The organism is Holophagales bacterium, from assembly GCA_016699405.1.
Lineage (GTDB): Bacteria > Acidobacteriota > Thermoanaerobaculia > Multivoradales > JAGPDF01 > JAAYLR01.
This window is the reverse complement of the sequence record CP064972.1, coordinates 516,189-631,531: the sequence shown is the minus strand read 5'-3', so window position 1 is coordinate 631,531 and position 115,343 is coordinate 516,189. Positions and strand designations below refer to the sequence as shown.

The following is a 115,343-nucleotide window of genomic DNA, read 5'->3' as shown; positions in this document are numbered from 1 at the left end:
GAGCATCAGCTCGTCGTCCGAGAGCGTCAGGTAGGCGAAGATCCGGTCCTTCTGGAAGCAGTAGTCGGAGACCAGCGTGCGCTGGAAGAGCTCGCGCTGGACGATCTCCTGTTGCTGTTTGTAGCGCTGCAGGATGAAGTAGAGCTGCGTCTGGAAGGCCGCGCCGGGGCGGTCCTGGTAGAAGTCGGCGAGGAACGGGTTGTTGACGTCCTCGAGCACCCGCACCGCCTCGAACCGCCTTGCCAGCAGATCGACGAGCGTCGTCTTGCCGACCCCGATCGGGCCGTCGACGGCAAGGTAGCGATAGGTCGGACTTTCGGCCAAGGTCGTGGGCGCCGCGCGGGTCCTGTCAGTCCACGAGGCTAGCACAGCGATCCGCGGGACCGCCCAGGATTCCGCCGGTGAAAACCGGGGAGAGGCAGGGATTCGCCGGGCGTCGGCGCACGGCGGAGGTCGCCGTCCCCTCGCGCCGGTCGTCTGTCAACGCAGCGCGTGCTACGCCGCGCGACCGACCGGACGGTAGAGGGTGTCGCGCTCGACCGGATCGAAGCCGGCCTCGCGGACCACCCGCTCGAGCTCGGCGCGCGGCATCATCTGCGCGGTCTCGGCGCCGGCCATGTGGTAGATCGTCTCGGAAACCACCGTGCCGTCGAGGTCGTCGGCGCCGAAAGAGAGCGCCACCTGGGCGAGCTTCGGGGTCACCATCACCCAGTAGGCCTTGAGGTGGGGGATGTTGTCGAGCACCAGCCGCGAGGTGGCGAGCGTCCGCAGGTCTTCGAGGCCGGTCGTGTGGTAGCGCAGCCCCATGTAGTTGTTCTCGGGGTGGTAGGCGAGCGGGATGAAGGCGTTGAAGCCGCCCGTCTCGTCCTGGAGCTCGCGCAACCGCAACAGGTGGTCGACGCGGTGCTCGGGCTTCTCGACGTGCCCGTAGAGCATCGTGCAGTTGCTCTTCAGCCCCAGGCGATGCGCGGTGCGGTGGACCTCGATCCACTCCTCGGCGTCGAGCTTGCCGTCGCAGATCACCTCGCGCACTTCCGGCGCGAAGATCTCGGCGCCGCCGCCGGGCAGCGACCCCAGCCCCGCTTCGACCAGTCGCCGCAGGACCTCCTCGATCGACAGCTTCTCGCGCTTGGCGAACCAGCCGATCTCGATCGCGGTGAACGCCTTGAGGTGCGCCGCCGGGAAGCGCTCGCGCAGGCCGCGCAGCATCTCGAGGTACCAGTCGAGCGAAAGGTCGGGATGGAGTCCGCCGACGATGTGGAACTCGGTGACCTCGTTGCCCCCCTGCTTGCCGGCGAAGCGATAGATCTCCTCGTGGCTCATCTGCCAGGCGTGCTCTTCGCCCTTCATCGCCGCGAAGCTGCAGAACTTGCAGTTGTAGGTGTAGACGCAGACGTTCGTCGGGTTGATGTGCCGGTTGAGGTTGTAGTACGCCACCTTGCCGTGCAGCCGGCGGCGCACCACGTCGGCGAGCCGGCCGAGATGCAGCACGTGCGGCGTGGCGAAGCAGGCGAGCGCCTCGGCCGCATCGAGCCGCACGCCGGCGAGAACCTTCTCGGCGATCGGCCGCAGCGGCGCGGGGAAAGAGGAGAGTGCGGGGGCGTCCATGGCGCGGCGAGAATAGCAAACGCTCCGCCGCGACCCGGACGACGAGAACGCTAGGATCGTGTCGTCGATGTCGAACTCCACGACTCTGCTTTCCGCGCCGGCGGCCCGCGGGCGCCGCCTCGGCGGAGCCCTCCTGCTCGTCGCGGGCGTCCTGCTGCTGCTCAACGGCTGGAATGCGGACCGGGGGGCGGCCGCGGCGGAGCGCTTCGTCGCCCGGCTCACCGCACGGGCCGACGCTCGCGTCGTCGCGCGGCTCTGGCAGATCGAGCCCGTCGCGCTCGACGAGAGTGCGGCGACGCCGCCGCGACGCCAGGCACACGCCCGGCTCGGCGTGCGTCTCGAGCTGACCCTCGACAGCGGGCGGGCGGCCGCGGTCGAGTTGCGCGCGACCGACGAGGCCGCCGGCGTCGACGGTTGGCCCTGGGGCGGGCCATTGCCGCTCGAGCGCGAGCTCGGCCTCTCGCCGGCCGACCCGGTGACCGGGCTGCCGCGCCTCGAGATCGTCGCGCCGCCCGCCTGGCTCGCCACGCTGCGGGAGCGACCGGCGCGCGCCTGGCCGCTCACCGCCGTCGGCGGCGGCTCTCCCCCGGTGGCCGGCAGCGAGCTCGAGGCACTGTGTCTCGAGCTCGACCGCCCGCTCGAGGCGCTCGCCCGGCTCTGGATGCGCCCCGAGGGGAACCGACCGATCCGCTTGCACGTCGACCCGCGCGATCCCGCGACCGCACTGCCGGGCGTCTCGCTCGGCAGCGGTTGGGCGCAGCGCTTCCTCTGGTCGACGAGCCTGCTGATCGCCGGGGTCGGCTTCGGCGCGGCGTCGATCTTCGCCGGGCTGCGCCGGCTCGTGCCGCGTTTCGGCTGGGGCCTGCGCGTGGCCGTGACCGTGGCGCTGGCGCTCGCCACTCCGCTCTGGGCGCCGCGAGTGGACGAGGGCCTCGGTGCGAGCGGTCCGCTCCACACGCTCGCGCAGCTCGCGGGTGGACCCGCGAGCTGGTCCGCCCGCGGACCCGTGCGCCTCGCCACGCCGGAGGAGCTCGCCGGCGAGCGCTGGGTCGTCGACTTTCCGCACTCCCGCTACGCCGCCGCGCTGGCGCCCTTTCACTTCGTTCGCCCGCTGGCGGTCGCGCGGACGACCGGCGCGGCGTGGCGCGAGGTGGTCGACCAGATCGCCGAGCAGACCCGCGCGCTCGACGAGACGGCCCTCGTCGCGCTGCTCGGCGAGCTGGCCGGCGAGCTCGCCGGCAACGGACGCGAGGTCGCACCGGCCTTCCTCGCGGTCGCCGGTGACCTGGCCGGCGATCCCGCCAGGTCCGACGAGGTCCGGGCCGCGGCGCGACACATGCTGGTGCTCGCTCTCGATCCGGCGAACGCACCGCGCCCCGGGGAGTTCGCGGGGCGCGAGAAGCTCGCCGCCGTCGCCGCGCTCGCCGCGCACGCGGATCCGGAGATCGCCGCGGCGGCTCTCGCGGTCCGGGTCGCCGCCGACGCGACGCCCGGCGCGCACTGAACGCTGACCGCCTCGCGCGAGCGTCGGCCACGAAGCGACTCGGTTGCGCGCCCCCCGGACCCCTCGCTCTCGCTCGCGGTGACGAGGGGGGTTCGCTCGAAGTCGATGGCTGAGTGAGTCCGGTCGAAGATTGGCGGCGGCCGAACGCCTGCGCCCAGATCGTCCCGACTTCCGGGTGAGGAATCTGGCCGCGGGGGCGTCGCTTCGTGCCGGCGCGCCGGGTTCGGATAGGCTCCCGCGCCAACGTGAGCCCCGAATCGCCATCCCCGGGCGGCGCCCCTGCGCCGCCCGAGGGCACCCTGACGGGCATCCAGGTGCTCGTCGAGATCGGCCAGTTCCTGGTCCGCCGGGCGCGCTTTCTCGGCGCCCTCTCGCTGCTCACCTTCGCGGTTCCCCTGCTCGTGCTCGGCTGGAGGATGGTCTCCGGCACCCGGGCGGAGCGGGCGCTGGCCGCGCGGCTCACCGCCCGTGGGGAGGGAGCGATCGTCGAGTCGTTCTGGCGCCTCGACGTGCGTGCGGATCTCGCCGCCGGCAACGGGCCGCTCAGCCTCTCCGGCAACACGCTCGCGGAGGTCTGGGCGATCGTCGAGCCGGACGCCGCGGCCCGCGCCGCCGGGGTGCCGGCGCGCCTCGCCTATCGGGTCGCGCAGCCGCCGCCGCTGCCGATCCAGTACGCCGACGCGATCGACGGCATGCGCGGCTCGGCGCTCCAGCTCCCTTGGAGCGCGCCGGGAAGCGACTGGCCGAGCGTCGAGATTCGCCTCCCGCGGAGGGTCGCCGTCCGCCTGCGCGCCACAACGTCCGAGCCGTGGATCATCCAGTACACCGAGGACGAATTCGCCGCCGATCGCCGCCCGGGAAGCGAGCTCGACGCCTTCCGCATCGAGGCCGACGAGCCGTGGGACGACCTCGTCACGCACTGGCTGCGCCCACCGGCAAGTTCGCGCCTGGCGCTCGCCTACGACCCGGCACGCCCGGGTGACGCGATGCCGCTCGTCGATCTCGAGGCGCTTCGCGGCAAGGTGCGGTGGCCGCTGCTCGTCACCGCCGCGATCCTCTTCGCCTTCGGCGGCGCGTTCTATCTCGCCGCGGCGGCTGGCCTGTTCGCCGGCCTGTCGCCGCGTCTCGCCGTGCCGCTCGCCGTTGCCGGGCTTCTGGCTCTCCCGTGGTGGAGCGGCCGGGTCGAGCAGCTCGTCGAGTGGGCGAGCCCCGGAGCCGGCCGCTTCGCCCGCGAGCTCTCCCAGGCGTCGTTCGAGGAGCTGCTCGCCGACCGCCTGCCGCAGGTCGAGCCGCCGGGTGACGACGAGCGACTGGTGATCGACCCGCGGCGCGGCTTCTTCGCGGCGACGCTCGCGCCGTTCGAGCCCCATCGGCCGGCGACCCTCCCCGCGGACGGTGACGCGGCTTGGCGCGCTCTCACCGTCGAGCTCGCCGACCAGGCGCTCGCGCTCCCGCCGGCGACGCAGCAGGCACTGCTCGAGCGGCTGGTGACCGACGAGCGACGCGACCGGCGTCGCGCCGGCGAGGCGCTGCTTCGCGCCGCCGACCGCCTGTCGCGCGAGGCCGGAGACGAGAACGTGCGCGACTGGGCGCGCAGCTTCCTGCTGCACCGGCTCCGCGCCGTCAACGACCCGGAGGTGCACGAGCTTGCTTTCGCGGTCAAGCTCGCCGACCGCCAGGCACTCACCGAGCACCCCGACGCCAAGGTGCGCGAGTATGCCACCGCCTCGCTCGCCCGCATCGCCGAGTGGCGACGTCGCACCGGCGACTGAAGGCACTCGCACCGAGCGCGAGCGACGTGCGGCGAGCCGGTTCCGTGCGACGCCGCGGTCGCTTCACCCCTGTGCTACCCTGCCGCCGCATGTCTCTCCCGGGAGCGCCCGAGCTCTCGGTGGTGATCCCGGTCTACAACGAGGCGTCAGGGATCGCCGCCGTCGTCGCCGAGTGGGAGGCCGAGCTCGACCGGCTCGGTCTCGCAGCCGAGCTGCAGCTCTACGACGACGGCTCGCGTGACGGCAGTGGCGAGACGCTCGCCGCGCTCGCGGCGAGGAGCCACCGGCTCGTCGTGCGCACGCACGCCAATCGCGGGCACGGACCGACGATCTTGCGCGGCTATCGCGAGGCCCGCGGCAACTGGGTCGCCCAGGCCGACGGCGACGGCGAGATTCCGGCGGCGGCGTTCGTCTCCCTGTGGGAGGCCCGCCAGGGCGCCGACTTCGTCCTCGGGGTGCGGCAGTCGCGCCCGCAGAGCCCGAGCCGGCGGTTGCTCTCGCGCGGCGCACGCCTCGCCGCCCGAGCGCTCGCCGGCGCGCCGATCGCCGACGTCAACTGCCCCTTCCGCCTGGTTCGCGCTCCGGCACTGCACGAGCTGCTCGCGGCGATCCCCGAGGACGCCGCGGTACCGAATGTCCTGCTCGCCGCGCTCGCGGTGCGCCGCGGCCTGCGTTGGCGCGAGGTTCCGGTGCCGTTCGTCGGGCGGCGCTCCGGCGTCTCGTCGCTCGCTGCCGGCAAGCTCCTGCGCCTCGCCTTGCGGGCCGTGCGTGAAGTCGCCGGCGTGGCGCGGGGGCGCCGCCGATGAGCTCCGCGGGACGGATCCTCGTGCTCGGCGCCGGCCCGACCGGGCTCGGCGCGGCCTATCGCCTCGCCGAGCTCGGGCATCGCGAGCTGCTGCTCTGCGAGGCGCGCGACGAGCCCGGCGGCCTCGCGGCGAGCGCCGTCGACGCCGCGGGCTTCACCTGGGACGTCGGCGGTCACGTCCAGTTCAGTCACTACGCCTACTACGACGCCGTCCTCGACCGCGCGCTCGGCGACGGTTGGCTGCACCACGAGCGGCGCGCCGGCGTCTGGCTCGACGGCGAGCTGGTGCCCTACCCGCTGCAGCACAACCTCCATCTGCTCGCCCCCGCGGCGCGCGACCGCGCGCTCGCCGGGCTCGAGGAGGCGGCAGCGTCTCCTCCGTCCCACCCACCCTCGAGCTTCGACGCCTGGGTGCTCGCCCACTTCGGCTCGGGTCTCGCCGATCTCTTCTTCGTTCCCTACAACGAGAAGGTCTGGGGCTACCCGCTCGGTGCGCTCGGCTGCTCGTGGGTGGGTGAACGCGTCGCGCTGCCGGACCTGGCGGCCCTGCGACGCGAGATCGCGGATCCGAGCCGAGCCCGCATCGCCCGCGCCGACTGGGGGCCGAACCGGACCTTTCGCTTTCCGGCACGCGGCGGTACCGGGGCGATCTGGCGCGGCGTCGCCGCTCTCCTGCCGGCCGCCACCCTGCGCTTCGGAGCCCGGGCCGCTCGCGTCGAGCTGGGACGTCGACGGCTCGTCCTGGCAAGCGGCGAGCGACTCGACTACGACACCCTGATCTCGACGCTGCCGCTCGACACCCTCGCCGCCCTCTGCGACGCTCCGCCTGCGGCGCTGGCGGAGGCTGGCGCCCGGTTGCTCCACAGCAGTGTCCACGTCGTCGGCGTCGGCCTCTGCGGCCGCCTCCCCGATCGACTGGCCCGCCTCGGCTGGATGTACTTTCCCGGAGCGGAGAGTCCGTACTACCGCGTCACCGTCTTCTCGAACTACTCGCCGGCGCACGTGCCGCCAGGCGGCGGCCACTGGTCGCTGATGGCCGAGGTGTGCGAGAGCCCGCGACGCCCGGTCGACGTCCGCGCGCTCGCCGAGCGCGTCGTCGCGTCGCTGCGGCGCGACGGGCTCGTCGAGCCGGGCCACGAGGTGGTCAGTCTCTGGCACCGGCGCGAGGAGCACGGCTATCCGACGCCGTTTCTCGGCCGCGACGCCGTCGTCGACCCGGCGCTCGACGCGCTCGCGAGCTGCGGGGTCTATTCGCGCGGGCGCTTCGGCGCCTGGAAATACGAGGTCTCGAACCAGGACCACAGTTTCATGCAGGGGGTCGAGCTCGCCGAGCGGCTGCTCGTCGGCGGCGAGGAGCCGACGCTCCAAGATCCGGCGAAGGTCAACCGCGGCGTCTATCTCGTCGACGACGCGAGGCTCGCGAGCTCGGCCTCGAGCCGCGGCAGCGGCAGAGCATAGAGCTTGCCGCCATCGCGGTCGGCGAGCAGGAGCCGGCCCCCGGTGCGGTCGACCGCCAGACCCTCCGGTCGCTTCCACAGCAGGTTGTCGTCGCGATCACGCGGTTCGAGGGTCGCGACGACCTCGCCGGCCGCAGTGAAGACGACGAGGCGATGCCCGCCGGGGTCGGTGGCGAGGACGAACGGGCCGAGCTCGGCGAGCCCGGGCCGGCCGACCGCCGGCACGCCCTCCCAGCCGGGAAACGGCCAAGCGGCCGTGACCCGACCGTCGCGCAGCCGGACCACCCGGCGCCCGGTCGCGTCGGCGACGAGCAAGTCCGCCGCTCCGGCGGCGAGCGCCTCCGGGGCGAACTCGAGAGGCACACACGCCCCGCGCGGCTCGAGACGCGCCGTCAGGAAGCAGATTCGCGATCCCGCCGCATCGCTCAGCGCGAAGCCGTCGCCCTGCCGCACCAGGCCGGTCGGCCGCGCCCCCTGCTGTCCCTCTGCCTCGCCCCAGCGGGCGAGCTCGCGCCCGGCGGCGTCGAAGAGACGAGCGAGCCCGGTCTCGGCGTCGACGACCGCGGCGGTGCCGCCCTCCCCGGGAGCGATCGCCGCCGCGCTCACTCCGCCCTTGACCGCGTCGGCCGCGAGCGGCCGGAGCGCCCGATCGAAGCGCAGCAGCTCGTGGGTCAGCAGGTCGCCGACCAGGACGCGGCCGGCGGCATCCGCGGCCACCGCAACGGGAGCGGCTCCGTTCTCGCGCGGCCGGTCGGTCGCCGGATCGCGCCAGATCTCGAGCGGCAGGACGGGCACGGCAAGCGTCGGTAGCGGTCCGCGCGCGGCGCCGGCGCGGCGGACGAGCAGGCGCATCTCCTGGCGCAGCGGCCAGTGTGGCCCGACCTCGACCCCGGGGAGGCGGCGGGTGAGCCAGTAGCTCCAGGCCGCTTGCCAGCCCTCGCGGGTGGCGAGACGCGACGGCTCGCGGTAGCCCTCGACCGGCCACCAGAGTTGCAGCAGCTCGAGCTCCTCGAAGTCGCGGGCGACGAGCGGCCAGGCCTTGCGGCTCGCGTCGGGAGAGAGGAGGAGCAGGTCGACGCCGGCGAGATCGGCCGCGGCAACCTCGTGGGTCAGGTAGCGGTGGTCGGTGTCGCGCAGGTACCAGAGCAGCGGCCAGCTCGTCGCACCGTCGTGGGCGACGACCACGCGCTCTCCCGGCCCCTTGGTCGCCGCACGCGCGGCGATGGCGTCGGCGACCCGGTGCAGGTCCGGCGTGCCGTGGGCGTAGACCAGCATCTCGGTGGCGAGATCGGCGTCGCGATAGAGCAGGCGCGCACTGGCGGCTGCCGTGGCGAGCGCGGCGAGGGCGACCGCGCCGATCAGGGCGGCACGCCACACCACCCGCTCTCGCCACGCCGCGAAAGCGCGCGCCAGTCCCCAGCCGCCGGTGAGCAGCCAGGGCAGGACGATGTGCACCGTCAGCCACGGCATGCGCTCTCCGGCCAGCGAGTAGAGGACGAGCCCGGCGCCGCTCCACCAGAGCAGGAAGGCGAGCCAGGCGCGCCGCATCGCGAAGGCGCCCGCGTCGTTCGGCGCGGTCGGCGGCAGGTCGGCCGCGGGCACCGCGGCGCCGCCGCGCCGGCCAAGTCGCCGCCACGCCTGGGGCACGGCGAGCAGGGCCGCACCGAGCGGCAGGAGCTCGTAGAGGACGACCAGCAGCAGGTAGTAGTAGACCGGTTGCGAGCCGCGCTGAACGCCGTGCTGGGCGAGCCAATAGCCGAGGCTGCCGACGAAACCGCTCACCAACCCGCGAGGTGCGTTGCTTCCCAGGGTGGTGAAGAGCAACGCGAGGGCCGACCAGAAGCCGAGCGCCAGTCCCGTCAGGGTGGAGGCAGAGAGCCCCGGAGCCGGCCCCTCGTCCTGGGGGCGACCCCGGCTCCGCCCGCGGGCGAGGAGCAGCCCGACGGCGAGCGCGACGAGTGCCAGGCTGCCGCTGGTGACGAGCGCCCGGCCCGGTGCCGCGGGATCGTCGAATGCCACGGTCGACCAGCCGAAGGGGAGATGGAGGAGCGCGCCGAAGAAGGGTGCGACGAGCACCGCGTTGACGAGCGCCACGTTGCCTGCCGCCCCGCCGACGAACGGCTCGCCGCCGCGCCGTGCGCGCACGACGGCGAGGGTGAGGAAGAAGAGGCCGATCGTCGCGCCGAAAAGGAAGGCGACCTCCTTGGCGGCGAAGGCGATCCCCATCCCGAGCACCATCCAGCCGAGGTCGGCTCGCCGCCGCGACGCGAGATAGCGGAACGCGCCGAGGCTCCAGAGCAGACAGGCAAAGGCGACGTACGACTCGTTGCGCATGTAGCGGCTGTAGAAAGCGAGCGAGGGCGAGAGCGCAGCGAGCGTCGCGGCGAGGAACGCGCCTCGCCGCCCGAGCAGCGGTCGGAAGGCGAGGAGCAGGAGCACGGCGCCGATGCCGGCCACCGCGGCGGTCAACCGCGCGGTGGTGTCGCTCGCCCCGACGAGACGGAAGACCAGGGCGTTGAGGTGGAACTGCAGCGGCCCGTGCATCATCGGGTCGTGCTGGTAGATGCCGCGCGTGGCGAGCTGGTAGGAGTAGAAGCCGTGCAGGCTCTCGTCGTGGCTGAAGGCCCGGTCGCCGAGCCCGAGCAGCCGGCTCGCGGCCACCGCCAGGGCGAGGAGCGTCCAGAGCCAACGTTCGCGCCGGCTCATCGCGTCGCCCCGTCGACGCGCAGCAGGAGCACGCCGTCCTGGTCGACCACCGTCGTGAGCCCCGCAGAGAGCTCGGCCTCGCGCTCCGGCGTCAGGCCGTAGCGCCGTCGCTCCTCCGGGCCGAGCAGGACGTAGCGGACCCGCCAGCGGTCGAGCAGGAGCGCGAGGCGATCGCCGTGGGCCTCACGGTAGATCTCCTCGACGATCTCCGCGCGGTTCCCCGCGAGCTCGCGCCAGCGACTGCCGCGCCACTGCAGCTCGTGCCCGGTCCAGCCGAGCAGCGTCGGTCTCCCGGTGGCCGTGGCGACGAGCGAGCTCGCCACCCGGTAGCTCTCGCCCGCGGCGGCAAGGACCCGCTCCCCGGGCCGCGACGACGTCGCGAGGAGGCGGATCGCCGCGAGCTCGCCGGGTGCGCTCCGCGGCAGGTCGTCGAGGGCGTCGAAGCTCCAGGCCGGGGTCACCGGTCCGAGCCGGGTGACGAGCGCGGCCGGAAGGTACGGCAGGCCGAGCGCGAGGCCGATGCAGGCCACCGCGGCGGGCGTCCATCGCCGCTCGGTGAGCGCCGTGGCCGCCGCGTGACTCGCCGCCAGGGCGAGGAGCGCCCAGGCCTGCAGGCCGAGCTTGAACACCGTGTTCAGCCGGGCGGCGAACGCATCGTGGACGAAGAGGAGCTCGGGGGCGAGGAGCAGGGCGAGTCCGAACGCGGCCAGGCCGACCGCCGGACGCCGTCCCGCCGGCAGCTCTCGCGCCAGCAGCAGCACGAGGGCGAGGCCCAGACCGGCGGCGAGCCATGGGGCCGCCGCCGGCGGGGTCAGCCATTCGGTCGAGATCTTCCGCTGCGTCGCCAGCGCCGCGACGACGAGCCAGGTCGCGAGCGCGGCGACCGGCAGGAGAAGCGCGAGCGCGGTGCGCCGGCGCGAGAGCTGTGCCGCCCGCGCCGCGAGTGCGAGACCGATCGCCAACGCCGGCACGAACGTTCCGGCCACCTGGACGAGCTCGACGAGCGAGGTCGGATTCGCGAGATTGACCAGGAGGCCGTGGACCTGCGTCGCCGCCTGGGTTCGCCACGGCAGGAAGGGCAGGAGTCCGAGTCCCCAGAGGAGCGCGCCGCGCGCCGCGCCCTCGAGGCGCGCGCGCCCCGTCGCAACTCCCGTCGCGAGCGCTCCTCCGCCGGCGAGCAGCAGGCCGAGTCCCGGCAGTTGCCACGGGTCGAGCGCGAGGAACGCCCCGCTCCCGAGAGCGATCGCCCCCGAGCGCCACCCGTCGCGCCCAACGGATGTCGAGCCGCCGGCGAGCCAGGGTGTGAGCACGAGGGCGACGAGCAGGAGCCAGAACGGCATCGCCAGCAGGTGCGCATGCAAGTCGCCGACGAGGTAGCTGAAGGCGGGGAACTCGGTGATCGCTTCGATCGGCGCGCCGCGCGCGTCGCGGTCGACGATCGCCCGGCTCGGTGCCCACCACCAGAGGCCCTGCGCGCCATCGCCGCCGCGGAGCGGGCTGCCGGTCACGGTCCAGGTCGCGAGGTTGCCGACCAGCGCGAGGCTCGCCGCGGCGAGCAGGCCGGCGGCGACCTCCCGCTTCGCTCCCCGGTCGCCGAGCGCGGTCCGGAAGAGCCCGCGCCCGAGGCCGTATGCCGAGAGCAGCAGGAGGCCGAGCCAGGCCGCCTGCGCCAGGTTGTACGCCCGCGCCGTGGGGCTGCCGGCGAGACGCGCGAGCATCAGCACCATCCAGTGCCCCAGGTCGTGGTAGGCGAGCGGCTCGCCGGCGAGCCAAGGATCCTCGGGCGGGAAGCCGACGCCCTCGGCGACCGCGTTGAGCAGCATCAGGTCGGTCGGCTGCTCGGTGTGGCGGATCGCCGGCGACCAGGCACGCACGGTACCCCAACCGAGCAGCGCGACGACCAGCAGCGCCTCGCCGGCGAGCCAGGCGCGCCGGTCGCCGCCGAGATCGCGCAGCCACGCGGCGAGTCGCAGGCGACCCGCCGTGCCGAGCGCCGGCGACCAGGCGAGGAGCGCCACCGCGGCCAGCGCGGCGACCGCGCTCGCCGGTCCGCGACCGAGCAGGCCCAGGGCGTTGCCGAACCAGAGGACGAGCCCGCCGGCGAGCAGGCCGAGCGGACGCGCGAGCGACACGCCGCGGTCGGGCCAGGGTGCGAGCAGGCGCGCGGCGAGCGGCGCGGCGGCGGCACCGAAGGCGGCGAGCGCCAGCCACCAGGCGGCGAGCTCGGCGAGCAGCGGGAGGAGGTGGGACACCGTGACGGATGCTCGCCTCGCGACCGCTCCCGGTCAAGCGGCGGGTCGGTGGCGTTAACCGCGGGGGGAGTCCGACCGTGGTTACGGTCAGGAGGACCATCCATGAACGATCTCGCTCCCGTGCTCGCCTTCATCACCCTCTTCCTGGTGGTCGGCTGGGTGATCAAGTCGCTTTCGGTCCAGCACACCACGCGGGCAGCGCTCGCGGCCCAGACCGAGCTGCACACCAAGCTGCTCGAGCGTTTCGGCTCGACGCAAGAGCTCCGTGCCTACCTCGAGAGCGAGGCGGGCAAGAAGATGCTCGACCTGCGGCTCTTCCAGCGCGTCGAGCCCTACGCTCGCCTGCTCTCGGCGGTGCGCACGGGCATCCTGGTGATCGCCGCCGGAATCGGCCTGCTGACCATCACCGGGATGGTGCCAGGCGCCGCGCGCGACGGCTTCGACGTGCTCGGCACCCTGGCCTTGGTGCTCGGTGCCGGCTTCCTGGTCTCGGCCGGAGTCTCCTACCTGCTCGCCAAGCGGCTCGGGCTCCTCGACGCGGCGCCCCGGGGAGAGGGGCGCGAGTAGGCTCTGCTGCGCCGTGATGCCCCTGACCGAGCGACTTTCCGACGCCGCGGCCCGAGCGCTGCGGTCTGCGGCTGGCGCAGACCCCGAGCTCGGGCGCGAGGCGCCCGCGTCCGTTGCGCGGAGACGGTCTCGTCCTCCGGACGCAGGATCCTCGTCCGTCGCGGCGAGCGATGCGGCGGCCACCTTCGACGCCTTCTACGCCGAAGTCGCTCGCCCGCTCTGGGGCTATCTGCGCGCCCTCGCGGGCGACGCGGCCACCGCCGACGACCTGCTCCAGGAGAGCTTCCTGCGACTGCTCACCGCGCGCGGCGCGCCGACCGATCCGCCCGAGCGCCGCCGTTACCTCTTCCGCATCGCCGCCCACCTCCTGGCGGACCGCGGACGTCGAGGCCGGCTCGCCGAGCGCCACCGGACGAGCGCAGGCCAGGCGCCGCCGCCCCCCGCGCCCACGGTGGCGTTCGATCCCGATCTCGAGCGCGCCCTGGCCGAGCTCTCGCCCCGCGAACGGCAGCTCCTCTGGCTCGCCCACGTCGAAGAGGCGAGTCACCCCGAGATCGCCGCCCTCGCCGGGCTGCGCCCGGGCAGCGTCAAGGTGTTGCTCTTCCGCGCCCGGCGCCGGCTGGGTGCGCTGCTCCGCGCTCGCGGCCTCGCTCCGAAGGGAGACGGACCATGACCGAGTCGACCTGTCCCCACGCTGCCGCCGTCCTTGCCGTCGCGCGCCGTCGGCAGGGTCCGAATGATCCGGAAGCCGAGCTCTCCGGCCATCTGGCGGACTGCGCCTCCTGTCGTGAGCTCCTCGCCGTGGATTCGGTGCTGCGCGACGCCGCGGCGGCTCTCGCTCCGGAGCTCCCCGCGCCCGCGCTCCTGCGCCTTCGCGCCGAACGGCGGCGCGCCGAGATCGCCCGCGCCCGGGCGCTCGCGCCGCTGCGGATCTGGAAGGCCACGGCCGCCCTCGCGCTCGCGGGGACCCTCGTCTGGCTGGGAGGTGCCCTCGCTCCGGTGACCCGCCTCTTCGCCCCGGAGGCCGCGGTGGCGCTTCGCGAGGTCGGTGCGTCCGGTGCCGGCGGCGCCAGTGGCGCCCGTCTCGCGCTCTTCGCGCTGCTGGCGCTCGGAGCGCTCGCTGGCCTCTGGCTGAACGCGGTGGAAGGGGAGGAGTAGCCCGCGGCCGGGCGGTCAGCGGCGACCGAGCAGGTCGATCGCCGTGGCGACGAAGAGCCCGGCCGAGAGCAGGCCGTTGGCGGTGAAGAACGCCGCGTTCAGCCGCGAAAGGTCGCCGGGCCGCACGATGGCGTGCTGGTAGGCGAGAAGTCCGGCGCACCCCGCGACGCCGACCCAGTAGGCGACGCCGAGGCCGGGCGGATAGACGAACGGCAGGGCGGCGAGCAGACCGAGGGTCGCCAGGTGCAGGGCGCCGGAGACCGCGAGCGAGCCGACGACGCCGAGGCGTGCCGGGATCGAATGCAGTCCCGCTCGGCGGTCGAACTCGAGGTCCTGGAGCGCATAGAGCACGTCGAAGCCGCCGACCCAGAGGAGCACCGCTCCGGCGAGGACGAACGGCGCCGTGGCGACCTCGCCGCGCACGGCGATCCATGCCCCGAGCGGCGCCCCGGCGAGGGCCAGGCCGAGCACGAGGTGGGCGAGCGCGGTGAAGCGCTTGGTGTAGGAGTAGCCGAGCAGGACGAGGAGCGCCACCGGCGCGAGCGCCAGGCAGAGCGGATTGAGCCGCCAGGCGGCGACGAGCAGCAGCGCCACCGACGCGACGACGAAGAGCGCCACGAAGCGCGGCGTCACCAGCCCTGCGGGCAACGCCCGCGTCGCCGTGCGCGGGTTCGCCGCGTCGATCTCGCGGTCAACCAGCCGGTTCCACCCCATCGCCGCGCTCCGCGCCCCGACCATCGCGGCGACGATCCAGCCGACCGTCCGCCACGCCGGCCACCCCTCCGCGGCGAGCATCATCCCCATCAGCGCGAACGGCAGCGCAAAGAGCGTGTGCTCGAACTTGATCATCTCGAGGACGACCTTGAGCTGGTGGGGGGCGCCGTGGCCGTTCATCGGGGTGATCCTATCCGGCTGCGCCGCGGGATCGTGGCCGGCTCCGCGAAGGCGGAACGGACCTCGCGGGTCGTCGGCAGGGAGTGGTCGGTCAACGATCGCCCAACAGCTCCTCGACGGCGATTCGCAAGTTGCCCATGGGCTCCGGCGAGACCGTCCACACCGCATCGAGGTCCACGCCCATGTCGTCGTGGATCAGAATGTCGCGCCGCCCGGCGATTCGCCTCCAAGGGACCTCGGGCCGCCGGCTTCGCGTCTCCTCGGAAGGGTCGGTCGCCTCCGCGACGCGCGCGCGCCGCGCGAGCGGGCGGGGTGCGGACCCACAGAGGGTCACCCGAAGAGCCCGCTCAGGGATCCCGCTCCAGCCGTGCTGAGCCGCTCGCCGGCTCGGCTCTCCCCTCAGCGCCGCACGAACTGCTCGGCGTAGTACTTCGCCGTCAGCTTCTCGCCGGTCGCTTTCTCGATCATGTCGTTCCACGGCAGCGTCATGCCGGGCTTGAAGACTCTCTCCTGCAGGTAGGCGCCGACCTCGGGGCGGCCGACGAAGCTCTGACCGTAGACGTCGGCGACCTTGAGCACGTCGCGGCCGATGGTGTGCGCGAGCTGCGAGGCGAGGAGCTGGCCGAGCAGGTAGTTGTGGTAGTAGGCCGGATAGAGGGCGACGTGGATCTTGGCGGCCCAGTCCGGCGCCTTGCGCCCGGCCGGGCGCGTCAGCAGCTGGTAGCGCTCGACGAGGTCCCACCAGAGGCTGTCGAGGTCCTGCTCGGGGTTCTCGTACATCGCCTTCTCGAAGCGGAACATCACCTGCGACCAGCGGCTGAAGGTGAGCTGCTCGAGCCGCTGCGAGGCGCTGACCGCGGCGGCGACCTTCGCGCGCTCGGCGGCCGAGATGCCGACCATCTCCTGCATCCAGGCCGGGTTGGACGCCATGCGGCCGAACAGATTGGCCATCGCCTCGGTGGTGAAGGTGTGGGCGGCGTCGCGCAGCAGCCAGGGCAGCGCCGGGTCGTTGAACTTCGAGTAGACGCCGTGACCGGCCTCGTGGAGCAGCGTGTCCATCCACTCGGCGGTCGGCTTCAGGCTGCAGAGGATGCGCACGTCGCCGGCGCGGTCGATGTCGGTCGAGAAGGCGTGCTGGTACTTGCCCGGCTTCTCGAAGAGGTCGCTGCGGGCGAGGATGTCGTCGATCGGCAGGCCGATCCCGGCGAAGTAGCGCCGCGCGAGGTCGACGAGGTCCTTGCCCGCGAAGATGCCGTCGAGGTCGACCGGGTAGATCGCCGGCCCGGTCTGGAAGAAGCGGTCCTGGTAGTGCCAGGGACGGAGCGCTTCGCGGGCGATCCCCAGGCGCTTGGCGAGGAAGGTGTCGATCTCCTGCTTGGCCGCCGCGAACTCCTGGGCGGTCAGCACGTCGAGCTCGTCGAAGAGCTTCTCGATCGCCGCCGGATCCTGCTCGGAGAGCGCGAGCTGCATGACCTGGAAGTTGCGGAAGCCGAGGGCCTTCGCCGCCTGGTTGCGCAGCTTCACCAGCTCGACGATGGCGGGCGCGACCTGGGCGCCGACCTCCTTGCTCGCCTTCCAGGCCGTCTCGAGCCGGGCCGGGTCGGTCGACTCGCGCAGGATGGTGTTGAGGTCGTTGTCGCTCGCCGGCTTGCCGTCGACGGTGGCGCGGAAGGTGTTGAAGGTCTGCTCGATCGCCGTCTGGCGCTTCACCAACTCGGCGAGCGTCGCCTCCGGGAGCTGGTTGCCGAGAAAGCCCAGGTAGAGGATCTCGAGCTGGCGTGCGAGGAGCGGATCCTCGATCCCCGCCCCGTCGCGCCAGGCCTTGAGCCGCGCGAAGGTCGCCGGATCGGCGTAGAGCTTGCGCAGCTCGAGCTGCAGCGCCGCGGAGCGCGCGTAGTCCTCCTCCTTGCCGCTCACCGAAGACTCGAAGCCGGCGAGGGCGGTGTCGCGGCTGAGCGGAATGAGCTTCCCCTCGAACCCGGCGAGGAAGGCACGGAACTCGGTCTGCGGATCAGGAGCCACGGGGGTGTCCCCCTGCACCGGCGCGCCCGCACAGCAGAGCGCGACGGCCGCGGCGATCGTCGTGGCGGTCAGGAATCGGTGGGTCATCGGCGTCTCCCATGGACGCCGGAAATCCTACGCCGCGGAGCCTGCTCGTGCCCATCGCCACCCCTCGCGGCGGCGCACCGGCGGGGTGCGGCGGCCGCGGCCCGGCTCAGACGAAGAGCTGCGCCACCGCTGCCGAGAAGCCCGGCAGCCGCGGCGAGCTCAGAGTGTCCCCGGCCTCGGCCGCGAGCTCGGCGACGCGGCGGTAGTGATCGGCGGCCTCGGCGCCCTCGGCGGCCTCCCGGCGGTAGACCTTCACCGTCTCGAGCTCGGGGTCGACGACCCAGTACTCGCTCACCCCGAAGTGGTCGTAGAGGTCGCGCTTGACGATCTCGTCGCGGCGCCGGCTGCCCTCGGAGAGGATCTCGACCACGAGGTCCGGCGCGCCACGGACGTTCTCCTCGGTCAGGCGGTCGAGGTGCTCGCGGGCGAGGAAGAGCAGGTCGGGCTCGACGACGGTCGAGTCGGAAAGGACGACGTCGAAGGGCGCGACGAAGAGCTGACCGGCGTCGGCCGCCCGCGCCCAGGTCGCGAGCAGCAGGGTGAGATTGACCGAGACGACCTGGTGCTTCGTGCGCGGGGATGGGGTCACGACATGCTCTCCGTCGAGGAGCTCGTGCCGCTGGCCATCCTCCGGGAAGCGGAGGAAGTCCGCGTAGGTCAGCTTCGCGGTCCCGGCGGGCAAGGGCATCGTCATCACCCCCTACAGACGGAGATCCCGGTCGCGATCTCGCACCGTGACCGGCTCGCGACCTCGTCCGGACGAGTCTACGCGAGCGCCACGCCTGCAAAGCGAGAATCTGCGGCTTGCGGCCCCATCGTTGCCCCGCAGGCGCGGGCGGTCGTTCCCGGAGCCGGCGGGATCCGTTCCGGCGGCCTCCCGGGCCCGAAGGGCCGCGAGACCGCCGAGTCGAGGTCACCATGGCGGGTTTCCCGCGGCAATGACGAGGACCCCGGTGAGAAGACACTCATCGCCCGCGCATCGCCGGGCTCCGGAGGAGGTCCCATGTCCCGTCTCGTCGTGCTCGCTACGCTGCTCGCCCTTGCCCTGCCGCAGGGTCTCCACGCCGTCTGGGGCGAGGTCGATCCCGGCTTCGGCGCCAACGGTTGGCTGCAGATGTCCTGGTCGGGCGTCTTCGGCCCGGTTCCCACCGCGCTCAACACGGACACCCAGGACCGCGTCATCACCGCGGTCGACACCGGCAGCTCGACGGTGAAGTTCCTGCGCACGTTCGACAACGGAGCGGTCGACACGAGCTTCGGCTTTCTCGGCGGGGTCAGCATCACCGTCCCGGGGGCCTCCGACGCGCGGATCGTCCGGCTGCTGCCGAGCGTCGGCGACCGCCTCATCGCGATCGGCGACGCCGAGCTCACCGACGGACACTGGATCGTCGTGTTCCTGCTGCAGGAGGACGGCTCGCTGGTGGAGGAAGAGTTCGGCGTCGACGGCTTCGTCTTCACCCGCGGCGGGCTCACCAACGTCGAGGCGTTCGCCGCGGATGCCGAGGTGAATGGCGGCGGCGAGCTGCTGGAGATCGTCGGCTGGGCCGACCACGCGATCTTCGGGGTCGAGCTCGGCCTGCGGGTGATCCTCGACCTCGACGCCGGAGGCGAGCTCGAGTCGACCACCACCTCCTCCATTCCGACCAGCTCCGAGCGCTGGCTCCGCATCGCCGGAGCCGGCACCGGCGCGCCCTGCCACAGCATCCTCGCCGAGCGCGACGGCACCGTCCGGCTCTTCGGCTACACCACGGGCCTCTCGCCGGTCTGCGGGACGCCCGCCTTCTCCCTCCCGCTCTCGCTGCCGGCGGCCCCCGCCGCGACCCTCCGAGCCGCGAGCCTCGCGGTCGCGCCGGGAGGGGATCACGTGGCCGCGCTGTGGGTGGAGAGCGGCCTGCTGACCAAGCCGACCGCCTTCTTCCGGACCGCCGGGAAGTCGGCGGCGCTGCGACCGACCTGGGGCAACAACGGCATCGCCTACGTCGACACGGCGAGCCCCGGCTGGATCGGGTACCGCTCGTCGCGACTGGTGATCGATTGGTGGACCGGCGACGTCTTCTCGATCGGCGAAGACCTGGGGACGGGCGGGCTTTTCGGGACGGTGCACCGGGTGCGCGCCACGCGGCTGGCGGGAGCGAACGGTGCGCTCGACCCGACGGTTCCGGTGACGGGCGTGACCAGCCCCGAAACCAACCGGCACCATCAGGTGCGGGACGTGGCGTTCCTCGTCGGCTCGGCACGCCCGGTCGCCGCGGTGAGCAGCCATCTGACCGACGGCTTCGACGTGCCCAAGGCCTGGCTCGTCGCCTTCCAGAGCGGCGGCAACCTCCTCTCCGACGGCTTCGAGAGCGGTTCCATCGAATCCTGGAACTCCGCTACGCCCTGACCTGCCCGGCTCACCGAGCCGCAGGCGCCCGCGCCAGCGCGAGCTCGCGCTCGATGGCGCGGGCCCCGCCGGCGCCGAGGCCGGCCTCGCGGGCCGCCTCGAGCGCCAGGCGCGCGGGGGCGAGAGCGCGATCGACTGCCTCGCCCCGCCGCACACGGTCGCGGGCCTCTAGCGCCGCGAGAAGAGCCCGGGCGCGCGCGGCCTCGCGTGTCCCTTCGAGGACGGGGAGACCGCGCGCGAGCGTTCTTCGGGCGCGTGCCAGCGCCGCATCGGGCGACTCCCCGCGGTCCAGGCGCCACCCCGCCTCGATCGCCCACCCTTCCGCCAGTTCGGGCCAGCCGGCGATCCGGCTGGCCTCGAGCTCGAAGCCGCGGGCGTAGGCCCGCTCGGCGGCCGCGAGGTGATCGAGCGGAGAGCGGCCCGCGGCGCGATCGACCTCGGCGGCTCGCAGCAGCGACCAGCCGAGGCCGAAGTGGGAGCTCGCCCACTCCGGGGCGAGCTCGAGGGTCCGCGCCGCCACCCGCAGCGCATCGCGCGCGCTCTCGCCGACCGGCCGACCGTCCCGCAGGCGGCACTGCGTGAGGCCGTCGAGCGCCAGAGCGACGTTGCGCGGCAGCGAGGGCTCGGTGGCGGCGAGCGCCCGGGGCTGGTGCGCAGCCGCCTCGGCGAACGGCGTCTCGCAGTCTCCGCCCGCGTCCAGGCGCTCCATCGCCAACAGGATCGAAGCGAAGAGCGGTTGTTCGAGCTGGAAGTAGACGTGGTCCGGGAAGCGCTGGCCGCCCTCACGCAACGCCTCGACCAGGGCGACGATCTGCGCCTCGCGATCGGGCGCCCCGCGGGAGACGGCGGTCCCCGCGGCGATGCCGAGCGCCTGGCAGTATCGCGCCCAGGCCACCGGGCTGCCGGGCTCGTCCGCGGCGAGCCGTCGCCGGTCCTCGAGCAGTCCCGGGAGATGCTCCGTGTCGCCGCCCGCCTCGAGGCGGCGCTCGACGGCCGTCTGGCGCACGGCGGCCCGGAAGCTCCTCGCCGTGGAGTCGGCGGGATCGCGCTCGAGCAGGCCGCTCAGCTCGGCGACGGCGCGCCGCGCGACCGCGTCGACCACCGTCAGATCGCTCTGGTGTTGCATCTCGAGCAGCACGACCGCCGCCCGCAAGGCGGCGGCCCGGCTCGACCAGGGGGCCACCTCCGCCGCGCCCTCACAGGCCGCGCGCGCGACCCCGGCAGCCGGGGAGGCTCCGCGGTAGAGCGTGCGCTGCTCGACGAGGGCCTCTTCGAAGGCGGCACGGCAGAGCTCGAGCCAGCCCGCCGGACTGCTGCGTGCGATCTCCACCGCCGCGTTCGCGGCCAGGCGCGCGGCCGTATAGCGCTTGGCGGCGCCGGCGTAGTCGCCCTGGCGGTCGAGATCGGTCGCGGCCGCGCGATGGAGCCGGGCGGCGGTCAGGTGGGCCGGCCAGACCGTCGGACGGGACGCCAGCAACCGGCCCACCGCGGCGAGCCCGTCGTCGACGCGGCCCTCGTAGGTCGCCAGCAGCGACTCGATCTGGTCGCGCTCGGAGGCATCCCCGGCCGCGGCGAGCATCGCCAGGCTCTCCTGCCGCAGCTGCTCGGTGGCCGGCGAAGGTCCCGCGGCGCGGCCCGCGACCAGGCGTTCGCGCTCCCGCGCCTCGGCGAAGAGCTGGCCGTAGACGAGACCCCGCGACCAGGCGAGCGCGCCGTCGCGCTGCCCGGCATCCCAGGCGGCGTCGAGGTGCCGGCGAGCCCGGTCGAGATCGCCGAGCGCGAAGGCGGCGCGACCGACGGCGAGGTCGGCGATCGGACGTGCCACCGCGGAGAGCCGTGGAATCTGCCGACCGAGCTCGTCGACCTGGCGTCCGAGCTGTTCGCGCACCGGGGCCAGGTTGCGCCGCGGGCCGAGCTCCTCGATCGCCATGCGCCAGCCGATCTCCTCGGCCTGCCGGATGAGTTGCTGGGTCTCGGCTGCCGCGCGGGCGCTGGCGAGACGCTCGCGGACCACCAGGGAGATCGCGGCGAGCACCAGGACCGCCGCGGCGCTGGCGAGTGCCGCGAGCGCCCGGCGGCGCCGTCGCCGTTGCGGCACCGCGCGCAGCTCGCGGAGCCGCGAGACGGCCTCCTCTGCGCTCGGCCGACGCGACGCGATCGTGCTCTGGAGGCTCGCGAGGAGCTCCCGCGGCTCGCGACCGAGGGCCAGAGGAGCGTCGGTCTCGCCGCGCTGCACCCGGGCGAGCAGCTCCCCGTAGGCAAGGTCCCGCGGGTAGGCGGGCCGTCCGACGAGCAGCTCCTGGAGGATCAGGCCGAGGGAGAAGAGATCGCTGGCCGGCCCCACGACCTCGCCCCGCGCCTGTTCGGGGCTCATGTAGGTGAGCGTGCCGACGATCGGTCGGGTGCTCGCGCTCTCGCCGGGGGCCGACGCCCCGGTCGAGCTGCCGGCGGCACTCTGCGGCGCCAGCGTGGCGATGCCGAAGTCGAGGATCTTCACGCCGCCGGCCGGGGTGACGAGGATGTTGTCGGGCTTCAGATCGCGATGGACGATGCCACGGCCGTGCGCGAAGGCGAGCGCCGCGGCGATCTCCTCGACGACGCGCAGGCGGGAGGCGAGGTCGCGTCCCGCCGCGGCCCAGCGCCCGAGCGGCACGCCGTCGATCAGCTCGAGGATCAGGAAGTCGCACTCCGGCGCCTCGACGAGCTCGTAGACGCGGCAGATCGAGGGGTGCTCGGTGCCGCCGAGGAGCCGCGCCTCGTGGCGAAAGCGGGCCGTGCTGTCGGCGGTGGGAAACCGCACCGCCTTGACCGCCACCGCCCGCTCGAGCCGGGTGTCGAAACCGCGGTAGACGGTGCCCATCCCGCCTTCCCCAATCACCGCGTCGAGGCGGATCGCGCCGACCTGCCGGCCGACCAGGGCGATCCCGCGATCCCCCTCGATCCGCGCGGCGAGCTGGCGCAGGAACTCCTCTCCGAGAGCGCCCCCGGTGCCGAGCAGGCCCGCGTCCGAGGTCGCGGGCTCGGCCAGCAGGGCCTCGAGCTCGGCGTGCAGTCGCGGCTCGTCCCCGGCGGTGCGGTCGAGGAACGCCCGACGCTCGGCAGGCTCGAGCTCGGCCGCGCGGTGCAACACCTCGGCGAGAACCTGCCCGGCCGCGCGGCTCATGCCGGTCCGCCGGAATCGACCGCGGGCCGCAGCTCGCGCGCCACGAAGCGCCGGGCCGCCTCCCAGTCCCGCTGCACCGTGCGCAGCGAAACGCCCAGCGCGGCAGCGGTCTCCTTCTCTCCGAGGCCCAGAAAATGGCGGCACTCCACGACGCGGGCAAGGCGGGGCTCCAGCGCCTCGAGCCGCGTCAGGGCGCGCTCGAGGTCGAGCAGCGCTTCGGGCTCGCCGGCATAGGCCGGCGTCGCCGCGTCGAGCGCGCCGATCTCGACCTCGCCGCCGCGCTTGACGCGCGCCCGGCTACGGGCGTGATCGATCAGCACGAAGCGCATCGCCCTCGCCGCCACGGCGAGGAAATGCCCCCCGCTCTCGAACTCCGGAGTCGTCGCGTCCGCCAGCCTCATCCAGGCCTCGTGCACCAGTGCGGTGGTCTCGAGCGTCGAGCCGGGCATGACGCGATGCCGCTGTCCGCGGGCGATCCGCCGCAACTCCTCGTAGACCAGGGTGACGACCTGGTCGAAGGCGTCGCGGTCGCCGTCGGAGGCGCGGTCGAGAAGCGCGGTCAGCGCGGGCTGCGGCATAGGAGGAGCCGCCCGGAGTCTAGCCTGGAATCGCACCGCCATCCCGCGAGCGGTGCGAACGCCAGGCCGGGCAGGGACCGCAGCTTGAGTCACCGTGCGCTCGGCGCTCTCATGCCGGCACTTCTCCCCGGACGTGTCCCTGGAGGTCGCGCCATGCGCCGAGGTGCCGTCGTTCCGCGTCGCGCTGCTCTCGTCGCGCTGCTCACGCTGCTCGGCCAGGCGGCACCGGGGCGCGGCGGGGACCCGATTCCCGACGTCGACGTCATCCTCGAGCAGCTCCTCGGCGTCGTCGACGGTGGCCGCCTCGTGATCGCCGTCGAGGGAGCGGAATTCGACGAGATCGTCCTCTCCGGTGCCCGCCGGAGGGCTGGACGATGACCCGCGACGGCGCCGACCTCCGCCTCGCCGGCCCCGCGCGCACGACGCCGACGAAGCTGCGTCCGCGACCGGACACCCAGTCGAGGAGCTCTCCTATCGCGTGGCGCGCGGCGGGGCCGAAGGCGAGCCCGACCCCGACGTCCCGGCGCCGGTGGACCTCCTCGTCGCGGTCTCTCCTGGCTCGTCGCTCAGGAGCAGCCACGACACGTGGACCCTCGCCTCGCCGCTCTGCCCCTGCGCGACGCCCTCGACCGGCGAGCCGTGAGGATTCCGTCGGTCCCGCCCGACGGGGCGGGGCGTTGCGCGACGGCCGGGTCCATGCTGGACGGGTCTTTCACGGCAGCGAACAAAGCCGCTCCCGGCAGCGGGTGACCGGCGTCACGCGGGCCCGGCCCGGCGATCCAGCGCCGACTCCGATCGCGCCGGCGACCGCTTTCGACGGAGGTGGATCGTGTCGAGAACCCTGACCACGGCCGCACTGCTCGGCGCCGCGACGATCGCGGCCGGCTGGACCGCGAGCCGCGGCGAGACGCCGCCGATCTGGAACGCGAGCGAGCCGCCGCCCTGGGCGGAGCACGGTCTCGACCGCGCACCCGAGGACCTCGCCCTCGAGCCGGAGCTGCCCACGGCGGTGGGGATGATCCCCGACATCGGTGCCTTCCTCAGCCACTGCCCCACCCTGGATCCCGCCTACGGACAGATCCGCAGCGATTTCGAGATCCGCCGCAACGGCTTCCTGGTGGGCTCGGTCTCCTGCTCCGAGCCCGTCTCGGCGATGACCGCGGTCGAGTACAGCGACCCGCTCATCGTGCTGCAGGGACTCCGGGTCATGTACTACATGGACCGCGGGCTCTCCGGTCACCTGCCCTGGACCCCGGGCACCCTCTACCAATGGGTGAAGTCGAAGATCGGCGGCATCGACATCCGCGACGGGAGCGGCGCCTACTGCTGCACGACCTACGGCAGCCGTCTCTTCATGGTCGTCGGCACGCAGGACGACTTCAACCGGATGTTCGACAAGTCCTGGCGGGGGATCGCCGGCAACATCGACCTCTACGCCCACGAGGCGCGCCACGTCGACGGCTTCCCCCACGTCTCCTGCTGCGGGATCAACGGCGGCTGCGACCAGCAGTACCAGGAGGCGAATCCGTCGCCGTACGGAATCCAGTACCAGCTCAATCGCCTCTGGCTCGACGGCGGCATCAACGTCGGCTTCGCCTGTCTGGCTCAGCCGGAGCGGCAGGAGACCGTCAACTGGCATGCGGGCGCGGTGTCGAGCTTCCGTCGGCGGTTCTGCACGAGCCTGCCGCCGGTCGTCTCCCTCCCCGCCCAGCCCGGAGGCGTCTGCCCGGCCACCGCAACCTGCACCCCCGACGCCACCACCCTCTGCATCGACGGCCGCTACCGCGTCCGCGTCAATTTCAGCACGACCCAGGGTGGCGGGATCTCCGGGGCGGGGCGCGCCATCCGACTCGACAGCCTGGGCGTGACCAAGGGCGGACTCTTCTGGTTCTTCGGCGCCGACAACCCCGAGCTGCTGGTCAAGGTGCTCAACGGCTGCGGGCTCGACGGCTACCGCTGGGTCTACTTCTCGGCGGGGACCAACGTCGGCTTCGTGCTGACCGTGGTCGACACGCAGAACGGGGCGACGCGCACCTACAGCAACCCCGACCGAACCCCGGCCGAACCGCTGCAGGACGTCGCCGCGTTGCCCTGCAACTGAAGCGCGACCACGGGACGCTCGCGCACCGGCGGCAGGCCCGGCCGCGCGAGGAGCGGCGCGGTCAGTTGCAGGTCGCCGCGACCGTCCCGACGGCACCGGGCTGGCCGGCCAGTCCCGGCGAGCTGCCACCCGGGCCGGCTGCGCCGCCGCTGCCTCCGACGAAGGTGTTCGCGCTCTGCGTGAGCGCGGCGCCCGCGGTGGTCAGGATGCCGCAGACCCGACCGCCGGCTCCGCCCCCGCCGCCGCCGGAGTGGCCGCCGCGTCCGCCTGCGCCGCCCGGAGCGCCGGCGAGGGTGTCCGGGCTCGCCAGACCGCCCGGCCCGCCACCGCCGCCCGGCTGCCCGGCCCCGCCCGCGCCTCCGGCGCCGCCACTCCCGCCTGCGCCGCGAGTGAACGAGCTCTCGGTGACGATCACCGAGCCGCCCACGGCGACGATCCCGAAGCTTCCGCCACCGCCGCCGCCACCGCCGCCGGCCTGCGGCGCCCGGCAGCCGCCCGCGCCACCGCCACCGCCTCCCGGTCCGCGGTCGTCGGTGTCCGTGTCGCAACCTCCGGCTCCACCCCCGCCACCGCCCCCATTGCCATGAAGCCCGAGGCCACCGGCGCCGCCGCCGTTGCCGACCCAGACACCGGCGACGAAGGAGCCGCCGAGCGCCGCCCCGGTTCCGCCAGGACCGTTGAACGCCAGCCCGGGGTCGCCGTGATCCGGGGCGAGGGAGGCGCAGATGCCGCCGCCGGCGCCGCCGCCGGTCGCGCCGTCGGCGCTGTTAGCGCCATGGAGCCCCGGCGTCGGATCGCAGTCGTCACACGTCCCACCGATCCCGCCGCACGACGTGTCCATGCTGCCGCCACGGCCGCCGGCGCCGCCGCCGGTCGCGCCCGAACAGCTCGGATTCGTGGCGCCCGGCCCTCCGGCGGGCCGGTAGGTGTTGCAGATGAAGGTCTGCTCCAGTCCGTTCTCGCCGCCTCCACCGACACCGGCCGGGGTCGGGCTCGCCGCCGTGCCGACGCTGCCGACGGCGCCCGCGGCGCCGTCGCCCTGGATGAAGGTGATCCGGCGCAGCGTCACCGCGGCGTTCTGGGCGAACACCACGTGGCTGCTGCGTCCGGCGGTGCCGTTCGCCGTGCCCACGGCGTTGGGACCTTCCAGCTGGAGGTCGGCCATCTGGACGGTCACGCCCGATGCCCGCACCGCGAGGTAGAGCATGGTGGCGCCGTGGAATCCGCCGATGACGCGCACCAAGTGCCCGGGTGTGTTGCGATCGGCGCGCACCCAGCCGGCGTCGTAGCCGCCCCAGACGCCGACGCCGGTCGGCAGGTCGAACGCCCCGGCGTAGAGGCCGGCGCGCAGGTAGAGGTGGTCGCGCGCCGGGTCGGCCGCCACCACGCCGAGGGCGTGCGCGATCGTCGCGCAGGGCGCGTTCATCTCGCACTGCCCGTCGTCGATCCCCCCGGGGGCGACGAAGGCGGCCCGCGCCTTCGTGCCGTCGATCCCGTCGCAGTCGGCGTCGACGAAGCCCGCGTCGGGATCGTCGACCGCCCCGGGGTGGATCGCCGCGCTGGCGTCGTTGCAGTCGAGCGCGTTGGCGACGTAGCCCGCCGGCTGGGTGCAGGCGAGCGTCGTCTGTGCCATGTCCCCGTAACTGTCGTTGTCGAAGTCGCGGTACCAGGTCAGGGCGTCGATCGCGTTGTCGTCGATCACGAGGTCGCAGTCGTCGTCGCCGCCGTTGCAGAGCTCGGGCGCGCCGGGATGGACGTCGGCGTCCTGGTCGTCGCAATCGGTGTCGTCGACCACGTACCCGGACGGCTGCGCACAGCCGAGGCGCGGCGCGAACGGATTGCCGAACAGGTCGCTGTCGACGTCGGCGTGCCAGAGCGCGGGCTCGTTGCCGCCGAGGCAGAGGCAGGTCTCCCCCACCCAGGACGAGCAGACGCCGCTCTCGAAGCCGTCGGCGAAGAGAAGGTTCTCCGGGCCCAGCCCCGCGGTCGTGTCGTCCGCCCGGCCGATCCCTCCCGTCGCCAGGAGCAGCATGCCGAGGAGCGCGCCGCGCCCAGCGCGGCGGGAGCGCGCTGCACCGGTGTGCCCACAGGAGATGGAACGACACGCCCTTGTCCGATCGCTCGGCATCGGCCTCTCCTCCACGGACTTTCCAGCGATGAAGTGCACCGATTCTCCACGGACGCAGGCCGCGCCGCAACCCTCGTCAACCGACCCGATCGCTCCGGTTTCCCCCGATCGCTGCTATCTTGCCGCCTCGGACGGACCACGGATTCGGCGCCCTCGGCCCGGAGGTGAAGCATGGAGTCGTTGGAGAGAGTGCTCGCGACCGTGAGCGACTGGGTCTGGGGCGTGCCGCTCCTGGCGCTGCTCTTCGGCACGCACATCTTCCTCACCTTCCGGCTGCGGCTGCCGCAGCGTTACATCTTCCACGCCATCCGCATCTCCTTCTCGCGGCAGAAGGAGGGAGCCGGCGACGTCTCGCAGTTCGGGGCGCTGACCACGGCGCTCGCCGCGACGATCGGCACCGGCAACATCGTCGGCGTCGCCACGGCGATCGCCGCCGGCGGCCCCGGCGCGGTGCTCTGGATGTGGCTGACCGGCGTCTTCGGCATCGCCACCAAGTACTCCGAGGCGGTCCTCGCGGTGAAGTACCGCATCACCACCCATCGCGGCACGATGGCCGGCGGGCCGATGTACGTGCTCGAGCGCGGCCTGAAGATGAAGTGGCTCGGCGTGATCTTCGCCGCGCTCACCGCGGTCGCCGCCTTCGGCATCGGCTGCATGGTGCAGGCCAACTCGATCTCCTCGCTGCTGCACGAGACGTTCGCGATCTCGCCCTGGTGGAGCGGCGGCGCGATGACCGTGCTCACCGCGGTCGTCATCCTCGGCGGCATCCGCTCGATCGCCCGGGTTTGCGAAGTGCTCGTCCCCTTCATGGCCGGTTTCTACATCCTCGGGTGCCTGGTGCTGCTCTTCATGCACTGGGAGACGCTCCCCTCGACCGTCCGCCTCATCGTCTCCTCCGCCTTCACCGGGCAGGCCGCCGTCGGCGGCTTCCTCGGCGCCGGGATCCGCGAGGCGATGCGCTACGGCATCGCGCGCGGGCTCTTCTCCAACGAGTCGGGGCTCGGCTCGGCGCCGATCGTCGCCGCCGCGGCGCAGACTCCCAATCCGGTGCGCCAGGCGCTCGTCTCCTCGACCGGCACCTTCTGGGACACGGTGGTGGTCTGCGCGATGACCGGCCTGGTCCTCGTCAACTCGGGCGAGTGGCAGAACGGCCTCAAGGGCGCCGCACTCACCAAGGCGGCCTTCTCCGACATCCCGTGGGTCGGCCCGACGGTCCTCTCGGTGGGCCTGCTGACCTTCGTCTTCTCCACCATCCTCGGCTGGTCGTACTACGGCGAGAAGGCGGCCGAGTACCTCTTCGGCGAAGGCGCCATCCTCCCCTACCGGGTCGCCTGGGTGATCGCGGTGATGGTCGGCTCGGTGGCGACGCTCTCGGCGGTCTGGACCTTCGCCGACATCGCCAACGGCCTCATGGCAGTGCCGAACCTCGTCTCGCTCCTCGCGCTCTCCGGCGTGCTGGTCGCCGAGACGCGCGAGCACCTCTGGGAGGCGGGGAGGCGGTAGCGCTCACCCCGCCGCCGTCCGCACCCGGCCGCGGGCGAGCGAGGCGGCGATGCCGGCGGCACAGAGCAGGGCGAAGAGGACGAAGGCGGCGCGCTGCGCCCCGAGCAGCGCCGCGACCGGAGCCTCGCCGAGGCGCGCTCCACCCAGTCGCGCGGCCGTGATGGCCGCTGCAGCGGCCATCGAGAACGCCTGTCCGAGCAGGCGCATCGTGCCGAGGGTGGCCGAGGCGACGCCGTAGTCCCGGGCCCCGACCGCGCTCATCACGGCGTTGCTGTTGGGCGAGGAGAACAGTCCGAAGCCGGTGCCGAGCAGCAGCAGGCCGGCGACCACCCAGGCGAGCGGCGTCGTCTCCCCGAGCCCGACGAAGAGCGCGAGGCCCGCGGCCGAGAGCGCCATGCCGAGCGAGGCGACGCGGCGCGGCTCGAGGCGGTCGGAGAGCCGTCCGGCGGCCGGCGAGAGGAGGGCCATCACCACTGGCTGAGCGAGGAGCACCAACCCGGCTTCCCGCGCCGAGAGGCCGCGCACCCCCTGCAGGTAGAGCGAGAGCAGGTAGCCGACGGCGAAGGTGGCCGCGTAGTTGAGCAGCGCCGCGAGGTTCGAGAATGCGAAGACCGCGCCGCGGAAGAGGCGCAGGGCGAGGATCGGCTGAGCTGCCGCCAGATCGCGAACGACGAAGGCGGTCAGGGCGAGCGCTCCGGCGACGATCGCCCAGCGCGCCGGCGGAATCGTCTTGACCGTCGAGAGGCCGCCGATCAGCGCGGCAAGCCCGAAAGCGTAGAGCGCGGCGCCGCCGAGGTCGAAGCGCTCGTCGGTGCGAGCCTCGCTCTCCTTCGCACCCGAGCGAGAGAGCACGGCGGCGAGCAGGGCGCCGATCGCCGCGTTGACCAGGAAGACCGCGCGCCAGCCGAGCTGCTGGGTGATGAAGCCGCCGAGCGGCGGCCCGAGCGACAGACCGACGTAGACCGCCGCGGTGCCGATGCCGAGCACCCGGCCGCGCTCGGCCGCGGGAAAGGCCGCCACCAGCAGCGCCATCGAGGTGGCGAACGCCATGGCGCCAGCGGCACCCTGGAGGAGGCGCAGCGCGACGAGCCACGACACCGACGGGGCGAAGGCGGCGGCGAGCAGGAACGTCGTCTGCGCCAGGGTGCCGAGCAGGAAGATCCGCCGCCGGCCGACGAGGTCGGCAAGCCGTCCGAACGGCAGCAGGCAGGCGGCCGAGGCCACCAGATAGGCGGTGACCACCCAGTTGAGCGTCACCGCCGAGGCGTGGAGGTCGCGTCCGATCGCCGGGATGGCGAGGTTCAGCGAGCTGCCGAGAAACGGCGCGAGAAAGGCCGAGAGACCGACGGCGACAAGGAGCGCGGTCCGCCCGCCGTCGTTCCCGCTTGGCCGCGCCGGTATCGAGCTCACCCGGCGAGTCTAGCGGTCGTCCCGTCCTCAGGTCCGGCGAACGAGCGGTCGAGGCCGGTGGCCTGGAGAGCCGAATCGACCCCCCGCCCGGGACTCGACCTCCCGACCCCGCTCCGTGCTAACGTCCCGGGCAAGGTCTCCGCGCAATGAACGACCATCCCACCGCACCGACGCGTCGGCGAGCTCTCGGTCTCGTTCTTGCCGTTGCCAGCCTCGGCCTCTTCGCCGTCGAGGCGGCGAACGGGCAAAGTGGAACGGCCGAGTCGCCCCTCTCTCCCGCGGAGCTCGTCGTCCGGCCAATCGCCCGGCCGGTGGTGGTGCATTGGGAGGCCCGTGCCCTTGCTCCCGGGGCCCGCTTCCGCCTGCTGCGCGGCGCGCCGGGTGGGGCTCTCGAGCTGATCGCCGAGCTACCGGCCGAGGACGGCCTGCAGACCTATCGCGTTCGCGACGACGCCAGTGCGTTCCTCGAGCAGGTCTACGAGTTGCGCGTGGTGAGCCACGACGGGGTCGAGCAGGTGCTGCGGCGAGTGCGCTGCACTCGTGAGCCCGTCTGCTCGCCCGGAGTGCCGACGGCAGGTGCGGGTCGTCCGACGACGATCGGGCTGACCTTGCTTCCTTCCCTCTTCGACTTTCCCTCGCGAGACGCCGGGGCTTTCGCGCCTCCCCCCTCGGCTGTCGGTTCGTTCCGCCACGCTCCACCGGTTCCTCCGCCCCGTGAGGTGGCCTTCTCGTCGCTCTGACTGTTGTCTCGACTCGAGAAGCCTGACCTCACCCTTCGCTTCGAAGGAGGAATCCTGTGAAGAAGCTCTTTCTGTTCACCGCTTGTGTCCTGTTCGTCGCCGCCACCGCCCACGCTCAGCAGCTCAACGAGGGCTTCGAAGGAACGTTCCCGCCGACCAACTGGCAGGTGCGCAACCAGAGCACGACGATCGGCACCAACACCAACTGCTGGAACCTGTTCACCGGCACGACGCCGTGGGCATCCCACGGCGGCGCACAGCACACCGGCGCCAACTTCAACTGCACCACCGGCGCCAACACCATCAGCGGTTGGCTCATCACCGCGCAGATGACCAATCTGCAGAATGGCAACCAGGTGACGTTCTGGACTCGCAAGTCCGCGGGGGCGACCGACTTTCCCGACCGCCTGGAGGTGCGCCTGTGCCTTGACAGCACCCCGGACTCCTGCGGTGCGGCGGGCAGCACGGGGGCGACCTCGACCGACGTCGGGGGCTTCACGACGCTTGTCACGTCCGTCAACCCGACGCTGATCACTGGCGTCTACCCCACCACGTACACGCAGTTCACCGCGACCCTCTCGGGTCTGCCGGCGGGTCCCAACGCCGGGCGTCTGGCGTTCCGCTATTTCGTCACCAACGGCGGCCCGTCCGGGGCGAACTCCGACATCATCAGCCTCGACGACGTCGTGGTGACGAACACCGTGCCGGTCGAGCTGATGTCGTTCCAGGTCGAGTAGCCGCGGCTCCTCGCTGGCGAAAGGGCTGCCCCGCATGGCGCGGGAGCAGCCCTTTCTCTTGGCCGGGGGGCGTCGCCTACCTCGCCGGCGGCGGCAGCTCACGCGCCTCGCAGACCGAGTCGAAACCGGCCGCGTTGTGGGCGCCGTCGCAGAACGGCTTGTTGGCGGACTGGCCGCAACGGCAGAGCGAGATCGCACGGCGCCCGCCGAGGCCGAACGCTTGGCCCCGGGCATCGAGAAGCTCGATCGTTTCGCCGTCGCCGAGCTCCAGGCGCAGCGGACCGCGGTCCTTTACCGTGACTTTCATCGCGCGCTCCTGACGCTATTCGCCGAGAATCTTGACCAGCACGCGCTTGCGTCGCCGTCCGTCGAACTCGCCGTAGAAGATCTGCTCCCACGGCCCGAAATCGAGCTTCCCGTCGGTCACGGCGACGACCACGTCGCGCCCCATGATCTGGCGCTTGAGATGGGCATCGGCGTTGTCTTCGCCGGTACGGTTGTGCAGATAGCCGCCGCGCTGCGGATCGCTCCCCTCGTCGAACGGCGCGAGGCCCTCGAGCCAGCGCTCGTAATCGGCATGCAGCCCGCGCTCGTCGTCGTTGACGAACACCGACGCCGTGATGTGCATGGCGTTGACCAGGCAGAGCCCCTCGCGGATGCCGCTCGTCGCGAGCGCCCGCTCCACCTCGCGCGTGATGTTGACGAACCCGCGCCGCGTCGGAATCTCGAACCACAGCTCCTGGCGATAGCTCTTCATGACCCGTCGAGTCTATCGCCCGGCGTCGCCGGCCGCTCTCAGGGCGCCGCGACCCGCGACCATCGATCGAGCGATCCACCCTCGAAGCCGTCGGCAAAGACGTCGAGCAGCGTCGAGTCGATCACCTTGAAGAGCTCGAAGCCGTGCGTGCCGTCGTTGGCGGCGAAGTAGAGGGTGTCGCGCACGGCGGCAAAGCGCGACGGGCTCGAGGAGCCAGTGCCCGGCCAGACGTCGGACACCTGCAGGGTGCCTGCCTCCGTGCCATCGCTCTGGAACGCTTCGCGCCCCCATGACGGCCGCCACGCGGTGAAGTAGAGACGCCCGCGCACCTCCGTCAGCTCCTGCGGCACGGACGACTCCGCACCCGGCACGAGATCTCGGACGAGGTGGGTGCCGTCCGTGGTGCCGTCGGTCACCCAGAGCTCGAGCCCGTGCAGCTCGTCCTCGGCGGTGAAGTAGACGACGTCGCCGACGCGGACGAGATCGCGCGGCGTCGACGGGTACGAGCCGGGGTAGATGTCCTTGAGAAGTGTCGTGCCCCCTGCGGTGCCGTCGGTGCGCCAGAGCTCCGTGCCGTGGACGCCGTCGTCGGCCGTCATCACCGCGACGGCATCGAGGGAGACGATGCGCTTCTTGAGACCGTCCTCGAGGAGGGTGTACGAGTCGCGCCGGAAGGACGACGCGGGTCCGGGCCAGAGGTCCGCGATGCGGAACGTGCCGACGGTCGTGCCGTCCGTGCGCCAGAGCTCGGTGCCCGTCGCGGCGTCCGTTCCCGCGAAGAGGAGCACCTCCCCCATCGGCGCCAGGTCTTCAGGCCAGGGTTGAAGGTACCCGCCTCCTGGGGGGAGGATCGCACTCGTGCCGGCATTGGTGCCATCCGACAGCAGGAAGCCGTCCCCCGAAATCGCCAAGCCAGTTCCGAAGGGGGCGAGAAGGACCGGGTAGTAGTCCGAAGAGGCCACGCTACTGGTCGACGTCCCTCCGCTGGTGCCATCGGTCTGCACGAGCAACCCGCGGATCCAACCCAACCAACCCCCTTCCCCCCGAACGAAGAGCGGGAAGGCATCCGGTCGCGCGTAGTCGTCCGCCCCGGGAACGGTCGCAGCGAGAGTCGAGGTGCCTGCGGCGGTGCCGTCGGTCGCCCGAAGCAGAAGGTCCTGTCCATCCGTGTCGTAGAAGACCGCCTGTCCGCCGAAGCTCTGACATCGTGGCCGCAGCTGGCTCTCCACCGGCGGTGGATCGAGCGAGATCCGCTCCGTTCCGCCGGCCGTTCCGTCCGTCCCCCAGATCGACTGCGTCCTTCGCGACGCCGTTTCCGCGGAGAAGACAAGACGCGTTCCCGCTGCCGCAACGCATCCGGTCCCGGGGAGAGGATCGAGCGGGTAGTCCGACGACCACAAGGGAAAGAGGGAAGAGGTCTGCGAATTGAGCGATCGCAGGACATGCGATCCTGGCGCGCTCCCGTCGGAGATCCAGAGGCGATGGCCGGCGCTCGGAGTCCAGTCGCGAAAGAACAGGCGTCCGCCGGAGACCGGGACCGGGAGAAGACTCACGAAGTAGTCCAGTTGCGGCACTGATGCCCCCGGAGCCAGGTCGGTCAAGCGAACGGTCCCCCCGGGCGTCCCATCGGAAGACCAGAGCTCGAGCCCCTCCACGCCGTCGTCGGCGAAGAAGACGACGCGCCCGCCGACATTCGCCATCAATGAACCGATCCATGCGGGGAAGGTGAGCCCCCAGCCGCTGCCCGGCAGAAGATCCGCGACCAGCTCCGAGCTGCCGTCGTCGTCGAGGCGCCAGAGTTCGGCCCCGTGGGCTTCATCGCGAGCCCGGAAGAAGATCCGGGTGCCGATCCGCTCGAAGGCACCGGAGCTCGCGATGGGCTCCACCCCCGCCGGCAACGGCACGGCCGCGGTTCCGCCCAGCGTGCCGTCGGTCTTCCACCATGAGCTCGGGCCCAGGGTCGGGGGGCTCGTCGTGAAGTAGATCAGCGCACCGGTCGAGTCGAGGTTGAAGTTGTCGGGGTTCGATGACTCCGAGCCCGGCGCGAGGTCCGACAAGCGCACGGTTCCCGCCACCGTTCCGTCGGAGATCCAGAGCTCGGTCCCGGCGCCGTCGGTCCCGGCGAAGAGTAAGCGACCGTCGGCGAAACAGCGGAACGGGAAGCCCTTCGCGAACATGCTCCAGCCGGGCTTCGCCTCGGTGAGGCGCAAGGTGCCTGCGGCGGTTCCGTCGGTGCGCCACACGCCGCCCCCCGGATCGTCCGGCACGCCAAAGAACAGGGTCCCCGCGCCGACCGCGAAGAGGCTGATGAAGGTGTCCGGAGCCCCCGGGCTCAGATCGGCGACGAGATGGGTTCCGCCGGGAGTTCCATCCGAACGCCAGAGCTCGCTGCCGTGCACACCATCATCGGCCGCGAAGAAGAGCTGATCCCCCGCTGCGAAGAAGGCCCTTGGGAGGGAGGCCGCAGAGCCCGGGTTGATATCGAGCACCTGATGGGTTCCGAGAGCGGTCCCGTCGCTGATCCAGAGCTCCTGGCCATGGACGCCATCGTCAGCAGCAAAGAAGACAGAAGAGCCGACGGCCGCCAGTCCGCCCAGGTAGGTGCTCTGGGATCCCACGCCACAGAGCCCCGGGCAGACGTCCCGCACGAGATAGGTCCCGAGCGCCGTGCCATCGCTGCGCCAGAGCTCGAGGCCGTGAACCCCATCGTCCTGGAAGAAGAAGACCACCCCGCCGGGCCCCGCCTCGAAGTGCGGCGGTGAGTAGAACGTCTCGTACGGAGCCGTGGTCTGCGATTCAAGATCCACCACCAACTGCGCCGGGAAGAGCCCGGAATCGGGCGCCGGCGCGGGCGGCGCCGCGGCGAGAGCTGCTAATGCGAGGAGGGTTGGAGCGTTCATGTCATCTCTCGATTCGAGAAGGGAGGGTTCTCGCTGCGCTCGTCGTCAGGGTGCGAGGCTGCGCGACCATGCGCCGAGCGAGCCGCCCTCGAAGCCGTCGGCGAAGACGTCGAGCAGCGTCGGGTCGATCACCTTGAAGAGCTCGAAGCCGTGCTCGCCGTCGTTGGCGGCGAAGTAGAGGGTGTCGCGCACGGCGGCGAAGCGTGACGGGCTCGAGGAGCCCGAGCCTGGCCAGACGTCGGAGACTTGCAGGGTCCCCGCCTCCGTGCCATCGCTCTGAAACGCCTCGCGTCCCCACGCCGGTCGCCAGGCCGTGAAGTAGAGACGCCCGCGCACCTCCGTCAGCTCCTGCGGCACGGACGACTCCGCACCCGGCACGAGATCTCGGACGAGGTGGGTGCCGTCCGTGGTGCCGTCGGTCACCCAGAGCTCGAGCCCGTGCAGCTCGTCCTCCGCCGCGAAATAGACGACGTCGCCCACGCGCACCAGCTCGCGCGGCGTCGACGGGTACGAGCCCGGGTAGATGTCCTTCAGGAGTGTCGTGCCTGCCACCGTTCCATCCGTGCGCCAGAGCTCCGTGCCGTGGACGCCGTCGTCGGCTGCCATCACCGCGAAGCCGCCGAGAGAGACCAAGTGACGCGGGAAGGCCGGCGAGCTCGGATAGACCCCGTCGTAATCGGAGAACGCGGAGGCTGGGCCCGGGTTGAGGTCCAGCACCGGCAGCGTGCCCGGCGAGGTGCCATCGGTGCGCCAGAGCTCGAGGCCCCCGGCCGAGCTGGCGCCGAGAAAGAGCAGCTTGTCGCCCAGCGACACGGGCTCGTCCGGCCACTCGAGTGGCGGACCGCTCGCCGGCGGGAGATCGACGAGGCTCGCCGCGCTGCCGTCGGCCGAGCGGGTCATCCCCGGGCGGAAGCCGATCACGCCGTCGCCGAACGGCACCAGCTCTTGAGAGAAGAGCGACACCGACGTGACCGAGGTCCCCGCAGGGGTGAGGTCGGATTCGATCCAGACCGCTCCGCCATCGTCGCTCCGGGAGCCGAGCCATCTCCCTCCCGCTTGGACCAACGCCTTGCCCTGGGAATCCTGATATGCCGGCGTCGCGAAGAGCGTCAACGTTTGGGTTCCTGCGGTCGTCCCATCGCTCGCGAACAGACCCACGTCCGTCCCGGACAGCCCGTTGAAGAGGGCGTTCGTTCCGGATGTCGCGCAGTTCGCCGAGATCGTGCCGAGATCGGGGTGCGAGAGGGGCACGAGCTCCGTCGTCCCTGCGGCGGTTCCATCGGTCCCCCACACGGCCCTTCGGGTTCGGTTCTCGGTCTCTGCGGCGAACACGAGTCGGCCGCCCGCCGTAGCTCGGCAGTCGGCTCCGGTGAAGATGGGCAGCCATTGCGTCACCGTGGTCGGGAAAAAGGCCGAGCTCTCTCGGTCGAGCGCGCGGACCGCTACCGTTCCGGCTGCGGTTCCGTCGCTTCTCCAGAGCGATTGCCCACTCGTGGCAGACCAGTTGCGGAAGTAGAGCTTACCGTCGAGCACGTGATGTCTGGTGTATCCGACTAGACCCTCGAGCTGCGCGTCCGCGGCTCCTGGTGCGAGGTTCGAGATCCGCACTGTTCCTGCCTCGGTGGCGTCGCTCGTCCAGAGCTCGAGCCCATCGACGCCATCATCAGCGAGGAAGAGCAGACGGGAGCCGACCGTCGCGAGCATGAACCGGCTGTAGAAAGAGAACGGAGCGAGGCTGCCTTCGGGACCCGGACGGACGTCACGCACCATTCGAGGAACCCCGGCATCCAACACCCACGGCTCGGGCCCGTGCACGCGATCATTCGCGATCAAGAGTAGTTTCCCCCCAGCCCAAGCCAACGGGCTCGGCCAGCCTTCGAGGGAGAGGTCGGTAGGAAGCGGGATCTCGATGGTTCCCGCAGCCGTGCCGTCGGTTCGCCACAGAGCACGAGCGATTCGGTTCGGATCCGCGCTCGCCGTGGCGGTGAAATACAACATCGACCCGGCGAGCTCGAAGCTCCAGGGATCCGAGCCGGCCGAGCCCGGCATCAGGTCGACGAGCGGATGCGTACCGGCGATGGTGCCGTCGGAGATCCAGGGCTCCCAATCGTTCGACGTGACGGTCCCGGAGAAGAGCAGGTCCCCGTTCGGCAGTACGGCGAACGGCATGCCGCGGAGATGTCGGGTTTGCGAGATGCTCATCGGCCCGAGCTGGAACGTCCCGGCCGCGGTTCCGTCGGTTCGCCAGAGCCCGCCCGCTGCCAGATAGACCAGGCCGTGGCCGACACCGATCGGCTCGGCCGCGGTGCCGTCGGGCCCGGGTTGGATGTCCGCGACGAGATACGTACCCGCCGCCGTGCCGTCGCTGCGCCAGAGCTCGGTGCCATGGACACCGTCGTCGGCCGCGAAGAAGAGTTGGCCGGAAGCGACGAGGAACTTGCCCGGGACCGACGAAAGCTTGCCGGGGCGGATGTCGGCCACTTCATGGGTGCCCAGCGCGGTGCCGTCGCTCACCCAGAGCTCGGTGCCGTGGACGCCGTCGTTGCCGGCGAAGAAGACGATCCCGCCGGCAGCGGCGATCGCATCGTGCTCCGGCCAGGGCTCCGCGCCACACTGGCCGGGACAAACGTCGCGCACGAGATAGGTGCCGAGGGCCGTGCCGTCGCTCCGCCAGAGCTCGCGGCCGTGGACGCCATCGTCTTGGAAGAAGTAGACGATGCCTGCGGCTTCGACGAATTCCGGAAGAACGAAGGACTCCTGCCAATGTGGCGAAGGCTGCGCGGCGAGGTCCGCCACCAGCTGTGCCGGAAAGAGCGGCGACTCTCCAGGAGGTGGCACAGCGGCCAGGGCGAGGAGACCGGCAAAGGCCAGCGGGTGCATGGCTGCCTCCGGGAGGGGTGCGATCGAGCCCGTCGGAACGACTGACGGTCAGTGTAGCGCTTCGCGCCGCCGGGACGCCGCCCGAACGGGCGGGTGTGGGCAGTGGACCCGGCGGCGGGTCAGGGCCGCGGCCAGCGCAGGTCGGCCGCGGAGGAGGCGAAGCCGAGGTGGTCGAGCAGGCGCTGGCAATAGGCGTCGACGAAGCGGGAGAGCTCCTCGCCGCCGAGGTAGAAGGCGGGGATCGGCGGGACGACGAGGGCTCCGGCCCAGGCGAGCTGGCGAAGGTTCTCCAGATGGACGACCGAAAGTGGCGTCTCGCGGAAGCCGAGCAGCAGCGGCCAGCGCTCCTTGAGCGCCACGGCGCCGGCGCGGGCGACGAGCGTCGTGCCGGCCCCGGTGGCGAAGGAGGCGAGCGTCGAGCCGCTGCAGGGGAGCACCACCGTGCCGGCGAGCCGGTAGGAGCCCGAGGAGATCGCCGCGTCGAGCTCGTTGTCGCGGTGGACCTCGACCTTGGCGCGCGCCGCGGCGTCGAGCGTCGTGGCGTCGAGAAGCCCCTCGGCGCCGCTCGCGCTGCGGCCGAGCTCGTGGGCGAGCACCTGGCTGCCGCCGCGCGAGACCACCAGGTGCAGCCGTTCCACCTCGGGACGCGCCAGCACGAGCTCGAGGAAACGCTTCGGCAGCAGCATGCCCGAAGCCCCGGTGACCAGCAGCGCGAGGCGGCTCGAAGCGGGAGTCATCGCGCCGATCGTAGCAGCGGGCGCGCTACACTTCCGGGTGGAGCGGCTTCGCCGCCCCCTCAGGAGGACTTTCCATGAACGTATCCGAGCTTCTCGTCGCCCGCCGCGAGGCGATCCTCGACCGCGCGACGGAGTCGCTCTCGCGCGCCCACCTGCCCAGCTACGAGGCGGTCGGCGTCGACCGCAGTCGCGCCCGCCTCGAGAAGCTGTTCGACCTCGCCACCGACGCGGTCGCCCGCCGCAACCTGACCGATCTCCTCCACTACGTCGAGGGAATCGCGCAGGGCCGCTTCGAGGCCGGGTTCGCGCTCCCCGAGGTGCAGATGGCCTTCAACGTGCTCGAGGAGGCGATCTGGAGCACCGTCGTCGCCGAGATCCCGCCGATCGGGCTCGGCGAGGCGTTCGGCCTCGTCGGCACCGCCCTCGGCGCCGGCAAGGACCGGTTGGCGGCCACCTACGTCGAGCTGGCGAGCCAGGCCAAGGCGCCGTCGCTCGACCTGCGCGCGCTGTTCAACGGCACCGCCGCCGGCTGACGCGCGCCGCTCCTCCGCCCGAGTTGCCTCTCGAGGAGCGAGGGCCGGGGCAGGGTCGGCGGTGCCTTCTCCGGAGCGGGTGTCGCGTCTCCGGAGGGGCCCATCGACATTTGGGGGTTGGGCGGGGAGCCCGTCGGTGGGACGGCCGGAAAAGCGACGGGCCCCGCGGAGGAGAAGACACCACCGACCCGGGCGGGCGCGCTCCCCCCCGCCGCGGGTCCTGTCCGGCCGGCTTCCCGTCTCCGTGCTCGCCCGGGACAACGTTCCTTGAGTCGGCTTCGTTTCTCGACCCGTGCTGCGCGCGGGGACGAGAGCCCTCCGTCCGGCCACCCGCGGCTCCCCCCGGTGTCCTCGCCCGCCCGCCATGGCTCCGTCGCGGTCGGTCCGGGAAGGGGGAGTGCTAGGCTGGAGGCTCAGGCGGCCGGCCCTGCGGCCGGCGCCTCCCCCCTCACGCGCTCCGCGCGCTCCTGGAGAGATCGATGACCCCCTGGTGGCTCCGACGTCCCGAAGACAATCCCGCAGACCGCCCCGCCACGACACCGTCCGAGCCCGCCGAGGCTCCGGTGGCCGGCGGCGACGAGAGCGAGCCCGCTCCCACCCCCTGGGAGCCGCTGCGCGCCGACGAGGAGTCGACGCGCATCTTCACCGCCGTCGAGGGCGCCGACGACGGCGGCTCGGACGAGGCGGAGGACGACGGGCCCGGCGGCGACAACGCCGACGAAGAGAGCGCGGCCGACGCACCCGCCGCGCCCGGAGAAGGGGAGGGGGCCACCGAGGCCGAGCGCGCCCGCTCGCGCCGCCGCCGGGGACGCCGGCGCGGTGGTCGCGGCAACGGTGCCGCCGAAGGCGCGGCGCGCGCCGACGACCCGGCCGACGAAGCGGTCGACGAGAGCAGTGCCGCCCCGGTCGCGCCGCCGCCGGCCGCGCGGGGCACGCGGCCGTCCGAGGGGGCGCTGATGGCCGCCGGATTCGAGCAGCTCGCCCGCGAGCTGGTCGCCGCGGTGGCGCCGATCGGCCGGCAGGACGCCGCCGAAGAGCGCAAGATCGCCATGTTCTGCGACCTCGAAAACGTCGCCCTCGGGGTGCGCGACTCGGAGGTCAAGCGCTTCGACATCGAGCTCGTCCTCGAGCGCCTGCTCGAGAAGGGCAAGATCATCGTCAAGCGCGCCTACGCCGACTGGGAGCGCTACAGCGAGTTCAAGATCGCCTTCCACGAGTCGGCGATCGAGCTGATCGACATCCCGCAGCGGCGGATGACCGGCAAGAACTCCGCCGACATCAAGATGGTCGTCGACGCGATGGATCTCTGCTACGCCAAGGAGCACCTCGACACCTTCGTGCTCCTTTCGGGCGACTCGGACTTCTCGCCGCTCGTCTCCAAGCTCAAGGAGAACAACAAGTACGTCATCGGCATCGGGCTGAAGAACTCTTCCTCGGCGCTGCTGGTCGACAACTGCGACGAGTTCCTCTACTACGAGGACCTGTGGCGGGACCAGCAGAAGGCGCCGCAGCTCGACGGGCTCCCCAAGAAGAAGGCCGAGGTCTTCGCCCTGATGATCGACGCCATCCTCGCCCTGATGCGCGAGAACAAGGACGTCCTCTGGGGTTCGATGATCAAGGAGACGATGAAGCGCAAGAAGCCGTCGTTCAACGAGGGCTACTTCGGCTACTCGACCTTCTCCGAGCTGCTCGAGGACGCCGAGCGCAGCGGCATCATCAAGCTGCGCAAGGACCGCCGCTCCGGCACCTACGTCGTCGAAGGCTGGGCCGGCCGGCGCTGAGCGCGTCGATCCGAGCGGATCAGCAGGATCATCCATCTCGCCTGGCGCAGGAACCATGCGACCGGTCGAGCTCCTGGCGCGCGAGCGCACCGCCGACGACGAGGAGCTGACGCTCACTCGCCGCGCCGGCGTCTATTGGCTCACCCTCTCCGGCCAGACGCTGATGTCGAGCCTCGCGCACGGCTCGGAGCTCGCGCTCGCCAGCCTCTCCTGCACCGGGCTCGCGGCGAAGACCGGCCGGTCGCGACCGCGCGTCGTCATCGGCGGGCTCGGCTTCGGCTACACCGCGCGGGCCGCGCTCGACAACCTCCCGGCCGGCGCGTCGGTCGTCGTCTGGGAGATCTCGCCGATGGTCCTCGCGGCCAATCGCGGCGAGGTCGGCGATCTCGCCGGCCGGCCGCTCGACGATCCGCGGCTGAGCGTCGTCTCCGGCGACGTCTGGGACGCCTTCGACCGCGAGCCGTTCGACGCCATCCTGCTCGATGCCGACAACGGTCCGAACGCCTTCACCCTGCGCCGCAACGAGCGCCTCTACTCCCCCGCCGGCCTCGCTCGCCTCCACCGCAGCCTCGTCCCGGGGGGTGTGCTGGCGATCTGGTCGGAAGCGCGGGACAACGGCTTCGGGCGCCGGCTCACCGCGGCCGGTTTCGCCACCGAGGTCCACGGCGCGCGCGGCGCGGAGCGCGCCGGGACGCACTTCACCATCTTCGTCGCGCGGCGGCGCTGACGGCTCCCCGACTTCCGCGGGACGGAGCGGCGCCGATCACTCGGTGGCGAACGCCTCGACGTCGGCGGCGCTCGCCATCTGGCCGCGCGGATTCGTGTAGGAGCGGTGTGCGCCGGTCTCCGTGTCGGTGATCGTGAGGGTGAACTCGACGTCGGTGAGCGAGCCGTAGTAGACCCAGGTGTGGCCGTTGATCCCGCGGCCGTCGAGCACCTTGACCATGAGCTCGAGGTTGCCGGCGTCGAAGAACCAGAAGGTGCCGGTGTCGGTCGACTGGGGACGGGTGTGTCCGACGCCGGTCGTGCCGTCGTGCGAGCGCCACGCGACCTCCGCCGCGAAGCGTCCGCCGGCGCCGAGGCAGAGCGTCGTCTCGGACGCCGCGCAGGGCACCGGCGGATCGTCGGGGCCACCGCTCCCGCTCCCGTCCCAGCGCGCCAGCGTCGTGGTCGTCTGATCGGCCACCCAGAGGCGATCGTGCGCCACGTCGTAGACCGGCACGGCGGCGAGCGTGCCACGCGTGGCGAGCGGGACGTCGGCCTCGAGCGCGAGCGAGCTCCGGTCGAGTCGGAAGGCGTGGGTGCGCTCGCTTGCCCCGCTCCCCTCGGTCCCGAAGCTCCAGGTCCAGGCGCCGTCGGCGGTGACGGCGAGCACTTGCGCCCCGTGCGGGAGTCGCCGCCCGGTGGGCTGAAGCGAGCTGGCGTCGATCTCGTGCGGTCCGACCCAGAGCACCGAGCGCCCCTCGTCGACGAAGAGATGGCGACGGTCGGCCCCGCGCTCGAACGCTTCGAGGTCGAGATTCGGAATCGTCGCCGAAGCGAGCGTGTGGGGCGTGCCGTCGAGCGACCAGGCGGTCAGGCGCGCCGCGCTGCGCACGAAGGCGTAGAGCACGCCGCGCGCCGCGTCGAGGGCGAGCTCGATCTGCGCCGGGCCGCCGCCGGTGTCTCCGGCCTGGCCGCCGGGCACTTCGAGCGGCGTGCCGGCGCTGCCGGCGGCGAGATCGACGACCGCGATCCTGGCGTGCTCGGGGAAGGCGGCAAAGGCGCGCTGCCGCGCCTCGTCGACGACCAGGTCGGGCAGGCGGTCGGTCGTGCCGCGCGGCAGGCCGGTCGGGATCGTCGCGGTGCGCTGCGGCGAGCCGGTGCCGAGGTTGAAGAGGGAGAGCGTGCCGTCCCAGAAGTCGAGCACGAAGAGCCGGCTCCCGGCGCGGTCGGTCAGCGCCGGGTACGGCCAGGTGCCGCTGGTGAAGGGTGTCGCCGACCCAGTGGCGGGGTCGTAGAGTGTCAGGTAGCTTCCGCCGAGCCGGCTGTCGAGGACGAGTCGCTCTCCGGCGAGGGCAATCCCTTCGAGACTGTCCCCGAGACGAAGCGCCTCGGCCGGGCCCGGCGTCGCGGCGTCGACCCGCCAGACCGTGCCGGCGTCGGCGTTCGGCAGGTAGTAGGCGTCGGCGTCCGGGTCGAAGACCACACGGTGCGGCTTGCGCCCGACGGCGACTTCGCCGCGCGGCGCACCGGTCGCCGCGTCGAAGAAGAAGAGGCGTCCGGCGGCGCTCGCCACCTCTCCGCTCGCCGGCAGCGCCGAGGTGAGCACCGCGAGCTGGCCGCGCTCCTCGTCGAGAGCGATCCCCTCGAGCTCGTAGCCGGGAGGCAGCGGCACGAGGGCGCGCCGGCTGCCGTTGGCTTCGAGGATGAGGAGCTCCCCGGGAGTTGCCACGAACAGCCGACCTGAGCTCTCGTCGCGCGCCAGGCCGGCCGCCCGCCGGCCCGCCACGGCGGTGTACAGGAGGTCGCCGAGCGGCGCGCCGTCGGCGGCGCGCAGGCGATGGATGGCGCGCGTCGCGGCGGTCGAGGCGCCGTCGAGCACCAGGAGCTCGTCGGCGCCGGCGTCGTAGACGATCGGCCCGGTCCCCGGGCCGTAGGCGCTCGAGCTCCAGGCCACGGCGAGCGTCGCCGGGTCGAACGCCTGGACCCCCGGGCTCTGCGCCGAGGAGAGCACCAGGCGTCCGCGCGCGCGGTCGACGACGCCGAGGCCGAGCCCGGAGAAGGCGACGGGCCCGACGACCGTGCCGCTGCCGAGATCGATCCGCCGCACCTGGTCGACGCTCGTGTCGACCACCCAGAGCGCGTGGCGCTCCGGATCGGCGAAGAGCGACTTCAAGCGGAACTCGGCGCTCTCGCCGGTGGCCACGTTGCCGATCCAGCGCCTCGTCGTCGTGTCGAGGATGGCGAGGTCGGGCGTCAGGATCCCGGCGACGTAGAGGCGATGCCGCAGCGGATCGACCGCCGCGCCGTAGAGCTTGAGCACGTTCTCCTCCGGCGTCTGGCCGAGCCGGTCGCGCACGACGACCGAGCCGGCCGAACAGAGCGGCGCGTCACACGCGTGTGTCGGCGGCGACCACGCCGAGAGCAGGAGAGCGAGGATCGGCGTGCACGGCAGGACGCGGTCGTGGGGGAGCGCTGGCATCTTCTCACCTCGGCGGCAGGGGTGTCTCTACCCCTACAACCCGCGGCCCGCCCGACTCCTGCGGCGTCGTGGCTACGACCAGAAGAAGCGCGTCAGGTGAAAGAGCACCGGCGCGGAGAAGCAGAGCGAGTCGATGCGGTCGAGGATGCCGCCGTGGCCGGGGAGCAGCTCGCCGTAGTCCTTGACGCCGCGGTCGCGCTTGATCGCCGACATCACCAGCCCGCCGGCGAAGCCGAGCAGGCAGACGGCGAGCGCCATCGCCGCGGCGGCGCGCGGCGAGTAGGGGGTGAGCCACCAGAGCCCGGCGCCCAGCGCGGTGGCCGTCGCCACGCCGCCGAGGAAGCCCTCCCAGGTCTTGTTGGGGGAGACGCTCGGCGCGATCTTGTGCCGCCCCAGCGTCTTGCCCCAGAGGTACTGGAAGACGTCCGAGAGCTGCACCACGACGACCAGGAAGAGCAGCAGCTTGGCGCTCTCGCCTTCGAAGCCGGGCAGCTCGAGGATGAGCAGCGCCGGAGCGTGGCTGACGCAGTAGACCGAGAGCATGAGCCCCCACTGGATCTTCGCCGTGCGCTCGAGGAAGCGCTCGGTGTCGCCGGCGAGCGCCGAGAGGATCGGCACGAGCAGGAAGCCGTAGACCGGCACGAAGATGGCGAAGAGGCCGTACCAGCCGAGGGCGAGCAGGAGGTACTGGACCGGCAGCACGACGAAGAAGGCGGCGAGCAGCGCGGTGCGGTCGCCGTCGCGCGTCGGTGTGAGGGTGACGAACTCGCGCAGGGCGAGGAACGACAGCAGGGCGAAGAGCAGGAGCGAGCCGTAGGGCCGCGCGGCGGTGGCGACGGCGAAGATCGCTGCCATCACCCACCAGGCGCGGATGCGCGCCTGCGCATTGGCGACCGTGGCGCGTGCCGACTCGCGGGTGACGCGGCGGGCGAGCAGCGCTGCGACCAGCGTGGCGAGAACCAGCAGGGCGAGAATGCCGCCGAAGGCGGCGAGCAATTCGGGGTCGAGCGGGTGGATCATCGGAGCCCTCCGGCGGCGGGGTCGGCGGCGAGCGCGAGGATCGCCGCGCGCAGGCGAGCGAGGAACGCATCCTTCGCTTCGCCCTCGCCGAGCGCGAGCGGCGGGCCGAAGGTGGCGCTGGCGACGAACGGCACGGGCGCGAGCCCGCCCTTCGGCAGGATGCGGCCGAGGTTCTCCAGCCAGACCGGCACCAGCTCGAGCCCGGGGCGCTCCCGGCAGAGGTGGTAGACGCCGCTCTTGAGCGGCTGCAGACGGCCGTCCGGGCTGCGCGTCCCCTCCGGGAAGAGGATCGCCGAGCGCCCCGCTTCCGGGGGCCCGAGTCCTGCGAGGGTGCCGGCGATCGCCGCTCGCGCCGCCGCCTCCCTTTCCACCGCGCTGCGCCCGGGGGCGCCGCGCGGGATCAGGATCGCGTCGAAGACGCGCGTGGCGAGGTAGCGGCGCAGGCCGCGGCTCCAGTAGTCGGCGGCGGCGATCGGCCGGGTGCGCGCGCGCAGCTCGCGCGGCAGCGCCGACCAGAGCACCACCGCGTCGAGGTGGCTCGTGTGGTTGGCCACGTAGAGGCGCTGCGAAAGCTCGGGGCGGCAGCCGCGCCAGCGCGCGGTGGCTCCGCAGTAGAGCCGCACCAGCGTCGCCAGGAGCGGAGCGAGCGGATGGCTCATCGCCGCTCGAGGAAGCGCACGGTGGCGAGGGTGCGCCGCGTAGCGGTGACGAGCGAGAGCAGGGCGATCAGCACGAGCGCCGCGGGTAGCACGCGCGGTGGCTGGGCGGTGACCGTCTCGATCGCCGCGGCGAGGGCTGCGGCGGCCAGCGTCACCATGCGCTGCTGCTTGGCCATCGGGCCGCGGAAGTCGGCGGGGGCACCCGCCGCCACCCCGAGCGTCCTGACGTAGGCCGTGAGCACGGCGGCGAGGGCGGCCGCCCAGCCGGCGTCGTCGCCCCACGTCACGCCGGCCAGGGTCGCGCCGTAGCCCGCGCCGACCAGGGCGAAGGTGTCGGAGAGTCGGTCCGGGAGCTCGTTGTAGATCTCGCCGCTCCTGCCGCCCAGGCCGCCCTCGACGGCGACCATTCCGTCGAGCAGGTTGGCGACGAGCCGCGCCGGCACGAGCAACGCGGCGGCGACGAGCCAGGCGATCCGTCCGCCGCCGGTCGTCAGCCCGGCGAGGACGAACGCCACACCGGTGCCGAGCGCGAAGACGACGCTCGCCACCGAGATGGCATTCGGCGGCACTCGTCGGCTGACGAAGAACGCCGCGAGGGCGCGAGCCCAGGCGCTGCGGCGAGAAGCGATGGGGCGCCGCAGCGCCGGGTCCTGGGTCATGGATCGCGAAGCGTAGCACCCGATCGGGGCGGGATCGGAGGGGCGGGCCGGACGAATGAAGCACCTCGCGCTCCCGTGCGGGTGGGCTGGACACCGTTTTCCCGACTCGGCGGGCGATGTTGCTGTCCGCATTCGTGATCCCGAGAGTCCGGTTGTCTCCCCTCGCCCGGGCCACGGCGGCGCTCGCCTTGGCCGTTGCCGCTGTCACTCCGCTTCCGGCCGCCGATTCCGCGACGCTCGCCATGGTGCGTGCCTACCCACTCTTCCCCGACCAGGTGCGCGAGCTCGCACGCCGCCACGACCACCTCGGCTGGTACCCCGAGAAGGGCTTCGCGCTCGTCGAAGCGGACGCCGCGGAGCGCGCCCAGCTCGAACGCGAGGGCTATCGCCTCGAGATCGACGAGGAGCGAACCGGGTGGCTTCGTCTCGCCCTCGAGGCGCCGCGCGGCGAAGCGACGACGACCATTCCCGGATTCCCCTGCTACCGCACGGTGGAAGAGACGTTCGCCACCGCCGCCGGTCTCGCTGCCACCTATCCGACCCTGGCCACCTGGAGCGACATCGGCGACTCGTGGAAGAAGGCACAGAACGCCGCGCAGGGCTACGACATGCGCGTCCTGCGCCTGACCAACTCGGCGATCCCGGGCCCGAAGCCGGCGCTGCTCGTCACCGCCGCGATCCATGCCCGCGAGTACACGACGGCCGAGGCGGCCACCCGCTTCGCCGAGTGGTTGCTCGCCCAGTACGGGAACGATCCCGAGGCGACCTGGTTGCTCGACCACCACGAGGTGCACCTGGTGCTGCACACCAACCCGGACGGTCGCAAGGTGGCCGAGACCGGGTCGTCCTGGCGCAAGAACGTCAACAACACCGATGGCTGCGCTTCGACCTACGGCGTCGACCTCAACCGCAACTTCGACTTCGAGTGGGCCTGCTGCGGCGGCTCGAGCAACGACCCCTGCGGCGAGGACTACCACGGTCACGCCGCCGGCTCGGAGCCCGAGACGCAGGCGGTGCAGAGCTACATGCTCGGCCTCTTCCAGGACTGGCGCGGGCCGCTGCTCACCGACCCCGCCTCGCTCGACACGATCGGCGTCTACGTCGACCTGCACAGCTACCAGCCGGCGATCCTCTCGGTCTTCGGTTTCCAGGATCCGCCGAACCCGCCGAACGGTCCCGAGCTCCTCCGTCTCGGTCGCAAGTGGGGCTACCTCTCCGGCTACCCGGCGCAACTCGGCAGCCTCTACCCGGTTGACGGCTCGACGAAGGACTACCTCTACGGCGTCCTCGGCATCCCCGCCTACACCTGGGAGATGGGCACCGCCTTCTTCGAGAGCTGTGCGAGCTTCGAGGCGGGCGTGCTGCCGGCCTCGCACGCCATGCTGCGTTACGCGGCGCGCGCCGCGCGTGCGCCCTACCGCCTCTCGGCCGGGCCCGATGTCGTCGAGGCCGCCTTCCCCGATCCGGTCGCCGCCGCCGGCGACCTGCTCGCGGTGGCCGCGCGGGCCGACGACACCCGTTACGGCACCGCCACCGGGGGGCCGACCGAAGGGCAGGCGATCGCCGCCGCCGAGCTCTACGTCGACACCCCGCCCTGGTCGGCCGGCGCTGCGCCGGTGGCGATGGCCCCGGGCGACGGGACGTTCAACGCCAATTCCGAGGCGATCGTGGGCAGCATCGACACGACCGCGCTCGGCGTCGGACGGCACTTCGCCTACCTGCGCGCCCGCGATGCCGGCAACAACTGGGGTCCCGTCACCGCGCTCTTCTTCTGGGTCTTCGCGCCGGGAACGGTGCCGCACGTCGAGGGCACCGTGCACAACGGATCGAACGGCGCGCCGCTCGCCGCCAGCATCACCACCGGGAGCTTCGCCACCTCGTCGGATGCCGGCACCGGAGCCTACGGTCTCGATCTCCCGCCGGGCACTTACGACCTCACCGCGACGCGCTTCGGCTTCGGCAGTGCCAGTGCCAGCGGGGTCACCCTGGCCTCCGGGCCGCCGGTGCAACGCGACTTCACGCTCTTCCCGGCGCCGTTTGCCGACGATGTCGAGAGCGGCACGGGAGGCTGGACGGCGCAGTCGCCCTGGGCGCAGACCACGGCGAGCGCGCACAGCCCGACCCACAGCTGGACCGACTCGCCGTCCGGCAACTACGGCAACAACGTCAACACCTCGCTCACCTCGCCGATCGTCGACCTCAGGGGCCGCACCGGCGTCGAGATCGCCTTCTGGCACCGCTACGCCCTCGAGAGCTCGTGGGACTTCGGCCTGGTCGAGGTCTCGACCAATGGCGGCAGCACCTGGACCGAGAAGGCGCGCTACACGGGGACGCAGTCGACGTGGGGTGCCGTCCGGCTCAGCGTACCGGAGCTCGCCGGCGCCGCGCAGGCGCGCGTCCGCTTCCGTCTCACCTCGGACTCGAGCCAGGTGTTCGACGGCTGGTACGTCGACGACATCGAGATTTCCGCCGCGGCACCCGGTCTGCCGTTCGGCGACGGTTTCGAAGCCGGTACCCTCGGTCGCTGGAACGGAAGCTACGCCGCACCGTAGCGGTCGGCGCGCCGGTCGCGCTGGGCAAGCGGGTCGCGGCCGAATCGCGCTGCTCTAGACTCGGCGACGGGATTCGAACCCCGCCGCTCGTCGGCGCTCGCAGCGAGACCGACGGCCACGACGCCGTTCGGCCCTCGTCGAGTCGAGATTCGGTCTTCCCTGGAGGGAACCATGCGCTATCGGCGATCGGTCAGCTGGGTTTTCGAGCAGAAGGACTGGCCGATCACGCTGCTCTGCCTGGCGGTGGCTTCCCTGGTTCCCATGGTGGGCCCGATCGCTGCGAACGGCTACCAGGCCGCCGTTGCCGTCGAGCTCGGACGCGCTCCGGGTCGAGAGCAGGTGAGACCGTTCGATCTGAGCGCACTCACCGTTTACCTGATGACGGGGCTGCGCCTCTTCCTCGTCGGTCTGGCGGCGAGTGTGGCGTTGCTCCCTCTCCTCTTCGCCGGCATTGCCGGCCTCGGCCTGGTCACCGCCCTCGTCGGTGCCACGGCGGCTCGCCCAGAGGCGCACCCCGGACCGCTGCTCGCCGCGGTGCTGGTGGCGGGTACACTCCTGATCGCCACCGTGGCGCTCGGCGTCGCCTCCCTCGTCGCGCCGCTCTGGTTGCGGGCGGCGCACCTCGAGGACATCGCCGCCGCTTACGACGTCGCATTTTGCCGGGATTTCTGGCGCCGCGTCGGCTGGGCTTCGGTGGCGTGTCACTTCGGAATGGCCGGGATCGCCATCGCGCTCTTCGCGCTCGGCATGCTCTGCTGTTTCGTCGGCATCTTCCCGGCGATGGCACTGGTCTTCCTGGTGCAGGCTCACCTCTACGCGCAGCTCTACCGCCTCTATCTCGAACGCGGCGGCACGCCGATCGCGGACGCACCGCCGTCCACGATCTCGTGAAGCGTCTCTGCGGCGCGGGATGACGCGCCCCCGCCGCGGGTCCTGTCCGGCCGGTTTCCCGTCTCCGTGCTCGCCCGGGAGGATCCTCCCGGAGTCGGCTTCGATTCCCGATCCGTGCTCCGCGCGGGGACGGGAGCCCTCCGTCCGGCCACCCGCGGCCCTCTCCCGATGGACGTCGTCATGCGTGGGCGGGGGCAGGGTGGGGAGCCCGTCGATGGGACGGCCGGAAGAGCGACGAGGCCCGCGGAGGAGGAGCCCTCGTCGGCCCGGGGGGAGGCAGTGCGCCCCTGCCGCGGGTCCTGTCCGGCCGGCGTCCCGTCGCCGTGCTCGCCGGGGAGGATCCTCCCGGAGTCGGCCTCGTTTCCCGATCCGTGCTCCGCGCGGGGACGGGAGCCCTCCGTCCGGCCACCCGCGGCCCCCCTCCCGAGAACGGGGTGACGCGGATGGCCGGAGAGATGGGCACCGTTCTTTACGGCGTGGCGGCCTTCTTCCCGAGCAGGTGCTCCTCGAAGAACCGCAGCACGTGTCCGAACTGCACGACCTGGCTCGAGCGCCGCGCGGCGCCGTGCCCTTCGCCCTCGAGCAGGATCAGCTCGGACGGGAGCCCCTTGGCCTGCATCGCCTCGTGCATCTGGATCGCCTCGCCCACCGGCACGCGCGGGTCGTCGACCCCCTGGATGATGAGCAGCGGTCCCTTCACGCGGTCGATGAAGTTGAACGGCGAGAGCTTGCGCAGCACCTCGGGCTCCTTGTCCGGGTCGCCGTACTCGGAGGTCCGCAGGCGGCGGCGGTACGGCGCGGTGTTCTTGAGGAACGTCTCGAGGTTGCTAATGCCGACGATCGAGGCCCCGGCGTCGTAGGCGCCGGCGAAGATCGTCATCGCCGCGAGCGTCGAGTAGCCGCCGTAGCTGCCGCCGGTGACGCCGAGCTTCGGCGCCTTGCCGTCCTTCGCCAACCCCTTGCGGAAGTAGGTCGCCGCGTCCTCGATGTCGGAGAGCACCGCCAGGCGCCTCGCCCCGTTGTCGGCGTCGAGCCAGCTCTTGCCGTAGCCGTCGCTGCCGCGCACGTTCGGCTGGGCGTAGACGAAGCCGGCGTCGATCCAGAGCTGGTCGATCGGCGAGAAGCCCGGGGTGGCCTGTCCTTCGGGACCGCCGTGGAAGTCGACGATTACCGGGCACGGACCTTTCGGCGCGCCGCTCTGCGGGTCGCAACCGGTCGGGTAGCGGACGAAGATGGGAATCGACGTGCCGTCACGAGCCGGATAGTGCTCGAGCCGATCGACGGCGAAGGTCGAGGTGTCGACCTCGGGGGTCGAAGGAACGGTCCACTGGACGAGGCTCTTCGTCTTCCAGTCCCAGACGTAGCTCGCGCGCGGCGCCGTGCCCGTCTCGACGCCGAGGATGACGAAGCGGCCGTCCGGGGTCGACGAGCCCGGCGTCACCGAGTCGGCACCGGGGAAGGCGGGGAGCGAAAGCTCGGCGAGCGTCGTCGCGTCGAACGCCTGGGTGCGGAAGTAGCCGCCGTCGTTCCAGACCACGTAGAGCTTCTGCCGGACGCGGTCGAGGCCGAAGCCGGCGACCTCGGCCCGCTTCTCGGGGGTGAGCGGTTCGAGCCCCTTCGCGCGCGTCCACCGGTAGAGGCGGCGGAACTCGCCGAGCTTGTCGGTGCGCACCAGCACCTCGCCGGGCCGTGGTCCGTAGGCGACGTCGTACTCGACCGTCTCGCCCTGGCCGAAGAGCGGCTCGAGCTTGCCGTCGGCCCACTCGTAGACCTCCTGCTGCCGCGAGCCGAGCGCCTTCGAGAGGAGCAGCCGCAGCTTGCCGCCCTCTTCGCGGCGGTCCTCGACCGACCAGAGCCCGGGCTCGCCGACGAGGAGCTCCTTCTTGCCGGAGGCGATCTCGAAGCGGTAGACGGCGTAGCTCCCGGGTTCGCGGTCGTTGGCAGAGAAGACGAGCGACTTCGAGTCCTCGGCGACGAAGGCGAGGAAGGCGCGCGATCCCTTCTCGTGCTGGACGAGCCGGAGCGGCCCACCGCCGGCCGGCTGGAGGTAGAGCCCGGGGTCCTCCTGGCCGCCGCGATCGCGCGAGACGACGAGGAAGGAGCCGTCGGGAGCGACGGCCGAGAGGCCGGTGCGGTCTTCGCCGCCGGTCATCTGGAGGGGGAACGCCTTGGGCGCATCGAGACGCCAGATCTGCGGCGTGCCGGTGATCGACCAGCCGAAATAGAGATGCGTGCCGTCGGGCGAGAGTTGCCCGCCGCCCGGCGAGCGCAGGTCGAGCGCCTGTTGGATGCGGCGCGAGACGTCGGGAGCCAGGGGCTTCGGTGCGTACTTCTGGATCGTCTCGCGCGACAGGCTGTCGGCTCCGTGGCCGCTGTAGCTCGACGGCGGAGCGGGGGACTGAGCTTGCGCGTCCGCCGCGAACGGCAGGGCTAGGCAGGCCACCAGCGCCAAGGGGAGTCTTCGGTTCGATCGGGACATCGCGACCTCCGGGAGTGGCCCCGCCGACGGCCGTCGGGGCAAGGTTCGACCAGGAACGGCTGAGAGGGTGGTACGGCCCGCGACCGCCGAGGGTTGCCGGCCGGTCTGGTCCGTCCCGCGGATCCGGGCGGCTCGCCGGGTCTTCGCTTCAGTCGAATCGCGCGACGGCGTCGCCGCGTCGGCCGAGCTCGTAGCGGCGCGACCACCCGTCGTCGAGGCAGGTGAGGATGACGCGGAACGTCCCGGCGGCGGTGCAGTCGTACCGCTCCTCGATCCACGGCCCCTCGCCGGGGAGCCGGACGACCGGGACCGCGGCGAGGTCGCCCCGCTCGCGCAGCGCCGGGTCGAACGGAAAGCGGATCTCGTCCCACGGCGCCACGGTGCCGTCCGGCACGCCGTCGCGCAAGCGGCCGCACTCGAGATAGCGGAAGTGTCCGAGGTTGTGCGCCGCCCGGTAGCGGCGCACCACCTCGAGCCGGCCGCCGCCGGTGGCCGGGAGCGGCGTGTCACGCTCGAAGATCGGGTCGAAGGCGATGCCGTGTCCGCCTGCGGACTCGCGAAACACACCGAAGGTGCGCGAGAGCAGGTCGCGCAGCACGACGCCCGAAGCGTCGTCGAGCGTGCAGGCGAGGCCGATCGCCGTCGCCGCATACGGGTGGGGCGAGCGCCGGACGCGCTTCTCGCCGTAACGTTCGCGCAGCTGGCGCAGCACCGGCGGGAAAGAGCTCGCACCGCCGACCACGTAGAGGCTGGCGATCTCCTCCCACCCGACGCCGGCGCGGCACGCGGCGACCGCGACGACCTCTTCGACCCGCTCGACCGTCTGCTCGACGAGCTCGCGACAGGCCTGGTAGGCGTCGTCGACCGGCAGCGCGACGTCCTCCCGGTCGAGCCCGGCGAGATCGACGACGAATCGCCGACTCTGTGGGGTGAGCCGCTCCTTCTGGCGGCGAACCTCGTCGACCAGCGTCTCGCGCGCGCCGCCGCGGACCGTGCCCAGTCCCGCGCGCTCGGCGACCCATGCGGCGAGGCACGCGTCGAAGTCGTCGCCGCCCAGCCGGGCGACGCCGGCGGTCGCGACCACTTCGTTCGCCAGGCCGGCCATGTGAATCAGCGACACGTCGAACGTTCCGCCGCCGAGGTCGTAGACCAGCACGTGCTCGCGCCGGCTGGTGAAGGTGCGGCGGTAGCGATGGGCGTACTCGAAACCCGCCGCCGACGGCTCGTTGAGGACCGATTCGACCTGGAAGCCGGCTTCGCGGGCCGCGGTCAGGGTGAGGAAGCGCTGGTCGGAGGAGGCGTGCGCCGGCACGCTGAGGGCCACGACGAGCTCGCGGTCGCCCTCTCCCGCCGCGGTCGAGCGTTCGCGGATCTCGTCGCGGAGGCGAGCGAAGTGACCGGCGAGGATCTCGGCGAGGGCGAAGCGGTGCCCGGCGACTTCGATCCGCGACTGCGGGCCGACCTCGCCCAACAGGCGCTTGAACGACCGCACCAGCCGCCACCCAGGTTGCTCGGCCGCGGCCAGGGCGTCGGGGCCGAAGCGCAGGGCGCCGTCCGCTTCGGCGACCGCGACGACGGACGGGAAGGTGTCGCCCCACTCGAAGCCGATCACGGGATAGTTCCCGCGATCGACGAGCGCGGCCACCGTGTGGGTGGTCCCGAAGTCGATGCCCAGGCGCATGCTGAACCGGGAGTCTATCGCCCTGCCGCGGGAGCCTCGGAGGCGCCGGGGCTGATCCCCGTCATGGTCGACCGCGGACCGGTCGGATAGCCTCGGGCGCGTCGGAGAACCCGAGGAGAACCGAATGGTCGCCGCCGCCCCGAAGGTCTGTCTCTTCTGCCATCGCGACGAGCACCAGACCCCGCTCGTCGTCCTCGCCTTCCGCGGCGAGACGCTCCACATCTGCCCGCAGCACCTGCCGGTGCTGATCCACGACCCGCAACGCCTGGTCGGCGTCCTTCCCGGTGCCGAGCGGCTCTCGCCGGCCGAGCATCACGACTGAGGCGGACGGCGGCAGGGAGCTGCGGCTCGCGCCGGCCTCCCGGCCTAGAGCCCGAGCCCCGGCAGAAGGGCCGCGGCCCGTTCGATCTGCTCGGTCGAGCAGGAGAAAGCGAAGCGCAGGTGGCCGGCACCGGCTGGGCCGAAGACCTCGCCGGGGGCGCTGCCGATGCCCGCCTGGTCGATCAGCGAGTGGGTCATCGCCCAGCCGTCGCGCTGGCCGTCGTGTCCCGGCCAGGAATCGGCGATCCGCGCCCAGACGTAGAAGGCGCCCTGAGGAGTGAACGCCTCGAGGTGGCGAAGCTGCCGCAGGCCGGCCATCAGCACGTCGCGCCGCTGCTGGTAGACCCGGGTCATCTCGCGCGTCGCCTCCTGCGGGCCGTCGAGCGCGGCGACCGCGCCGTGCTGGGTGGCGGAGTTGACGCCGTTGATCGTGCAGCGCAGGAGCTTGGCCATCCGCTCGATCAACAGGTCGTCGTTGACCGCCACGTAGCCGACCCGCAGGCCGCTCATCGCGTAGGACTTCGACATCGAGAAGATGCTGACGACGCGGCGCTCGGCGCCCGGGAGCGAGCCGATCGACAGGTGCTCGCGCCCGTCGAAGAGCACCGTCTCGTAGGCCTCGTCGGAGACCACCCAGAGGTCGTGTCGCTCGGCCACCGCGAGGATCCCCTCAAGAGTCGGCCGATCGAGCACGGCGCCCGTCGGGTTGTGCGGCGTGTTGAGCACGATCGCTCGGGTGCGCGGCGTCACCAGCGCTTCGATCCGCTCGGGCACCAGGCTCCAGGCGCGCGCCGGGTCGAGACGGCAGCGCACCACGGCGCCGCCCGCCAGCCGCACGTTGTCGGCCGTCTCGGTCCACGTCGGGTCGGGGACGATGATCTCGTCGCCGGGCTGCTCGACGAGCGCGCGGAAGGCGATGTAGAGGGCGTGCATCGCTCCGTTGGTCACCAGCACGCGCTCCGGGCCGTCGATGGCAATGCGATTGTCGCGCCGCAGCTTGTCGGCGATGGCGCGCCGCAGCGGCGGGATGCCGGCTCCGGCGGTGTAGTGGGTCTGGCCGTCCCGCAGCGCCTTCTCGATCGCCTCGCGCACGTGGGGCGGAATGTCGAAGGAGGGATCGCCGGACTCGAGGCGAAGGATGGGATGCCCCTTGGCCTGCATCTCCAACAGCCGGTCGCGCACCGAAACGATGCCGCCGAGCGGGATTTCGTCGATCAGGCTCTTCTGCCGTCGCATGGGACCTCCCTTGCCGTCCGTTCCCGCGGAGCCTACAGGGAATGCCGCAACCGCGAAAATCGGCGATGCGGCGATGCGGCGATGGCGGCGACGCGGCAGGGCTTCGCCGCCGGGTCGCCGTGGAGGAGCAGGGGGGACGCGAAACGAGCTCCGGCGCGGGCGCCTCAGCCCGTCCCCTTCATCTCCTCGAGGAACTGCAGGTCGTGGCTGCCGGCCCGCAGCTTCTGCACCAGCCCGTCCTTGTCGACGGCCTTGAGGTACGCCTCGCGTGGCTCGACGATCTTGCGGTCGACCAGGTCGTAGAGCGCGTCGTTCATCAGCAGCATGCCCTGGGCGCGCCCGAGCTGCATCGCCGAGGCGATCTGGAAGGTCTTCCCCTCGCGGATCAGGTTCGACAGTGCCGGGGTGGCGATGAGGATCTCGAAGGCCGCGACGCGTCCGCCGCCGATCTTCTTGAGCAGCACCTGGGCGATGACCGCCTTGAGGCTGTCGGCGAGCATCATGCGGATCTGCGACTGGCGATCGCCCGGGAACTGGTCGACCAGTCGTTCGATGGTCGAGGGGGCGGTGGTGGTGTGGAGCGTGCCGAAGACGAGGTGCCCGGTCTCGGCCGTCTCGATGGCGATCGACACGGTCTCGAGGTCGCGCATCTCGCCCACCAGGACGACGTCCGGGTCCTCGCGCAGGGCGGCGCGCAGCGCGTGCTTGAACGACCCGGTATGCACGCCGACCTCGCGCTGGTTGACCAGGCAACGGCGGGAGGGGTGGACGAACTCGACCGGGTCCTCGATCGTGATGATGTGGTCGGAGCGCGAACGATTGACCAGGTCGACGATCGCCGCGAGGGTCGTCGACTTGCCCGAGCCGGTCGGCCCGGTGACCAGCACCAGCCCCTTGGACAGGTAGGCGAGCTTGCGGATCGAGTCGGGAAGGCCGAGCTCCTCGAAGGTCGGGACGCGGCTCGGGATGGTCCGCATCACCGCGCCGGGGCCGCGGTGGTCGCGGAAGAAGTTCACCCGGAAGCGTGCCTTGCCGGGCAGCTCGACAGCGAAGTCGGTGTCGTTGATGCCGGCGAACTGCTCGCGGTTGCGCGACGGCGCGATGGCGTCGAGCAGCGGGCCCATCTCGGCGGCCGAGATGGCGGCGAATTCGCTCATCTCGGTCAGGTCGCCGTGCAGCCGCATCCGCGGGCGATGGTCGCTCGACAGGTGGAGGTCGGAGCCCTTGCGCTCGAGCAGCAGCTCCAGCAGCTCGCCGATCCTCGTCACCGGCCGGCCGGGAACGGCGGTGGTCTCGAGGCCCCCGAACACCGGGAGTCCCGGCACGTCGGCCGGCGGCGAGTCGGCGAGGGGAACGATCGTCACCGCCCACCCGCTGCCGCTGGGGAGCCCATCCACCCGCAGGGCGTGACCGTCGACCGCGTGCTCGAATCGGAAGGGCGTACCGCTGAGCGGCTGGAAGCCGGGCGGGGCGATCTCGGCGGTGAGGGCGATGATGCGCGCGGCGTCGAGCGGCTCGCGACTGACCCCGCGCTCGACGCCGCCGGCGCGCAGGCGCGGCAGCTGCCCCGGCTCGAGGGTCAGCGACTCCATCCGGTTCGCCAGGCCGGCGCGCAGCAGGTTCTCGAGGGCGGCCATCGTCGTCCTCGCCTAGGAGGTCCGGGCGCGCACCACGGCGGCGCGATGGACGTAAAGCGTCTCGTCGGCGGTGGTGACGAGGAGGAAACGCTCGTCGGCGGAGTTGAGCAGATCGGAGACCCGCGAGTGGCCGGAAGGGAGGAGGTAGTGCAGGTCGCCCTCGACCGTCATCCCGCCGGCGAGGTCGAGCGCGACGCTGGCGTGGAGCGCACCGATCTCCTCCTGGGCGGCAACCTCGGGGGCACGACCGGGACGGGAGACGAAGGCGAGCCAGGCGAGGTTGACCAGCTCGACGTGCTCGTCGACGCGTACCGGCACGAAGCGCACGGCCGGATCGTTCAGTCGATCGAGCGCGGTTTGCGGGCGCGCCGAGCGCTCGCCGGCCAGGTGAAGGAAGAGGCTCCCCTCGGTGGTGTGGCCGTCGAACCCGACGAAACGCAGGTCGACGCTCTGGACCTCGATGGCGAGCGACATCGCCTCTTAGTGTAGCTCCACTGCCGAGCGGCGTCGGGCGCGGGGATCGTCAGGTCCGGTACCATGCGAGGCGTGACCGCCGACGACACTCTCTGCGCATCCGCAACCGCTCCCGAGCTCGACCGTCTCGGCAAGGCGGTGCGTGACCTGGTGCGCGAGCGCGTTCCCTCCTTCTGGACCGAGAACGATCTCGCCGACGAACTGCGACTGGACGAGTCGGGGCTCGGCCTCGACTCGGTCGGTCTGGTCGAGCTGGTGGTCGCTTGCGAGCGCCACTTCGGCGTCCGACTGCCGGCCGCCATCCTGCGCCAGGACGCGCCAACCCTCGGCGAGCTGATCGGGTGGCTACGCGACGCCGGGGCCTGAGCGCCGCGGCGAGTCGCGCCTTCGACGCGCTCGAGAGCGCCCTCGCCGTCGCCGCGGTTCGCTGGCCCCGCCGCGGTGTACGCCTCGCGTCCACCCTCGGCGAGTTGCGCCAGCGGCTCTCCGGCCACTGGCCGAGCGCTGCCGAGGTCGCCGCCCTGTTCGATCTGTCGCCAGATCCCTCGGCGCGGCTCGCTCGCCGGATCGCCGGGCTCGAAGCGCGCAATCGCCTGAGCGTTGCGCTGCTGCACCGGCTCGGCCCCGGGAGGCTGGCGGCGCTGGTCGGCCAGGACGGGGAGAGCCAGGACACCCGGCCGGCCGTGCTGCTGACCTTCCATGTCGGCGCGCTTCAGTTGCTGGGCGAAGCACTGGATGCGTCGCGCCGCGGCATCCTCCTGATGCGGGCGTCGCCGATCTACAGCCCTCGGCCCGGCCAACGCTTTGCGTTCACCGAGGGTGGTGCGGGAGAGCGTGCGGCGGCCCTCAAGGCGGCGGTCGCTCATCTCGAGACGGGCGGTTCGGTGGTCGTGGCCGCCGACGGCGAGTCGGGCAGCGGCGTCGACGTTCGTTGCCTCGGGCGTCGTCTCGCCCTGGCGAGAGGAGCCTTCGCCATGAGCCGGCTGACCGGTTCGCCGATCCTTCCGCGGGTCGCTCGGTGGGAAGGAGCGCAGGTGGTGGTCGAGCGCGGAGCACCGGTCGCGAGCGCCGAGGAGGCCGGAAGGTGGCTCGAGGACTTCCTGCGCCGGCGTCCCGAGCAACTCGGGCTCGGGCTCCTGCGCCAGCTCCTGCGGGCGGAGCGCTGAGCGCGGCGCTCCGTTGGGACCGGGCGCCCCTCCCGGCTCAGCCCGTCCAGCCGTCCGGCCGACCGAGGACGAGCTCGCGAGCCGTCAGCTCACCCCGCAGGAGTCGCTGGCGGAAGACGGCGTGTCGCAGCTTCCCGGTCTCGGTCGCCGGCAGCGTTCCCCGGTGCAGCAGCAGAACCTCGGCGGGCGGCACGCCGATGCTGTCGCGCACCGCGCGAGCCACCTGGGCGGCCAGCCGTGCCGCCGAGTCGGAGGCGGTCGCCTCGACCTCGGCAGTGACTTCGGTGGTGACTTCGGCGGCGACGACGATCTGCTCGCGCCCATCGCCGCGCGCCAGACCGAGCGCCGCCGAGCGGACCACGCCAGGGACCGCGTCGACGGCCTCTTCGATCTCGCGCGGGGCGAAGGCGGCGCCGGCATGCTTGATGAGGAGGCGCTGTCGTCCGACGACGAAGAGCTCCCCTCCCTCGTCGAGGCGGCCGCAGTCGCCGGTGTAGAGCCAGCCGTCGCGCAGGACCTGCCGGGTCTCGTCCTCCGCCTCGAAGTAGCCGCTGAAGAGCGTCGGCGAACGGAGGACGATCTCGCCCCGCACACCCGGGGGGACCGCCTTGCCGTGCTCGTCGAGAATTCGCAGCTCGACGCCGGCGAGCGGGCGTCCGCAGGAGACGTTGCCCGCGTCGTCGCTGCGCAGCGCCTCGCCGCGGCGCACGCTCGTCACCCCCATGGTCGCCTCGGCCAGGCCGTAGGCGGGGCGCACCACCCCCGGCAGGCCGACGCGCTCCTCGAACTCGCGCAGGGTCGAGAGGCGCATCGGTTCGCCCCCACTCGCGATCAGCCGCAGTCTCCTGAGGTCGAGCGAGCTCGGGTCGACCAGGCGCAGCGCATGGCGGAGCGAGAAATCGGTCGCCGAGGTGAGCGTCGCGCCGACGCGCGAGAGCGTCTCGAGCCAGACGCCGAGCGAGGAGACCACCGGTGCCACGAGATGGGACGGGCAGCCGTGAAAGGGCGGCAGGACGACGAAACGAAGCAGGCCCATGACGTGCCAGGGGGGAGCCCAGCCGCAGAGGACGTCGTCCTCGCCGATCGCGTAGACCTCGGAGAAGAGGCGTCGCCACGCGGTGATGGCGCGATGCGAGAGCTGGACGGCCCGCGGCTCGCCGGTCGTCCCCGAGGTCATCTGCAGGAGCGCGACGTCGTGAGGGTCCGGCACGGGCGGTTCCGCGGGAAGGTCGCCGTCCCGCGGGAGCTCCTCGGCCAGCGCGAGCGGGAGCGACGGATCGGCCGCCGCGAGGCCCGGCTGCATCGTCGCGGCGACGACGAGGCGCGGTCGAAGGCGGCGCGCCCGGGCGAGCGCCGTCGCTGCCGGAAGGCCAGGGTTGAGCACGGCCGGCACACCGCCGAGCAGCGAGACGGCGGCGAACATCGCCACGAGCTCGAGTCCGGCCGGGAGGAGGAGGACGACCCGATCGCCGGCGGCGATGCCGTGGGCTCGCAAGCCGACGGCCCGTGCCCGGGCCCGCGCGAAGAGCTCGGCCCAGGAGACCGCCTGGTCCGCGAAGGTGTAGGCGAGCCCACGAGGCCGAGTGCGGGCAGCGTGGGCGAGGGCTTGAGCGTAGGTCGCAGGCATCGACGACACGAGGAATCGACCGATCGGTGGGAACGCTGCGACCCAGATTAGCAGGGAACGGCAGACGCGGCGTTATGCTCTTCCCTGCCGGTGGGGCGTCCGCCTCGCCGCAGAAACTCACCCTCCGGAAGGGCCCCGACCATGCACTCGACGCTTCGCTTCCTGCTTTGCGGCCTCGCACTGACGCTGGCCGCGCTCCCCTCGCCCGCCGAGGAGCCGAAGAAAGAGCCTGCCGCCGCCATGAACCCGTTCTTCACGCCGAGCCCGTTGCCGTACCAGGCGCCACCCTTCGACAAGATCCGCGTCGCCGACTTCGGTCCGGCGCTCGCCGAAGGGATGAAGCGTCAGATGGCCGAGATGGCGGCCATCGGTGCCGACCCGGCCGAACCGACCTTCGCCAATACCCTCGAGGCGATGGAGCGTTCGGGCGAGCTCCTGACCCGCGTGCGCCGCGTCTTCAATGCGCTCGCCGACGCCGATACCTCCGAGGAGCTGCAGGCGGTGCAGAGCGAGATGGCGCCGAAGCTCGCCGCGCACCGCGACGCGATCTATCTCGACGCGAAGCTCTTCGCCCGGGTCCGTGCGCTCTACCAGAAGCGCGATCCGCTCGGGCTCACGGGCGAGGCGCGCCGTCTCGCCGAGCGGGTCTACCGCGACTTCGTGCGTGCCGGTGCCGAGCTCGGCGAGAGCGACAAGGCGGCGCTGCGGGCGCTCAACCAGGAGGAGGCGAAGCTCACCACCGAGTTCCACGAGCGGGTGCTTGCCGACACCAACGCCTCGGCGGTGGTCGTCGACGACGTGGCCCGGCTCGCCGGCCTCTCGGCGGCCGAGGTGGCGACCGCCGCCGAGGAGGCGCGCGGCCGCGGTCTCGCCGGAAAGTGGGCGATCAGCCTGAAGAACACGACCCAGCAGCCGGCTCTGGCCTCGCTGCGCGACCGGGCTCTGCGCCAGCAGCTGCTCGCCGCGTCGACGGGGCGCGGGGCCCACGGCGGGCCGAACGACACGCGCGAGCTCGTCTCGCGCCTCGCCCAGTTGCGTGCCGAGCGGGCGCGACTGCTCGGCTATCCGACCTACGCCGCGTACTCGCTCGACGACCAGATGGCCAAGACGCCGGCAGCGGCGACCAGGCTGCTCACCGACCTGGTGCCGGCGGCCACCGGCCGGGCGCGTGCCGAGGCCGCGAAGATGCAGGCGATCGTCGATGCGCAGAAGGGCGGCTTCACCCTCGGGGCGGCCGACTGGGACTTCTACGCCGAGCAGGTCCGCAAGGCCGAATACGACCTCGACGAGAGCGAGATCCGGCCCTACTTCGATCTCGAGCGCGTGTTGCGCGACGGTGTCTTCTTCTCGGCGCACGAGCTCTTCGGACTGACCTTCGAGGAGCGCAAGGATCTGCCGGTCTACCACCCGGACGTGCGGGTCTTCGAGGTGTTCGACGCCGACGGCAAGTCGATCGCCCTCTTCTACGCCGACTACTACTCCCGGCCGAGCAAGAGCGGCGGTGCGTGGATGGACAGCTTCGTCGACCAGAGCCTGCTGCGCGGCACCAAGCCGGTGGTGTTCAACGTCTGCAACGTCACCAAGCCGGCTCCGGGCGAGCCGACGCTGCTGAGCTGGGACGACGTCACGACCATCTTCCACGAGTTCGGTCACGCGCTGCACGGCATCTTCCAGAACGTCACCTACCCGACGCTGGCCAACGTGCCGAGCGACTTCGTCGAGTTCCCGTCGCAGTTCAACGAACACTGGGCGCTCGAGCCGCGGGTCTTCGCCAACTACGCCAAGCACACCCGCACCGGCGCGCCGATGCCGGCGGCGCTGGTGGAGAAGATCAAGAAGGCACGGACCTTCAATCAGGGCTACGCGACGGTGGAGTATGTCGCCGCGGCGCTGCTCGACCTGGCGTGGCACGACCTGCCGGCGGATCGGCCGCGGCAGTCGGTGGACACCTTCGAGCCCGCCGCCCTCGAGCGCTTCGGCGTCAATCTGCCCGCGGTGCCCCCGCGGTACCACACGACCTACTTCTCGCACATCTGGGGGGGCGGTTACGCGGCGGGCTACTACTCCTACCTGTGGGCCGAAGTGCTCGACCACGACGCCTTCGCCTGGTTCGAGGAGCACGGCGGGATGACCCGGGCCAACGGCCAGCGCTACCGCGACATGATCCTCTCGCGCGGCGGGACGATCGACGGCGCCGAGATGTACCGCGGCTTCCGGGGGCGCGATCCGAGCGTCGAGCCGCTGCTCGAGCAGCGTGGCCTCAAGCCGGCCGCGAAGTAGCGACCGGGCACGCCGGGCGGGCGGCTCGACCGCTCGCCCGGCCGTCTCTTGACGGGATCAAACGATCGTTTGATACTCGCGTTTCCATGCTCGCGACCCCCCAGCCCGGCAGCGTTCCGAACCCGCCCCTGGCCGGCCACGGGGCGCTGGCCCGCCTGCGCCTGCTCGACGCCGCCGAGCGCCTCTTCGCCGAGCGCGGCTATGCCGCGACCTCGGTGCGCGACATCACCGCAGAGGCGGGCTGCAACCTGGCCGCGGTCAACTACTACTTCGGCGGCAAGGCCAACCTCTACCGCGAGGCGTTCGTCCGCGGGCTGTCGCTGCTGCGCGAGCAGCGCATCGCCACCCTCGCCGAGGCGATGGGCCGACGGCCGGCGCCGACCCTGGTGGAACTGTTGCAGTCGTTCGCCACCGCGTTCGTCGCGCCGCTCGACAGCGGTCGCGGACCGCTCCTCTTCCAGCTCTGGATGCGCGAGCAGCTCGATCCGCAACTGCCGCCCGAGACCTTCGCCGCGGAGCTCGTCGTGCCGATCCGTCAAGCGCTCAGCCAGGCGCTCTGCTCCCTCCTGCCGGCGCTCGCCGAACCCGACGCGTCCCTCTGCGTCCAGTCGTTCATCGCCCAACTGGCCAACGCACTCCAGCTCCGCCGCTGCGACCGCTCGCTCCGCGAAGGGGTGATGCCGGTCGGACCGGGAGAGCATCTGGAGCACATCGTCCGCTTCACCGCCGCGGGCATCGCCGCGGCGGCCGCACCACGGAAAGCGAAGCCGGGTCGCGCCCGGAATCTGGAGGTCTGATGGTCCCACCCTCGTCTTCCCGCGGACGCCGATGGGGCGTCGCACTCCGCCGGCCCGCCGCCGGTCTCCTGCTCGGCGTGTTCGCCGCCGCTGGCGTCGGGGCGAGCGACCCGCGATCGCCGGGTGAGGATCCGCTGCCGCCGCCGAGCCAGGATCGTCCGGCGGCGCTGGCCGTGCCGCCCGCGCCGCCGCCGATGGCGGTGAAGGTCCCCGAAGCGCTCCTCGTCCCGGGAGCGACCCTCGCACTCTCCGACATTCTCGAAATGGCGCTGCGCAACAACCCGGCGACGCGCCTCTCCTACTTCCAGGCGCGGGCGGCGGCGGCGCAACTCGGCGCCAAGCGGGCGCCCTATTTCCCGAGCGTCGATCTTTCGGCGAGCGCCGCCCGTGCGCAGACGGCGACGCCGACCCAGGACGGCACTCCGGCAACGGCGTACGGTCCGGCGGTGACGCTCAACTACCTCCTGCTCGATCTCGGAGGTCGCTCCGCCAACCTCGAGGACGCACGCCAGGCGCTCCTGGCCGCCGACTGGAGCCACAACGCCGCGATTCAGAACGTCGTGCTCGTCGTGCAGCAGACCTTCGTGCAGTATCTGAGCGCCAAGGCCCAGCTCGAAGCGGCGCAGACGACCGTGCGACAGGCGACGACGGCGCTCGAAGCGGCGAACGTCCGGCACGAGGCGGGGGTGGCGACGATCGCCGAAGTGCTCCAGGCGCGCACGGCGCTCTCCCAGGCCAAGCTCACCGAGGCCACCTTCGCGGGGCAGGTGCTCGTCGTGCGCGGCGCCCTCGCCACCGCGATGGGCCTGCCCGCCAACACGCCGTACGACGTCGGGACCCTGCCGGCAGAGGTTCCCCTCGACGCCGCAGGCGAGGCGGTCGAGAAGCTCATCGAGCTCGCCCGCACGCGGCGCCCGGACCTGCTGGCGGCGCGCGCCCTGGCTGCGAAGGCGGCGGCGCACGTCGACGCCGTCAAGTCGGAGGGGCTGCCGAGCCTGGCGCTCCAGGCCGGGGCGAACCGCACCGCCTTCGACACCGGCTCCACCGTCGAGCGCGACAGCTGGTCGGCGCGGCTGCTGCTGAGCTTCCCGCTGTTTACCGGCTACGCCAACCGCTACAACGTCCAGAAGGCGGTCGAGGAGGAGCAGACCGCCCAGGCGCAGGTCGCCAGCCTCGAGCAGCAGGCGGTTCTCCAGGTCTGGACGAGCTCGACGGCGCTCGCCACTGCGGGCCAGCTGGTGCGCACGTCGCGCGACCTGCTGGCCAGCGCCGAGCAGTCCGAACGCGTCGCCCTCGGCCGCTACCGCGAAGGAGTCGGGACCATTCTCGACCTGCTCGCCGCCCAGTCGGCCCTGGCCAACGCCCGCGCGTCGGAGATCCAGTCGCGCGCCACCTGGTTTGCCGCCCTTGCCCAGCTCGCCCGCGACACCGGCAGCGCCGAGACCACCTTGCAGACCTCCGCCATCACGGTCGAGAAGAGAGAGCCATGACCCCCTTCACCCTGAGCTCGTTCCGCCCGGCCCGCCGGCCGCGCGTCGCCTTCGCCCTCGCCCTGCCGCTCGCCCTCGCCGTCGTCTCGTGCGGCGACGGGAAGGCCAAGGGGCCGAGTGGACCGCCTCCGGTTCCGGTCACCACGGCGACCGTCGTCCAGAAGACCGTTCCCGTGACCTTCCGCGCCATCGGTCACGTCGAGCCGATCGCCACCGTGGCGGTCAAGGCGCGCATCGGCGGCGAGCTGCAGCGCGTCGCCTTCACCGAAGGCGAGAGCGTCCGGGCCGGAGCGACGCTCTTCACCATCGACCCGCGCCCCTACCGGGCGGCGCTCGCCCAGGCCGAGGCCGCGATGGCGCGCAATCAGGCGCTCCTGGCGAAGGCCGAGGCGGACGCCACGCGCTACGCCGGACTCGTTCGCCAGGACTACGTCACCAAGGAGCAGTACGACCAGATCGTCGCCAACGCCGCGGCCTTGCGCGCGGCGATCGCCGCCGACCAGGCGAACCTCGACGCGGCGAAGCTCAACCTGGCCTACTGCACGATCACCGCTCCGGTGGCGGGTCGCACCGGGGCGCTTTCGATCAAGGCCGGCAACCTGGTGAAGGCCAACGACGACAAGCCGCTGGTGACGATCAACCAGGTGCAGCCGATCCACGTCGCCTTCTCGGTCCCGGCGCAGCTTCTCCCGTCGCTGACTGCCCGGCGCGAGGGCGCCGTCCAGGTCGGCGCGACCCTGCCCGGCGGTGCGGCGGCGATCGCCGAAGGCAGCCTCTCCTTCATCGACAACGAGGTCGACACCGCCTCGGGGACCCTGCTGCTCAAGGCCACCTTCGCCAACGCCGACGAGGTCCTCTGGCCGGGCCAGTTCGTCGACCTGACGGTGCGCCTGGGCGAGGAGCCGGCGCGCATCGTCGTTCCCGCCTCGGCCGTGCAGAGCGGCCAGCGCGGTCAGTACGCCTTCGTCGTCAAGGACGACGGAACGGTCGAGCTGCGGACGCTGACCGTGGCGCGCGGCGACGAGAAGGAGGCGATCGTCGAGAGCGGTCTCGAGCCGGGGGAGACCGTGGTCACCGACGGCCAGCTCCGCCTGGTGCCGGGGGCGAAGGTCACGGTCAAGAGCGCCGAGAGCGGCAGCGAGCCGAAGTCATGAGCTTCTCCGAGCTCTTCATCCGCCGTCCGGTGATGACGACGATCGTCATGGTGGCGATCCTCGTCTTCGGCGGCATGGCCTACCGGCTGCTGCCGGTCTCCGACCTGCCGAACGTCGACTTTCCGACGATCACCGTCTCGGCCGCCCTGCCCGGCGCCAACCCCGACACCATGGCGTCCTCGGTGGCGACGCCGCTCGAGAAGGAGTTCTCGACCATCGCCGGCGTCGACTCGATGAGCTCGACGAGCAGCATCGGCAACACCAGCATCACCCTGCAGTTCAGCCTCGAGCGCAACATCGACGCGGCGGCGCAGGACGTCCAGGCGGCGATCGCCCGGGCCAACCGCCAGCTGCCGCAAGACATGCCGTACCCGCCGACCTACAACAAGTCGAATCCGGCGGACCAGCCGATCCTGTTCATCGCCCTCACCTCGCCGACCCTGCCGCTCTACACCCTCGACGAGTACGCCGAGACCTCGATCGCGCAGCGCATCTCGACCGTCTCGGGCGTCGCCCAGGTGCAGGTCTACGGCGCGCAGAAGTACGCCGTCCGCATCCAGCTCGACCCGCGCCAGCTCGCCACCCGCGGCCTCGCGGTGGACGACGTGACGCGCGCGGTGCGCGGCGCCAACGTCAATCTGCCGACCGGCACCCTCTACGGTCCGCAGAAGAGCTTCACGCTGATGGCCGACGGCCAGCTCACCGACGCGGCCGCCTACCGGCCGATCATCGTCGCCTACCGCGACGGCAAGCCGGTGCGACTCGAAGAGCTCGGCACGGTCACCGACAGCGTCGAGAACAACAAGGTGGCCGCCTGGTTCATCGACCAGCGCGCGGTGGTGCTCGCCATCCAGCGCCAGCCGGGGACCAACACCGTCGAGGTGGCGCGCAAGGTGCGCGAGCTGCTGCCGAAGTTCGAGCAGCAGCTCCCGGCGAGCGTGTCGATGCGCATCCTCTTCGACCGCTCGGCGCCGATCGACGAGTCGGTCCACGACGTCAAGGTCACCCTGGTCATCACGCTGATCCTCGTCGTCCTGGTGATCTTCCTCTTCCTGCGCAACCTCTCGGCGACGGCGATCCCCTCGCTCGCCATGCCGATGTCGATCGTCGGCACCTTCGTCGTCATGTACCTGCTCGACTACTCGCTCGACAACCTCTCGCTGATGGCGCTGACGCTCTCGGTGGGGTTCGTCGTCGACGACGCCATCGTCATGCTGGAGAACATCTTCCGCCACATGGAGATGGGCAAGAAGCCGCTCCAGGCGGCGCTCGACGGCTCGCGCGAGATCGGTTTCACGATCCTCTCGATGACCCTCTCGCTCGCCGCGGTGTTCATCCCGGTGCTGTTCATGGGCGGCATCGTCGGGCGGCTGTTCCGCGAGTTCGCCGTGGTCATCGGCCTCGCCGTGCTGATCTCCGGCTTCATCTCGCTGTCGTTGACGCCGATGCTCTCCTCGCGCTTCCTGGCTCCGCCGCGCGAGGTCGAGCACCACGGCCTGTTCAACTTCTTCGAGCGCTTCTTCGCCGGCATGCTGCGCGGCTACGAGAAGGGTCTCCGCTGGTCGCTCGCCCACCGGAGGATCACCATGCTCTACACCCTGGTGATCACGCTCCTCACCGTCGTCGTCTTCGCGCGGATCCCGAAGGGGTTCATCCCGTCCCAGGACATCGGGCAGCTCTTCGGGCAGACCGAGGCGGTCGAGGGGATCTCGTTCGAGGAGATGGCGCGCCATCAGCAGGAGGTGGCGAAGATCGTCCGCGAGGATCCGAACATCGAGGCCTTCATGTCCTCGGCGGGCGGCCGCGGCTCGGGCGCCTCGAACACCGGCAACCTCTTCGTCCGCCTGAAGCCGCGCGCCGAGCGCACGCTCAACGCCGACCAGGTGGTCGAAAGCCTGCGCCCGCGCTTCGCCCAGGTGCCGGGCATCCGCGTCTACCTGCAGAATCCGCCGGCCCTGCAGATCGGCGGCCGGATGAGCCGCAGCCAGTACCAGCTCACCCTGACCGGGCCGGACACCGACGAGCTCTATCGCGTTGCCCCGGTGCTCGAAGGCAAGTTGCGCGGGCTGCGCCTGCTCACCGACGTCTCGACCGACCTGCTCCTGCGCAATCCGCAGGTCAACGTCGACATCGCCCGCGACAAGGCGGCGTCGTTCGGCGTGACGGCGCAGCAGATCGAAGACACCCTCTACTCCGCCTACGGCCAGCGCCAGGTGTCGACGATCTTCGCGCCGAACAACCAGTACCGCGTGATCATGGAGATGCAGCCGGAGTTCCAGCGCCAGCCGGCCGACCTGCGCCTGCTCTACGTCCGCTCGGCCGGGGGGCAACTGGTGCCGCTCGATTCGCTGGTGACGCTCACCCCCGGGGTCGGCCCGCTGGCGGTCAACCACTCCGGGCAGGTGCCGTCGGTGACGCTGTCGTTCAACCTCGCCCCCGGCGTGGCGCTCTCGCAGGCCACCGACGAGGTCGATCGCCTCGCCCGCGAGACGCTGCCGGCCACCGTCACTCCTACGTTCCAGGGAACGGCGCAGGCGTTCAAGTCGTCGATGCAGGGGCTCGGACTGCTGCTCGTGCTGGCCATCCTCGTCATCTACATGGTGCTGGGAGTCCTTTACGAGAGCTTCATCCACCCGCTGACGATCCTCTCGGCGCTGCCGCTCGCCGGTCTCGGTGCGCTGCTGACGCTGATGGCCTTCGGCAGCGACCTCAACATCTACGCCTTCGTCGGCATCATCATGCTCGTCGGCCTGGTGAAGAAGAACGGCATCATCATGATCGACTTCGCGCTCGAGGTGCAGCGGCACGGCGGCAAGACCCCGCTCGAGGCGATCCACGAGGCCTGCGTGGTGCGCTTCCGGCCGATCATGATGACCACGATGGCGGCGCTCTTCGGCACCCTGCCGATCGCCCTCGGTTTCGGCGCCGGCGCCGAAGCGCGGCGTCCGCTCGGCCTGGCCGTGGTCGGCGGGCTCCTGCTCTCGCAGTCGCTGACTCTGTTCGTCACGCCGGTGGTGTACACCTACATGGAGTCGCTGCAGGAGCGGATGGGACGAGCCCTCTGGTTCCTGCGCGGTCGCGAGCGGGAGGTCGACGCGGCGAGCTGAGGTGCCAGCGTGGGTGACGAAAGGGGAGGGGGCGTGAGCGGGCGATCGGGTCGTGCACTGGGCTGGGCGGCGCTCGTCGTCGGTCTCCTCGCGCCGGCGCTCGCCGGGGAGGCGCCGAGGGCGATCGTCGTCAGCTGGGACGGCGCCGGGGACGAGGTGGTCGATCGGCTGCTCGCCGAAGGTCGGTTGCCTGCGGTTGCCGCGCTCGCCGAGCGCGGGCTCGCGGCGAGCTGGGTGCGCTCGAGCTTCCCGAGCAAGACCGCCGCGGCGCACGCGGCGATCTGGACCGGCACCTGGGCGGCGGGAAGCGGCATCACTGCGAACGAGGTGCCGCTCCTGCCGCGCGCCGAGCACACGCTGCTCGACTTCCAGTCGGGCTTCAGCTCGCTTGCCGCGACCGGCGAGCCGCTCTTCCTGACGGCCGCGCTCGCCGGGCGCCGCGTCGTCGCCCTCTCGGCGACGCAGTCGATCCCTGCGACACCGCTGCGGGAACGCTTGCGTCGTCGCGGCGTGGCGGAGGACCGGCTCACCGTCGTCGGCGGATTCGAGAGCCCGCTGGCGTCGGCCAAAGCGATCGACGCCGCGGCCTTCGGCCCGGCTCGTCCGGGCTGGAACGGCGTCGCCCATCGCCAGGGAGCCCGTGAAGCGGTCCTCCGGGTCGCCGGCACGACCTTCCACCTGCTGCTCTACGACGATCCGGCCGATCCAGTGCGCGGGCTCGACCGACTGTTGGTCCGCGTCGGCAGCCGCGACCGCCGCCGGGCCTCGGCCGAAGCCGTCCTCGCGGCCCATCCCGCCGGCGCCGAGCCGGCCGCCTGGAGCCCGCCGTTTTGCGTGGTCGATGGCTCACGCCACGCCAACACCTTCTTCCGTCTCTTCGATCTCGCGCCCGATGGCTCGCGCGTGCTCCTCTACCGGCGTGCCGCCTACGCGCTTTCCGGGGCGATCGCGCCAGCCGACCTGGCGGCGTACGAAAAGGCCTATCCGGGGTTCCAGGACAGTGGTTTCGCCGCCTACGCGCGTGGCGACCTGGGTGCGACGCTCGGCGACGGCGGGAGCGGTGAGGCCGAACGGCGCGTTCTCGAGATCGTCGCCTTCGATGTCCAGTTGCTGACCGCGGGGGCCACCTTCGCCCTCCGCGCGTGGCAACCGGACCTGCTCTTCCACTACGCGCTCGAGGCCGACGACGCGGGGCACGCGTGGATGGGGATGCTCGACTCCCGCGCACCCGGCTACGACGCCGCCTTGGCCGAGCGAGTCTGGCCGTTCTACGCCCGGGTGTTCGAGCTGCTCGACCGCTGGCTCGGCGCTCTGGTCGCCGCCGCGCCGCCGGAGACGATCGTCGCCCTGGTGAGCGATCACGGTCATGCCGGGGTCCGTCGCTGGGTCTACGTCAACCGGATCCTCGAGGAGGCCGGGCTGCTCGCCTGGGACGCTGCCGGCCGCGTCGACCTCGCCCGCACCGCCGTCGCCGCTCCGTTCTCCGACTTCCAACTGCGCGTCAATGGGACGGAGCGCCACGGGGGAATCGTGTCTCCGGAGGATCGCGCCGCGGTGCTCCGGCGGGCGACGGCGGCGCTCCTCGCCGCCCGCGATCCGGAGAACGGGGCCGCCGTCGTGCGGCTCGTCGCCCGCCCCGAGGAGGTGCCGGCCTATGGCATCGCCGGTCCGCTCGCCGGCGATCTGCTCTTCGACCTCGCCCCCGGCTACTACCTGCGGACCGGTCGGTCGGGGGTGGCGGTCACCCCGAGCGATCGAGCCGACGGCGGCGGCGAGCACGGCTTCTGGCCCGAGCGACGCGAGATGCAGGCGATCTTCTACGCGGCCGGACCGGGGATCGCGGCGGGAGCGCGCCCCGGGGAGATCCGGGCGATCGACATCGCGCCGACCTTGGCCTACCTGCTCGGCCTCCCGGCGCCGGCTCAGGCCACCGGGAGGGTTCTCGGCGAAGCGGGCGCTCGCTGAGCTCCGCGAGGGACTGGCCCGGGTGGTCCTACTCGAGGAGCGCCGCGGCCTCCTCGTAACGGGAGTGCACTCGCTCGACGGCCGAGTTGATCGCGGCACGGTCGGCACCAGCGGTCGCTTGGCTCAGCTCGGCCGTGGCGGCGCAGAGCGCTCCATAGGCAGCCTTGACCTTGTCTTCGCGGCCGGCCGCCTTGCCCGGAAGAGGGGCCGCTTGCAGAGCGGCGCACCGTGACACGAGGTCGCCTGCGTAGCGCGCGAGGGCTGCCAGATCCCCGGCCGGGGCTGCGTGGTGGTAGAGCTCGTACAGTGTCTGGTGATAGGCGTCAAGCTCGCGACTGACCGGGCGCAGCAGTCGCACCAGCCCCTCGTAGCCGGCGTGAAACTGCTCGACCGCGTCGAGAGCTGCCGTCGTCTCTTCGGCGGCGACCGCCTTCTCCATGGCCGCGACCGTGCCCGCCAGCGCCGTGACCCCGGCATCCCACGTGGCCTGCTTCTCGTGCAGCATGGCCGGCAGCTTGGCCGCCTTGAGGGCGGCGAGGTGCTTCTGGACGTCGGGCAACAGCTCCCTGATGCGCGCCAGGTTCTTGGCGGGCCACGCGTCGTGCCAGAGAGGGTAGACGACCTCGTGCATGGCAGAGAGCGCGGGCACGCCGTTCTGGGCGTCGGGCGTTTCGGCGGGGACGGCAGCGGCTGAAAGTCCGAGCATGAGGAGGGCGACGAGAAGGCGGCGGACGAGGTTTCTCCGAGGGTCGGGGTTCAAGCGAAGGCTCCTTTCGCGGGAGGGTCGAGTTGCGCCGGCGTCGAGGCCGTGCGCTGTCGAGCGATCTTGACGGCGTGCCGCGCGCCGGTCAATCGTCCGAGAACGCTTGAGCACGGCGACGTCGACCTTCGTGCTCTGCCACCCGGAAGCTGGAGCTCGAGGCTGACGTCGGTTGGGGAATGGAGCACAATGAGCCGGTTCGAACGGAGGTCGCGATGCGGAGCGAAGCCGTGCGAGATGCCATCCTGCGTCATGTGCGCTACAGCCTGGGTCACCGGGTCGAGGAGCTCTCGCCGACGGAGTGGTTCCGTGCCGTGGCGCTCGCCGCGCGCGAGCGCCTGATCGACGGCCGACTGGCGAGCGAGGAGCGCGTCGAGCGCGCCGACGCCAAGCGCGTCGCCTACCTGTCGATGGAGTTCCTGGTCGGACGTCTGCTCGGCGAGACGCTGACCAACCTCGGCCTCGGCGAAATCTGCCGCGCCGTGGAGGCCGAGCTCGGCGGCGACCTCGAAGCGACCCTCGCCGCCGAGCCCGACGCGGCCCTCGGCAACGGCGGGCTCGGCCGGCTGGCGGCCTGCTTCATGGAGTCGCTGGCCACCCTCGACCTGCCGGCGATCGGCTACGGCATCCACTACGAGTTCGGACTCTTCCGCCAGGAGCTCGACAACGGCCGTCAGCGCGAGCGGCCCGACAACTGGCTCGCCTTCGGGACCCCCTGGACGATCGAGCGGCCGGACGAGGCCTGCGCGATTCCGGTCTACGGTCGGGTCGAGGGGAGTCTCGACCGGCGCGGCGGCTTCAACCCGCTCTGGCTCGACTGGCAGCTGCTCGTCGGTGTGCCCCACGACCTGCTCGTGGCTGGCTACGGCGGTCGCACCGTCAACCCGATCCGTCTCTTCGCCGCGCGGGCCTCGACCGAGTTCGACATGGCCATCTTCAACGACGGCGACTATCTGCGCGCCGTCGAACAGAAGATGGCCTCCGAAACGGTGTCGAAGGTCCTCTATCCGACCGACAGCAGCGAGACCGGACGCGAGCTGCGGCTGGTGCAGGAGTACTTCCTGGTGGCCTGCGCCCTGCGCGACCTGATGCGCCGCTTCCTCGCGCGACGACCGGAGAGCTTTGACCGCTTCCCGGAGAAGGTCGCCATTCAGCTCAACGACACCCATCCGGCGCTCGCCGTCGTCGAGCTGATGCGGCTGCTCGTCGACGAACAGGCGGTACCGTGGGAGCGCGCCTGGGCGATCACCGTGGCGACCTGTGCCTACACCAATCACACGTTGATGGCCGAGGCGCTCGAGCGCTGGCCGGTCGCGCTGCTCGAGAAGGTGATCCCGCGCCACCTGCAGATCCTCTACGAGATCAACCGTCGCTTCCTCGACCAGGTGGCCGAGGTCCATCCCGGCGACACCGCCTGCCTGCGGCGGATGTCGCTCGTCGAGGAGGGCGAAGTCAAGCAGGTGCGGATGGCGCATCTGGCGATCGTCGGCAGCCACTCGGTCAACGGCGTCGCGGCGCTCCACTCCGAGCTCGTGCGCACCACGCTGGTGCCCGACTTCGCCCAGCTCTGGCCGCAGCGTTTCAACAACAAGACGAACGGCGTGAGCCCGCGCCGCTGGCTGCTGACGGCGAACCCGGAGCCTCGCCGCACTGCTCACCGGGGTGGTCGGCGAGGGGTGGATCCGCGATCTCGCCGCGCTGCGTGCGCTCGAGTCGCACGTCGACGACGCGGGGCTCCGGGCCGACCTCGCGGCGGTCAAGCGGCGCAACAAGCAGCGCCTCGCGCGTCAGGTCGCCGAGCTCACCGGCGTCGTCCTCGACCCGGACAGCCTGTTCGACATTCAGGTCAAGCGGATCCACGAGTACAAACGGCAGCTGCTCAACCTGCTCTACCTCGTCCAGGTCTATCTCGAGCTCGCCGAGGATGGCCGCCCGCCGGCCGTGGGGCGGACCTGGCTGCTCGCCGGCAAGGCCGCACCCGGCTACTGGGCGGCCAAGCAGATCATCTGGCTCGCCAACTCGATCGCGACGACGGTCAACGCCGACCGGCGCGTTGGCCCCTGGCTGCGGGCGGTCTTCGTGCCGGACTACCGGGTCTCGCTCGCCGAACGGATCATCCCGGCGGGCGACCTCTCCGAGCAGATCTCGACCGCCGGGACCGAGGCCTCGGGCACCAGCAACATGAAGTTCGCCCTGAACGGCGCGCTGACCATCGGCACGCGCGACGGCGCCAACATCGAGCTGGCCGAGGAGATCGGCGAGGAGGAGATGTTCCTCTTCGGGCTGTCGGCGGCCGAGGTCGCCGGGCTGCGGCGCACCGGGAGCCGCGAGGTCGCGGCGCGCGCGGCGACCGACCCGGGCCTGGCGCGCGTGCTCGCGGCCCTGGCGGACGGTCGTTTCACCCCGGCCGACCGCGGCGCCTTCGGCTGGCTGGTCGAACGCCTGCTCGGCGGCGACCCGTATCTGCATCTGGCCGACTATGCGGCCTACCGCCAGGCGCAGGAGCGCGCGGCCGCTCGCTACGGCGATCCGTCGGCCTGGGGGCGGTCGACGCTCCGCACCATCTCGCGGGTCGGCGCCTTCTCGAGTGACCGCACGATTCGGCAGTACGCCGAGGAGATCTGGCACGTCGTAGCATGCTGAGCGCCGGGCGGAGGCCCGGCGGAGCGCCACGGAGGGGGAGATGAACCTCGAGCTGAGCTGTCAGGACGGGGTCACGGTGGCGCGGGTCCTCGATGCCGCGCTCGATGTGGTCGGAGCCGACGACTTCAAGAAGCGGATCGGTGCCCGGGTCGAACAGGGCGAGCGGCTGCTCGCCATCGACCTCTCGCGCGTCACCTTCATCGACAGCGGCGGGCTGGGGGCGCTGCTCTCGCTCGTTCGCCAGGTCGAGGAGGGGGGCCGTGTGGTGCTCAGCGGCTGCACTCCGCCGGTCCAGCAGGTCCTGCGCCTGACCCGCCTCGACCGCGTCTTCGACTTCTACGCCGACACCGACGCCGCGGTCGCCGCGCTCCGGTGAGCGCCCCGCCCGTCGGCGGCGCGTTCGGTCCGTAGAATGGCGTTCATGGACGATTCCACCGTCGCCCCCTCCTCCGGCCTCGCGCGGCGCGGCCGCGCGCTGCTCGAACGCTCGCCGACGCCCGAGTACCTGCGCGAGCACTTCGCCCGCGTCGGATCGCCCGGCTACGCACCGCTCTGCATCGCCGAGAACCGGTTGATGTGGGACGTCCTCGCACCGAAGATGGCCGCCTGCCGCGCCGTTCCCGAGCGCGTGCTTGGCTACGACGCGATGATCGGTGCGATGCCGTTCCGTCGCCAGCTCGCCGCGCTGCTCGGCCGGCACCTCTGCGGCCGGGCGATCGATCCGGGGCAGGTCGCCGTGCTCGCCGGAGCGGGAAGCGTGCTCGAGGCGCTGTTCTACGCCCTCGGCGATCCGGGCGAGGGGGTTCTCGTGCCGACGCCGAGCTACGCCGGCTTCTGGCTCGATCTCGAGGTGCGCGACGGCTTGCGCATCGTCCCGGTGCCCTGCGCGAGCGACGACGGCTTCCTCCTCACGCCGGCCCGGCTCGACCGCGCACTCGCCGCGGCCGAGATTCCGGTGCGCGCGTTGCTCCTCACCTCGCCGGACAATCCGCTCGGCCGGGTGCACACGGCAAGCGAGCTCGAGGCGCTCCTCGCCTGGGCCGAAGGCGCCGGGCTGCACGTCGTCTGTGACGAGGTCTACGCCCTCTCGGTCTTCGGCGAGAAGCCGTTCGTCAGCGCCGGGCGCCTGCGCCCGCAACTCGGGGAGCGGCTCCATCTCGTCTGGGCGTTCAGCAAGGACTTCGCGGCGAGCGGTCTGCGCTGTGGCGTGCTGGTCACCGAGAACGAGGCTCTCCTCGCCGCCGTCGACCTGCTGGCCGAGTGGGCCTGCTGCTCGGGCGACACGCAGTTCCTGCTCGGCGAGATGATCGCCGACGAAACCTGGGTCGACCACTACCTCGCGGCGATGCGCTCGCGGCTCGGGGGAGCGTACGCCGCGGTGGCCGCGGCGCTCACCGAGGAGAGGATCCCCTTCCTGCCGTCGTCCGCCGGCTTCTTCCTCCTGCTCGATCTCCGCCGCTCTCTCGCGACCCCGACCCGCGAGGCCGAGCGCGCCCTCTGGTGGCGCCTGCTCGAAGAAACCGGGGTGAACCTCACCCCCGGCGCCGCCTGTCGCATCGCCGAGCCTGGCTTCTTCCGCCTCTGCTTCGCCGGTGCCCCGATCGGCGAGGTGATCGACGGCATCCGCCGAGTGGCGCGGCGTCTGGGTTAGGACGGTTGCCCGGTCGGCGTCGATCGGCACCGACCAACACGAGCGACCGCGCAGGTTGGCCGTTCGCCAACTCGGCGAAGCGTTCCGCAGTCTCTGACCTTTCTGCTCGAGCGCGTCCTGCCGATCGGCCCCCCTGACGACTCCGCGGATCCGACGTTGTCACCAGACGTTGCCAACGCCCGTGCACGCGCCGGCACTGCGCCGAAATACAGCGAGCAAGGGGCCAAGGGGCTAGGCTGACCCGACGCCCCGCCTTGGCTTACGTGACGTGGTCACATGGAATGCAATCTCCGTAGAGGTCGACGAAACATGGCGAGGCAGCCTCAGGCCGTCATGCGCTTCACGCTGACCGCGATCCCCGGCCTCTTCGCAGCCGCCCTCCTTTGGCACGAAGTCGTGGACTGCTATCCCTACAAGGTGACGTCTCCCGGCATCAACGGAACGGCACACCTAGCGCTCGCCGTCGCGCTCGTCGCCACTCTTGCCGTGTCCAGTCTCGCCGTGATCAGCCGCGGCTGGGCTTGGCCCGTCCTGTCTGGGGCTGCTGGGGCCGCCGGGTCTCTGATCCCGCTTTCTCGCGCTCACGATCTGGCCGCCACAATCCCTGTTCGTGCCGACTACGAGTTCAATTGGCACACCTCAGTTCTCAGCCTCGACAATGCGGTCTTGGTCGTCTTCGCCATCACACTGTTCTTCGGAATCGCGCTCGGGGCAGTCATGGCCCTGCCTGCCGTCCGGAGATAGGTCGAGCCGTGGTCCCACTCCTTCACCCCGCCGCCTTCGGCAATCGCGCCCGTGCGTACGTCATGCCTACGGCTGCAGTCGCACCATCGGCCTCGGTGGAGAGCCCTTGGGGCTCGCGGCCAGGATGAAATCTGCGCGTGGGGAGCCCGTCGCTCGGACCGACCTCGCGGGCTAGAGTGGTTGTCGGATCACGCTCTGCGTCGGTTTCTCCCGAGTTGTCATCGCCCAGAACTTCTTGCCCTTCGCCTTCGCTTCGTGCTCGGCGGAGTGGCGTTCCGGCTCCTTCGCGAAGCCCTTGAGCGTCGGAGACGCCAGCACGCCAATCCGAATTGCGAACCACCAGGGCGAGCGGGCAGTTGGGCACGGGGCCTTGCAGGGTACGAGAAGACCCAGACTCACCCGGACCATGAAACGAAGCCCCCTGCGAGGCGACGCTGGTCGGGGAGGGCGCCCCGCAGGAACCGGCGACGACCCGGAGAATGTGTGACACCTCCGGCTTCCATCTCGTAAACACCCCTGAGCCCTTGACGGCACGTGGGGACCTTGAGATGCCTTCAACGACGACCTGAGATGGACTCGGACCGACCCGTGGACGTGCAGAAGACCATCCCCTCGCCTTCCCGCTCTCTTCGTCGCCCTCTCCGGAGTCTGTCGTACCTCGTCGGGCTCGCCCTTCCTCTGTACGGGTATCAGTGCGTCGCTTCTGGCCCCAGTTCAGGAGACGCACCGGTACTCGCGCCGGGCTCTGCCCCTTCGGTCGCGCCACCGGCCGCAGCAAGTGGAGGCGACGGGGCTCCTGCCGAAGAGAGCCCGAGCGAGTCACCCTCGCTCGAGGTCGTCGGTCGCTATCGGTACCCGGCTGGCGACTCGCAGGTGCTCGACGCGCGCTGGGCGAGCGAGACTTCTGCCTACATCCTGCGCGCGGTCGACGGCGTCCAGGAGGTCGAGCTGCGCGCGAACGCCGCCAAGCCTCGTCTCGTGATTCCCGGGAGGTCCCAGGTTCACGAGCTGCCGCCGGTCTTGCAGTTTCTCGCGGCCTCCGCTGGCCGTGTCGTCGCCGGTGGCGGCGGCGGGCTCGTCTTTCGTGAGTCCGCCCAGGAACAGGGGGACTTCCAGCTCTCGGTGAGCAGGGGGAACGCGAGCGGGGGTGCCGCGGACCTCGATCTCGACGGGGACCGACTCGCGATTCTCGGGGTTCCCAGTCGAGAACTGTGGGAGAAGAACCGCGACTCGGTGATCGCCTGGACAGGTCTGCTGGGCTCGGGTTCCGCCGGCTTCAAGCCGTTGCTTACGGATGAGCGAGCGGCGGGATCGAAGACGCTACGCCGGAAGGTCAGCCAGGCGCGGCTTGCCCGGTCCGGGGCGATCCGCTTCTCCCGAGCGGGCGACGTCTTCGTCTTTCCCGGCTACGAGCCCGTGGTGAAACTCGTCTCCACCTCCGGCAAGGTCAAACAAAGCTGGGACCTGGCAGAGCTCGGCGTCTTCGGCGACATGAATGGTCCCGACCTGCCGGAGACGGGAAGCAACAGTCGGGTCGAAGGTCAAGCATGGCTCGAGCGCGCAAGCCGCGTCGTGGAGGACATCGTGCCGCTCGGGAAGAAGTCCTTCGGTTTGGTCGTGCGAACGATGGTCGACGGCCAGATCCAGCGCGAGCTTGTTCGCGTCGACGACGATCAAGTGGATCGCTTCCTCATCCCGCTCGTCTCGGACCACCGCCTCGACCGGGTTCGAGCAGACATCGACGAGGAGAACCGGCTGCTCTTCGTCGTGACGGACTATGGCTTCCGAGCCCGCGAGAAGGCCGCATCCGGAGAGATCCTCGTGGCGGCTTTGCCGTAGGCGGCGGGTCGGTCGGCCGCAAACAGAGGGGAGCGCTGCGTGCCGCTCGCCTGCCCGACGACGATGCAAGCTGGCCTAGCCCTTCGCGGCTCTTCCGAGCCCCATTCCATCGAAGACAGCGACACGGGCGGATCGCCTGTAGGACTTCCTCCGACACAGAACCTGCTCCTTCTCCGATTCTTCCTCCCGAGCCCTCCACCTACTGTTTTCTCGGACCCAGGGCGATGAGCCCGCCGAGACCCGGAGGATCGGAAAAATGAACACCCAGAACCAGCCGCCCACAACCCAGAGCCTCAAGGCCGCCACGATTCTTGGAGCCCTTCTGCTCAGTCCCTTCGCTGCTGCCACAGCAGACCAGCAGCAGTTCCTCGGCATGCTCGGTGGCAGTGGCCATGACATGGTCGATGCCGTTCTCACCGATGCCAGCGGATTCCTCTATGTCGTCGGCTCGACGACCTCCAGCGATTTTCCGGTCGCGAATGCGCAGCAGGCGACGCTTGCCGGCGCCAGCGACGTGTTCGTGACCAAGCTCGATCCCAGCGGGACGAGCCTGATCTTCTCCACCTACCTCGGCGGCAGCGGAATCGACACCGCTTCGGCTCTGGCGCTCGACGCTCGCGGCAATCTCTGGATCGCGGGTACGACCTCGTCGCCAAGCTTCCCGGTGACCGCGTCAACCTACGACGCCACATGCGGTACGGATGGCAACTGCAACAACGGGGCGAGCGATGCTTTCCTGGCGGCCTTCAACCCCGCAGGACAGCTGATCGTCTCTACCTTCTTCGGCGGCAGCGCGGCCGATCAGGCCAACGGTGTGGTCATCGACGCGGCCGGGATGGTCACCTTGGTCGGCTCGACGAGCTCGCCTGACCTGCCGCTCTTTGCTCCCACCCAGCGCAGCTTGCGCGGTCCCTCGGACGCCATGGTGGCCCGCTTCGCTGTTGAAACGGGAAAGAACGCCCTTGGGCTCACCTTCGCGACCTATCACGGTGGTCGAGGGGAGGAGAGCGTCGCTGGCGCCGCCCTCACCTCCTCGGGCGTCCTGGCGATGGTGGGGACCACCAGGTCGCCTGACTTCCCCGGAGTGCTCCCCCTCGTCAAGTCGGGACTTCGTGGCACCGACGACGCGTTCGTCGCCGCTTGGGCTCTCTCGGACCGCCGGGTGGTCTTCTCGAGCTACCTGGGCGGCGATCGCGTCGACTACGCCCAGTCTGTCGCGGCAGCCGGCACGGACATCGTCGTCGCGGGACAGACGTGGTCGACGGACTTCCCCTTGGCGGCTCCCCTCCAGGCCACCCGTCGCGGCCCGAGTGATGCCTTCCTCGTGCGGCTCAACCTGACCCAGCCCGCCCTCGTCTTCTCGTCCCTCTTCGGAGGCAACGGCGCAGAGACCGGACAGAGCGTCGCCATCGACGCATCGGGCGACGTCCTTCTTGCCGGCAGCACTTCCTCGAGCGATCTCCCCGTCAGCCCGAATGCTGGGCAATCAGGCTTCGGCGGTGGCAGTTCTGACTCCTACGTCCTGCGCACCTCAGCCAATGGCCAGGCGCTGCTCTACGCCAGCTACCTCGGCGGCTCCCAGACCGACTTGGCCACCGCGAGCGCCTCGAACCTCGCCGGTGGATGGGTGATCGCCGGCGAGATCGAGCTCGAACCCGCCCCGGAATCTCTGGGCTTGTGCGATGGCTACCTCGCGCTGATCGGCCCGTCGACCAACCTCCGCCGCTGAGCTCACCTGATCGAATCCGGGCGAATTGTCGCCCTTCGACGGACCGCGAAGAACCTCCGGCTCGCGGTCCGTCATTCTTTCGTTCGAAGCCAACGGCGCTTTCATTCCCCGGGTGGTTGCCATGATTCTGCCAGCGATGGCGTGACGAGCTCCCTCGCTGGCGCAACTCAACGAGACGTCGCCACCGGCTCGGCTCCTCCCCTGCCGTTGTCCCTGGCTGCTTGGCCCCCCGCGACGGCCTGGCCGACCTCACCGCATCCCGCTCCTGCCCTTCGCCTTCGCTTCGCGCCCGGCGAGCACCGGTTCGGAAGCGACCGGGAGCCTTGCCTTCTCAGCCTCGAGCTCGCCTGCCTCGAGGAACCGGATTGCCGAGTGCTGACAACCCACGGTGACCGATCGCCAGATTCGAGCCCTGCCATCTCCGGGGACGTACAATATTGGTCACAATCCACACGCGATCCGCGCCGGAGAACCAACCTTCGTGCGTCGGATGCTCGAGCCGTCGGATCTTGGGCTTCTGGTTACCCACCAGGTTCCGCCGGCCCGGGGGGAGGGGGGATGGCCGACCGTCAGGAACGACTGCAGGGAAGATCGGGGGCAAGCGGGGCACGGGACCTGGGGGATGCCACGACCGAAACCAACGCTCCAGAACGCCTGCGCTCGATCGTCGCAGCGCTGGATGAAGGGGTGCTGGTTCAGGAGGCGGACGGCACGATCTCTCTGGTGAACTCCGCCGCTGAACGAATTCTCGGCCGGTCGGCAGCCGAGTTGCTTGCTCAGCCCCCGGAGGACCTCTTTCGGGCAGCCGACCCCCTTCGGGACGACGACTGCCCCTTCGGCGCCGACGAGCACCCCGTGGCGGTGACGCTGCGCACCGGGCGCGCGCAGCGAAATGTCGAGTTGGGCTTGCGACGCCCTGACGGCAGCCGCGTCTGGATCTCCTCCAACTCCGAAGCGGTCAGGTCATCCACCACTGGCCAGATCGTCGCCGTCGTTGCGACGCTTCGCGACATCACGGAGCAGCGTCGCCTCGACCGCGAAGCGCGGGAATCCGAGGAGAAGTTCGCCACGACCTTTCGTGTCTCGCCGCTTCTGATGGCCCTCACCCGCCTCTCGGACGGCCGGATTCTCGAAGTCAACGAGAGCTATGAGCGACTTCTTGGCTACACCCGCGCGGAGTCCGTCGGCAAGCGTACCGGCGAGTTGTCGATCTGGGCACAACCAGAGGACCGGGCGGTCTTCGTCGACGAGTTGAGCAGGAGCGGCGAGGTTCGCGCGTTCGAGACCACCCTGCGCCGCAAGGACGGGACCCTCGTACCGGTTCTCGACGCCGCCAGGAGGGTCGACATCGACGGCGAGCCGTGTCTCATCTCGGCAGCGCTCGACATCACTCACAGCAAACAGGCCCAAGCGGATCTGGCGCGAGTCAACCGGGCGCTGCGGCTCGTCAACGCCGCCAATCAGGCTCTTCTCCACCAGACCGATGAGACCGCTCTGCTGGCGGAGATCTGCCGGGTGGCTGTCGAGATCGGCGAATACCGCATGGCCTGGGCCGGCCTTCCCGAGCAGGGTCCAGGCCAGGCTCTCCGGCCGATCGCCCACGCCGGATTCGACTCCGGCTTTCTCGCGGCGGCTCGCGGGACCTGGGCAGACGACGAGCGCGGTCGGGGCCCTACCGGCACCGCTGTGCGCACGCAGCGGCCCTGCATCCTCCACGACCTAAGCAACGATCCAGGATTCGCCCCATGGCGCGAAGCGGCGCTCGAGCGTGGCTATCAGTCGATCATCGCCTTGCCGCTGGTTGCCGGCGGCGAGGTCCTCGGCACGCTCAGCATCTACTCCGCCACGGCGGGTGCATTTGACTCGTCCGAGGTGGGGGTCCTGGAGGAGCTGGCGGCTGACTTGGCTTTCGGGATCGCGGCCCTGCGCACCCGCCAGCAGAAAGAGCAAGCCGAGGCCGCCCTGCGCCGACACGAGGCGCAGCTCAACGAATCTCAGAGGCTCGCGCGGATCGGTAGCTGGGACTGGAACGCCATGACGGACACGATCTGGTGGTCTCCCGAGTACTACCGCATCTACGGGCTCGACCCCGATCTTCCAACTCCCAGTTACCTCGAGCACCTCCAGGCCTACACCCCGGCGAGCGCCGCGCTGCTCGACGAGCTCGTCCGGCGCGCCATGGAACGCGGCGAACCCTACACGGTGGATCTCGAGCTCGCCCATCCAACTCCAGAAACGAAGTGGATCGTGGCTCGCGGCGAAGCCAAGCGCGATGAGACCGGCCAGATCGTCGGCTTGCGTGGAACCTCCCAAGACATCACCGAGCGACGCGACCTCCAAGACGAGTTGCGACGGATCAATGCCGAGCTCGAGAACCGCGTCGAGCAGCGCACGGCGGAGCTCGCCGAGGCCGTGCGCGAGCTCGAGGCCTTCTCCTACTCTGTCTCTCATGACCTTCGCGCTCCGTTACGGGCGATTCACGGCTACGCCTCGCTGCTCGAAGAGCTGAGCGGCACGCCGGTCGAAGACGAACGCACCCAGCTGCTGCGTTCGCTGCGCACCAATGCCACGCGAATGGGTCAGCTGATCGACGACCTCCTCACCTTGTCCCGTTCGAGTCGCGCCCAGCTCTCCAGGGCCCGGCTCGACATGAACGCCCTTGCCCGCGACGTCCTGGCCGAGCTCATCCCTACGGGCGAGCGCTCCAGAATCGAGCTCCAGGTCGCCCCGCTCCCGGATGCATTCGGCGACCCCGCACTGATCCGCGTGGTCCTCCAAAACCTCCTCTCGAACGCGCTCAAGTACAGCGCGCCCAGGGCCATTCCCCACATCGAGGTCGGTGCTTGCCCTGGTGCCGGCGGGAACGAGTACTACGTCAAGGACAATGGCGTCGGCTTCGACCCGCGGTACCTGAACAAGCTCTTTGGCGTCTTCGAACGCCTCCATTCCGCTGCCGAGTTCGAAGGCACGGGAATCGGCCTCGCTCTCGTGAAGCGCATCGTGACCCGGCACGGCGGGACCGTGCGCGCCGAGGGAGCGATCGACCGCGGCGCGACGTTCTCCTTCACCCTGGCAGCTCCGCCCGAGGGCACCCCCTGAACTGGAGCTGGCGCGTGAGCGGTGCACCCGCGGGGGTGGCGCTGGACGCCCGAACCGGTAGCGCCAGCCCCACCGAGCTCGAATCCTGGCCGAGCCCAGAGTAGCGGCCCTCGCACCGAGTGTCACCCGCGGTGCCTGACGGCGGGAGTTGCTTCGAGGGGTCCGTTCGAGCGCCTCTGGGCCGCCAGACTCGAGAGCGGCCTCCTCACTCGATCTTGCAACAAGGACTCGTGGCCCAGGCGCACCCCACCAACCGCCTTGGGTCTTCCAGCATCTGGGGGTCGAGGATCTACCGACCGGCCGACGACAAGACGGTTCGCACCCTTCCCGACCATCTCGTGGCCTTCTCCACGGCGATCTGGCTCGAGGGGCCGAGCCCGAATGCGCGGGTCACCCGCCAGGCCAACGGCCGGCCGCACCGCATCGGCCAGACGCTCCCCGTGCGGCTGCTCTATCCCTACTACGCCGAGACCCTGCAGAAGACCGAGCTCGACTTGGTCGCCCACAAGGTCACCGCCTCGCAGCAGGTCGACGGGATCTCCCTCACCGGTGCGCTCGAGGCCGCTGGCGCCCTCTCCGAGGACGATCGGCGGCACGCTGATGCGGCGTTGCCCTTCGGGCAGGCGCTCTATCGGGCGGCGGTGGCGGGGCGATGAGAAGGCACCGCCGGACGCGTCATCGAACGGACCAGGCGCGAGCCGAACCGTGCCCGGGATCCCTCTGCAGCCGCCGACGGCGATGCTAGGCTTGCGTTGCGCCCAGCTATACAGAGATCCGCAAGCACGTCATCGCCGCGGGCACGACTTGTCCGATTGCCAAGCGACAGACCTGCCAACCGAGGAGGAGCTCATGGGGATCCCAGCCGGGGCAATCCAAGTTCCGCTCGCGGTCGGCTCCTATCTCAGACACAACGACTTAAGCCGCCGAATTCGTTGCTCGAGAGGAAGATGAGCCTTGAGTCAATTACATCGAATCTCCGGCTGCGGCAACACCTCGCGCAAGGCCGACGTAGTCTTCATCCACGGTCTCGGAGGGGACCCCTTCACCACCTGGCGCCATGGCGACGACGACTCGACCTCGTGGCCTCACTGGCTGGGGAGTGAGTTTCCCGAAGTCGGGGTTTGGTCGCTCGGCTACGCCGCCAGTCCCAGTCGATGGGCACGGCTGGTGCGTCTGTTCGGCCTGGGCTCACGCGACTCGGGCCACACCATGTCCCTTCCGGATCGCGCGGCCCAGGTCCTGGACCTCATGAAACTGAAAGGCCTCGGCGATCGGCCACTCCTCTTCATCTGCCACAGCTTGGGGGGCCTAGTCGCCAAGCAGGTCCTGCGCAAGGCGAGTGACGCCCCTGATGAGCGGAAGCAACAAGTCGTCCGCCAGACGCGCGCCGTTCTATTCCTGGCTACCCCGCACGCGGGAGCCGAGCTGGCCACGCTCGCGCATGCCTTTCGGGCCGTCTTCGGCGCCACGGTCAGCATGGAAGATCTCCGAGCTCATGACTCCCACCTGCTCGACCTGTACGACTGGTACCGAAATCAGAGCCCGCCTCGTGGCATTCAGACCGTCACCTACTACGAGAGGAGGGGCCTCGGAGGAGTCCTCCCGATCGTCAATCCGACGTCCTCGCATCCTGGTGTCGGCGCCGATCCGGTCGCCCTCGACGAAGACCACCTTTCGATCGTCAAACCGCGCGAGCCCGATGCCCAAGTCTGCTGTGCGGCGCGAGACCTCCTGCGTCGCGTGGTTCTGGCCTCCCCTCCGGCGGTGTCTTCCCCGCCCTCGGCGCCAGACAATGCGCCCCGAGATATTGTCCTCAAGCTCGCTCCGGGGTTGATTCCCACCCACGACGCCCCGCGCCTTCCTCGGGAGCTACCTCCGGCCGCACACCAGTTCTTCGGCCGCGACGCTGAGCGGCAGCAACTCGTCGAGCGGCTCCAGGCCGGGTTGAGCACCGCCGTCGTCGGGCCGGCCGGAATGGGAAAGACAGCCCTGGCGGCGGAGGCCCTCGAGGAGGTCGCGGGTGCGGACGCATGCAACCTGGCGACCACTCCCTTTCCGGACGGCATCCTCTACCTTGATCTCTACACATACCAAGGTCAGGCCGAACCGGCTTGGAACGGGCTCGCCAACCGACTGCGCGGCCCAGAGTTTCTGGAGACAAGACCCGCACGCGACCGGGCCATCGAAGCCTGCCGGGCTCGACGGATCCTCGTCATCGTCGAAGGCGGCGAAGAGGCAGACGGCGATCCAGGTCGCACGACGATCCCTGAGCTGTTCAGCGTTCTCTCTCCGGAGAACCGCTGGCTTCTGCTCACGCGAGTGAGCACCCAGGCGGCGGCAGCAGAGACGGTTCGCATCCAGGACGCGCTGAGCTCGGCCGAGGCCGCGGCGCTGTTGGACTGGCTAACTCGCCGCCAGCCGCTTCGTGGCGAGGTCCGTGCCGCGGTACTGGAACTTCTTGAAGGCCATCCACTGGCCATCAACTGGGCTGGCAGCCTCCTCGCCCTCGACGAGGAGGAGCCCGCGAGCCTCGTCTGCGACTGGAGATCTCGGGGCCTCCCTACTCTCAGTGATCCCAGGCAGGCCGAGCACACGCTGCAATGGCTCTTCGCGCGAAGCGTCCGTGGGCTTGAGGAAGTGGCTCGCCAGGCCCTCGCGGCGGCGGGGTTGTTGGCGCGGGCGCCGTTCCCGCTCAAGGCGATCGTTGCAGCGTTGGGACGCGAGGACGACGACTCGGCTCGCGAGGAGGCCCGCAGGCTCCTGCGACTCCTCGTCCAGCGTGGGTTGTTGCGCACTGCTGGCACCGACTCCTGGCAATTCACTCATGTGCTGGGCTACCGCTTCGCACGAAACGAGGACGGCGCGGACCCGACCATGCTGGAGCGGTTGGGCCTCTGGCTTCACTCGCAGTTGGTGGGAGCGTTGCAACGCGGGGTCGACACCGAGGCGCTCGCCAACCTTGGCCGCCCCATGCAGCACGTCGCGGCCGTCCTGCGCGCCGATTCTGACCAGCGGCTCTGGGAGCCTCTGGCCCATGCGCTCCTCTATGACGTCTCGGATCGCTTGGAGGATCTTGGCCGACTGGATCTGGTCACTCGCGGCTTGAGAGCCGTGGCGGATTGGATGGACCGGCTCCCCGCTGAAGTGGCTCAACAACCGAGATGGCTTGGAGAGCGTTGCGTCCTCGTAGTTGATCAAGGCGACGTCCTCCGTGATCAGGGCGACCTCGACGGGGCCCTCGCCGCGTTCCACGAAGCACTCGCGACCAGGCAGCGCCTCGCCAGGGTCGACCCGCTAAACACAACGTGGCAGAGGAATCTCGGCGTCAGTTTTCAGCGGGTCGGCGACGTTTTGCGCGAGCAGGGCGACCTCGACGGAGCCCTCGACGCCTTCCAAGAGGCACGCGCGTGGTTCCAGCGCCTGGTCAAAGCCGATCCGTCGGATGTTGCGTCGCAGCGGAGTCTAGGCATCTGCCACGCAAAGGTGGGCGATGTCCTCCGCGATCAGGGCGACCCGGATGGTGCTCTCATCGCAGTCCGCGAGGCGGTCGCGGGGGTTCACTCCCTGGTCGAGGCCGATTCATCGAATGAAACGCTCCTGCGAGATCTCGGATTGGGTCAAGAGAGGATTGGCGGAATCCTGTTTGCTCAGGGCGACCTCTCTGGGGCGCTCGTTGCTTCTCGCGAGGCGCTAGCGATCAGGCAGCGCCTTGCCAAGGCCGATCCCTCGAATGCAACCTGGCAGCGGGATCTCAGCGTCAGCCACAACAAGGTGGGCGAAGTCCTCCGTGCCCAGGGTGACCTCGACGGAGCCCTCGCTGCCTTCCGCGAGTCGCTCGCGATTAGTCAGCGCCTCGCCAAGGCCGATCCCTCGAATGCAATCTGGCAGCGGGATCTCAGCGTCAGCCACGACAAGGTGGGCGAAGGGCTCCGTGCTCAGGGCGACCTCGACGGGGCCCTCGACGCCTTCCGCCATGCGCTTGTGATCAGTCGGCGCCTCGCCCAAGCCCATCCCTCGATTGCAGCCTGGCAACGGGACTTCTCGTATTGCCTCAGGCAACTCGCCGAGTTTCATGAGCAACGAGGCCAACCTTCGGTCGCACTGCCGTTCGCTGAAGAGAGTCTCTCGATCGACGAACGCCTGTCCGAGCTCGATCGGAGCAATGCGACCTGGCAGCGTGATGTGGCCGTGAGTCAAGCGTTGGTGGCCCGCTTACGCGGTCACTGACGAGCTTCGGCTCTCGTGCATGCTGGCGCCCCACGAGGGCGACGATCGCGCCGACGGCGCGGTTCCGACCGTCGGGAGGGAGCACCATCGGGCGACTGCATCGAGATGCTGCCCCCGGCCCCTCGCGGCAACTGCTCCCTCAGCGCTTCTTGCCCTTCCCTTTCCCTTTCGCCGCGCGCTCGGCGAGGTGACGCTCGAGCTCCACGACGAAGCTCTTGAAGACCGGCGGTGTGCACCACTCGCGCTTCGACACCTCGAAGACGAGGTCGAGGAGCTGGTCGCTCGTCTCGTAGCGCGACATCTCGAAGAGGGCGGGCTTGCGGTCCTCCTTGCGGTTCGGGCGGTAGACGGCGATGGCCTTGGCGTCGGCCACGATCTCGGCTTCCGCTCCCGTGCCGCTCGCCACGCCGAGCTTCGTGCGAATCCACTCCGAGACCGACCAGTACCCCTCGCGCTCCGCCGCGGCCGTCCACTGCGCGACCTGCTCCTCGCTCGCGCGGATCATCCGCGTCTCGGACAACGCCTGCTTTCGCATTTCTCGCTCCTTGGCTCGACGATGGACACGCGGACGCTCGTCCCCCCGAGCCCGCCACGTGCGCCAACGGTACACCCCGCGACGCCTCGGCGGACTTCCGCTCGTGATCGGGCAGGGAACCCGGACCGTTCCCTCGTATCAGTTACACGTCATGCGCGCCGTTCGTCGGCCGGCGTGTGGGGGGGATTGACAGACGTCGCGGCCCGAGGCGAGACTACCTACCGGTCGGTAACTTAACCCGCCGGCCGCCCTCTTCGTAGTCAGGAACGATGTCCTTGCCACCCCCCGACGATCGCAGCGCTCGCGAACGCCTCCTCCAGGCGGCGGTCGAGCTCTTCACGGTGCGCGGCTATTCGGCGACGACCGTGCGCGAGATCGTCGAGGCCGCGCAGGTGACCAAGCCGGTCCTCTACTACCACTTCGGCTCGAAGGAGGGGATCTACCTCGAGATCCTCGAGGAGATCCGCCGCCGCATGCAGGCTCTCCTCCAAGGCCTCCTGTCCGGCGGCGGCAGCGCCCGGCAACGCCTCGAACGGCTCTTCCTCGGCATCTACGACGAGTTCGAGCAGCAGGCGCCGGTAGTGCGCTTTCTCAACGGCATCTTGTGGGGCCCGCCCCAAGGCGCCCCGCCCTTCGACGTCGAGAGCATGCACCGCCCGCTGCACGAGGCGGTCCAGGGAATCGTCGCCCAGGGGATCGCCGACGGCGAGCTTCGTCCGGCCGACGCCGACTCGGTTGCCGTCACGCTGATCGCCCTGCTCTCCTTCTCGATGGACCTGCAACTCTGCCATCCCGACTGGGGCCTCGGCCGGTCCGGTCTGGCCCAGCTTCTAGAAATCGCCTTCACCGGCATCGCCCTGCCGGTTTCCGCCTCTCAGGAGATCTCCCGATGACTCGCCGAATCGCGCTTCGCGCTCTCCCACTCCTCCTTCTGGCCGCGATCGCGGCGGGCTGCTCCGGACCGGCAGGCAGCGAAGCCGAAGCCGGCAAGGAGGCCGGTCGACCCACCGTGGCGGTGGATACCGCGCGGGCGACCAGCACCGACCTCGAGGAGTCCGTCGAGGTGGTGGGCGCCCTCACCCCCCGCACCGAAGCCGAGGTGAAGAGCGAGTTCTCCGGCGTCGTCTCTGCGATCTACGTCTCGCAGTGGGTGCAGGTCAAGCGCGGGACGCCGCTCGCCAAGCTCGACTCGCGCGAGACCGAGGCCGCGCTCGAAGCGGCCCGTGCCGCCGTGTCGCAGGCCGAGGTCGCCACGGCGCGTGCCGCCCGGGAGCTGGCGCGCACGGTGCAGCTCAAGGACACGGGGCTCGCCACGCAGCAGGCGCTCGACGAGGCGCGCACCGGCGACGAGGCGGCGCGAGCCCAGCTCGCCGCGGCGAAGGCGCAGCTCGACATGGCCCAGACGCGTCTGGCCAAGCTGATCTTCCGGGCGCCGATCGACGGTGTCGTCGCGGCGCGCAACGTCAACGTCGGCGACTACGTGGAGAACATGGGCAATCCGCGCCCGATGTTCCGCCTCGTCGACAACCGGGTGCTCGAGCTCACCGTCACCGTGCCGACCGCGCGCCTGGCCGGTCTGCGCGAAGGACAGCCGCTCTTCTTCTCGGTCGACGCGATCCCGGGTCGGGAGTTCGAGGGCAAGGTCTCCTTCATCAACCCGGTGGCCGACGAAGCCAGCCGGACGGTGAAGGTCAAGGCCGAGATCGCCAACGACCCGGAGGTGCTCAAGTCGGGGCTCTTCGCCAAGGGACGGATCCGCACCGGCGTCCGCTCGGGCGTGCTCACCGTGCCGCGCAGTGCGCTGCAGTCCTGGGACACCGCCACCGGCAAGGGGGCGGTCTTCGTCGTCGAAGGCGGAGTCGCACGCCGCACGGCGGTCGAAACCGGCGCCACGCGCGAGGACCGGGTGGAGATCGTCGGCGGGATCGCCGCCGGCGCCGAAGTCGTCGTGCGCGGCGGCTTCAACCTGCGCGACGGCGACAAGGTGCGTGGAGCGGGGGCCTGAGCGATGTTTCTCTCCGACCTTTCGATCAAGCGGCCCGTCTTCGCGACGGTGCTGATGCTCGCCCTGGTCACCCTGGGCATCTTCTCCTACCGCCGTCTGGCGATCGACATGTTCCCGGACGTCGAGATCCCGGTGCTGTCGATCATCACGCAGTTCCCCGGCGCCTCGCCCGAGACGGTGGAGCGCGAGGTGACGAAGAAGCTCGAGCAGGCGGTCAACCCGATCACCGGCGTCAAGCACATCATGTCGACCTCGCGTGAAGGACTGTCGACGGTCATCGTCGAGTTCAACCTCGAGGTCAAGCTCAACGACGCGGCGCAGGACGCCCGCTCGAAGATCTCGGCGATCCGCAACGAGCTGCCGCAGGCCATTCAGGAGCCGGTCATCCAGAAGCTCGACATCGGCGGCATGGCGATCGTCTCGGTCGCCGTGCGCTCGAACGAGATGACCGCCCGGGAGCTGACCACCCTCGCCGATCGCAAGATCAAGCGGCGCCTCGAGAACCTCTCGGGCGTCGGCAAGGTCGAGCTCGTCGGCGACACGCAGCGCGAGGTCAACGTCGACCTCGACCCGACGCGGCTCGACTCGCTCGGCATGGGCGTCGACGAGGTAATCGCCGGCCTCTCGGGCGAGAACGTCAACACGCCCCTCGGCCGCCTGACCCGTGCCGGACAGGAGCTCCCGGTCCGCGTCTCCGGCAAGCCGCGCGAGGTGAGCGGCTTCTCGTCGATGGTGATCGGCGCGCGCGGCACCGTCCCGGTGACGCTCGGCGAGGTCTCCGACATCGTCGACGGCGTCGAGGAGCAACGCTCGATCGCGCTCATCAACGGCACGCCGGCAGTGGCGATCGACGTCTTCAAGCAGTCCAAGGCCAACACCGTCGGCGTGGTCGACGCGGTGACCCGGGAGATCGCCCGGTTGCGCACCGAGCTCCCGCCGACGGTCGAGATCCAACTCGTCCGCGACGGCTCGGTGATGATCAAGGACTCGGTCGAGGACGTGACCAACACCCTGCTGCTCGGTGGGCTGCTCACCGTCCTGATCGTCTTCTGCTTCCTCAACTCCTGGCGCTCGACGGTGATCACCGGCCTGACCCTGCCGATCTCGGTCATCTCCTCGTTCATCGCCATGAACTTCCTCGGCATGACGCTCAACGTCATGACCCTGATGGCCCTCTCGCTCGCCATCGGCCTGCTGATCGACGACGCCATCGTGGTGCGCGAGAACATCGTCCGCCACCTCGAGCACGGCGAGGACCACATGACCGCCGCCCGCAAGGGGACGGCGGAGATCGGTCTCGCGGTGCTCGCCACGAGCCTGTCGATCATCGCCGTCTTCGTCCCGGTGGCCTTCATGAAGGGGATCATCGGCCGCTTCTTCTTCCAGTTCGGCATGACGGTCGCCTTCGCGGTCATGGTGTCGCTGTTCGTCTCCTTCACCCTCGACCCGATGCTCTCCTCGCGCTGGGTCGATCCGGACGTCGAGCGGAAGGGCAAACGCCATGCCGTCGCCCGCGCCCTCGATCGCTTCAACGGGTGGTTCGACCGCACGGCGGATCTCTACCGCGGCGTGGTCGGCTGGGCGATCGACCACCGCAAGACGGTCGTCGTCGCGGCGATGATCGCCTTCGTCGCCGGCCTGGGGATCTTCGGCTCGCTGCAGACCGAGTTCATGGTCAACGCCGACCAGGGCGAGTTCCAGATCAAGTTCAAGACCGCGCCGGACGCCTCCTTCGAGGAGACGCGCGGGCGGATGGCCGAGGTGCTCAAGGCGCTCGAGGCGATGCCGGAGATCGAGCACACCTACGCCTCGATCGGCGCCGGCGACACCGGCACGGTGCGCGACGCCCGCGTCTACGTGAAACTCAAGGAGCGCGCCCAGCGCAGCAAGCACGCTTCGGTGCTGGCGAGCGACGCCCGCAAGCTGATCGCGTCGATCCCGGGGATCATCCCCTCGGTCGAGATGCAGACCGACGAGTTCGCCGAGAAGCCGCTGATGATCTCGATCCGCGGCGAGGAGATTCCGCTGCTCAAGCAGTACGCCGCCGCGCTCAAGGACGCGGTCTACCAGGTTCCAGGGATCGTCGATGTCGAAGTCACCCTCGAGCTCGACCTGCCCGAGTACCGGCTGATCGTCGAGCGCGAGCGCGCGGCCGACGCCGGCGTCGCCACCCCGGCGATCGCCCGCACCGTCGGCGCGCTGGTCGGCGGTCAGGCCGTGACGACCTTCGAGGACGAGGAGGGCGAGGCGGTCGACGTGCGCGTCCGCCTGCCGCTCGCCATGCGGCAGGACGTGACCCAGATCGGCGACCTGCGCCTCTCGGTGCCGCGGCGTGACGGCTCGGTGGCGCTGGTGCCGCTGTCGGAGCTGGTGACGGCGGAGCGCTCGACGACGCCTTCGGAGATCAGCCGACGGGATCTTTCCCGCGAGGTGATGCTGACCGCCAACCTCGACGGCGTGCCGCTCGGCACGGCCGTGGCGAAGGCGCGGGAGGCGGCGGCGAAGGTCAAGATGGCGCCGGGCTACCAGGTGGTCTATCCCGGCGAGGCCGAGCGGATGGAGGAGAGCTTCCAGTACATGGCCGAGGCGCTGCTGCTGGCGATCATCTTCGTCTACCTGATCCTCGCCGCGCAGTTCGAGTCGTTCATCGATCCTCTGTCGATCATGCTCTCGCTGCCGCTCTCGCTCGTCGGAATGGCCGGGATGCTGCGCCTGACCGGCGACACGGTCAACATCATGTCGCTCATCGGCCTGATCCTGCTGATGGGCCTGGTGACCAAGAACGCGATTCTGCTGATCGACTACACCAAGGTGCTGCGCCGTCAGGGGATGGAGCGACGGCAGGCGTTGATCGTGGCGGGGCGCACGCGCCTGCGCCCGATCATGATGACCACCCTGGCGATGATCTTCGGCATGGTGCCGCTCGCCCTGGCGATCGGCCAGGGAGCCGAGATGCGCGCCCCGATGGCGCGTGCGGTCATCGGCGGCCTCGTCACTTCGACCCTGCTGACCCTCATCGTCGTGCCGGTCGTCTACACCCTGTTCGACGACGTCGCCGCCTGGCTCCACCGGCGCTGGGCGAAGGCGAACGCGCTCGAGGCCGACGCCCACGGCGGAGTCGCCGGGACGACGGCGAGCGTCGTCGTCCTCCTCTCCCTGCTGTTCGCTCCGGCCCTCTCGGCCCAGGCGCCGGTGGCCCCCGCGCCGACGCCCGCAACGCGCACCCTGACGCTCGAGGAGGCGGTGAGCCTCGCGGTGGAGAAGAACCGCGACGTGGCCAAGGCGCGCGAGTACCAGAAGTGGGTGAAGGGTCGCTACGTCGAGGAGCGGGCGGCGGCCTTCCCCCGCCTTTCGCTCGACGCCGGGGCGACCCGCAACCTCGACGGCAGCATGCAGGCGATCTTCGGCGATCTGTTCCCCTCGCGGCAGACGCAAAAGACGGCGGACCTCTCGCTGAACCAGACGCTCTTTGCCTGGGGGAAGGTGGGGGCGGCGATGCGCGCCGCCGAGGTCGGCATCGCGATGTCGGACGACCGGCTCGAGCGCATCCGGCAGGGGGCCGTCAACGAGGTGACCGCCGCCTTCTACGACGTGCTCCTGGCGCGGCAGCTCGAGCAGATCGCCGTCGACACGCTCGCCCAGCGCGAGCGCCAGCTCGGCGAGGCGGAGAAGCGGCACACCTTCGGCACGGCGACCGACTACGACGTGCTGGCGGCCCGGGTGGCGCGCGACAACGCGCGGCCCGAGACGCTCCGCGCGGCGAGCACCGTGCGGGTGGCGCTCGATCGCCTCCGTCTGGTCCTGGCGGAGGAGTCGACGTCGCTCGACGTCGACGGCACGCTGGTCACCGAGGTCGCCGACCCGGCGCCGTTCGACGAAGCGCTCGCCGTGGCCCTCGAGCATCGCCCGGACCTGCAGGCGCTCGCTCACACCCGCGACGCCTATCGCGAGGTGGTCCGCATCCGCGCGGCCGACGACAAGCCGCGCCTCGAGCTGCGGGCCTCGACCGGGTGGAAGTGGCTCGACGCCGGGTCGATCTCGGTCGACGGCAAGACCTGGGCGGCCGGGCTCTACTACTCGTTTCCGTTCTTCGACGGCCTGGCGGCACGCGGACGGGTGGCCCAGGCGCAGAGCGACCTGACGACCGCCGAGCTCGATCTGGCCCAGGCGCGGGAAGGGGTGGCGCTCGAGGTCCGCTCGGCGAGCGACGAGGTGCGGGTGGCGGCCGAGATCGTGCGGGCGCTCTCCGGCACGGTCGACCAGGCGCGGCGCCTCCTCGAGATGGCGGAGCGCGGCCTCGACCTCGGCGTCAAGACCCGTCTCGACGTCGACGACGCCCTGCTCAACCTGCGCCAGGCCGAAGGCGGACTGGCACGGGCCCAACGCGACTACCTGGTGGCGACGACCCGTCTCCGCTTCGTCCAAGGGGTCTTGTAGCCAGGAGGGCTCCTTCCTCCCCGAGCGCACGAGCTGGGTTGGCAGACGTCCCGCGACGTCCGCCGGGCTGGTCGCTCGGGGAGATCGGGGCTAGGCTGCCCGGGAGATGATCGAGGCCACGCAAGCCGGGAGCCCCGCCGACCGCGCCTGGAGCCGCGCCGATCTCCACCTCCACACGGTCTACTCCGACGGCATGTGCTCGCCGGAGATGCTGATCAACCTGGTGGCGGCGGAGGACCGGCTGCGGGTCATCGCCATCACCGACCACGACACGATGGCGGGTTCCTTCGTGGCGCGTGATTACCTCGAGCGCTTCCCGGAGCTTGCCGAGCAACTGGAGATCGTCCCCGGCGTCGAGATCTCGTCGCGCGACGGTCACATCCTCGGCCTCTGGATGGAGCGTGACGTGCCGCGTGGCTTGAGCGCCGCGGACACCGTGGCGGCGATCCACGAGCAGGGCGCCGTCGCCGTCGCCGCTCACCCGTTCACCTTCGCGCTGCGCCTGCTGGGGCTCAAGGGGGTCGGGACGACGATCCGCACCGTCCCCTTCGACGCCGTCGAGGTGCGCAACTCCAACCCGACCGAGATCGGCGGGAACAGCTTCACCCGCCTCTTCAATCGCCGATTCGGGCAGCGCCTCCCCGAGGTCGGCGGCTCGGACGGTCACTTCCTCTCCGTCGTCGGACGGACCGGGACGCTCTTCCCGGGCAACACCGCAGCCGATCTGCGCCATGCCATCGTCACGGGCCGGACCCGACCGTACGGCACCGCCTGGACCTGGCACCTGGCGGGCTATCTGCGCGACCGCCGGCGTCTCGCGCGGGTCTTGCGCGAGCGCGGGATCACGCTGCACTTCCTCTGAGGGATCAGGCCGCCGGCCGCGGCAGTCCCGGCAGGTCGACGAGCGCGCACGAGAGCTCGTAGAACCGTCCGGCGACGCGCGGGTCGGCGGCGAGGAGACTTGCCGCGGCGGGGCGGCCGGACAGGAAGTAGCGTCCGGTCGTCGGGGCGAGGTCCGGGGCGAGCGCCAGACGAACCGCGACGGCGGCGCCGTCCTCGATCCGGTCGGGTCCCTGGATGCCGAACCCCTGCCGCAGGAGCTTGGTCGAGATCACTCCGGGGTGCAGGCAGTTGACCGCCACCCGATGGCCGAGGCGCCGCGCCAGCTCGACGGTGAAGAGCACGTTGCCGAGCTTGGAGAGCGCATAGGCGCCATAGGCCGAGAACTCGTGCTCGCCCTGCAGGTTGTCCCAGTCGAGCCGCGCGTTCTGGTGGGCCACCGAGGCGACGTTGACGACACGACCGTCGGTGCTCTCCTCGAGGAGCGGCAGCAGGAGATGGGTGAGGAGGAACGGGGCGAGGTGGTTGACCGCAAAGGTGCGCTCGAATCCGTCGCCGGTGAGCTCGCGGCTCCGCATGTAGACGCCGGCGTTGTTGATCAACGCGTCGAGCCGGCCGAAGCGCTCGAAGACCTGGTCGGCGAGCCGGCGCACGGCGGCGAGCGAGGCGAGGTCGCCGACCAGCTCGTGGACCTCCCCTCCGGCGCCGGCGGTGCGCACCGCCGTCGCGGCCGCGGCCACCCGGTTCGTCTCGCGGCCGTGGACGATGACCTCGGCGCCCGTGGCTCGGAGCTGGTGAGCCGTCTCGCGCCCGATGCCGTCGCTGGCACCGGTGACCAGGACGAGGGGAGCGCGGCGGAATTCGTGCGCGGTCATGGTTCGTGGCGCCGAGGTTCCCGTGGCCGGCAGCGAGCGGGTCGGTCGAAGGGCTCGGACGCGGTCCGATTATCGCCGAGGCGACGCGGGGGGGCAGTGGCACGCCGCGGCGTGGGGTAGGGTCCCGCCATGGAGCCCGCGCCCGATTTCTCCCCACCCCGTTCCGTCGTCGGCCTCTGGGGCCTCGATCCCGCCGTCGCCTACCTCAACCACGGCTCGTTCGGCGCCTGTCCGCGGCCGATCCTGGCGTTGCAGCAGAGCCTGCGCGAGGAGCTCGAGCGCGAGCCGATGGACTTTCTCTGGCGCCAGCTTCCGGATCGGCTCGCCGAGGTGCGCACGGCCCTCGGCGCCTTTCTCGGCTGCCCGGCCGACGAGCTCGCGTTCGTCCCGAACGCCACGGCCGGCGTGGCGACGGTCGTCGGCTCCCTCGACCTGGCCGGCGGTGACGAGCTGCTCACCACCGATCATGCCTACGGCGCCTGCCGTAAGGTCCTCGAACGGGCGGCGCGGCGCGCCGGCGCCCGGGTCGTCGTCGCAGCGATTCCGTTTCCGCTCGCCGATCCCGAGCAGGTCGTGGCGGCCGTCGAGGCGGCCATCACCCCGCGCACGCGCCTGGCACTGTTGGATCACCTGACGAGCGCCACCGGGGTCGTTCTTCCCGTGGAGCGGCTGGTCGGGCGTCTGGAAGCGCGCGGCATCGCAGTGATGGTCGACGGAGCGCACGCTCCCGGGAGCCTCGCGATCTCCCTGTCGGCGCTCGGGGCCTCCTACTACACCGGCAACGCCCACAAGTGGCTCTGCGCCCCGAAGGGCGCCGCCTTCCTCCATGTCCGTGCCGATCGGCGTCCGGGGCTCCACCCGTTGGTGGTCAGCCACGGCTACGAGCCGGACGCGGCGGAGCCGCGCTTCCGTGAGGAGTTCGACTGGACCGGGACGCTCGACCCGACGCCGGCGCTCTGCATCCCGGCGTGCCTGCGCCTCCTCGGCTCGCTCCTCCCCGGCGGGTGGGACGAGCTGACGCGTCGCAATCGCTCGCTGGCCCTGGCGGCCCGCGACCGTTTGGCCGAGCGGCTTGGCGTCGAGCTGCCGGCGCCGGCGTCGATGATCGCCACCCTGGCGACGGTTCCCCTTCCGGCCGCGCGACCCGGCGCTCCCGGTGAGCCGCTCGACGGTCCGGGGCTGATGGGCTGGCTCCGTGCGAGAGGGATCGAGAGCTTCGTCGCGCCGGCTCCCGGATCCGGACGTCTGCTCGTCCGAGTGTCGGCCCAGCTCTACAACGACCTTCCCCAGTTCGAGCGTCTCGGGGAGCGCCTGACCGAAGCGCTGGGGCGCTGAGCCCCCTGCGTGGCCTCGTGGAGCGCGCTGTCGCGTGTCTTGAGATAGAGGACCTGTCCTCGTGGACTCTTCCCGTTCCGGTGGGCTGGGCTACCATGGGTGGCAGTCGACTCGTTTCTCGAAACCTGAGGAGGTTCTCATGAACCGAAGAGGCTTCTCGTCTCTCCTTCGAGGTCGCGGACTGGGGATCCTGTTCGCGGTGCTCGCCCTGTCCACCCTGTTCGCTGCGCAGGCGAACGCCCAGCCGTTCGGCATGTGGAACGTCTACAACCGCGCGACGGTGGGCTATATCGAAATCCCGCACAACGCAGCCCTGAACCCGACCTCGGGGATCACCATCGAGGGCTGGGTCAACGTGACCGATCCGGGCGGTTGCAGCAACATCATCGGCAAGGGCTACACCACCGCCTGGTGGGTCGGGATCTGTGGCACGACGCTGCGTTCCTATCTGCGCGGATCCGGTTCGTTCCATGACGGCGGCTCGCTCGCGGGTGGCTGGAACCACTTCGCGGTGACGTGGAACGGCTCGGTACGGCGTCACTACATCAACGGCGAGCAGGTGGGCGAGTGGCCCGAGGCTTCGCCGCCGACGACGAACACGCAGCCGGTGCGGATCGGCAGCGACGTGAACTACGCGAACAACTACCCGAACGGGTCGATCAACGAGATCCGGCTCTGGAACGTCGCCCGGACGGTCGACCAGATTCGCGCCAACATCAACGTGCCGATCACGACGGCCCAGACCGGGCTGGTCGCCGTCTGGGCGGCGGGCGGGCCGGCCGATGTCGTCGGCCCCTACGACGGCGCCCGCGTCGGTTCACTCCCGGCGATGACCTTCCCGGTGGCCGCGAACTGCGGGAGCGGGTCGGCGACCTCGCTCTGTCTCAATGACCGGCACGCCGTTTCCGTCCGCTGGCGCACCGACCCGCCAGGCGGGACGCTCGGCACCGGCCAGGTGGCGCCTCTCACGACCGAGGAGTCCGGCCTCTTCTGGTTCTTCGGTCCGAACAACTGGGAGGTCATGGTCAAGGTCCTCAACGGCTGCGGGCTCAACGACCGTTGGTGGGTCTTCACCGCCGCCACGACCAACGTCTACTACCGCCTCGAGGTCTTCGACATCCGGGCGGGGGTCAACAAGGTGTACTTCAACTACCCGGGGCCGCCGGCGCCCGCGGTGACCGACGTCAGCGCGTTGGCGACCTGTCCTTGAGGCCTCCTCCGCTGTCTTGGCGGACGTGAGTGCGGTGTGCAGTCCTGGGCCCGGCGTCGCTCCGGGCCCTTTCCTTACCCGCAGATTCCCTCTTCGGGCGCGGCAATACTGGATAGTCACAGTCCGAGATTCGTCGCCGATTGACGAACGCCGGCGAGGCTGCTAGGTTGCGCCGCAATTCGAGAACCATAGTTTTCGCCCCCTCCCCGGAGGGTGGGGGCGTGCAAATCGGGGGGGCCGATGTCATGAGATCTACTTCCGCCGCACGCGTCGCGCTTGCGCTCGCTCTGGTCGTTTCCACGCAGCCCGTGGCCCTCTGGGGCGCTGCCCCCGACAAGAATGCGGCTTACAGCGAGATGCTGGCTCTCGCCGCGCAGATGAAGGCGATCAAGCCGGACGTCGCATCGAACGCGACGGCGGCGGCGCAGTACGCGACGGCCGATAGCCGCTACCGCGAGCTCAGCCGGTCGCTGGGTGGTGACGATCCGGGTCACCTCGGCGTCGTCGGCGGTGGCCAGGCGACGGCGCCGCAGGCCGTGAACACCGCACCGCCTGCACCGACGTTCTGCAATGCCGCGACGACCAATTTCGCCAACACGACGCCGACGGCGATTCCGACCGGGCCGGCCGTGGTCACCTCGACGATCGTCGTCAGCGGCGTCGGCACCTTCCTTTCCGACATCGATCTCACGACCAACATCACGCACACCTTCGCGGCCGACCTCGACGTGACCATCCAGTCGCCGGCCGGCACGATCGTGACGCTCACGACCGACAACGGCGCCGGCAACGACAACGTCTTCAACGGCACGCTGTGGGACGACGACGCCAATCCTTCCGGCCAGGTTCCGTACACCACCAACAATGGCGTGGTCACCGACCACGCCTACGTGAATCTCACGTTGGCCTCGCCGCTCTCGCCCGAAGAGCCGCTCGCCGCCTTCGTCGGCGAAGACCCGAACGGGACCTGGACGATCACCGTGTCCGACGACCTCGCCGGCGACGGCGGCAGCCTCGACTCCTGGGCGCTCGCCGTGACGACGCTCGATCAGACGCCGGCCACGGCGACGACGAGCGCCTCGAACAGCACGCCGACGGCGATTCCGACGGGTCCCGCGGTGATCACTTCGACGATCAACGTGAGCGGCGCCGGGACCTACTTGCTCGACGCGAACGTCACGACCTTCATCACCCATACGTTCGCGGCGGATCTGGACGTCACGATCCAGTCGCCGGCGGGGACGATCGTCACCCTCACCACCGACAACGGCGCTGGCAACGACAACGTCTTCAACGGCACGGTGTGGGACGACGATGCCAATCCGGGAGGCCAGGTTCCCTACACCACCAACAACGGGATGGTCACCGACCACGCCTACGTGAATCTCACGCTGGCTTCGCCGCTCGCGCCCGAAGAGCCGCTCGGTGCGTTCATCGGTGAAGATCCGAACGGAACCTGGACGATCACCGTGTCCGACGACCTGGCCGGCGACGGCGGCAGCCTCGATTCGTGGTCGCTCGCCCTGACCACTGCCACCTGCACGCCGCCGAATGCCGATCTCGGGCTCACCAAGACCTCCGATGCCGCCGGCAACCTGAACGTGGGCGATCCCGTGACCTTCACGCTCACCGCGACGAACCTCGGCCCGGGTCCGGCCACCGGCGTGACGGTCACCGACACGCTGCCCGCCGGTCTTGCCTACGTGAGCAACGACTGCGGTGCGAGCTTCGCTTCGCCGACGCTCACCTGGAACATCGGGAATCTGGCCTTCCCCGGCTCGGCCACCTGCCACGTGGCGACGACCACCGCCGGCGCCGGCGTCCTGATCAACACCGCGACGGTGACGGCGAACCAGTCCGATCCGGTCTCGACGAACAACGCCGGGCAGGCAACAATCACCGTCCAGCAGAGCGTCCTCGAGATCCCGACGCTCGACGCGGCCGGGCTTGCAGCGCTGGCGCTCCTGCTCGCCGGCGCAGCGTTCTTCAGCCTGCGCCGTCGCCGCGCCTGACGACGAGTCGAACGCTGTTCCCCGGGCCCCTTCTCTGCGGAGAGGGGGCCCGTTGCTTTTCGCCGAGAGGGCCAGGCAGGTGCCCGCGGCGCAGTCTGCTAGCGTTTCTCTCCGGACGCCCTGATGCCTCACCTTTCCGGCAACGAGCTCGCCCTGCTCGCCATCCTCACCGGCGCCGTCCTCGCGCTGCTGGCGAGCCGCGTCCGTGCCGACCTCGTGGCGCTCTCGGTGCTCGCGGCGATGGCGCTGGCGCGCATCGTGCCGCTGCCGCAGATCCTCGCCGGCTTCAGCAATCCGGCGGTGGTGACGATCGCGGCGCTCTTCGTCATCACCGGAGCGCTCGAACGGACCGGCGTCGTCGAGCGTCTCGCCCGTTCGCTCGAGCGCCTGAGCGGTGGCAACGAACGGCGGATGGCGCTGGTCTTCTTCGCCGCCTCGGCCCTCCTCTCGCTGGGGATGAACAACATTGCGGTGGTCGCCGTCTTGCTGCCGGCGGCGGTCGGGGCGGCGCGCGGTGCCGGCGTGCGGGAGTCGCGCGTCCTCATGCCGCTCGCCTTCGGCACGCTGCTCGGCGGCATGGCGACGCTGCTCACCACGGCCAACCTGATCGTCAACGGCAGCCTCATCGCCCAGGGGCAGCGGCCGCTCTCGCTACTCGACTTCCTGCCGCTCGGCGCGTTGCTGACGCTCGCCGGCGGGCTCTACCTGCTCACCCTGGGGATGCGCCTGCTGCCGAACCGGCGGTCGCTCGCCGGGTCGGCGCTCGCCCGGGCCGATCTCATGGCGACCTACCAGCTCGCCGAGCGTCTGTGGGAGGTGCGCCTGCTGCCGACCTCACCGCTGGTCGGCCGGCCACTCGCCGACTCGGGGATCGGCACGCGGCTGGGAGTCACCGTGCTGGCGATCGTCCGCGACCGCGAAGCGCGCCTGACGCCGGAGCCTGCCGAGCGGCTCGAAGGCGGCGACATCCTGCTCGTCCTCGGGCGCGAAGAGCGAGTGCGACAGCTCGAGCTCGACGGAGCGGTAATCGGCCGCGAGGGCGACCCGCGGGGGCTCTCGGCGCGCGGCTTGCCGGTGCGCCTGACCGAAGCGCTGGTCGCGCCGCGCTCCGGTGCCCTCGGTCGGACGCTCAAGGAGCTCTCGTTCCGCAGCAAGTTCGGTCTCACGGCGCTTGCCCTCTGGCGCGAGGGGCGCAGCTTCCGCACCGACGTCGGCGACTTTCCGCTGCGTCCGGGCGATGCCTTGCTGATGGTCGGCACCGAGGAGCAGGCGCGCCTTCTCGCCGGCGACGCCGACTTCATCGTCCTCCAGGCCCCCCCACGCCGCGACGAGAGTCGCCGGCGGACCCGCTGGCTCGCGGCCCTGCTGACTGTCGCGCTGCTCGCCCTGTCGGCGTTCGGCGTTCTCGCGGCGAGCGAGGCGATGCTCGCCGGAGCGGCGGCGATGGTGCTGCTCGGCTGCCTCGGCATGGACGACGTCTACCGCGCGGTCGAGTGGAAGACCTTGCTCATCATCGCCGGACTCGTGCCGCTCGGCACGGCGCTGGTCGCCACCGGCCTCGCCCGCGATCTCGGGGCGGTGCTCTCGGGAGGCCTCGCGGGCAGCGGCCCGCTTCCGCTCGTCGCCGCCCTCTTCCTGGCGACGACCGCGTTGACCCAGATCGTCGGTGGGCAGGTCGCGGCCCTGGTCGCGGCGCCGATCGCCATCAGTACGGCCGCGGCGCTCGGCGTCGACCCGCGGGCCGTGGCGCTCGTCGTGGCGATCGCCTGCTCGACGGCCTTCCTCACGCCGGTTGCCCATCCGGTCAACGTCCTGGTGATGGGGCCGGGTGGCTACACGCCGCGCGACTTCCTGCGCGTCGGTCTCGGGCTCACCCTGGTCTGCCTGGTCGTCGTGCTCCTCGCCCTGCCCCTTCTCTGGAAGCTCTAGCTCGTCCGGACTCGGAGAAGCCCGTGACCCCTGACTTCTCCTCCATCGCCCCGGGCAGCAACTACGCCAACCTGATCCACGCCGACCCGCCGATCGTCCTCGGCTGGACCGGGCGCCTCTTTCGCTTCGGCAGCGCTTCGGTGCTCGCTCCGCTCTTCCGCCGCCGCCGGCTCGTCTTCCTGCTGATCGCCAAGGGGAGTGTCGCCGACGAGGCCGACGCCCGCGAGCTTGCCGACGACGCCCTGCCGTTCGTCGCCGCCCATCCCCAGCACCGCTTCGAATGGATCTGCAACATCGACGAGGAGACCGCGACGCTCCGGGCGCTCGGCCTCTCCGCCCACACCCACAACCAGAACCTTTTCCTGCGTGAAGAGATCTACCGCCCGCTCGCCGCGCCGCGGGAGTTCGACGCCGTCTACAACGGACGGCTCTCACCGGAGAAGCGCAACGAGCTCGCGGCGAGCGTGGGGCGGGTCGCCTTCATCGCCTATCGCGATCCCGGCGAACAGAGCGTCGAGGCGTTCCACGCGGCGTGGCAAGCGCTCGTCCGGTTGGCCCCGCAGGCGCGCCTCCTCAACCGGCTCACCGAGCAGGGCTGCCAGCGGCTGACCCCGGCGGAGGTCAACCAGGCCTACGCGCGCTCGGCGGTCGGCCTCTGCCTCTCGCCGCGCGAAGGGGCGATGCGCGTCGCCATGGAGTACCAGCTCGCCGGCCTGCCGATCGTCGCCACTCCGTGTCGTGGAGGGCGCGACCACCACTTCGATGAGGCGAGCTGGCGACTCGTGCCGCCGGAAGCGGAGGCGGTGCGCGACGGCGTCGCGGCGATGCAGCGACTCGGGCTGCCGCGCGAGTGGGTGCGGGCCCGGGCCCTGGCGCGCCTGGCGCGCGATCGACGGCGGTTCGTCGACTTCGTGCAGTCGCTCGTCGACCAGGAGGGCGGGTCGGGCCGCTTCGAGTCCGCCTTCGACCACCTCCGGCGCAACGACCTCTTCGAACGATGGCTGCCGATGCGTGAGTTTGCCGCCGAGACCTGGGCGAAGCTCGGGGGCGACTGACCGCGAGGGCGCCCGTCGAGAGCCGTTTGCTTCGCTCGATCTCCCTCCGGTACGGCGGTCGCGGGGGCGAGCGCGGAGTCGGGTAGGCTTCTCCCATGAGCTCCGACATCGCGACCCACCGTTTCGACGCGGTCGCTTTCGCCGACGATTTCGCCTTGCGCGACATCGCCAGGCTCTTCCCGGCCGCCTGCAGCGCGGTCGAGGGCCTGCGCCTCGATCTCGACGGCGGCGGCACGGCCTTCTTCTACCCGTTCGGCGCGGTCGCCTTCGCCGACGCCAGCCGCGACACGCGCGACGCGGTGCTGGCGCGACTGCCGGTGGCACGGCGCGGGCGCGGCAGCGACGTGGTGCGCGAGGACTTCGCCGTCCGTGTCTCGCCGGAGGCGCGCATCGCCGTGGCCGCCGGGGCGCTCGAGCTCGACACGCTGAGCGTCGAGCGCGCCGGCGTCGTCGCGCTGATCGTCGCCCAGAGCGCGGCGATGGAGTACTACGAGCGGATCGTCGACCAGCTCTTCGCCCGCACCGGCGAGCTCGTCGCCGGGCTCGAACGGGACGGCCGCGTGCCGCTGCGCATGCGGCCGTTGCACCGCTTCATCGGCGAGGCGGTCGGCACGCGGAGCGAGGTGCTCACCGTGCTCCACCTGCTCGACAAGCCCGACGCCGTCTGGGACGACCCGGCGATGGACCGCATCTACGCCGACCTGCGCGACGAGTTCGACCTCGGCGACCGTTTCGACGCGCTGGAGATCAAGTTGCGCGCCGTGCAGGAATCCCTCGAGCTGCTGCTCGACGCGACCCGTGATCGCCGGCTCGAGCTGCTCGAGGTGGCGATCGTCCTGCTCATCGTGCTCGAGATCGTCCTCGGGCTGATGCGCCTGATGTAGCGGTCGCTCGCTCTCGACGTCCACGACCTCGCCCTGGAGATCGACGATGAATGTCCCGGATCCGCGTTATCCCATCGGCCGCTTCGCTCCGCCGGAACCGATCGACGCCGCCACCCGCGGCGCGGCGATCGACGCCCTCGCGGCACACCCCGCGGAGATCCGCGCTGCGGTCGACGGGCTCTCCTCCGCGCAGCTCGACACGCCCTACCGCGACGGCGGTTGGACGGTGCGGCAGGTCGTGCACCACCTCGCCGACAGCCACCTGAACGCCTACTGTCGCACCCGACTGGCGCTCACCGAAGAGGAGCCGACGATCCGGGTCTACGACGAGAAGCTCTGGGCCGAGCTCGCGGACGCGCGGTCGGCCCCGGTGGAGCCCTCGCTCGTGCTCCTCGCGGCCCTTCACGAGCGTTGGGTGGCCTGCCTCCGCGCGCAACCGGAAGGTGCCTTCGCGCGCTCGCTGCGCCATCCCGAGCGCGGGCCGATGTCCCTCGATCGGCTGATCGCCCTCTACGCCTGGCACGGGCGCCACCACGTGGCGCACGTCACCGAGCTTGCCGGCCGGCTCGGCTGGCGCTGAACCGCAAGATCACTCGAAGGTGGCAGCGAGCGCGGCGGCGATCGTCTCGGCGCCGTCGGCCAGCGTGGGCTGACCGGCGCCTCGGGCGAGTAGGTCGGCGAGCGGAGCCGCCCAGCTCCCGTCGGCCAGGGCGGTCGGGGGGAGCTCCACGGTCGGCAGCCGCGCCGAGAGCCAGGCCGCGAGCACCGGCGATTCGCGAAAGCGCGGACGCGGCAGGTAGGCGAAGCGTGTCCCGGCGCGTGCGGCCTCCGCCACCGTCGAATAGCCCAGCTTGCCGACCAGGGCGTCCGCGGCGGCGACCAGGTCGGGATGATGGATCGGCGAGTGGTGGGGGAGGAGCAACAGGTCGCCGTCGCGACGCTCCACGTCGGCACCACCGGGAACGACGAAGAGCGGGGAAGCTCCTGGCGCCGTCGTGCGGGCGGCAGCGAGCGAGTCGGCCGCGAAGCTCCACGGGATGCCGCCCATGCTGACGAGCACCATCGGCCGATCGGGTGCGACGCCGAGCCGCGCCCGGACCGCCTCCCGCGTGGCGCGCGCCTGGCGGGCGACGGGTGGAACGGCTACCCCCGCCCCTTCGCCGCAGGAGGGCTCGACGCGGAATCGCCAAGCCGCGGTCGCCAGCTCGGCGTCGAAGGCGGCGCTGAACCCCGCGAGACGCGGCTCCTCGTCGCGGTAGCCGTGGTAGATGAAGCTCCAGGTGAAATTCTCGACCAGGGCTGCCGGCAACCCGGCGTGACGTGCCGCCGCCACGCCGAGCGCCGCCATGTCGCAGAGCACGAGCCGCGTGCTGCGGCGCCGCAGCTGGGTCGCCAGCTCCGCGAGGAGCGCGGGTGCCGGTGGCCAGAGCCGCTCGAGTGCCGAGGCCGTCGCCCCGGGATCCTCGTCGAGGGCGCTGCGCTGCGCGAGCCCGACGTCGCAGGCCAGCGGGAAGCGCGCGAACGGCACGGAGATCGACTCGGTGAAGAACCACTCGGGGACGGTGGTGTAGAGGTCCACTTCGAGCGACGGCTGTCGTCGCGCCAGTGCCTCGATGACGGCGCAGGTGCGGGCCGCGTGTCCGAAGCCGTGCGGCGAGACGAAGGCGGCGAGGCGAGCGGTGCTCACGCGGCGGCCTCCTCCGGAAGGGAGGAGGAGCGGGCGGCGCGGCAGTGAGGTCGGGGAGGCACGAGCGATCTCCGGTCCAGACTATCGCGGCGCCCGCGGCGGGGCGCCGGATCCGCGCGGATGCGACGGTCGCGCGGGTCGTGAGAACATCGTTCGTCTGCCCTGGGGGCGGGTCGGGGGAAACGGGAGCTGGTGACGTGGCGTTGACCGAGATCGGCAAGTACCGCGTGCTGGGCGAGCTCGGCCGAGGAGCGATGGGGGCGGTCTATCTCGCCGAGGACCCGTACATCGCGCGCCGCGTGGCGATCAAGGTGATGCGTCCGCAGGTCGACGAGGGGCCCGAGCGCTTCCTGCAGGAGGCGCGCACGATCGGCGCGCTCTCCCATCCCAACATCGTCCTGTTGCACGATTTCGGATTCGTCGGCGAGCTTCCCTATCTGGTCATGGAGTTGGTCGAGGGCGAGCAGCTCGACCACTGGCTCCTCGCCTCTGCCGGGGATCGTCCTCCGGGAGCCCGCCGCCGCGTCATCGCCGGCCTCTGTCGGGCCGTGGCCTATGGGCACGAACGCGGGGTCCTCCACCGCGACCTCAAGCCCTCGAACGTTCTGGTGCGCCCGGACGGCGAGGCCAAGCTCCTCGATTTCGGCATCGCGCGGAGCGGTGACACGCGGCACACCGCGACCGGGATCGTGCTGGGGACGCCCGAATACCTCGCCCCGGAGCTGCTCGCCGGCGAGAGCTTCTCGGTTCGCTCGGATCTCTACTCGCTCGGCCTGGTCGCCTACGAGATCTTCGGCGGGCGCAATCCGTTTCGTGCCGACACGGTCGCCGCGTGCCTGCGCCGCGTCGTCGAGGTCGAGCCGCCTCCTCTGGCCGCCGATTGCGGCGCGAGCCCCGAGGTTGCCGCGGCGATCATGGCGTGCCTCGCCAAGGAGCCGGCGGCGCGTCCGGCCGGCGTCGAGCCGCTGCTCGCCGCCCTGGAGGCCCCGGCCGATTCGGCGGCGCTCCCTCGGCCGGTGGCGACCCACGCGGCACCGACGCGGCGCCTCGAGGCGACGCCTCCGCCGAGTCGGCCGCCGACCTGGCGGATCGGTCTTGCCGGCACGGCCGTGGCGGTGCTCGCCCTCGTTGTGTGGCTGGGGTGGCCGGATCGGCCGGGTGGGAGCGGACCGGTCGCACCACGGATCGATCCAGCGACGGTCCCGGCGGTCGAGTCGAGCGGTGCTTCGTCACCGAGGCTCGAACCGGCGACCCGGGCGCAGCCGACGGCGACCCCGCTGCCCGCCGAGGCGCAGCGACCGAGGACGACGGAGCACGCCGCGCCGCGCCTCGAGGAGCCGGAGTCCGGGGGAGCGGGCCACCCGTCTCGGACCTCGGGCCGGGACGAGCCGGGAACCACGGTCGTCGCACCGCCGGCCCCTGGGGCGAGCGCTGTCACCCAGGAGCGGCCGGCCGAGAGCGCCCCGTTCCCGCTCCTCCCGGCGCCGGCGCCGTCCGCGGTCGTCGCCACCGAACCGACGCCGACCGCCATCCCGTTGGTGCCCGAGGTCCGGATCGTACCCCGTCTGCTCGCCATCACGCCGAGCACATTGCGACGCGGCGACGCGGCGACGATGCGGGTCCGTGGCGAGGGCCTGGGATCCTCGTGGGTGCCGAGCTTTCGGCACGGCGGTCGCGCCGTGTCGCAGATCCGCCTGCTGCGGACGTCACCGGCCTCCTCCTCCGAGCTCGTGCTCTCGCTGCTCGTCGAGGAGGACGCGCCGATCGGAACCTACTCGTTCCTGCTGATCGACGCGTCCGGTGCCACCAGCAATCAGCTCTCCTTCGAGGTGGACCTATGAGAACGCTGTCCTGTCTCCTTCTGGCCGGCCTCCTGCTGGCGACGACGGCCGTCGCGGCCGTGGCGCCGGCGAAGCCCGATCCGGAGAAGGATGCCCTGGCCGCCGAGGTGCAGGCCTTGCGTCGCGACCTCGCGGCGCTCGCGGCCGAGCTCGCCGCCATCCGGGCGGCGGGGTCGGCGGCTCTCGAGGCGCGGCTCGCCGCCGCGGAGGCGAATCTCGGCCGGCTGGGAAGCGTCCTGGCGAACGTCGAGTCCCGGCTCGGCGCCGTCGCCGAGGCGCAGGCCGGTGACGCCGAGACGCTCGAGGCGCTTCAGCAGTCCGAAGGGCGGGCGATCCACCTGACGACCTATGGGGCTTTCGTTGCCGAGGACACGACCCGTGCCGATTCGACCTTCGACGCTGAGTCGTTCGAGCTCGTGCTGTCCTCCCAACCGCATCCCCGTCTGAGCCTGTTCGCCGAGGTCGAGTTCGAGCGAGCGGCGGCCGTCGGCGGGGAGCGGGGAGGCGAGGTCCTGCTCGAACAGGCCTGGGCGAGCTATCGCCTGGCGAGCTGGGCGAGCCTGCGCGCCGGCGCGCTGCTCGTGCCCTTCGGCAACGTCAACGTCGATCACTATGCGCCGAGCCGCGACGTCATCTCGAAGCCGCTCGTCTCCTACGCGGTGGCGCCTTCGGACTGGACGGACAACGGGCTCGGCCTGTCGGGCTCGGTGCTCCTGGGTGGCGAATGGTCGATGCGCTACGACACCGTGGTCGTCGCGGGTCTCGATGCCGACGTGACGGCGCTCGGCACGCGCGCGGCGCGCCAGCCGTTCGGCGCCGACAACAACAACGACAAGGCGCTCGCCGGCCGCGTCGCCTGGAAGCGGGGCGCCGGGTTCGAGCTGGGACTGAGCGGCTATCGCGGTCGCTACGACGACGCGGGACGGCTGCCGCTCTCGGGCTGGGCGGTGGATGCGCAGGTCGCCAGCGGTCCGTTGCGTCTCACGGGCGAGTACGACCGCTTCGCGGCGCGCCAGCCCGGGGGTCGAACGGCGGACCTCGCCGGCTGGTACGTGCGGGCGTCCGTGGATGTGGGCAACCAGCTCGTGCGCCGCGGCGCTCACGGCAAGCTCTTCCCGGAAGCCCGGCTCTCGCTCGTCGGGCAGTACGATCGGATCGACCTGACGGGACCGTTGGCGGAGCGCTGGGAGACGAATCGCGAGAGCCGCTGGACGCTCGGCCTGAACTATCGACCGGCCCATGCGTGGGTGCTGAAGGTCGATCGCGAGTGGCGGCGCGCGCCGGCGCGCGCGCTCGTCTACGGCGAGGAGGATGCCCTCCTGGTGTCGATCGGTTTCATCTTCTGAACCCTGCCGGCGAGTCGACCGCGCCGGAGGCGAGTCGAAACCCGGGCCCCGCCTCCGGCGCGCAGCGCCGTCTTCCTCAGGCCGGCTTGTCGTCCTTCCCCTTGACCCGGTCGAGGACCTCTTTGGCTCCGTCGGCGACGACGTCCTTCATCTTGCCGGCGGTCTCGCCGACCGCGCTGGCGACCTCGCCGGCCTTGGCCTTGGCCGCGGCGAGCGTCTCGGCGGCATCGCCCTTGAGCTCGGCGGTCTTGCCGGCGACAGCGCCGCCCACTTCGCTCGCCTTGGCGACCGCGGCGTCCTTGAGGTCCTCGGCCGTGTCCTTCGCCTTGTCGGCGGCCTCGGCGAGCGTGTCGCCGACACCCGATGCCGTCTCCTTCACCCCTTCCCAGATCTTGCCCAGGCCTTCCTTCACGCTCATCTGTCGTGCCCCCTTGCGCCGTAGGTGAAACGATGTCCCGGCCGCGGGCTTCGGCGCGCGAACGAAACCCCGGACGGCTCCGGACCATCGCAGACTCGAACCGACGTCGCGCCGAACCCTAACCCGATTTCCCCGGAGACGCAGCCATGTGGACCGAGAAGACGCGGATGATCGCCCCGGAGCGCGCGTTGCCCGGGCGCTCCCAACGCATGCCGTTGCCAGCGGCGCATGCGGTCACCGGGGCGCCGCTCGCCCCGCCGTTTCCCGACGGGCTGGCGACCGCCCGCTTCGCTCTCGGCTGCTTCTGGGGTGCGGAGAGGAAGTTCTGGCAGACCCCGGGAGTGGTGTCGACCGCCGTCGGCTACGCCGGCGGCTACACTCCCAACCCGACCTACGACGAGGTCTGTTCGGGATCGACGGGCCACGCCGAGACGGTGCTGGTGGTCTTCGATCCGGCGCGAGTGAGCTACGAAGAGCTGCTGCGCGTCTTCTGGGAATCCCACGATCCGACCCAGGGGATGCGGCAGGGCAACGACGTCGGCACGCAGTACCGCTCGGCGATCTACGTCCTCGACGAGGAGCAGCGCCGGCTCGCGGAGGCGTCTCGCGACGCCTATCAACAGGCCCTGACGCGCGCACGCCAGGGCCGCATCACCACCGAGATCGCCACGGCCGGCGAGCTCTACTACGCCGAGGCCGAACACCAGCAGTATCTGGCCAAGCACCCCGGTGGCTACTGCGGTCTCGGCGGCACCGGCGTGGCCTGTCCGACCGGGCTCGCCTCGGCTCGCTGAGCCGGCGGCGCCGGGCGATCAGCTGCCCGGGCCGTCGAGTCTCACCGGGTGATCCAGGTCGTCGGCCGTGGCAGGTTCGCTGTCGGGCCCCGACGAGAAGACGAGCGCCTCGTTCGCCGACTCGTGGATGTAGCCGTACCCCGTGCCGTCGAACGGGTCGGAGGGAAACGGGGTGCCCGCGCGTCGCCGCGCCCAGAGCGCAGCGAGCTCGTCGCCGTCGGTCGGCAGCCGATGCGACGCGGCCCACTCTTCGCGCAGCAACGATTCCAGCGCCGAGAAGTCGCGGGCGGTCTGGGCGAACCCGGCGGTACGCTCCGCAGCGGTGAGCTCGCGGCGGGGCGAGGTCGCGTCGTTGCCGCTGGGGTCGTCGTGCCCGAGCGACGCCGCGCCCGAACCGAACCCCGTCGGGCCGAGGAGCGTTCGCATCTTCTGCGAGAAGAGGTAGACGCCGATGCCGGCGGCGGTGGCCGGGAGCAGCGCGGCGAGCAGGAGGATCGCCGCGGCGCGTAGCGGGCCGCGCGACGAGGGCGCGAGACCGTGGCCGAGCTCCGGCCGGATCGCCTCGACGCGGGCCGAGAGCGGCGGATAGCTGCCGAGCCAGCTCCCGAGCGTCATCCAGCCGGTGTCGAGGTCGCGCCGCTGCGCGACGAACGCCTGGAGGTTCATCTGCGGACCGAGCTTGCCTCCGGCGGCGAGGATGGCGAGGCCGCGCGCCGCGCCGGCGGGGTCGCCGCAGAGCGCCGCGCCGTAGCGATCGCAGGTCAGCTCGCGAGCGCGCGAGTAGGCGGCGCCGAGGAACGGCACGAACATGCCGGGAAGCAGGAGCCAGACGAAGTCGAGGTGCCTCGCCTTGAGATGGCCGAGCTCGTGTCCGATCACCATGTCGCGCGCGGCGTGGTCGTCGCCGCAGGCGTCGATCAGGTCGGTGTAGAGCGCGATCATCCGCCGTCGCAGGAAGCGCGTCGCGAAGGCGTTCAGACTGCCGCCCTGCTGCAGCAGGTAGGCCTCCGGCACGTCGGCGAGGCCGGCGCGTCGTGCGAGCTCGGCGACCCGTTCCCAGAGCTCCGGGAACTGGTCGGGGCCGAGCCGCACCGCACTGCCGCGCAGGAAGGTGACGAGTGCGATCTGGAGAAAGAAGAAGAACAGCGCCAGAAAGGCGGCGTAGACCAGGCCGAGAATCGACACGGCGAGGAGGATCCAGAGGCCGAGCGACGCGAAGGCGACGAGGATGGCTAGCGGCACCTCGGAGGGCCAGCGCTCGACGATGAGCGGCGGGGCCGAGTCGTGGGCCGAGGGGTTGGGAAGGGGAAGGGTCATCGGGAGTCCTCGAGAGGAATCGAGCGCTATCCCGTGAAGCGCAAGGGGGCGGCCGGAGGGGTCAGCGTTTCCGCGGTGGACGGCCGCTGGGCCGCGGATCGGGCGCCGGGCGAGCGAGCAGGGGAAGGCCGCCCTTGTCGGCGCGTTCGAAGATGAGGTGCGTCTCGAGCTGCGCCACCTCCGGGCGGGTGGTGAAGGCGTCGAGCGCCAGGTCGCGCAGGTGGTCGGCATCGCGCACCGCGACATGCACGAGGAAGTCGAACTGGCCGGTGACGTGGAAGAGCTCCACCGACTCGGCGAGCGCGAGCACGTGCTGGCGGAACCGGTCGACGATCGGCCGGGAGTGGCGGCGCAGGCGGACGAAGACGAGCGCCTGCAGACCGATGCCGAGCGCGCGCGGTTCGATGTCGGCGTGGGCGCCGCGCAGGACGCCCTCGGTCACCAGGCGGCGGACGCGTGCCAGGCAGGAGGACGGCGCGAGCTGGACCCGGGCGGCGAGCTCCTTGTTCGTGAGGCGCGCATCATTCTGCAATGCCACAAGAATTCCGAAGTCGATTCGGTCGAGCGCCCTTGCGGAGGCTCGATTGCGCAGTGAATTCGATTGACCGCGAATCATCGTCCCGGCATCCTAGTCTCCATGCTCGCCACCGACAATCTCAGCCTGATGCTCGCCTCGATCGACACCCGCGCCGTGCACGCCGGCCGCGGCGATTTCGCCGACCTCGGCGTCCACGCGCCGCCGCTCGACCTGTCGTCCACCTATCCGGTGCACGACCTCGCGGCCGGCACGGCGAGCCTCGACGCGCTTGCCGCCGGCAGGGCTCCGGGCGGCGGCAACCCGATCTACGCGCGCCTCCACAACCCGACCGTGGCGCGCTTCGAAACGGCGCTCGCCGAGCTCGAGGGCGCCGAGGCTGCCGTTGCCTTCGGCTCGGGGATGGCGGCGCTCACCGCTGCGCTCCTCGCCACCCGGCTCGCCGAGGGCGGGGTGCTGCGCCGTCACCTCGTGGCGGTGCGTCCGCTCTACGGCGGCAGCGACCACCTGCTCGACAGCGGCCTGCTCGGTTTCGAGACGACCTTCGCCCCGGCCGATGGCATCGCCGCGGCGCTGCGGCCGGAGACGGCGCTCGTACTGGTCGAGACGCCGGCGAACCCGACCCTGGAGCTCGTCGACCTCGAGGCGGTGGTGCGGCAGGCCGGCGACGTGCCCCTGCTCGTCGATTCGACCTTCGCCACGCCGGTTCTGCAGCGGCCACTGCGCCATGGTGCGGCCATGGTCCTGCACAGCGCGACGAAGTTCCTCGGCGGCCACGGCGACGTCGTCGCCGGAGCCGTGGCGACGAGCGAGCTCTGGGCCGCCCGACTGCGTCAGGTGCGCATCCTCACCGGGGCGATCCTCCATCCGCTGGCGGGATACCTGCTGCACCGCGGCCTGCCGACGCTGCCGCTGCGAGTCCGGGCGGCGCAGGAGAGCGCCACCTTCCTCGCCGAACGCCTGGCCGCTCACCCGGCGGTGCGCCGGGTGTTGCACCCGAGCCGTCCGGGAGGCGACCCGCGCGGTCTGCTCGGTCGACAGCTTGCCGGCCCCGGCGCGGTGCTCTCGTTCGAGGTGGCGGGAGGGCACGAGTCCGCGGCTCAGGTCCTCTCGGGCGTCCGCCTGATGACGCCGGCGGTCTCCCTCGGATCGGTCGACACCCTGATCCAGCATCCGGCCGGCCTGACCCATCGGCTGGTGGCCGACGCGGAGCGGGAGCGGCACGGCGTGACGGCGGGGCTGCTGCGCGTCTCGGTGGGGTTGGAGGAACCGCGCGACCTCTGGGCTGATCTCGCGTCGGCGCTCGACCGAATCCCGCCGCGGGGCTGAGCCCCGGCCGGCCCGCCGCCGAGCGACGACGGAAGGTCGCCCCGGACCTGTCTTGACAGGCGCCGCGGCCGCTGATAACGTTTTCATGTAAACGCTTACATTCCTTATGCCCGGGTCGCTCATGCCTGCCTCTCGTTGGTGCCGCCGGATTCTCGAGCCGAGGTTCTGGCGATGAGCGCCACCCTGCGCGATGTCGCCCGTGAGGTCGGGATGTCGGTGGCGACCGTGTCGCGGGTGGTCAACGCCAAGACGGTGGTCAGCGACGAGACGCGCGAACGGGTGCTTGCCGCCATCGAGCGGCTCGCCTACGTGCCGCACAGCGCCGCGCGGTCCTTGATCACGTCGCGGACCTCGACGATCGGCGTGCTGCTCCCGGACGTCCACGGCGAGTTCTTCTCCGAGCTCATCCGCGGTATCGACATCGCCGCGCGCCGTGCCGGGTTTCACGTCCTGGTCTCCGGCTCGCACAGCGACCTCACCGAAACAGAGGCAGTCTTGCGCGCCCTGCATGGTCGCGTCGACGGGTTGCTGCTGATGACGCCCGGCATCGGCGCCGACAGCCTGCGTCGCAACCTGCCGCGCCGGGTGCCGGTGGTGCTGATCAACAGCGTCGGCTCGGTGTTCGACTCGATCCGGGTCGACAATCGCGGTGGCGCACGCGCGCTCGTCGAGCACCTGTACGGGCTCGGTCACCGGCGCATCGCCTTCGTCCGCGGTCCGGCGAG

Annotated in this window: 85 protein-coding genes and 1 pseudogene (2 of these 86 cut by a window edge); 52 read left to right on the top strand and 34 right to left on the bottom strand. The window is 71.3% G+C overall.

What is annotated here, in order from left to right; translation table 11 throughout:
• Positions 1–324 carry the 5' end (the start) of a deoxynucleoside kinase gene (locus IPJ17_02650; GenBank protein ID QQR74511.1) on the bottom strand. Its footprint begins 324 nt before the window's first position, so only the first 324 of its 648 coding nucleotides appear in the window; its start codon is at positions 322–324; its stop codon lies off the left edge, out of view.
• A gap of 171 nt (positions 325–495) precedes the next feature.
• Positions 496–1,608 carry an aminofutalosine synthase MqnE gene (gene mqnE, locus IPJ17_02645; GenBank protein ID QQR74510.1) on the bottom strand — a complete coding sequence of 371 codons (1,113 nt, stop codon included), beginning with the start codon at positions 1,606–1,608 and terminating at the stop codon, positions 496–498.
• A gap of 67 nt (positions 1,609–1,675) precedes the next feature.
• Between mqnE and IPJ17_02640 the strand changes: the two genes are divergently transcribed.
• The 4 genes from IPJ17_02640 (at position 1,676) to IPJ17_02625 (ending at position 7,147) form a co-directional block, all read left to right on the top strand.
• Positions 1,676–3,112 carry a hypothetical protein gene (locus tag IPJ17_02640; protein ID QQR74509.1) on the top strand — a complete coding sequence of 479 codons (1,437 nt, stop codon included), beginning with the start codon at positions 1,676–1,678 and terminating at the stop codon, positions 3,110–3,112.
• 245 nt (positions 3,113–3,357) lie between these two features.
• A complete protein-coding gene (locus IPJ17_02635; GenBank protein QQR74508.1) occupies positions 3,358–4,884 on the top strand; it encodes a hypothetical protein in 1,527 nt (508 codons plus the stop codon).
• 89 nt (positions 4,885–4,973) lie between these two features.
• Entirely contained in the window at positions 4,974–5,690 is a 717-nt protein-coding gene (locus IPJ17_02630; protein QQR74507.1) for a glycosyltransferase family 2 protein, read from the top strand.
• Positions 5,687–7,147, top strand: a complete 1,461-nt coding sequence (locus IPJ17_02625; protein QQR74506.1) for an FAD-dependent oxidoreductase — start codon at positions 5,687–5,689, stop codon at positions 7,145–7,147. The genes IPJ17_02630 and IPJ17_02625 overlap by 4 nt, the downstream gene beginning before the upstream one ends.
• On the opposite strand, the gene IPJ17_02620 is transcribed toward IPJ17_02625, so the two are convergent.
• The gene (locus tag IPJ17_02620) at positions 7,084–9,852 is read right to left on the bottom strand and encodes a TIGR03663 family protein (protein ID QQR74505.1); all 2,769 of its coding nucleotides are present in this window, start codon (positions 9,850–9,852) and stop codon (positions 7,084–7,086) included. The two genes, IPJ17_02625 and IPJ17_02620, sit on opposite strands and share 64 nt — an antisense overlap.
• Positions 9,849–12,104 (bottom strand): hypothetical protein, encoded by a 2,256-nt coding sequence (locus IPJ17_02615; protein QQR74504.1) that lies wholly within the window; start codon positions 12,102–12,104, stop codon positions 9,849–9,851. Before IPJ17_02615 ends, IPJ17_02620 begins: the two co-directional genes overlap by 4 nt.
• Positions 12,105–12,206: 102 nt before the next feature.
• Between IPJ17_02615 and IPJ17_02610 the strand changes: the two genes are divergently transcribed.
• From IPJ17_02610 to IPJ17_02600, 3 genes are read left to right on the top strand one after another with little or no spacing between them, the layout of a single operon-like run.
• Positions 12,207–12,671, top strand: a complete 465-nt coding sequence (locus IPJ17_02610; GenBank protein QQR74503.1) for a hypothetical protein — start codon at positions 12,207–12,209, stop codon at positions 12,669–12,671.
• Positions 12,672–12,684: 13 nt separating this feature from the next.
• Positions 12,685–13,344 (top strand): sigma-70 family RNA polymerase sigma factor, encoded by a 660-nt coding sequence (locus tag IPJ17_02605; GenBank protein QQR74502.1) that lies wholly within the window; start codon positions 12,685–12,687, stop codon positions 13,342–13,344.
• On the top strand, positions 13,341–13,829 hold the full coding sequence (locus IPJ17_02600; GenBank protein ID QQR74501.1) for a hypothetical protein: 489 nt from the start codon (positions 13,341–13,343) through the stop codon (positions 13,827–13,829). The genes IPJ17_02605 and IPJ17_02600 overlap by 4 nt, the downstream gene beginning before the upstream one ends.
• A 15-nt stretch (positions 13,830–13,844) precedes the next feature.
• On the opposite strand, the gene IPJ17_02595 is transcribed toward IPJ17_02600, so the two are convergent.
• The 4 genes from IPJ17_02595 to IPJ17_02580 form a co-directional block, all read right to left on the bottom strand.
• Entirely contained in the window at positions 13,845–14,723 is an 879-nt protein-coding gene (locus IPJ17_02595) for a UbiA family prenyltransferase (GenBank protein ID QQR74500.1), read from the bottom strand.
• A gap of 91 nt (positions 14,724–14,814) precedes the next feature.
• Positions 14,815–15,057, bottom strand: coding sequence for a DUF86 domain-containing protein (locus tag IPJ17_02590; GenBank protein QQR74499.1), 243 nt, complete (start codon positions 15,055–15,057; stop codon positions 14,815–14,817).
• 65 nt (positions 15,058–15,122) lie between these two features.
• Entirely contained in the window at positions 15,123–16,832 is a 1,710-nt protein-coding gene (locus IPJ17_02585; protein QQR74498.1) for a M2 family metallopeptidase, read from the bottom strand.
• A gap of 106 nt (positions 16,833–16,938) precedes the next feature.
• Positions 16,939–17,526: a Uma2 family endonuclease gene (locus IPJ17_02580; GenBank protein ID QQR74497.1), complete on the bottom strand. Its 588-nt coding sequence runs from the start codon at positions 17,524–17,526 to the stop codon at positions 16,939–16,941.
• 309 nt (positions 17,527–17,835) lie between these two features.
• Between IPJ17_02580 and IPJ17_02575 the strand changes: the two genes are divergently transcribed.
• Complete coding sequence (locus IPJ17_02575; GenBank protein ID QQR74496.1) at positions 17,836–19,215, top strand: hypothetical protein; 1,380 nt, start codon at positions 17,836–17,838, stop codon at positions 19,213–19,215.
• A gap of 10 nt (positions 19,216–19,225) precedes the next feature.
• On the opposite strand, the gene IPJ17_02570 is transcribed toward IPJ17_02575, so the two are convergent.
• Both IPJ17_02570 and IPJ17_02565 read right to left on the bottom strand, forming a co-directional pair.
• Positions 19,226–22,378, bottom strand: coding sequence for a serine/threonine protein kinase (locus IPJ17_02570; GenBank protein QQR74495.1), 3,153 nt, complete (start codon positions 22,376–22,378; stop codon positions 19,226–19,228).
• Positions 22,375–22,956, bottom strand: a complete 582-nt coding sequence (locus IPJ17_02565) for a sigma-70 family RNA polymerase sigma factor (protein ID QQR74494.1) — start codon at positions 22,954–22,956, stop codon at positions 22,375–22,377. The genes IPJ17_02570 and IPJ17_02565 overlap by 4 nt, the downstream gene beginning before the upstream one ends.
• A 153-nt stretch (positions 22,957–23,109) precedes the next feature.
• Between IPJ17_02565 and IPJ17_02560 the strand changes: the two genes are divergently transcribed.
• Both IPJ17_02560 and IPJ17_02555 read left to right on the top strand, forming a co-directional pair.
• Positions 23,110–23,334, top strand: coding sequence for a hypothetical protein (locus tag IPJ17_02560; protein ID QQR74493.1), 225 nt, complete (start codon positions 23,110–23,112; stop codon positions 23,332–23,334).
• Positions 23,335–23,785: 451 nt separating this feature from the next.
• Positions 23,786–25,057 (top strand): hypothetical protein, encoded by a 1,272-nt coding sequence (locus tag IPJ17_02555; GenBank protein ID QQR74492.1) that lies wholly within the window; start codon positions 23,786–23,788, stop codon positions 25,055–25,057.
• Between the two features lie 61 nt (positions 25,058–25,118).
• On the opposite strand, the gene IPJ17_02550 is transcribed toward IPJ17_02555, so the two are convergent.
• Positions 25,119–27,185: a putative metal-binding motif-containing protein gene (locus IPJ17_02550; GenBank protein QQR74491.1), complete on the bottom strand. Its 2,067-nt coding sequence runs from the start codon at positions 27,183–27,185 to the stop codon at positions 25,119–25,121.
• 171 nt (positions 27,186–27,356) lie between these two features.
• Here IPJ17_02550 and IPJ17_02545 point away from each other — a divergent pair, with 171 nt between their 5' ends.
• Positions 27,357–28,688 (top strand): sodium:alanine symporter family protein, encoded by a 1,332-nt coding sequence (locus IPJ17_02545; protein ID QQR74490.1) that lies wholly within the window; start codon positions 27,357–27,359, stop codon positions 28,686–28,688.
• A 3-nt stretch (positions 28,689–28,691) separates the two neighbouring features.
• On the opposite strand, the gene IPJ17_02540 is transcribed toward IPJ17_02545, so the two are convergent.
• On the bottom strand, positions 28,692–30,089 hold the full coding sequence (locus IPJ17_02540) for an MFS transporter (GenBank protein QQR76070.1): 1,398 nt from the start codon (positions 30,087–30,089) through the stop codon (positions 28,692–28,694).
• 155 nt (positions 30,090–30,244) lie between these two features.
• Here IPJ17_02540 and IPJ17_02535 point away from each other — a divergent pair, with 155 nt between their 5' ends.
• Both IPJ17_02535 and IPJ17_02530 read left to right on the top strand, forming a co-directional pair.
• Positions 30,245–30,838 carry a hypothetical protein gene (locus IPJ17_02535; GenBank protein QQR74489.1) on the top strand — a complete coding sequence of 198 codons (594 nt, stop codon included), beginning with the start codon at positions 30,245–30,247 and terminating at the stop codon, positions 30,836–30,838.
• A 56-nt stretch (positions 30,839–30,894) separates the two neighbouring features.
• Positions 30,895–31,575: a choice-of-anchor J domain-containing protein gene (locus IPJ17_02530; GenBank protein QQR74488.1), complete on the top strand. Its 681-nt coding sequence runs from the start codon at positions 30,895–30,897 to the stop codon at positions 31,573–31,575.
• Between the two features lie 76 nt (positions 31,576–31,651).
• Here the strand turns inward: IPJ17_02530 and IPJ17_02525 are convergent, their stop codons facing one another.
• From IPJ17_02525 to IPJ17_02505, 5 genes are all read right to left on the bottom strand, one after another.
• Positions 31,652–31,882, bottom strand: coding sequence for a CDGSH iron-sulfur domain-containing protein (locus IPJ17_02525; GenBank protein QQR74487.1), 231 nt, complete (start codon positions 31,880–31,882; stop codon positions 31,652–31,654).
• A 15-nt stretch (positions 31,883–31,897) separates the two neighbouring features.
• Entirely contained in the window at positions 31,898–32,332 is a 435-nt protein-coding gene (locus IPJ17_02520) for a YjbQ family protein (GenBank protein QQR74486.1), read from the bottom strand.
• A gap of 38 nt (positions 32,333–32,370) precedes the next feature.
• Positions 32,371–35,232 carry a hypothetical protein gene (locus IPJ17_02515; GenBank protein ID QQR74485.1) on the bottom strand — a complete coding sequence of 954 codons (2,862 nt, stop codon included), beginning with the start codon at positions 35,230–35,232 and terminating at the stop codon, positions 32,371–32,373.
• 45 nt (positions 35,233–35,277) lie between these two features.
• Positions 35,278–38,112, bottom strand: a complete 2,835-nt coding sequence (locus IPJ17_02510; GenBank protein ID QQR74484.1) for a hypothetical protein — start codon at positions 38,110–38,112, stop codon at positions 35,278–35,280.
• Positions 38,113–38,231: 119 nt separating this feature from the next.
• A complete protein-coding gene (locus IPJ17_02505) occupies positions 38,232–38,849 on the bottom strand; it encodes a UbiX family flavin prenyltransferase (protein QQR74483.1) in 618 nt (205 codons plus the stop codon).
• A 74-nt stretch (positions 38,850–38,923) separates the two neighbouring features.
• Here IPJ17_02505 and IPJ17_02500 point away from each other — a divergent pair, with 74 nt between their 5' ends.
• From IPJ17_02500 to IPJ17_02490, 3 genes are all read left to right on the top strand, one after another.
• A complete protein-coding gene (locus tag IPJ17_02500) occupies positions 38,924–39,382 on the top strand; it encodes a hypothetical protein (protein ID QQR74482.1) in 459 nt (152 codons plus the stop codon).
• A gap of 956 nt (positions 39,383–40,338) precedes the next feature.
• Complete coding sequence (locus IPJ17_02495) at positions 40,339–41,163, top strand: NYN domain-containing protein (GenBank protein QQR76069.1); 825 nt, start codon at positions 40,339–40,341, stop codon at positions 41,161–41,163.
• Between the two features lie 163 nt (positions 41,164–41,326).
• Positions 41,327–41,890 carry a hypothetical protein gene (locus IPJ17_02490; GenBank protein ID QQR76068.1) on the top strand — a complete coding sequence of 188 codons (564 nt, stop codon included), beginning with the start codon at positions 41,327–41,329 and terminating at the stop codon, positions 41,888–41,890.
• A gap of 36 nt (positions 41,891–41,926) precedes the next feature.
• Here IPJ17_02490 and IPJ17_02485 read toward each other — a convergent pair whose 3' ends face one another.
• The 4 genes from IPJ17_02485 to IPJ17_02470 form a co-directional block, all read right to left on the bottom strand.
• Positions 41,927–44,347 carry a hypothetical protein gene (locus IPJ17_02485; GenBank protein ID QQR74481.1) on the bottom strand — a complete coding sequence of 807 codons (2,421 nt, stop codon included), beginning with the start codon at positions 44,345–44,347 and terminating at the stop codon, positions 41,927–41,929.
• A gap of 72 nt (positions 44,348–44,419) precedes the next feature.
• Positions 44,420–45,367: a phosphatidate cytidylyltransferase gene (locus IPJ17_02480; GenBank protein ID QQR74480.1), complete on the bottom strand. Its 948-nt coding sequence runs from the start codon at positions 45,365–45,367 to the stop codon at positions 44,420–44,422.
• Complete coding sequence (locus tag IPJ17_02475) at positions 45,364–46,026, bottom strand: 1-acyl-sn-glycerol-3-phosphate acyltransferase (GenBank protein ID QQR74479.1); 663 nt, start codon at positions 46,024–46,026, stop codon at positions 45,364–45,366. The genes IPJ17_02480 and IPJ17_02475 overlap by 4 nt, the downstream gene beginning before the upstream one ends.
• Positions 46,023–46,685 (bottom strand): CDP-alcohol phosphatidyltransferase family protein, encoded by a 663-nt coding sequence (locus IPJ17_02470; GenBank protein ID QQR74478.1) that lies wholly within the window; start codon positions 46,683–46,685, stop codon positions 46,023–46,025. Before IPJ17_02470 ends, IPJ17_02475 begins: the two co-directional genes overlap by 4 nt.
• A 152-nt stretch (positions 46,686–46,837) precedes the next feature.
• Between IPJ17_02470 and IPJ17_02465 the strand changes: the two genes are divergently transcribed.
• Complete coding sequence (locus tag IPJ17_02465; GenBank protein QQR74477.1) at positions 46,838–49,237, top strand: immune inhibitor A; 2,400 nt, start codon at positions 46,838–46,840, stop codon at positions 49,235–49,237.
• A 171-nt stretch (positions 49,238–49,408) separates the two neighbouring features.
• A complete protein-coding gene (locus tag IPJ17_02460) occupies positions 49,409–50,128 on the top strand; it encodes a hypothetical protein (protein QQR74476.1) in 720 nt (239 codons plus the stop codon).
• Positions 50,129–50,597: 469 nt separating this feature from the next.
• On the opposite strand, the gene IPJ17_02455 is transcribed toward IPJ17_02460, so the two are convergent.
• Together IPJ17_02455 and IPJ17_02450 are read right to left on the bottom strand one after the other, a co-directional pair.
• A complete protein-coding gene (locus IPJ17_02455; GenBank protein QQR74475.1) occupies positions 50,598–52,607 on the bottom strand; it encodes a S9 family peptidase in 2,010 nt (669 codons plus the stop codon).
• Positions 52,608–52,755: 148 nt separating this feature from the next.
• On the bottom strand, positions 52,756–54,288 hold the full coding sequence (locus IPJ17_02450; protein QQR74474.1) for an Hsp70 family protein: 1,533 nt from the start codon (positions 54,286–54,288) through the stop codon (positions 52,756–52,758).
• Between the two features lie 124 nt (positions 54,289–54,412).
• Between IPJ17_02450 and IPJ17_02445 the strand changes: the two genes are divergently transcribed.
• The gene (locus IPJ17_02445) at positions 54,413–54,610 is read left to right on the top strand and encodes a hypothetical protein (GenBank protein ID QQR74473.1); all 198 of its coding nucleotides are present in this window, start codon (positions 54,413–54,415) and stop codon (positions 54,608–54,610) included.
• Positions 54,611–54,654: 44 nt separating this feature from the next.
• Here the strand turns inward: IPJ17_02445 and IPJ17_02440 are convergent, their stop codons facing one another.
• The 3 genes from IPJ17_02440 to IPJ17_02430 all read right to left on the bottom strand — a co-directional run bounded on the left by IPJ17_02440 (position 54,655) and on the right by IPJ17_02430 (position 57,956).
• On the bottom strand, positions 54,655–55,845 hold the full coding sequence (locus IPJ17_02440; protein QQR74472.1) for a pyridoxal phosphate-dependent aminotransferase: 1,191 nt from the start codon (positions 55,843–55,845) through the stop codon (positions 54,655–54,657).
• 164 nt (positions 55,846–56,009) lie between these two features.
• On the bottom strand, positions 56,010–57,437 hold the full coding sequence (locus IPJ17_02435) for a PilT/PilU family type 4a pilus ATPase (GenBank protein ID QQR76067.1): 1,428 nt from the start codon (positions 57,435–57,437) through the stop codon (positions 56,010–56,012).
• 57 nt (positions 57,438–57,494) lie between these two features.
• Entirely contained in the window at positions 57,495–57,956 is a 462-nt protein-coding gene (locus IPJ17_02430) for a hypothetical protein (GenBank protein QQR74471.1), read from the bottom strand.
• A 72-nt stretch (positions 57,957–58,028) separates the two neighbouring features.
• Here IPJ17_02430 and IPJ17_02425 point away from each other — a divergent pair, with 72 nt between their 5' ends.
• Together IPJ17_02425 and IPJ17_02420 are read left to right on the top strand one after the other, a co-directional pair.
• Positions 58,029–58,322 carry an acyl carrier protein gene (locus IPJ17_02425; protein QQR74470.1) on the top strand — a complete coding sequence of 98 codons (294 nt, stop codon included), beginning with the start codon at positions 58,029–58,031 and terminating at the stop codon, positions 58,320–58,322.
• Complete coding sequence (locus IPJ17_02420; GenBank protein ID QQR74469.1) at positions 58,298–59,122, top strand: hypothetical protein; 825 nt, start codon at positions 58,298–58,300, stop codon at positions 59,120–59,122. The genes IPJ17_02425 and IPJ17_02420 overlap by 25 nt, the downstream gene beginning before the upstream one ends.
• 37 nt (positions 59,123–59,159) lie before the next feature.
• On the opposite strand, the gene IPJ17_02415 is transcribed toward IPJ17_02420, so the two are convergent.
• Positions 59,160–60,758: an AMP-binding protein gene (locus tag IPJ17_02415; GenBank protein QQR74468.1), complete on the bottom strand. Its 1,599-nt coding sequence runs from the start codon at positions 60,756–60,758 to the stop codon at positions 59,160–59,162.
• Between the two features lie 132 nt (positions 60,759–60,890).
• Between IPJ17_02415 and IPJ17_02410 the strand changes: the two genes are divergently transcribed.
• From IPJ17_02410 to IPJ17_02385, 6 genes are all read left to right on the top strand, one after another.
• Positions 60,891–63,029 carry a M3 family metallopeptidase gene (locus IPJ17_02410; GenBank protein ID QQR74467.1) on the top strand — a complete coding sequence of 713 codons (2,139 nt, stop codon included), beginning with the start codon at positions 60,891–60,893 and terminating at the stop codon, positions 63,027–63,029.
• A gap of 86 nt (positions 63,030–63,115) precedes the next feature.
• Positions 63,116–63,826 carry a TetR/AcrR family transcriptional regulator gene (locus IPJ17_02405; protein QQR74466.1) on the top strand — a complete coding sequence of 237 codons (711 nt, stop codon included), beginning with the start codon at positions 63,116–63,118 and terminating at the stop codon, positions 63,824–63,826.
• A complete protein-coding gene (locus tag IPJ17_02400) occupies positions 63,826–65,316 on the top strand; it encodes a TolC family protein (protein QQR74465.1) in 1,491 nt (496 codons plus the stop codon). The genes IPJ17_02405 and IPJ17_02400 overlap by 1 nt, the downstream gene beginning before the upstream one ends.
• Complete coding sequence (locus IPJ17_02395) at positions 65,313–66,470, top strand: efflux RND transporter periplasmic adaptor subunit (GenBank protein ID QQR74464.1); 1,158 nt, start codon at positions 65,313–65,315, stop codon at positions 66,468–66,470. The genes IPJ17_02400 and IPJ17_02395 overlap by 4 nt, the downstream gene beginning before the upstream one ends.
• Positions 66,467–69,577 carry an efflux RND transporter permease subunit gene (locus IPJ17_02390; protein ID QQR74463.1) on the top strand — a complete coding sequence of 1,037 codons (3,111 nt, stop codon included), beginning with the start codon at positions 66,467–66,469 and terminating at the stop codon, positions 69,575–69,577. Before IPJ17_02395 ends, IPJ17_02390 begins: the two co-directional genes overlap by 4 nt.
• A 33-nt stretch (positions 69,578–69,610) precedes the next feature.
• On the top strand, positions 69,611–71,542 hold the full coding sequence (locus IPJ17_02385; GenBank protein ID QQR74462.1) for an alkaline phosphatase family protein: 1,932 nt from the start codon (positions 69,611–69,613) through the stop codon (positions 71,540–71,542).
• A gap of 28 nt (positions 71,543–71,570) precedes the next feature.
• Here the strand turns inward: IPJ17_02385 and IPJ17_02380 are convergent, their stop codons facing one another.
• Complete coding sequence (locus tag IPJ17_02380; protein ID QQR74461.1) at positions 71,571–72,302, bottom strand: hypothetical protein; 732 nt, start codon at positions 72,300–72,302, stop codon at positions 71,571–71,573.
• A gap of 215 nt (positions 72,303–72,517) precedes the next feature.
• Here IPJ17_02380 and IPJ17_02375 point away from each other — a divergent pair.
• The 9 genes and pseudogenes from IPJ17_02375 (at position 72,518) to IPJ17_02335 (ending at position 88,234) form a co-directional block, all read left to right on the top strand.
• Positions 72,518–74,945, top strand: a pseudogene (locus IPJ17_02375) (glycogen/starch/alpha-glucan phosphorylase).
• A 40-nt stretch (positions 74,946–74,985) separates the two neighbouring features.
• Positions 74,986–75,321 carry an STAS domain-containing protein gene (locus IPJ17_02370; protein ID QQR74460.1) on the top strand — a complete coding sequence of 112 codons (336 nt, stop codon included), beginning with the start codon at positions 74,986–74,988 and terminating at the stop codon, positions 75,319–75,321.
• Between the two features lie 45 nt (positions 75,322–75,366).
• Positions 75,367–76,596: an aminotransferase class I/II-fold pyridoxal phosphate-dependent enzyme gene (locus IPJ17_02365; protein QQR74459.1), complete on the top strand. Its 1,230-nt coding sequence runs from the start codon at positions 75,367–75,369 to the stop codon at positions 76,594–76,596.
• Between the two features lie 333 nt (positions 76,597–76,929).
• Positions 76,930–77,340 carry a hypothetical protein gene (locus IPJ17_02360; GenBank protein ID QQR74458.1) on the top strand — a complete coding sequence of 137 codons (411 nt, stop codon included), beginning with the start codon at positions 76,930–76,932 and terminating at the stop codon, positions 77,338–77,340.
• Positions 77,341–78,213: 873 nt separating this feature from the next.
• Positions 78,214–79,179, top strand: coding sequence for a hypothetical protein (locus IPJ17_02355; protein QQR74457.1), 966 nt, complete (start codon positions 78,214–78,216; stop codon positions 79,177–79,179).
• A gap of 256 nt (positions 79,180–79,435) precedes the next feature.
• Positions 79,436–80,908, top strand: coding sequence for an SBBP repeat-containing protein (locus IPJ17_02350; GenBank protein ID QQR74456.1), 1,473 nt, complete (start codon positions 79,436–79,438; stop codon positions 80,906–80,908).
• 372 nt (positions 80,909–81,280) lie between these two features.
• Complete coding sequence (locus IPJ17_02345; protein QQR74455.1) at positions 81,281–84,007, top strand: PAS domain S-box protein; 2,727 nt, start codon at positions 81,281–81,283, stop codon at positions 84,005–84,007.
• Positions 84,008–84,237: 230 nt separating this feature from the next.
• Positions 84,238–84,663, top strand: a complete 426-nt coding sequence (locus IPJ17_02340; GenBank protein QQR74454.1) for a hypothetical protein — start codon at positions 84,238–84,240, stop codon at positions 84,661–84,663.
• A 298-nt stretch (positions 84,664–84,961) separates the two neighbouring features.
• Positions 84,962–88,234: a tetratricopeptide repeat protein gene (locus tag IPJ17_02335; GenBank protein QQR74453.1), complete on the top strand. Its 3,273-nt coding sequence runs from the start codon at positions 84,962–84,964 to the stop codon at positions 88,232–88,234.
• Positions 88,235–88,373: 139 nt separating this feature from the next.
• Here the strand turns inward: IPJ17_02335 and IPJ17_02330 are convergent, their stop codons facing one another.
• Positions 88,374–88,769 carry a hypothetical protein gene (locus IPJ17_02330; GenBank protein ID QQR74452.1) on the bottom strand — a complete coding sequence of 132 codons (396 nt, stop codon included), beginning with the start codon at positions 88,767–88,769 and terminating at the stop codon, positions 88,374–88,376.
• 269 nt (positions 88,770–89,038) lie between these two features.
• Here IPJ17_02330 and IPJ17_02325 point away from each other — a divergent pair, with 269 nt between their 5' ends.
• The 4 genes from IPJ17_02325 (at position 89,039) to IPJ17_02310 (ending at position 96,073) form a co-directional block, all read left to right on the top strand.
• A complete protein-coding gene (locus tag IPJ17_02325; protein QQR74451.1) occupies positions 89,039–89,662 on the top strand; it encodes a TetR/AcrR family transcriptional regulator in 624 nt (207 codons plus the stop codon).
• Complete coding sequence (locus IPJ17_02320; protein QQR74450.1) at positions 89,659–90,774, top strand: efflux RND transporter periplasmic adaptor subunit; 1,116 nt, start codon at positions 89,659–89,661, stop codon at positions 90,772–90,774. The genes IPJ17_02325 and IPJ17_02320 overlap by 4 nt, the downstream gene beginning before the upstream one ends.
• Positions 90,775–90,777: 3 nt before the next feature.
• Positions 90,778–95,211 (top strand): efflux RND transporter permease subunit, encoded by a 4,434-nt coding sequence (locus IPJ17_02315; protein ID QQR74449.1) that lies wholly within the window; start codon positions 90,778–90,780, stop codon positions 95,209–95,211.
• Between the two features lie 106 nt (positions 95,212–95,317).
• Complete coding sequence (locus IPJ17_02310; protein ID QQR74448.1) at positions 95,318–96,073, top strand: CehA/McbA family metallohydrolase; 756 nt, start codon at positions 95,318–95,320, stop codon at positions 96,071–96,073.
• A 4-nt stretch (positions 96,074–96,077) separates the two neighbouring features.
• Here the strand turns inward: IPJ17_02310 and IPJ17_02305 are convergent, their stop codons facing one another.
• Complete coding sequence (locus IPJ17_02305; GenBank protein ID QQR74447.1) at positions 96,078–96,926, bottom strand: SDR family NAD(P)-dependent oxidoreductase; 849 nt, start codon at positions 96,924–96,926, stop codon at positions 96,078–96,080.
• Positions 96,927–97,055: 129 nt separating this feature from the next.
• Between IPJ17_02305 and IPJ17_02300 the strand changes: the two genes are divergently transcribed.
• From IPJ17_02300 to bstA, 7 genes are all read left to right on the top strand, one after another.
• Positions 97,056–98,261 (top strand): aminotransferase class V-fold PLP-dependent enzyme, encoded by a 1,206-nt coding sequence (locus tag IPJ17_02300; protein QQR74446.1) that lies wholly within the window; start codon positions 97,056–97,058, stop codon positions 98,259–98,261.
• Between the two features lie 139 nt (positions 98,262–98,400).
• Positions 98,401–99,471 (top strand): LamG domain-containing protein, encoded by a 1,071-nt coding sequence (locus IPJ17_02295; GenBank protein ID QQR74445.1) that lies wholly within the window; start codon positions 98,401–98,403, stop codon positions 99,469–99,471.
• 245 nt (positions 99,472–99,716) lie between these two features.
• Positions 99,717–101,483 (top strand): IPTL-CTERM sorting domain-containing protein, encoded by a 1,767-nt coding sequence (locus IPJ17_02290; protein ID QQR74444.1) that lies wholly within the window; start codon positions 99,717–99,719, stop codon positions 101,481–101,483.
• 123 nt (positions 101,484–101,606) lie between these two features.
• Positions 101,607–103,412, top strand: a complete 1,806-nt coding sequence (locus IPJ17_02285) for an anion permease (protein ID QQR74443.1) — start codon at positions 101,607–101,609, stop codon at positions 103,410–103,412.
• Positions 103,413–103,435: 23 nt separating this feature from the next.
• Positions 103,436–104,467, top strand: coding sequence for a glycosyltransferase (locus IPJ17_02280; protein QQR74442.1), 1,032 nt, complete (start codon positions 103,436–103,438; stop codon positions 104,465–104,467).
• Between the two features lie 95 nt (positions 104,468–104,562).
• Positions 104,563–105,351 (top strand): RMD1 family protein, encoded by a 789-nt coding sequence (locus IPJ17_02275; GenBank protein ID QQR74441.1) that lies wholly within the window; start codon positions 104,563–104,565, stop codon positions 105,349–105,351.
• 46 nt (positions 105,352–105,397) lie between these two features.
• The gene (gene bstA, locus IPJ17_02270; protein QQR74440.1) at positions 105,398–105,931 is read left to right on the top strand and encodes a bacillithiol transferase BstA; all 534 of its coding nucleotides are present in this window, start codon (positions 105,398–105,400) and stop codon (positions 105,929–105,931) included.
• A 9-nt stretch (positions 105,932–105,940) separates the two neighbouring features.
• Here the strand turns inward: bstA and IPJ17_02265 are convergent, their stop codons facing one another.
• The gene (locus tag IPJ17_02265) at positions 105,941–107,038 is read right to left on the bottom strand and encodes a hypothetical protein (protein ID QQR74439.1); all 1,098 of its coding nucleotides are present in this window, start codon (positions 107,036–107,038) and stop codon (positions 105,941–105,943) included.
• A gap of 197 nt (positions 107,039–107,235) precedes the next feature.
• On the opposite strand from IPJ17_02265, the gene IPJ17_02260 reads away from it, so the two are divergent.
• Together IPJ17_02260 and IPJ17_02255 are read left to right on the top strand one after the other, a co-directional pair.
• A complete protein-coding gene (locus IPJ17_02260; protein ID QQR74438.1) occupies positions 107,236–108,879 on the top strand; it encodes a protein kinase in 1,644 nt (547 codons plus the stop codon).
• Positions 108,876–110,225 carry a porin gene (locus IPJ17_02255; protein QQR74437.1) on the top strand — a complete coding sequence of 450 codons (1,350 nt, stop codon included), beginning with the start codon at positions 108,876–108,878 and terminating at the stop codon, positions 110,223–110,225. The genes IPJ17_02260 and IPJ17_02255 overlap by 4 nt, the downstream gene beginning before the upstream one ends.
• A gap of 76 nt (positions 110,226–110,301) precedes the next feature.
• Here the strand turns inward: IPJ17_02255 and IPJ17_02250 are convergent, their stop codons facing one another.
• Positions 110,302–110,643, bottom strand: a complete 342-nt coding sequence (locus IPJ17_02250) for a hypothetical protein (GenBank protein QQR74436.1) — start codon at positions 110,641–110,643, stop codon at positions 110,302–110,304.
• 146 nt (positions 110,644–110,789) lie between these two features.
• Between IPJ17_02250 and msrA the strand changes: the two genes are divergently transcribed.
• Positions 110,790–111,437, top strand: a complete 648-nt coding sequence (msrA, locus tag IPJ17_02245) for a peptide-methionine (S)-S-oxide reductase MsrA (GenBank protein ID QQR74435.1) — start codon at positions 110,790–110,792, stop codon at positions 111,435–111,437.
• Between the two features lie 18 nt (positions 111,438–111,455).
• Here the strand turns inward: msrA and IPJ17_02240 are convergent, their stop codons facing one another.
• Both IPJ17_02240 and IPJ17_02235 read right to left on the bottom strand, forming a co-directional pair.
• The gene (locus tag IPJ17_02240; protein ID QQR74434.1) at positions 111,456–112,754 is read right to left on the bottom strand and encodes a M48 family metallopeptidase; all 1,299 of its coding nucleotides are present in this window, start codon (positions 112,752–112,754) and stop codon (positions 111,456–111,458) included.
• Between the two features lie 61 nt (positions 112,755–112,815).
• A complete protein-coding gene (locus IPJ17_02235) occupies positions 112,816–113,370 on the bottom strand; it encodes an Lrp/AsnC family transcriptional regulator (GenBank protein ID QQR74433.1) in 555 nt (184 codons plus the stop codon).
• Between the two features lie 48 nt (positions 113,371–113,418).
• On the opposite strand from IPJ17_02235, the gene IPJ17_02230 reads away from it, so the two are divergent.
• Both IPJ17_02230 and IPJ17_02225 read left to right on the top strand, forming a co-directional pair.
• Positions 113,419–114,618, top strand: coding sequence for a PLP-dependent transferase (locus IPJ17_02230; protein ID QQR76066.1), 1,200 nt, complete (start codon positions 113,419–113,421; stop codon positions 114,616–114,618).
• 171 nt (positions 114,619–114,789) lie between these two features.
• On the top strand, positions 114,790–115,343 hold the 5' portion of the coding sequence (locus IPJ17_02225) for a LacI family DNA-binding transcriptional regulator (GenBank protein QQR74432.1). Its footprint extends 502 nt past the window's final position; 554 of the gene's 1,056 nt are visible here — the first part of the coding sequence; its start codon is at positions 114,790–114,792; its stop codon lies off the right edge, out of view.

What these genes read in the sequence shown, in the direction of transcription:
- msrA (QQR74435.1), top strand. Translation starts at nt 110,790, where the DNA reads ATGTGGACCGAGAAGACGCGGATGATCGCCCCGGAGCGCGCGTTGCCC.
- IPJ17_02365 (QQR74459.1), top strand. Translation starts at nt 75,367, where the DNA reads ATGGACGATTCCACCGTCGCCCCCTCCTCCGGCCTCGCGCGGCGCGGC.
- IPJ17_02305 (QQR74447.1), bottom strand. Translation starts at nt 96,926, where the DNA reads ATGACCGCGCACGAATTCCGCCGCGCTCCCCTCGTCCTGGTCACCGGT.
- IPJ17_02410 (QQR74467.1), top strand. Translation starts at nt 60,891, where the DNA reads ATGCACTCGACGCTTCGCTTCCTGCTTTGCGGCCTCGCACTGACGCTG.
- IPJ17_02285 (QQR74443.1), top strand. Translation starts at nt 101,607, where the DNA reads ATGCCTCACCTTTCCGGCAACGAGCTCGCCCTGCTCGCCATCCTCACC.
- IPJ17_02445 (QQR74473.1), top strand. Translation starts at nt 54,413, where the DNA reads ATGGTCGCCGCCGCCCCGAAGGTCTGTCTCTTCTGCCATCGCGACGAG.
- IPJ17_02610 (QQR74503.1), top strand. Translation starts at nt 12,207, where the DNA reads ATGAACGATCTCGCTCCCGTGCTCGCCTTCATCACCCTCTTCCTGGTG.
- IPJ17_02390 (QQR74463.1), top strand. Translation starts at nt 66,467, where the DNA reads ATGAGCTTCTCCGAGCTCTTCATCCGCCGTCCGGTGATGACGACGATC.
- IPJ17_02545 (QQR74490.1), top strand. Translation starts at nt 27,357, where the DNA reads ATGGAGTCGTTGGAGAGAGTGCTCGCGACCGTGAGCGACTGGGTCTGG.
- IPJ17_02525 (QQR74487.1), bottom strand. Translation starts at nt 31,882, where the DNA reads ATGAAAGTCACGGTAAAGGACCGCGGTCCGCTGCGCCTGGAGCTCGGC.
- IPJ17_02450 (QQR74474.1), bottom strand. Translation starts at nt 54,288, where the DNA reads ATGCGCCTGGGCATCGACTTCGGGACCACCCACACGGTGGCCGCGCTC.
- IPJ17_02400 (QQR74465.1), top strand. Translation starts at nt 63,826, where the DNA reads ATGGTCCCACCCTCGTCTTCCCGCGGACGCCGATGGGGCGTCGCACTC.
- IPJ17_02600 (QQR74501.1), top strand. Translation starts at nt 13,341, where the DNA reads ATGACCGAGTCGACCTGTCCCCACGCTGCCGCCGTCCTTGCCGTCGCG.
- mqnE (QQR74510.1), bottom strand. Translation starts at nt 1,608, where the DNA reads ATGGACGCCCCCGCACTCTCCTCTTTCCCCGCGCCGCTGCGGCCGATC.
- IPJ17_02520 (QQR74486.1), bottom strand. Translation starts at nt 32,332, where the DNA reads ATGAAGAGCTATCGCCAGGAGCTGTGGTTCGAGATTCCGACGCGGCGC.
- IPJ17_02620 (QQR74505.1), bottom strand. Translation starts at nt 9,852, where the DNA reads ATGAGCCGGCGCGAACGTTGGCTCTGGACGCTCCTCGCCCTGGCGGTG.
- IPJ17_02255 (QQR74437.1), top strand. Translation starts at nt 108,876, where the DNA reads ATGAGAACGCTGTCCTGTCTCCTTCTGGCCGGCCTCCTGCTGGCGACG.
- IPJ17_02510 (QQR74484.1), bottom strand. Translation starts at nt 38,112, where the DNA reads ATGCACCCGCTGGCCTTTGCCGGTCTCCTCGCCCTGGCCGCTGTGCCA.
- IPJ17_02455 (QQR74475.1), bottom strand. Translation starts at nt 52,607, where the DNA reads ATGTCCCGATCGAACCGAAGACTCCCCTTGGCGCTGGTGGCCTGCCTA.
- IPJ17_02550 (QQR74491.1), bottom strand. Translation starts at nt 27,185, where the DNA reads ATGCCGAGCGATCGGACAAGGGCGTGTCGTTCCATCTCCTGTGGGCAC.
- IPJ17_02315 (QQR74449.1), top strand. Translation starts at nt 90,778, where the DNA reads ATGTTTCTCTCCGACCTTTCGATCAAGCGGCCCGTCTTCGCGACGGTG.
- IPJ17_02235 (QQR74433.1), bottom strand. Translation starts at nt 113,370, where the DNA reads ATGATTCGCGGTCAATCGAATTCACTGCGCAATCGAGCCTCCGCAAGG.
- IPJ17_02310 (QQR74448.1), top strand. Translation starts at nt 95,318, where the DNA reads ATGATCGAGGCCACGCAAGCCGGGAGCCCCGCCGACCGCGCCTGGAGC.
- IPJ17_02440 (QQR74472.1), bottom strand. Translation starts at nt 55,845, where the DNA reads ATGCGACGGCAGAAGAGCCTGATCGACGAAATCCCGCTCGGCGGCATC.
- IPJ17_02565 (QQR74494.1), bottom strand. Translation starts at nt 22,956, where the DNA reads ATGCCGCAGCCCGCGCTGACCGCGCTTCTCGACCGCGCCTCCGACGGC.
- IPJ17_02535 (QQR74489.1), top strand. Translation starts at nt 30,245, where the DNA reads ATGAACGACCATCCCACCGCACCGACGCGTCGGCGAGCTCTCGGTCTC.
- bstA (QQR74440.1), top strand. Translation starts at nt 105,398, where the DNA reads ATGAATGTCCCGGATCCGCGTTATCCCATCGGCCGCTTCGCTCCGCCG.
- IPJ17_02595 (QQR74500.1), bottom strand. Translation starts at nt 14,723, where the DNA reads ATGAACGGCCACGGCGCCCCCCACCAGCTCAAGGTCGTCCTCGAGATG.
- IPJ17_02495 (QQR76069.1), top strand. Translation starts at nt 40,339, where the DNA reads ATGGCCGCCGGATTCGAGCAGCTCGCCCGCGAGCTGGTCGCCGCGGTG.
- IPJ17_02290 (QQR74444.1), top strand. Translation starts at nt 99,717, where the DNA reads ATGAGATCTACTTCCGCCGCACGCGTCGCGCTTGCGCTCGCTCTGGTC.
- IPJ17_02475 (QQR74479.1), bottom strand. Translation starts at nt 46,026, where the DNA reads ATGAGCCATCCGCTCGCTCCGCTCCTGGCGACGCTGGTGCGGCTCTAC.
- IPJ17_02505 (QQR74483.1), bottom strand. Translation starts at nt 38,849, where the DNA reads ATGACTCCCGCTTCGAGCCGCCTCGCGCTGCTGGTCACCGGGGCTTCG.
- IPJ17_02370 (QQR74460.1), top strand. Translation starts at nt 74,986, where the DNA reads ATGAACCTCGAGCTGAGCTGTCAGGACGGGGTCACGGTGGCGCGGGTC.
- IPJ17_02250 (QQR74436.1), bottom strand. Translation starts at nt 110,643, where the DNA reads ATGAGCGTGAAGGAAGGCCTGGGCAAGATCTGGGAAGGGGTGAAGGAG.
- IPJ17_02625 (QQR74506.1), top strand. Translation starts at nt 5,687, where the DNA reads ATGAGCTCCGCGGGACGGATCCTCGTGCTCGGCGCCGGCCCGACCGGG.
- IPJ17_02320 (QQR74450.1), top strand. Translation starts at nt 89,659, where the DNA reads ATGACTCGCCGAATCGCGCTTCGCGCTCTCCCACTCCTCCTTCTGGCC.
- IPJ17_02360 (QQR74458.1), top strand. Translation starts at nt 76,930, where the DNA reads ATGCGCTTCACGCTGACCGCGATCCCCGGCCTCTTCGCAGCCGCCCTC.
- IPJ17_02275 (QQR74441.1), top strand. Translation starts at nt 104,563, where the DNA reads ATGAGCTCCGACATCGCGACCCACCGTTTCGACGCGGTCGCTTTCGCC.
- IPJ17_02580 (QQR74497.1), bottom strand. Translation starts at nt 17,526, where the DNA reads ATGACGATGCCCTTGCCCGCCGGGACCGCGAAGCTGACCTACGCGGAC.
- IPJ17_02435 (QQR76067.1), bottom strand. Translation starts at nt 57,437, where the DNA reads ATGGAGTCGCTGACCCTCGAGCCGGGGCAGCTGCCGCGCCTGCGCGCC.
- IPJ17_02230 (QQR76066.1), top strand. Translation starts at nt 113,419, where the DNA reads ATGCTCGCCTCGATCGACACCCGCGCCGTGCACGCCGGCCGCGGCGAT.
- IPJ17_02575 (QQR74496.1), top strand. Translation starts at nt 17,836, where the DNA reads ATGTCCCGTCTCGTCGTGCTCGCTACGCTGCTCGCCCTTGCCCTGCCG.
- IPJ17_02470 (QQR74478.1), bottom strand. Translation starts at nt 46,685, where the DNA reads ATGACCCAGGACCCGGCGCTGCGGCGCCCCATCGCTTCTCGCCGCAGC.
- IPJ17_02570 (QQR74495.1), bottom strand. Translation starts at nt 22,378, where the DNA reads ATGAGCCGCGCGGCCGGGCAGGTTCTCGCCGAGGTGTTGCACCGCGCG.
- IPJ17_02560 (QQR74493.1), top strand. Translation starts at nt 23,110, where the DNA reads ATGCGCCGAGGTGCCGTCGTTCCGCGTCGCGCTGCTCTCGTCGCGCTG.
- IPJ17_02460 (QQR74476.1), top strand. Translation starts at nt 49,409, where the DNA reads ATGCGCTATCGGCGATCGGTCAGCTGGGTTTTCGAGCAGAAGGACTGG.
- IPJ17_02405 (QQR74466.1), top strand. Translation starts at nt 63,116, where the DNA reads ATGCTCGCGACCCCCCAGCCCGGCAGCGTTCCGAACCCGCCCCTGGCC.
- IPJ17_02240 (QQR74434.1), bottom strand. Translation starts at nt 112,754, where the DNA reads ATGACCCTTCCCCTTCCCAACCCCTCGGCCCACGACTCGGCCCCGCCG.
- IPJ17_02430 (QQR74471.1), bottom strand. Translation starts at nt 57,956, where the DNA reads ATGTCGCTCGCCATCGAGGTCCAGAGCGTCGACCTGCGTTTCGTCGGG.
- IPJ17_02515 (QQR74485.1), bottom strand. Translation starts at nt 35,232, where the DNA reads ATGAACGCTCCAACCCTCCTCGCATTAGCAGCTCTCGCCGCGGCGCCG.
- IPJ17_02325 (QQR74451.1), top strand. Translation starts at nt 89,039, where the DNA reads ATGTCCTTGCCACCCCCCGACGATCGCAGCGCTCGCGAACGCCTCCTC.
- IPJ17_02300 (QQR74446.1), top strand. Translation starts at nt 97,056, where the DNA reads ATGGAGCCCGCGCCCGATTTCTCCCCACCCCGTTCCGTCGTCGGCCTC.
- IPJ17_02630 (QQR74507.1), top strand. Translation starts at nt 4,974, where the DNA reads ATGTCTCTCCCGGGAGCGCCCGAGCTCTCGGTGGTGATCCCGGTCTAC.
- IPJ17_02490 (QQR76068.1), top strand. Translation starts at nt 41,327, where the DNA reads ATGTCGAGCCTCGCGCACGGCTCGGAGCTCGCGCTCGCCAGCCTCTCC.
- IPJ17_02395 (QQR74464.1), top strand. Translation starts at nt 65,313, where the DNA reads ATGACCCCCTTCACCCTGAGCTCGTTCCGCCCGGCCCGCCGGCCGCGC.
- IPJ17_02295 (QQR74445.1), top strand. Translation starts at nt 98,401, where the DNA reads ATGAACCGAAGAGGCTTCTCGTCTCTCCTTCGAGGTCGCGGACTGGGG.
- IPJ17_02330 (QQR74452.1), bottom strand. Translation starts at nt 88,769, where the DNA reads ATGCGAAAGCAGGCGTTGTCCGAGACGCGGATGATCCGCGCGAGCGAG.
- IPJ17_02585 (QQR74498.1), bottom strand. Translation starts at nt 16,832, where the DNA reads ATGACCCACCGATTCCTGACCGCCACGACGATCGCCGCGGCCGTCGCG.
- IPJ17_02640 (QQR74509.1), top strand. Translation starts at nt 1,676, where the DNA reads ATGTCGAACTCCACGACTCTGCTTTCCGCGCCGGCGGCCCGCGGGCGC.
- IPJ17_02485 (QQR74481.1), bottom strand. Translation starts at nt 44,347, where the DNA reads ATGCCAGCGCTCCCCCACGACCGCGTCCTGCCGTGCACGCCGATCCTC.
- IPJ17_02350 (QQR74456.1), top strand. Translation starts at nt 79,436, where the DNA reads ATGAACACCCAGAACCAGCCGCCCACAACCCAGAGCCTCAAGGCCGCC.
- IPJ17_02500 (QQR74482.1), top strand. Translation starts at nt 38,924, where the DNA reads ATGAACGTATCCGAGCTTCTCGTCGCCCGCCGCGAGGCGATCCTCGAC.
- IPJ17_02480 (QQR74480.1), bottom strand. Translation starts at nt 45,367, where the DNA reads ATGATCCACCCGCTCGACCCCGAATTGCTCGCCGCCTTCGGCGGCATT.